Annotated in this window: 101 protein-coding genes, 15 pseudogenes and 1 riboswitch; of the genes and pseudogenes, 49 read left to right on the top strand and 67 right to left on the bottom strand. The window is 58.0% G+C overall.

The genetic code is table 11. The features are described from left to right. Positions 1-251 precede the first annotated feature (251 nt). A pseudogene (locus ASC97_RS16820) lies at positions 252-709 on the bottom strand (HD domain-containing protein). Positions 710-956: 247 nt separating this feature from the next. On the opposite strand from ASC97_RS16820, the gene ASC97_RS16815 reads away from it, so the two are divergent. Next, complete coding sequence (locus tag ASC97_RS16815) at positions 957-1,937, top strand: L,D-transpeptidase family protein (protein ID WP_057469495.1); 981 nt, start codon at positions 957-959, stop codon at positions 1,935-1,937. 76 nt (positions 1,938-2,013) lie between these two features. Here ASC97_RS16815 and ASC97_RS16810 read toward each other — a convergent pair whose 3' ends face one another. The 4 genes and pseudogenes from ASC97_RS16810 to ASC97_RS16800 form a co-directional block, all read right to left on the bottom strand. After that, complete coding sequence (locus ASC97_RS16810) at positions 2,014-2,484, bottom strand: DNA polymerase ligase N-terminal domain-containing protein (protein WP_057469494.1); 471 nt, start codon at positions 2,482-2,484, stop codon at positions 2,014-2,016. A 111-nt stretch (positions 2,485-2,595) separates the two neighbouring features. After that, positions 2,596-3,804, bottom strand: coding sequence for an MFS transporter (locus tag ASC97_RS16805; RefSeq protein ID WP_057469493.1), 1,209 nt, complete (start codon positions 3,802-3,804; stop codon positions 2,596-2,598). A gap of 211 nt (positions 3,805-4,015) precedes the next feature. After that, positions 4,016-4,231, bottom strand: a pseudogene (locus ASC97_RS35340) (hypothetical protein); the annotation flags it as partial. A gap of 75 nt (positions 4,232-4,306) precedes the next feature. Continuing rightward, positions 4,307-5,083: pseudogene (locus ASC97_RS16800) on the bottom strand (DUF1932 domain-containing protein); the annotation flags it as partial. A 225-nt stretch (positions 5,084-5,308) separates the two neighbouring features. On the opposite strand from ASC97_RS16800, the pseudogene ASC97_RS33070 reads away from it, so the two are divergent. Then, positions 5,309-5,898: pseudogene (locus tag ASC97_RS33070) on the top strand (transposase); the annotation flags it as partial. A 146-nt stretch (positions 5,899-6,044) separates the two neighbouring features. On the opposite strand, the gene tkt reads toward ASC97_RS33070, so the two are convergent. Continuing rightward, positions 6,045-8,111: a transketolase gene (gene tkt / locus ASC97_RS16790; RefSeq protein ID WP_057469491.1), complete on the bottom strand. Its 2,067-nt coding sequence runs from the start codon at positions 8,109-8,111 to the stop codon at positions 6,045-6,047. A gap of 328 nt (positions 8,112-8,439) precedes the next feature. Beyond that, on the bottom strand, positions 8,440-9,423 hold the full coding sequence (locus ASC97_RS16785) for an oxidoreductase (RefSeq protein WP_057469490.1): 984 nt from the start codon (positions 9,421-9,423) through the stop codon (positions 8,440-8,442). Positions 9,424-9,520: 97 nt separating this feature from the next. Between ASC97_RS16785 and ASC97_RS16780 the strand changes: the two genes are divergently transcribed. Beyond that, the gene (locus ASC97_RS16780) at positions 9,521-10,441 is read left to right on the top strand and encodes an AraC family transcriptional regulator (RefSeq protein ID WP_162246695.1); all 921 of its coding nucleotides are present in this window, start codon (positions 9,521-9,523) and stop codon (positions 10,439-10,441) included. Between the two features lie 162 nt (positions 10,442-10,603). Here the strand turns inward: ASC97_RS16780 and ASC97_RS16775 are convergent, their stop codons facing one another. Continuing rightward, the gene (locus ASC97_RS16775) at positions 10,604-11,005 is read right to left on the bottom strand and encodes a type II toxin-antitoxin system VapC family toxin (RefSeq protein WP_057469488.1); all 402 of its coding nucleotides are present in this window, start codon (positions 11,003-11,005) and stop codon (positions 10,604-10,606) included. Beyond that, the gene (gene vapB / locus ASC97_RS16770; protein ID WP_244481497.1) at positions 11,005-11,292 is read right to left on the bottom strand and encodes a type II toxin-antitoxin system VapB family antitoxin; all 288 of its coding nucleotides are present in this window, start codon (positions 11,290-11,292) and stop codon (positions 11,005-11,007) included. Before vapB ends, ASC97_RS16775 begins: the two co-directional genes overlap by 1 nt. A gap of 544 nt (positions 11,293-11,836) precedes the next feature. Between vapB and ASC97_RS16765 the strand changes: the two genes are divergently transcribed. Both ASC97_RS16765 and ASC97_RS16760 read left to right on the top strand, forming a co-directional pair. Then, complete coding sequence (locus ASC97_RS16765; RefSeq protein ID WP_057469486.1) at positions 11,837-12,079, top strand: hypothetical protein; 243 nt, start codon at positions 11,837-11,839, stop codon at positions 12,077-12,079. A gap of 141 nt (positions 12,080-12,220) precedes the next feature. Beyond that, a complete protein-coding gene (locus ASC97_RS16760; RefSeq protein WP_057469485.1) occupies positions 12,221-13,150 on the top strand; it encodes an adenylate/guanylate cyclase domain-containing protein in 930 nt (309 codons plus the stop codon). 160 nt (positions 13,151-13,310) lie between these two features. On the opposite strand, the gene ASC97_RS16755 is transcribed toward ASC97_RS16760, so the two are convergent. From ASC97_RS16755 to ASC97_RS16710, 10 genes and pseudogenes are all read right to left on the bottom strand, one after another. Continuing rightward, positions 13,311-14,168 carry a sigma-70 family RNA polymerase sigma factor gene (locus ASC97_RS16755; RefSeq protein ID WP_057469484.1) on the bottom strand — a complete coding sequence of 286 codons (858 nt, stop codon included), beginning with the start codon at positions 14,166-14,168 and terminating at the stop codon, positions 13,311-13,313. Further along, positions 14,165-15,067: an alpha/beta fold hydrolase gene (locus ASC97_RS16750; RefSeq protein ID WP_057469483.1), complete on the bottom strand. Its 903-nt coding sequence runs from the start codon at positions 15,065-15,067 to the stop codon at positions 14,165-14,167. The genes ASC97_RS16755 and ASC97_RS16750 overlap by 4 nt, the downstream gene beginning before the upstream one ends. A 105-nt stretch (positions 15,068-15,172) precedes the next feature. Then, a complete protein-coding gene (locus ASC97_RS16745) occupies positions 15,173-15,487 on the bottom strand; it encodes an EthD family reductase (protein WP_057469482.1) in 315 nt (104 codons plus the stop codon). A gap of 32 nt (positions 15,488-15,519) precedes the next feature. After that, on the bottom strand, positions 15,520-15,825 hold the full coding sequence (locus ASC97_RS34450) for a putative quinol monooxygenase (protein WP_057469481.1): 306 nt from the start codon (positions 15,823-15,825) through the stop codon (positions 15,520-15,522). Positions 15,826-16,224: 399 nt separating this feature from the next. Further along, positions 16,225-16,419: pseudogene (locus ASC97_RS34030) on the bottom strand (RNA-binding protein); the annotation flags it as partial. Between the two features lie 86 nt (positions 16,420-16,505). Next, positions 16,506-18,038, bottom strand: a complete 1,533-nt coding sequence (gene ggt, locus ASC97_RS16730; protein WP_057469479.1) for a gamma-glutamyltransferase — start codon at positions 18,036-18,038, stop codon at positions 16,506-16,508. Between the two features lie 91 nt (positions 18,039-18,129). After that, the gene (locus ASC97_RS16725) at positions 18,130-19,035 is read right to left on the bottom strand and encodes an ABC transporter permease (protein ID WP_057469478.1); all 906 of its coding nucleotides are present in this window, start codon (positions 19,033-19,035) and stop codon (positions 18,130-18,132) included. Further along, positions 19,032-20,120: an ABC transporter permease gene (locus ASC97_RS16720; RefSeq protein WP_057469477.1), complete on the bottom strand. Its 1,089-nt coding sequence runs from the start codon at positions 20,118-20,120 to the stop codon at positions 19,032-19,034. Before ASC97_RS16720 ends, ASC97_RS16725 begins: the two co-directional genes overlap by 4 nt. Continuing rightward, positions 20,117-21,682, bottom strand: coding sequence for an ABC transporter ATP-binding protein (locus ASC97_RS16715; protein ID WP_057469476.1), 1,566 nt, complete (start codon positions 21,680-21,682; stop codon positions 20,117-20,119). Before ASC97_RS16715 ends, ASC97_RS16720 begins: the two co-directional genes overlap by 4 nt. Next, positions 21,682-22,629, bottom strand: a complete 948-nt coding sequence (locus ASC97_RS16710) for a BMP family protein (RefSeq protein ID WP_244481496.1) — start codon at positions 22,627-22,629, stop codon at positions 21,682-21,684. Before ASC97_RS16710 ends, ASC97_RS16715 begins: the two co-directional genes overlap by 1 nt. 331 nt (positions 22,630-22,960) lie before the next feature. Here ASC97_RS16710 and ASC97_RS16705 point away from each other — a divergent pair, with 331 nt between their 5' ends. From ASC97_RS16705 to ASC97_RS16695, 3 genes are read left to right on the top strand one after another with little or no spacing between them, the layout of a single operon-like run. Next, positions 22,961-23,749 carry a cysteine hydrolase gene (locus ASC97_RS16705; RefSeq protein WP_057469506.1) on the top strand — a complete coding sequence of 263 codons (789 nt, stop codon included), beginning with the start codon at positions 22,961-22,963 and terminating at the stop codon, positions 23,747-23,749. Further along, positions 23,749-24,924 carry an amidase family protein gene (locus ASC97_RS16700; RefSeq protein WP_057469474.1) on the top strand — a complete coding sequence of 392 codons (1,176 nt, stop codon included), beginning with the start codon at positions 23,749-23,751 and terminating at the stop codon, positions 24,922-24,924. Before ASC97_RS16705 ends, ASC97_RS16700 begins: the two co-directional genes overlap by 1 nt. Beyond that, on the top strand, positions 24,914-25,582 hold the full coding sequence (locus ASC97_RS16695; RefSeq protein WP_057469473.1) for a TetR/AcrR family transcriptional regulator: 669 nt from the start codon (positions 24,914-24,916) through the stop codon (positions 25,580-25,582). The genes ASC97_RS16700 and ASC97_RS16695 overlap by 11 nt, the downstream gene beginning before the upstream one ends. 148 nt (positions 25,583-25,730) lie before the next feature. Here the strand turns inward: ASC97_RS16695 and ASC97_RS16690 are convergent, their stop codons facing one another. The 3 genes from ASC97_RS16690 to ASC97_RS16685 all read right to left on the bottom strand — a co-directional run bounded on the left by ASC97_RS16690 (position 25,731) and on the right by ASC97_RS16685 (position 28,146). Further along, positions 25,731-26,711, bottom strand: coding sequence for an SDR family oxidoreductase (locus ASC97_RS16690; RefSeq protein WP_057469472.1), 981 nt, complete (start codon positions 26,709-26,711; stop codon positions 25,731-25,733). A gap of 234 nt (positions 26,712-26,945) precedes the next feature. After that, positions 26,946-27,515, bottom strand: a complete 570-nt coding sequence (locus ASC97_RS36265) for a DedA family protein (RefSeq protein WP_443216749.1) — start codon at positions 27,513-27,515, stop codon at positions 26,946-26,948. A 58-nt stretch (positions 27,516-27,573) separates the two neighbouring features. Beyond that, complete coding sequence (locus ASC97_RS16685; protein ID WP_057469471.1) at positions 27,574-28,146, bottom strand: class I SAM-dependent methyltransferase; 573 nt, start codon at positions 28,144-28,146, stop codon at positions 27,574-27,576. A gap of 575 nt (positions 28,147-28,721) precedes the next feature. Between ASC97_RS16685 and ASC97_RS16680 the strand changes: the two genes are divergently transcribed. Genes ASC97_RS16680 through ASC97_RS16670 form a run of 3 tightly spaced genes read left to right on the top strand, consistent with a single transcriptional unit; the run spans position 28,722 to position 30,172 of the window. Continuing rightward, on the top strand, positions 28,722-29,195 hold the full coding sequence (locus tag ASC97_RS16680) for a nuclear transport factor 2 family protein (RefSeq protein WP_057469470.1): 474 nt from the start codon (positions 28,722-28,724) through the stop codon (positions 29,193-29,195). A gap of 3 nt (positions 29,196-29,198) precedes the next feature. Then, on the top strand, positions 29,199-29,780 hold the full coding sequence (locus ASC97_RS16675) for a TetR/AcrR family transcriptional regulator (RefSeq protein WP_057469469.1): 582 nt from the start codon (positions 29,199-29,201) through the stop codon (positions 29,778-29,780). Beyond that, positions 29,777-30,172: a helix-turn-helix domain-containing protein gene (locus tag ASC97_RS16670; RefSeq protein ID WP_057469468.1), complete on the top strand. Its 396-nt coding sequence runs from the start codon at positions 29,777-29,779 to the stop codon at positions 30,170-30,172. The genes ASC97_RS16675 and ASC97_RS16670 overlap by 4 nt, the downstream gene beginning before the upstream one ends. 265 nt (positions 30,173-30,437) lie before the next feature. On the opposite strand, the pseudogene ASC97_RS16665 reads toward ASC97_RS16670, so the two are convergent. From ASC97_RS16665 to ASC97_RS16640, 6 genes and pseudogenes are all read right to left on the bottom strand, one after another. Next, positions 30,438-30,698 (bottom strand): annotated as a pseudogene (locus ASC97_RS16665) (transposase); the annotation flags it as partial. Positions 30,699-31,093: 395 nt separating this feature from the next. Then, positions 31,094-31,855 (bottom strand): SDR family NAD(P)-dependent oxidoreductase, encoded by a 762-nt coding sequence (locus ASC97_RS16660; protein WP_057469466.1) that lies wholly within the window; start codon positions 31,853-31,855, stop codon positions 31,094-31,096. A gap of 12 nt (positions 31,856-31,867) precedes the next feature. After that, positions 31,868-32,680 (bottom strand): ABC transporter permease, encoded by an 813-nt coding sequence (locus tag ASC97_RS16655; protein ID WP_057469465.1) that lies wholly within the window; start codon positions 32,678-32,680, stop codon positions 31,868-31,870. After that, the gene (locus ASC97_RS16650; RefSeq protein ID WP_057469464.1) at positions 32,680-33,546 is read right to left on the bottom strand and encodes an ABC transporter permease; all 867 of its coding nucleotides are present in this window, start codon (positions 33,544-33,546) and stop codon (positions 32,680-32,682) included. The genes ASC97_RS16655 and ASC97_RS16650 overlap by 1 nt, the downstream gene beginning before the upstream one ends. An 83-nt stretch (positions 33,547-33,629) precedes the next feature. Continuing rightward, positions 33,630-34,793, bottom strand: a complete 1,164-nt coding sequence (locus tag ASC97_RS16645) for an ABC transporter substrate-binding protein (protein ID WP_057469463.1) — start codon at positions 34,791-34,793, stop codon at positions 33,630-33,632. Positions 34,794-34,817: 24 nt separating this feature from the next. Then, entirely contained in the window at positions 34,818-35,921 is a 1,104-nt protein-coding gene (locus tag ASC97_RS16640; protein WP_057469462.1) for an ABC transporter ATP-binding protein, read from the bottom strand. A 189-nt stretch (positions 35,922-36,110) separates the two neighbouring features. Here ASC97_RS16640 and ASC97_RS16635 point away from each other — a divergent pair, with 189 nt between their 5' ends. Next, a complete protein-coding gene (locus ASC97_RS16635) occupies positions 36,111-36,917 on the top strand; it encodes a helix-turn-helix transcriptional regulator (protein WP_057469461.1) in 807 nt (268 codons plus the stop codon). Positions 36,918-36,933: 16 nt separating this feature from the next. Beyond that, positions 36,934-37,207: pseudogene (locus ASC97_RS35335) on the top strand (IS21 family transposase); the annotation flags it as partial. A gap of 603 nt (positions 37,208-37,810) precedes the next feature. On the opposite strand, the gene ASC97_RS34675 reads toward ASC97_RS35335, so the two are convergent. Continuing rightward, on the bottom strand, positions 37,811-38,098 hold the full coding sequence (locus ASC97_RS34675) for a hypothetical protein (RefSeq protein ID WP_200959486.1): 288 nt from the start codon (positions 38,096-38,098) through the stop codon (positions 37,811-37,813). Here ASC97_RS34675 and ASC97_RS36260 point away from each other — a divergent pair. The 5 genes and pseudogenes from ASC97_RS36260 to ASC97_RS34880 form a co-directional block, all read left to right on the top strand. Further along, positions 38,063-38,253: pseudogene (locus ASC97_RS36260) on the top strand (winged helix-turn-helix domain-containing protein); the annotation flags it as partial. The gene ASC97_RS34675 and the pseudogene ASC97_RS36260 sit on opposite strands and share 36 nt — an antisense overlap. 1 nt (position 38,254) lies before the next feature. Further along, the coding region (locus tag ASC97_RS35325) for an ArsR/SmtB family transcription factor (protein WP_244481495.1) at positions 38,255-38,522 on the top strand (268 nt) is incomplete at its 5' end. A 2-nt stretch (positions 38,523-38,524) separates the two neighbouring features. Further along, positions 38,525-38,917 (top strand): annotated as a pseudogene (locus tag ASC97_RS33050) (SRPBCC domain-containing protein); the annotation flags it as partial. Between the two features lie 235 nt (positions 38,918-39,152). Then, positions 39,153-39,709 (top strand): annotated as a pseudogene (locus ASC97_RS36255) (NADPH-dependent F420 reductase); the annotation flags it as partial. Between the two features lies 1 nt (position 39,710). After that, positions 39,711-40,100 (top strand): NADPH-dependent F420 reductase (locus ASC97_RS34880; RefSeq protein WP_443216748.1); only part of this gene is annotated, 390 nt, incomplete at its 5' end. 319 nt (positions 40,101-40,419) lie between these two features. Here the strand turns inward: ASC97_RS34880 and ASC97_RS16610 are convergent. Together ASC97_RS16610 and ASC97_RS34020 are read right to left on the bottom strand one after the other, a co-directional pair. Then, positions 40,420-40,683, bottom strand: a complete 264-nt coding sequence (locus tag ASC97_RS16610) for a DUF2798 domain-containing protein (RefSeq protein ID WP_057469457.1) — start codon at positions 40,681-40,683, stop codon at positions 40,420-40,422. Positions 40,684-41,237: 554 nt separating this feature from the next. Further along, entirely contained in the window at positions 41,238-41,396 is a 159-nt protein-coding gene (locus tag ASC97_RS34020) for a hypothetical protein (protein WP_156390388.1), read from the bottom strand. Between the two features lie 162 nt (positions 41,397-41,558). Between ASC97_RS34020 and ASC97_RS36250 the strand changes: the two are divergent. After that, positions 41,559-41,833: pseudogene (locus ASC97_RS36250) on the top strand (formylglycine-generating enzyme family protein); the annotation flags it as partial. Position 41,834: 1 nt separating this feature from the next. Further along, the coding region (locus tag ASC97_RS34870; RefSeq protein WP_210171771.1) for a formylglycine-generating enzyme family protein at positions 41,835-42,302 on the top strand (468 nt) is incomplete at its 5' end. Positions 42,303-42,504: 202 nt separating this feature from the next. Here the strand turns inward: ASC97_RS34870 and ASC97_RS34015 are convergent. The 8 genes and pseudogenes from ASC97_RS34015 to ASC97_RS16570 form a co-directional block, all read right to left on the bottom strand. Further along, positions 42,505-42,735: pseudogene (locus ASC97_RS34015) on the bottom strand (DinB family protein); the annotation flags it as partial. 208 nt (positions 42,736-42,943) lie between these two features. Further along, the gene (locus ASC97_RS16600; protein WP_200959484.1) at positions 42,944-43,906 is read right to left on the bottom strand and encodes an IS110 family transposase; all 963 of its coding nucleotides are present in this window, start codon (positions 43,904-43,906) and stop codon (positions 42,944-42,946) included. Between the two features lie 521 nt (positions 43,907-44,427). Then, the gene (locus ASC97_RS16595) at positions 44,428-45,180 is read right to left on the bottom strand and encodes an SDR family NAD(P)-dependent oxidoreductase (protein WP_057469456.1); all 753 of its coding nucleotides are present in this window, start codon (positions 45,178-45,180) and stop codon (positions 44,428-44,430) included. 402 nt (positions 45,181-45,582) lie between these two features. Further along, complete coding sequence (locus tag ASC97_RS16590) at positions 45,583-46,194, bottom strand: DUF1349 domain-containing protein (protein ID WP_057469455.1); 612 nt, start codon at positions 46,192-46,194, stop codon at positions 45,583-45,585. Between the two features lie 195 nt (positions 46,195-46,389). After that, entirely contained in the window at positions 46,390-47,556 is a 1,167-nt protein-coding gene (locus tag ASC97_RS16585; RefSeq protein ID WP_057469454.1) for a mandelate racemase/muconate lactonizing enzyme family protein, read from the bottom strand. A gap of 181 nt (positions 47,557-47,737) precedes the next feature. Next, positions 47,738-48,637 (bottom strand): LysR family transcriptional regulator, encoded by a 900-nt coding sequence (locus ASC97_RS16580; RefSeq protein WP_057469453.1) that lies wholly within the window; start codon positions 48,635-48,637, stop codon positions 47,738-47,740. 148 nt (positions 48,638-48,785) lie between these two features. After that, positions 48,786-49,208: a GlcG/HbpS family heme-binding protein gene (locus tag ASC97_RS16575; protein WP_057469452.1), complete on the bottom strand. Its 423-nt coding sequence runs from the start codon at positions 49,206-49,208 to the stop codon at positions 48,786-48,788. A gap of 16 nt (positions 49,209-49,224) precedes the next feature. Beyond that, positions 49,225-50,238: a D-2-hydroxyacid dehydrogenase gene (locus tag ASC97_RS16570; RefSeq protein WP_244481494.1), complete on the bottom strand. Its 1,014-nt coding sequence runs from the start codon at positions 50,236-50,238 to the stop codon at positions 49,225-49,227. An 85-nt stretch (positions 50,239-50,323) separates the two neighbouring features. After that, positions 50,324-50,414, top strand: a riboswitch (glycine riboswitch). Positions 50,415-50,546: 132 nt separating this feature from the next. Here ASC97_RS16570 and ASC97_RS16565 point away from each other — a divergent pair. From ASC97_RS16565 to ASC97_RS16525, 9 genes are all read left to right on the top strand, one after another. Continuing rightward, the gene (locus ASC97_RS16565; protein WP_057469450.1) at positions 50,547-51,800 is read left to right on the top strand and encodes a D-amino acid dehydrogenase; all 1,254 of its coding nucleotides are present in this window, start codon (positions 50,547-50,549) and stop codon (positions 51,798-51,800) included. A 242-nt stretch (positions 51,801-52,042) separates the two neighbouring features. After that, a complete protein-coding gene (locus ASC97_RS16560) occupies positions 52,043-53,149 on the top strand; it encodes an LLM class flavin-dependent oxidoreductase (protein ID WP_057469449.1) in 1,107 nt (368 codons plus the stop codon). A 107-nt stretch (positions 53,150-53,256) separates the two neighbouring features. Continuing rightward, a complete protein-coding gene (locus ASC97_RS16555; RefSeq protein ID WP_082530020.1) occupies positions 53,257-54,432 on the top strand; it encodes an ABC transporter substrate-binding protein in 1,176 nt (391 codons plus the stop codon). A 331-nt stretch (positions 54,433-54,763) separates the two neighbouring features. After that, the gene (locus tag ASC97_RS16550) at positions 54,764-55,459 is read left to right on the top strand and encodes an ABC transporter permease (protein WP_244481492.1); all 696 of its coding nucleotides are present in this window, start codon (positions 54,764-54,766) and stop codon (positions 55,457-55,459) included. 5 nt (positions 55,460-55,464) lie between these two features. Then, on the top strand, positions 55,465-56,250 hold the full coding sequence (locus ASC97_RS16545; protein WP_057469502.1) for an ABC transporter permease: 786 nt from the start codon (positions 55,465-55,467) through the stop codon (positions 56,248-56,250). A gap of 14 nt (positions 56,251-56,264) precedes the next feature. Continuing rightward, entirely contained in the window at positions 56,265-57,344 is a 1,080-nt protein-coding gene (locus ASC97_RS16540; protein WP_057469447.1) for an ABC transporter ATP-binding protein, read from the top strand. A gap of 28 nt (positions 57,345-57,372) precedes the next feature. Further along, on the top strand, positions 57,373-58,986 hold the full coding sequence (locus tag ASC97_RS16535) for a GMC family oxidoreductase (protein ID WP_057469446.1): 1,614 nt from the start codon (positions 57,373-57,375) through the stop codon (positions 58,984-58,986). A gap of 1 nt (position 58,987) precedes the next feature. After that, positions 58,988-60,415: an FAD-dependent oxidoreductase gene (locus ASC97_RS16530; protein WP_057469445.1), complete on the top strand. Its 1,428-nt coding sequence runs from the start codon at positions 58,988-58,990 to the stop codon at positions 60,413-60,415. 24 nt (positions 60,416-60,439) lie between these two features. After that, the gene (locus ASC97_RS16525) at positions 60,440-60,793 is read left to right on the top strand and encodes a RidA family protein (protein WP_057469444.1); all 354 of its coding nucleotides are present in this window, start codon (positions 60,440-60,442) and stop codon (positions 60,791-60,793) included. Positions 60,794-60,845: 52 nt separating this feature from the next. Here ASC97_RS16525 and ASC97_RS16520 read toward each other — a convergent pair whose 3' ends face one another. Then, positions 60,846-62,828, bottom strand: a complete 1,983-nt coding sequence (locus tag ASC97_RS16520; protein ID WP_057469443.1) for a sigma-54-dependent Fis family transcriptional regulator — start codon at positions 62,826-62,828, stop codon at positions 60,846-60,848. A gap of 230 nt (positions 62,829-63,058) precedes the next feature. On the opposite strand from ASC97_RS16520, the gene ASC97_RS16515 reads away from it, so the two are divergent. The 4 genes and pseudogenes from ASC97_RS16515 to ASC97_RS33025 form a co-directional block, all read left to right on the top strand. Then, complete coding sequence (locus ASC97_RS16515; protein WP_057469442.1) at positions 63,059-64,495, top strand: NAD-dependent succinate-semialdehyde dehydrogenase; 1,437 nt, start codon at positions 63,059-63,061, stop codon at positions 64,493-64,495. 66 nt (positions 64,496-64,561) lie between these two features. Beyond that, positions 64,562-65,047: a flavin reductase family protein gene (locus ASC97_RS16510; protein WP_244481491.1), complete on the top strand. Its 486-nt coding sequence runs from the start codon at positions 64,562-64,564 to the stop codon at positions 65,045-65,047. A gap of 11 nt (positions 65,048-65,058) precedes the next feature. Beyond that, positions 65,059-66,282: a bifunctional 3,4-dihydroxy-2-butanone-4-phosphate synthase/GTP cyclohydrolase II gene (locus tag ASC97_RS16505; protein WP_082530033.1), complete on the top strand. Its 1,224-nt coding sequence runs from the start codon at positions 65,059-65,061 to the stop codon at positions 66,280-66,282. A 510-nt stretch (positions 66,283-66,792) separates the two neighbouring features. Further along, positions 66,793-67,000, top strand: a pseudogene (locus ASC97_RS33025) (integrase core domain-containing protein); the annotation flags it as partial. Positions 67,001-67,003: 3 nt separating this feature from the next. Here ASC97_RS33025 and ASC97_RS16500 read toward each other — a convergent pair. After that, a complete protein-coding gene (locus tag ASC97_RS16500) occupies positions 67,004-67,420 on the bottom strand; it encodes a hypothetical protein (protein WP_057469439.1) in 417 nt (138 codons plus the stop codon). Between the two features lie 209 nt (positions 67,421-67,629). On the opposite strand from ASC97_RS16500, the pseudogene ASC97_RS35315 reads away from it, so the two are divergent. Continuing rightward, positions 67,630-67,807: pseudogene (locus tag ASC97_RS35315) on the top strand (IS6 family transposase); the annotation flags it as partial. Here the strand turns inward: ASC97_RS35315 and ASC97_RS16495 are convergent. After that, positions 67,771-68,736, bottom strand: a complete 966-nt coding sequence (locus tag ASC97_RS16495; protein WP_244481490.1) for a helix-turn-helix domain-containing protein — start codon at positions 68,734-68,736, stop codon at positions 67,771-67,773. The pseudogene ASC97_RS35315 and the gene ASC97_RS16495 sit on opposite strands and share 37 nt — an antisense overlap. A gap of 96 nt (positions 68,737-68,832) precedes the next feature. On the opposite strand from ASC97_RS16495, the gene ASC97_RS16490 reads away from it, so the two are divergent. The 8 genes and pseudogenes from ASC97_RS16490 to ASC97_RS35310 all read left to right on the top strand — a co-directional run. Then, the gene (locus tag ASC97_RS16490; protein ID WP_057469438.1) at positions 68,833-70,068 is read left to right on the top strand and encodes an ABC transporter substrate-binding protein; all 1,236 of its coding nucleotides are present in this window, start codon (positions 68,833-68,835) and stop codon (positions 70,066-70,068) included. Between the two features lie 185 nt (positions 70,069-70,253). After that, on the top strand, positions 70,254-71,072 hold the full coding sequence (locus ASC97_RS16485; RefSeq protein WP_057469500.1) for a carbohydrate ABC transporter permease: 819 nt from the start codon (positions 70,254-70,256) through the stop codon (positions 71,070-71,072). Beyond that, positions 71,072-71,923, top strand: coding sequence for a carbohydrate ABC transporter permease (locus tag ASC97_RS16480; RefSeq protein ID WP_057469499.1), 852 nt, complete (start codon positions 71,072-71,074; stop codon positions 71,921-71,923). Before ASC97_RS16485 ends, ASC97_RS16480 begins: the two co-directional genes overlap by 1 nt. A gap of 53 nt (positions 71,924-71,976) precedes the next feature. Further along, entirely contained in the window at positions 71,977-73,068 is a 1,092-nt protein-coding gene (locus tag ASC97_RS16475) for an ABC transporter ATP-binding protein (protein ID WP_057469437.1), read from the top strand. After that, entirely contained in the window at positions 73,065-75,041 is a 1,977-nt protein-coding gene (locus tag ASC97_RS16470) for a beta-galactosidase (RefSeq protein WP_057469436.1), read from the top strand. Before ASC97_RS16475 ends, ASC97_RS16470 begins: the two co-directional genes overlap by 4 nt. Then, positions 75,038-75,706: a DUF1349 domain-containing protein gene (locus ASC97_RS16465; protein WP_057469435.1), complete on the top strand. Its 669-nt coding sequence runs from the start codon at positions 75,038-75,040 to the stop codon at positions 75,704-75,706. The genes ASC97_RS16470 and ASC97_RS16465 overlap by 4 nt, the downstream gene beginning before the upstream one ends. Before the next feature lie 315 nt (positions 75,707-76,021). Then, positions 76,022-76,690 (top strand): IMP cyclohydrolase, encoded by a 669-nt coding sequence (locus ASC97_RS16460; RefSeq protein WP_338012528.1) that lies wholly within the window; start codon positions 76,022-76,024, stop codon positions 76,688-76,690. A gap of 143 nt (positions 76,691-76,833) precedes the next feature. Beyond that, positions 76,834-77,019, top strand: a pseudogene (locus ASC97_RS35310) (chloramphenicol phosphotransferase); the annotation flags it as partial. A gap of 93 nt (positions 77,020-77,112) precedes the next feature. Here ASC97_RS35310 and ASC97_RS16450 read toward each other — a convergent pair. From ASC97_RS16450 to ASC97_RS16435, 4 genes are all read right to left on the bottom strand, one after another. Next, positions 77,113-78,285 carry an arabinose transporter gene (locus ASC97_RS16450; RefSeq protein WP_057469432.1) on the bottom strand — a complete coding sequence of 391 codons (1,173 nt, stop codon included), beginning with the start codon at positions 78,283-78,285 and terminating at the stop codon, positions 77,113-77,115. Positions 78,286-78,371: 86 nt separating this feature from the next. Beyond that, positions 78,372-78,749, bottom strand: coding sequence for a darcynin family protein (locus ASC97_RS16445; protein WP_200959482.1), 378 nt, complete (start codon positions 78,747-78,749; stop codon positions 78,372-78,374). 25 nt (positions 78,750-78,774) lie between these two features. Beyond that, entirely contained in the window at positions 78,775-79,656 is an 882-nt protein-coding gene (locus tag ASC97_RS16440; protein ID WP_057469431.1) for an NmrA family NAD(P)-binding protein, read from the bottom strand. 52 nt (positions 79,657-79,708) lie between these two features. Next, positions 79,709-80,362: an O-methyltransferase gene (locus tag ASC97_RS16435; protein WP_057469430.1), complete on the bottom strand. Its 654-nt coding sequence runs from the start codon at positions 80,360-80,362 to the stop codon at positions 79,709-79,711. A gap of 93 nt (positions 80,363-80,455) precedes the next feature. Here ASC97_RS16435 and ASC97_RS16430 point away from each other — a divergent pair, with 93 nt between their 5' ends. Continuing rightward, complete coding sequence (locus ASC97_RS16430; protein ID WP_057469429.1) at positions 80,456-81,088, top strand: TetR family transcriptional regulator; 633 nt, start codon at positions 80,456-80,458, stop codon at positions 81,086-81,088. Positions 81,089-81,851: 763 nt separating this feature from the next. Here the strand turns inward: ASC97_RS16430 and ASC97_RS16420 are convergent. The 14 genes from ASC97_RS16420 to ASC97_RS16355 form a co-directional block, all read right to left on the bottom strand. Further along, positions 81,852-83,468 carry a GMC family oxidoreductase gene (locus ASC97_RS16420; protein ID WP_057469427.1) on the bottom strand — a complete coding sequence of 539 codons (1,617 nt, stop codon included), beginning with the start codon at positions 83,466-83,468 and terminating at the stop codon, positions 81,852-81,854. A gap of 30 nt (positions 83,469-83,498) precedes the next feature. Then, the gene (locus ASC97_RS16415) at positions 83,499-84,275 is read right to left on the bottom strand and encodes an enoyl-CoA hydratase-related protein (protein ID WP_057469426.1); all 777 of its coding nucleotides are present in this window, start codon (positions 84,273-84,275) and stop codon (positions 83,499-83,501) included. A gap of 2 nt (positions 84,276-84,277) precedes the next feature. Further along, positions 84,278-85,243: a dihydrodipicolinate synthase family protein gene (locus ASC97_RS16410; RefSeq protein ID WP_057469425.1), complete on the bottom strand. Its 966-nt coding sequence runs from the start codon at positions 85,241-85,243 to the stop codon at positions 84,278-84,280. A gap of 62 nt (positions 85,244-85,305) precedes the next feature. Beyond that, complete coding sequence (locus ASC97_RS16405) at positions 85,306-86,256, bottom strand: substrate-binding domain-containing protein (RefSeq protein ID WP_057469424.1); 951 nt, start codon at positions 86,254-86,256, stop codon at positions 85,306-85,308. 62 nt (positions 86,257-86,318) lie between these two features. After that, positions 86,319-87,302 (bottom strand): ABC transporter permease, encoded by a 984-nt coding sequence (locus tag ASC97_RS16400; RefSeq protein ID WP_244481488.1) that lies wholly within the window; start codon positions 87,300-87,302, stop codon positions 86,319-86,321. A gap of 38 nt (positions 87,303-87,340) precedes the next feature. Further along, positions 87,341-88,153, bottom strand: a complete 813-nt coding sequence (locus ASC97_RS16395) for a Cof-type HAD-IIB family hydrolase (RefSeq protein ID WP_057469422.1) — start codon at positions 88,151-88,153, stop codon at positions 87,341-87,343. After that, positions 88,150-89,616, bottom strand: coding sequence for an aldehyde dehydrogenase family protein (locus ASC97_RS16390; protein WP_057469421.1), 1,467 nt, complete (start codon positions 89,614-89,616; stop codon positions 88,150-88,152). The genes ASC97_RS16395 and ASC97_RS16390 overlap by 4 nt, the downstream gene beginning before the upstream one ends. A gap of 11 nt (positions 89,617-89,627) precedes the next feature. Beyond that, positions 89,628-91,121, bottom strand: a complete 1,494-nt coding sequence (locus tag ASC97_RS16385) for a sugar ABC transporter ATP-binding protein (protein WP_057469420.1) — start codon at positions 91,119-91,121, stop codon at positions 89,628-89,630. Positions 91,122-91,171: 50 nt separating this feature from the next. Next, the gene (locus ASC97_RS16380) at positions 91,172-91,987 is read right to left on the bottom strand and encodes a 3-ketoacyl-ACP reductase (protein WP_057469419.1); all 816 of its coding nucleotides are present in this window, start codon (positions 91,985-91,987) and stop codon (positions 91,172-91,174) included. Continuing rightward, positions 91,987-93,201 (bottom strand): CaiB/BaiF CoA transferase family protein, encoded by a 1,215-nt coding sequence (locus ASC97_RS16375; RefSeq protein WP_244481487.1) that lies wholly within the window; start codon positions 93,199-93,201, stop codon positions 91,987-91,989. The genes ASC97_RS16380 and ASC97_RS16375 overlap by 1 nt, the downstream gene beginning before the upstream one ends. Before the next feature lie 129 nt (positions 93,202-93,330). Next, the gene (locus tag ASC97_RS16370; RefSeq protein ID WP_057469418.1) at positions 93,331-94,056 is read right to left on the bottom strand and encodes an amino acid ABC transporter ATP-binding protein; all 726 of its coding nucleotides are present in this window, start codon (positions 94,054-94,056) and stop codon (positions 93,331-93,333) included. Beyond that, the gene (locus tag ASC97_RS16365) at positions 94,037-94,693 is read right to left on the bottom strand and encodes an amino acid ABC transporter permease (protein WP_057469417.1); all 657 of its coding nucleotides are present in this window, start codon (positions 94,691-94,693) and stop codon (positions 94,037-94,039) included. The genes ASC97_RS16370 and ASC97_RS16365 overlap by 20 nt, the downstream gene beginning before the upstream one ends. Next, complete coding sequence (locus tag ASC97_RS16360) at positions 94,690-95,373, bottom strand: amino acid ABC transporter permease (protein ID WP_057469496.1); 684 nt, start codon at positions 95,371-95,373, stop codon at positions 94,690-94,692. The genes ASC97_RS16365 and ASC97_RS16360 overlap by 4 nt, the downstream gene beginning before the upstream one ends. Positions 95,374-95,473: 100 nt before the next feature. Then, positions 95,474-96,262: a transporter substrate-binding domain-containing protein gene (locus tag ASC97_RS16355; protein ID WP_057469416.1), complete on the bottom strand. Its 789-nt coding sequence runs from the start codon at positions 96,260-96,262 to the stop codon at positions 95,474-95,476. Between the two features lie 402 nt (positions 96,263-96,664). Between ASC97_RS16355 and ASC97_RS16350 the strand changes: the two genes are divergently transcribed. From ASC97_RS16350 to ASC97_RS16335, 4 genes are read left to right on the top strand one after another with little or no spacing between them, the layout of a single operon-like run. After that, positions 96,665-97,690 carry a LacI family DNA-binding transcriptional regulator gene (locus tag ASC97_RS16350; protein WP_057469415.1) on the top strand — a complete coding sequence of 342 codons (1,026 nt, stop codon included), beginning with the start codon at positions 96,665-96,667 and terminating at the stop codon, positions 97,688-97,690. 4 nt (positions 97,691-97,694) lie between these two features. Then, the gene (locus ASC97_RS16345) at positions 97,695-97,982 is read left to right on the top strand and encodes a muconolactone Delta-isomerase family protein (protein ID WP_274534157.1); all 288 of its coding nucleotides are present in this window, start codon (positions 97,695-97,697) and stop codon (positions 97,980-97,982) included. Between the two features lie 22 nt (positions 97,983-98,004). After that, complete coding sequence (locus ASC97_RS16340) at positions 98,005-99,261, top strand: glycerate kinase type-2 family protein (RefSeq protein ID WP_057469413.1); 1,257 nt, start codon at positions 98,005-98,007, stop codon at positions 99,259-99,261. Between the two features lie 19 nt (positions 99,262-99,280). After that, positions 99,281-99,676 carry an acyl-CoA thioesterase gene (locus ASC97_RS16335; RefSeq protein WP_057469412.1) on the top strand — a complete coding sequence of 132 codons (396 nt, stop codon included), beginning with the start codon at positions 99,281-99,283 and terminating at the stop codon, positions 99,674-99,676. 268 nt (positions 99,677-99,944) lie between these two features. On the opposite strand, the gene ASC97_RS16330 is transcribed toward ASC97_RS16335, so the two are convergent. From ASC97_RS16330 to ASC97_RS16315, 4 genes are all read right to left on the bottom strand, one after another. Continuing rightward, positions 99,945-103,058 carry an efflux RND transporter permease subunit gene (locus ASC97_RS16330; protein ID WP_057469411.1) on the bottom strand — a complete coding sequence of 1,038 codons (3,114 nt, stop codon included), beginning with the start codon at positions 103,056-103,058 and terminating at the stop codon, positions 99,945-99,947. Positions 103,059-103,062: 4 nt separating this feature from the next. After that, complete coding sequence (locus ASC97_RS16325) at positions 103,063-104,031, bottom strand: efflux RND transporter periplasmic adaptor subunit (protein WP_162246693.1); 969 nt, start codon at positions 104,029-104,031, stop codon at positions 103,063-103,065. Between the two features lie 1,088 nt (positions 104,032-105,119). Then, positions 105,120-105,743: a DedA family protein gene (locus ASC97_RS34010; RefSeq protein WP_162246692.1), complete on the bottom strand. Its 624-nt coding sequence runs from the start codon at positions 105,741-105,743 to the stop codon at positions 105,120-105,122. A gap of 1 nt (position 105,744) precedes the next feature. Continuing rightward, positions 105,745-106,251: a class I SAM-dependent methyltransferase gene (locus tag ASC97_RS16315; RefSeq protein ID WP_244481485.1), complete on the bottom strand. Its 507-nt coding sequence runs from the start codon at positions 106,249-106,251 to the stop codon at positions 105,745-105,747. 229 nt (positions 106,252-106,480) lie between these two features. On the opposite strand from ASC97_RS16315, the gene ASC97_RS16310 reads away from it, so the two are divergent. Together ASC97_RS16310 and ASC97_RS16305 are read left to right on the top strand one after the other, a co-directional pair. Continuing rightward, positions 106,481-107,155: a response regulator transcription factor gene (locus tag ASC97_RS16310; RefSeq protein ID WP_057469407.1), complete on the top strand. Its 675-nt coding sequence runs from the start codon at positions 106,481-106,483 to the stop codon at positions 107,153-107,155. Beyond that, complete coding sequence (locus ASC97_RS16305) at positions 107,152-108,597, top strand: sensor histidine kinase (protein ID WP_057469406.1); 1,446 nt, start codon at positions 107,152-107,154, stop codon at positions 108,595-108,597. The genes ASC97_RS16310 and ASC97_RS16305 overlap by 4 nt, the downstream gene beginning before the upstream one ends. Positions 108,598-109,106: 509 nt before the next feature. On the opposite strand, the gene ASC97_RS16295 is transcribed toward ASC97_RS16305, so the two are convergent. The 3 genes from ASC97_RS16295 to ASC97_RS16285 form a co-directional block, all read right to left on the bottom strand. Then, a complete protein-coding gene (locus tag ASC97_RS16295) occupies positions 109,107-109,421 on the bottom strand; it encodes an EthD family reductase (protein ID WP_057469404.1) in 315 nt (104 codons plus the stop codon). Between the two features lie 45 nt (positions 109,422-109,466). After that, positions 109,467-109,850, bottom strand: coding sequence for a transposase (locus ASC97_RS16290; RefSeq protein WP_082530016.1), 384 nt, complete (start codon positions 109,848-109,850; stop codon positions 109,467-109,469). 563 nt (positions 109,851-110,413) lie between these two features. Then, on the bottom strand, positions 110,414-110,953 hold a 540-nt coding region (locus tag ASC97_RS16285; protein WP_162246696.1), incomplete at both ends, for an aldo/keto reductase.

The following is a 110,953-nucleotide window of genomic DNA, read 5'->3' as shown; positions in this document are numbered from 1 at the left end:
GGCCCAATATGGGCATCGGCGGCATAACACCCGCACAGAAACTGAAAATGGCCGCGTGAATTCTACTGCGGAGCCCCGTTAAAAACGGGGGGATTACCAAGGCACTCACGGCTTTAATCCTGTTTCCTTTTAAACTGGCCCGCCCATCTCACCCGGTCAAATCAGAAAACTTGTCGGACTGGTTGAAGAATGACGTGGGACTAAACAATCCCGACTGACTTGCAAGCGGCGATCCAAATGCAGGGTCGCCGCTAGCTGTATCTTAGATCGTCCATGCCTGAAGAAATGGAACGGCGCCAAGTCAGTAGAATGATTTCCAAGCCCCGCAAGAACTTTTCGGTATCTAGACCAGCTTGCTCGGCTTGAACGAGATTGTCTTCGAGATCGGCCTGCTTGACTGGTCGGGCCAGACGATTGGCGATAGCGCGGCGCATAAAATCGTCCTCGGCTTCGTCCATTCGCCTCGTGAGTGCGTCCACCGCATCAACGATTGCAGAGGAGAACCCCTCCTCCAGCAGCCGGTCCAACGTCCAGCCAGGAGCCTGTCCCACCACGTCATGGAGGGCCACTATGCGCTCGTCCGCGCGCCCAAGACGAGTGCGGCTACCCGTCGGCAATGCTCCACGTACGGGCGACCGGGCTTGTCGAACTGGTCTCTATGAGCTTCGAAAGCGACCTGGATCGCATGCTGCACCGGGTCCAGCGGCATCGCATCCTCCTCAAAAAAATGAAATCGCGGCCTCGCCTGGCGCTTCGTTGCCCGCAGGGAGAAACCGGAAAACCTCTGCGTCCACCATCCCTGCCGTGTCCGATTGACACGAGACGCGATCTCAAAAGTCCAACTTCGAAACCATTAAACTGTTCCGAAAATCATGCCGGAAGTCGCCAAACCGGCCGGTTGCAAACAATTCAATGAGGCACTTGGAACATCTATAGCGCTGGAATCTTTTAGGGAAATGATGAAAAGAATTCTGCTCAGCGCAGTGATATCGCTCAACTCCCTTTCTGCCGTGTATGCGCAGGGCCTTTCGCCCGACGCGATCAATAACGCCGATATCTTCGCTTCGCCAAACAGGCTGGTTGATCAGCAGCAGAGACCGCTGCCGGATCCCTCGATCATTCATCTTCAGGTCTTGTTGGATCGCGCCGGGGCGTCTCCAGGCGTCATCGATGGCCTCGATGGCGACAACGTGAGGAAGGCCATTGCCGGATATGAGACCATGCAGCGTCTGCCTGCTGACGGAAAACTGGACGTCGAAGTCGCGGCTCGCCTGAATGACGACAAACAAGTTATCGGGCCTTACATCATCGCGCCGGACGACGGAGTCGATCTTGTCGCTGAAATTCCGAAGGATTATGCCGAGCAAGCCAAAATGGACCACCTTGGATTCACAAGCGTCGCCGAGAAGCTTGCCGAGCGGTTCCACATGGACATCGACCTTCTGCATGCGTTGAACCCAACCGCGCAGTTCTCAGCCGGTGAGACGATTACGGTCGCTATTGTCGGCGCCCCACGAACTGGCAACGTCAAGCGGATCGAAGCTCACCGAAAGGACGGGCAGCTATTTGCTTTCGATGATAAAGACCAGGTCATAGCGGTTTACCCAGCAACAATTGGCAGCGAGGACAACCCTTCCCCGTCCGGCAGGCACAAGGTCAACGGGGTCGCCCGCAATCCGACCTACGAGTACAATCCCAAGATCAACTTTCAGCAAGGCAAAAACAAAGAGAAGCTCACGCTTCCCAGCGGGCCAAACAATCCGGTTGGCTCCGTCTGGATCGATTTGTCAGAGCCGACCTATGGCATCCATGGAACGCCGGAGCCCTCGTTGATCGACAAAGCCGGTTCCCATGGATGTGTCCGCCTGACGAACTGGGACGTCGAGGAGCTGGCGAGCTTGGTCAAACCCGGAGTTGTCGTAGAATTCGGCAAATAAATGCGGAGGGAGAAACGGCTCGTCCCAATCGGGATAGCGCCGTCGTCTTCAACCGAATAGTCGTCGTGGTGTTTGATCAGGAGCAGTTCGTTCGCTTCTCGTCCTCGTTGCCCCGCATACGGACCAACACGAAAACCGTGCAGCCGGTCCCTTCGAGGAGTGAACTTGAAGTCGCCTTCGCAAGCGCCTGCTCCGGGCTCTTGTTTAACTCCGGCTCCCAATAGCCGCGATCCCAAAGCAGGACCGTCCCACCACCATAAAGCTCCTTCGGGATCGTGCCTTCGAAATCGCCGTAGTCGAGCGGCTGGTCCTCGACCTCAACTGCAAGCCGCTTGTCCTGGGGATCGAGCGACGGTCCTTTGGTGGCGGCGCAGGATTTAAAGACGCCATCGAGTTCCAGCCGGAGGTCGTAATGGAGACGAGTGGAATCGTGCTTCTGAATGGCGAAGCGGCGCCCGTTTGACGATTTGACAGAGGCTCCGCCGCTAGGTACCGCCGTCTTCTTGAGATCGCGCTTTTCTCGGTACTTGGTGAGGTTGTCGGCCATGATCTCGATTTCGCCTGAGAGTCGAAATGCCCCCAAACCCCTTCTGTGGCTACCGCGATGAAAGCCTAGTCTCACCGCTATCGAACGGCAAGGCGTATTACAGGAAATGCCTCAGCCCCTCAGCTGTGGCGAATGAAAACGACTTAACTGATAAAGTAGCGCAGCCCCACCGAAGATGCAGAGCCCTGCACAGAGTGCGAACAGAGACCAGTACCCGAAGGAATTTGCCCAAGTCCCGGTGCCGAGTCCCGAAAACAGGAAGCCGACACTGATTGTATTACCAAATAGCGCGGACGCGGCGCCTGCCCGACCAGGTAGGATATCCTGCACCATCTGCATTCCGACGATGCTGATGACTCCAATGCCCGCTGCCCGTGGTAGTTGCCCAAGGTAAAGGCTCAACATCGTTGGCCAAATGATTGCCATACAAAAGTAGGCCGCAAAAAGAGCAAACCCAACGAAAAGCAGCCATCGCTTGGACGATAGGCCCGGCCACGCGACGAAGGCTCCCATCACCACCACCTCCAACCCAGCGCACAGGCTAAACAAGAAGCCAACATCGCGGTCTGAGCCAATGTCCTGCGCTACCACTATCGACATCGCGTTCGATCCCATGAACATCGCGGTGTGGAAGGCTGCTAGTGCAAGCACAAGTGGGGCGGCGGATAGCAGCAGGCTCGCTGTGAGTTCCACCTTTTCCTGTTGATCTGGAGGCACCAACCTGATCCGCGCAAGCGATACGATAGCAAGCGAACATGCTGCTAACAGGGCTGCCCCGACATACACGCCTTCGAACCCACTCGCTGAGATCAGGACCGCGCCAAGCGCTGGCCCAATCGTCCAGCTAAGTGACGCGATCAACCGCAAGGCTGCCATTCCCTGAGACACCGTCGAGCCGCCAGCTTGATCGAGGTGGGCCTTTGCCACTGCGAACAAGAGGGAGAAGGAAGCCGTACCAAGCCCGAAAAGAACCCCTGCGTTCAGTATCAGCAACCAGGTTTGGGTAATGTAAGCGCAGAGTGCTAGACCGACCACCTTTGACAACAGCGACAGAAGCAACGGCCATACGACCGGGTTGCGATCTTGTAGATGGCCGAACATCGTCGTAACCGCGAGCCCTATTGCAGCAGGCAACGTCAGGAAGGCGCTCAGCTCCAAAGGTGACATTCCGACTCTCTGGACGGCAAGCAGCGCCAGGTAGCTCCCGGCCATCGCTTCAGCCACCATCGCCAACAGGACGGCAATCATTATCGGCACGAAATGAGGGACAAGCCAAAGCTGCGTTCCAGAGCTGCTGCCAACGTCAACGTCCTGTTGCATTGAAAGTTCGCCTCTCTTGAGCCACCCTATGTTGCATTTTGAGCATCACGAGCGAGCCTCGCTCGGCATCGATTTGCCAACGGCCGCCCTCACCTTGCACGACATCTTGCCAGCCAATCTCGCAGACATCTTGCGGCCGTTGCCGCCCGTCTCAGGATCGACCAAGCGGACGACGCCGATTGGTGTCGGAGCGGGAGAAGTCACAGAGACCTTACGTCCTTGTACTTCCCGGGATACTTGTGACGGTAGCCGAGATCGGGTCACTGGCCGGGACGCTGTCCTCAAGCCCCTCCTCCAGCTCAGCTTCCAGCTGGTTCCTATCGTGGCTTTCCCGAGCACTGCGGACCGGTTCGAGGCCCTTACTGCCTTCGTCAAAGTTGCCGTTGCTCAAGGCATCGTAGCGATTGATGCTACCGTCAGCAGCTCGTCGGGCTAGCATCTCGGACAAAGTCGTCGCCATGTCGCTATTACCGGTGCGGTCAGTCGCCAGTTGTTGGAAGACACCCGCCATCCCAGCGAATATATCGGCAGCGGGGTTATCTAACCCCAAAAACGCAGCAATCTCATCCATTTCGCCAACCCAACGGTATGCTTTCGGATACATGTCGGGGATGCCCTTGGCGAACTTCGCGACGAGTTGCGACTGGCTTTCAGAAAGCTCGGCCATCAGAGCCTTGTCCGCTCCGCTCTTGGCCGCGGCCAGCAGCATCGAGGTGCCCAGACCTATCAGGCCTTTGTTAATGCCCGCGTAGCACATTTTAAGGGCCGAGGCTGCGCCAACGCCGCTATCTAGGAACCGTGCATCCAAGCCGTATTCGACGAGAACCGGTATTATCTCTTTTGCACCACCGCTAACATAGAAGCGCGGGCCGGGCTGTCCTGCCTCCGGCGGCCCGCCAATAATGCAGCCGTCAAGCACCCTCGTACTACCCTTGTCGAATGCGTGAGCGACCTTGCCCATTGTTTGGGGTGAAACGGCATTGCAGTCGATAAAGATGGCCGGAGAGTTGGGGCGCATTGCCATCGCAACCAGCTCGGCCACCGCTATCGCCTGAGACGGCGGCACAATTGACAAGATGACGTCCCCCTCGACCAACTCCGTCAGATCAACGTCACGAATGCCCGCAGCTGCCGCGCGATCTCGCGTTTCGGGCGAGCGTCCCGTGAGGTAGGTGACGATCTCCGCGCCCGAAGACAGGAGAGCCATTGCAACGGCACTTCCCATTGCTCCCATTCCGATAACTGCGATCCTTGTCACGGCAACTCTCCCCAATTCCATTCGATCTGGAACTAGAGGCGGCGGCGCTCGGTGCAAGCATCGCACCCGAAGTCACCATTCGGCGACGAATGTCGCATGGACGGTTTTCAGCCTCATATGCCTTCGTCAGCAATAAGCGCATCTGCCCCACGCCTAGAACGTCTTTTGCTCATTGAACTGCCCCCACTTTCGACCGGACACTCAGCATAAGCAGGAAGGCTCAAGCACAGGCTGGGTGATAGGCTTATGTCTAACGAGTTTCGACAGGTTGACCTGATGATCGGTGACGTCCGGCGGAGGCGCAGGACACCAGAACGCAAACTGCAGATCATCGAGGAAAGCTTTGCCCCAGGGGAGACCGTTTCCTCTGCGGCTCGGCGGCATGGAGTTGCGCCAAATCTTCTTTATCGTTGGCGCAGGCTCCTGAGCGAGGGAGGTGTGGTGGCTGTGGATTCCGATGAGCCAGTAATCGGCAATTCCGAGGTGAAGAAGCTGGAAGATCGCCTGCGCGAGCTTGAGCGCATCCTCGGGCGCAAGACGTTGGAGAACGAGATTCTCCGCGAAGCCCTTTCCAAAGCCCACTCAAAAAACCGATATCGCGAACGATCTTGTTGCCGAAGGACGGTTCCCGATAAAGACGGTGCCAGACGTCCTGGGCGTGTCACGTTCCAATCTTGCTGAGCGTCTCAAAGGCAAGGCCCAAGCCGCGTGGACCATATCTCAAAGCGGACGATGCCGAGCTGCTGCCTGCCATTCGCAGACTCGTGGATGCTCGGCCGACCTATGGCTATGGGCGGATTGCTGCCCTTCTTAACAGGGAGCGGCGAGCCGCCGATCACCGCGATCATAGCCCCCGGATGCCGAAAGGTGTTTAGATTTTGCCCAACAATGCCAACGGGGCACTGACAATACTAGCTTGCCTTGCCGCGCCATTCGACGAGTGGACAGGTGGTTCGTCCTCAATCACTATCGCTCTGCGATCTCATTCAACATCAGTGGCGTCGATCTGGAATCCCGTCTCTGCAGCGACCGCCGCCACAGCGTCCTCGCTCGCCCTTACCACCGCATCCACAGTGATCCCGAATTTGTTGTAGACGTCGTCGATCTTTCCGGATGCGCCGAAGCTACGCATCCCAACAAACCTCCCGTTGAACCCCAGGTATCGATCCCAACTGTCTTGAACGGCAGCTTCGACGGCAACACGCGCAGTCCCCGGTCCCAAGACCTGATGTTTATATTCCGGCGTTTGAGCCTCGAACAACAGACGGCAAGGCATCGACACAACGGCCGTGGCGATACCTTTCGCCTGCAGCTGGATCCTCGCTTCAACTGCCAAGTGAAGTTCCGAGCCGGTCGCCATGATCGTTAGTTGACGATCGCCACCTTCGGCTTCCTGCAGCACGTATCCACCTTTCGCACACAGGTTTTCGCTTCCAGGGTCCTTGCGAAGCAACGGCATCGGTTGCCTGGACAGGGCGATGAGGGCCGCGCGGCGTGGCGCGTCGAGGATCGCTTCCCAGCATTCAGCTGTCTCGATCGGGTCTCCTGGCCGATAGACAGCGAGCCCGGGGATCGCTCGCAGTGCAGATAAATGCTCGACGGGCTGGTGCGTGGGCCCGTCCTCGCCCAAACCGATCGAGTCGTGGGTCATGACGAAGATCGATCGGATTTCCATCATGGCTGCCAGTCGAATGGCTGGACGAGCATAGTCCGAGAAGGTCAGGAACGTGCCGCCGTACGGGATCAGCCCGCCGTGCAACGCGATCCCGTTGATCGCGGCCGCCATTCCATGCTCCCGAACGCCGTAGTGCACATAAGACCCGTCGTATTTGCCGGGAGCAATTTCGACCTGCGACTTCGCCTTGGTGTTGTTTGAGGGCGTCAAGTCGGCCGAGCCGCCAATTAACTCAGGCAGGACTGTTGCAAGGTGATTCAGGACGGTGCCGCTAGCCTGGCGGGTAGCCAAATCCTTTCCGCCGTCCAAAAGCTCGCTTTTTGCCGCTTCGATCGCCTTGCGCCACTCGGACGGCAACTCACCCTTCATGCGGCGTTCGAATTCGGAGCGGATGTCTTCCTTTGCATTCTGCACGCGAAGAGCCCATGCCATCCTGTCCTTCTGACCTTTCGCGCCGATCGACCGCCATGCTCGCAGAATGTCAGATGGAATCTCGAAAGGTGGGGAAGGCCAATCTAAAAGCTTTCGTGCGCCAGCGATCTCGTCTTCGCCCGGCGCATCACTATGCGCCTTCTGGGTTCCCGCCTTCGTCGGGAAGCCGAAGCCAATGATCGTCTTGCAAGCGATCATTGATGGTCGATCAGTGACCTTCTGCGCCTCGTTGATTGCAGCGCGGATGGCATCGGTGTCGTGGCCATCGATCTGTTGGACATGCCAGTTTGCAGACCGGAAACGTGCTTGATGGTCATCGGACTCCGCCAGGCTCGTCGCGCCGTCGATAGAGATTGAGTTGTCATCCCAGAAGAGGATGAGTTTGCCGAGTTTCAGGTGGCCTGCGAGCGCGATTGCCTCTTGGCTGATGCCCTCCATCAGGCAGCCATCGCCGTTAAATACATAGGTGTAGTGGCTGGAGAGGTCGTCGCCGAACTTCGCGTTCATGATACGCTCCGCCAGCGCGATACCGACAGAGTTCGCAATACCCTGCCCCAGCGGACCGGTCGTGGTCTCGATACCAGTAGCGTGGTGATATTCCGGATGACCGGCCGTCCTGGACCCGATCTGACGAAAGTTCTTGATCTCATCGATCGTCATGTCCTTGTAGCCTGTCAGATAGAGCAGGCTGTAGAGCAGCATCGATCCGTGGCCGTTCGAGATCAGGAAACGGTCCCGATCGTACCAATAGGCATCGCCCGCATCAAATCTCATGAACTCCGAGAATAAGACTGCGGCGATGTCCGCCATGCCCATCGGCATGCCTGGGTGGCCACTCTTTGCTTTCTGAACGGCGTCCATGGAAAGAAACCGGATGCAATTGGCGAGATCTCGCAGGTGCTGGTCTCTAGGTGCGGAAACTGTCGGGATTGCTTCGGTCATGATCTCACCTGGCCATGAATACGAGTGATCATGGGGACATAGGGCAACCTATCCACCGAGCCAGTCATTCTTGCGTACGAGCAGTGAAGAAAGCAGCGTTAGGCAACGCGTCTGATTCAGTTTGCAACGACTACAATAGCTCGGTGGTCGACACCTTCTCGCGCTACGTGCCAGTGCTTGAGCCGCGTCACAGATGACAGAACCTGTCAGCAGTTGAATGGTTGAGCTGGGCAAATTCGAGCGATAGACAGATGGTACCGTCGCCTGAATCCGTTTTAGTACGCGGATCGAAGAGCCGGTCGAAGCGACCGGCTCCACAGGGGTGATGTTACGCCGGAAGCCTTGAGCCAGTTAGCGCTTCGCTGAGCCCCCACAGCTTCTCGGCGAGGACAGCATCGCAAGCCCAGGGCGAAACGCCGGTCGGGCCTGTGTGACTTTCCGGAACGGCCTCGGCGATATCGCAATCCTCGCAATAGACGCCACCCATTCCGTCGAGCTGACTGCTCGTCGCGCACCAAATGGACGTGGCAGCTCCCTGCCGCACCGTCTTGAACGTGCGCTGGCTTTCCTCGCTGACGTCCATGCTGCCATCGGCATGGCGGGCGATGCCGAAGCTTTTGAAATCATCGTCAGTGAGATGCCGCACGAGATCCGTGATGATTGCGCCCGGGTGCAGGGAGAAAGCGCGTATGCCAGAGCTTTCGCCCCGCCTGTCGAGGCCGATTGCAAAAAGCGCATTGGCAGTCTTCGACTGACCATAGGACTTCCATTTGTCGTAGTCACGCCGCTCGAAATTCGGATCGTCGAAATCGACCCCGGAAAACCGATGACCGCGTGACGAAACCGCAACGACGCGCGCCCCGTTTGCCTTCGCAAGCGCCGACCAGAGCTTGGTCGCAAGCTGGAAATGCCCGAGATGGTTGGCCGAGAACTGTGTTTCGTATCCACGGGCGTCGCGTGCCAGCGGCGAGGCCATGACGCCGGCGCTGTTAATCAGCATATGAACCGGGCGGCCACTTTTCAGGAAATCCGATGCAAAGCGATCGATCGACGCGGGATCGAGCAGGTCGAGCGGCGCAAATTCAACGCGCGCGATGCCCGCCAGATTGGCTTTGGCTTTTTCCGGCGTGCGGACGGGGACGATGACCGTGGCCCCAGCCTCGCTAAGTGCGCGTGTCGTCTCAACGCCGATGCCGGAATAGCCACCGGTAACGATCGCGATTTTGCCGGTCAACTCCTGACCACCGAGCACCTCGCTTGCGGTGGTCGCGGGCCCGAATCCGGAATGGATTGCTCTCTGTTCTGGCGCCATGGAAAAACTCCTTCTTCAAATGCAACGCCGGTATAGGTTGATCATGCAGGATGATCCATGTAAGAAAATCCCGATTTCTTGCTGGATCGTTCAGATTATGGACCCTCTCTCTGATATTTTGGCTCTGCTGCAGCCAAAAAGCGTCGATACATATGGTGTCGTCTCGGGTGGAGAATGGGCGCTAGATTTTCCGCGTGTCTATGAAGGCATCAAGTTCGGTGCCGTAGCCCGTGGCGGCGGCTGGCTGCGCGTTTCAGGGGAGCCTCATCCCTTTCGCCTTGAAAAAGGCGACTGCTATCTGCTGACCGGTCAGCCCTATTGGCTCGGAAGCGATCTCACCCTGGAGGGCGAGGATGCCCGAACGGTTTTTGTCGACCTGAAAACGCGCGTGGCACGCTACGGCCCGCATGAAGACGTATTCCTGGTCGGTGGACGCCTGACGTTCGACGAAAGCCATAAGGTCCTGCTGACCGGTGTTTTGCCGCCGGTCATGCACATCCCAGCCGGAGCCGACGAAGCGGCGACCCTGCGCTGGACCCTAAACCAGCTCGCCAAGGAACTCAGCGACATGCGTCCGGGCAGCTCGCTTGTGTCGGAGCACCTGGGTCATATTCTCTTCGTCAACGCACTGCGCCTTCATATGGCGCGGGAGGGAGGATCGAGCCCTGGTTGGCTCAAAGGATTGAACGATCCGCGTATAGGACGCGTACTTAGAGTTCTGCATGCAGAGCCCGCAAAGCGCTGGACGCTGGAGATGCTTGGCAAGGAGGCCGGAATGTCGCGTACTGCCTTCGCGCTGCGTTTCAAGACGCTCGTCGGCTGGCCTCCGCTCGATTATCTGCTGCGCTGGCGCATGCGGCTTGCCGCCCGCGCACTTGTTTCGGTGGATCGCGCAAGATTGTCCGAAATCGCCCTCTCCGTCGGCTATGATTCAGAAAGTGCCTTCAGCGCCGCCTTCAAGCGGGCCATGGGCTGCGCGCCGAAACATTATCAGACGCGCATCAGGCGCCGGGTCTGAAATGCAAGGCCGGCGGAATGTCCGCCGGCTCGGAGCCGGAAATATACGTCGCAGTTGAGCGGCGTGGTGACGCGGATCTGACCGATCTATTACCTCAGCGCTGATTAGCCGCGTGGGCCATCTGAAACAATGTTTTGACTGGGTGACCTGGTTCTCCGGCTCTCAGGCGTCGAGCCAGTTTTCGAGCTTCAGTCCGGGATAAGCCAGGAAATCGCGCGTCTTGTTGGTAACCAGGACTGTATTCAGGGCGATCGCATGCGACGCGATCAGTTTGTCGAGATGATCTTTCTTCCGGTCTCTCGTCGCGATGCGAACCGGACCATAGGCACGCGCTGCCGCGATCCCAAACGGTTCTACTGTGATCAACTCAGCCAGTGCTGTGAGATTATCAAGCTCTCGCGCCGGATCATCGGATACGGAAACACCGCACTCGAGTTCCGCGAAGGTAATGGCGGACATCACCACGTCACCCACATAGCAACTGGCAAAGCGGCGGGCGACCTGCTCCGGCTGGTTCTTCATCAGGTAGATACACATGTTTGTATCGAGCATGTAGCGCGCCATCAGATCTTATCCCGCTCGCCTTGCTCGTGAGACTCTCTTCCATTGCGCATGAAATCTGGAGAAAAGCGGGCAAAGACATCCATAACGCCGGCTAGGGAACGATGCACCGGGCGGATGCGAAGCTCGTCGCCGACGCGCTCGATCTCCAAATCGACATCCGTCCGGTCAAAGGCCAGATCGGCGGGAATACGCACGGCTTGGGAATTTCCGTTCTTGAAAGCTCTGGTGGTGTGCATAGCATCATCCTTGTGTGTACGTGGATGTGCTGTACCTCCATTAATTGCCAAATGTACATCCTCAGTGTGTACATTCCCGATGCCAAAAAAGGTATCGGCGAGGTGGAGACATCGCGTTAAGCGGCCTTGGTCGTTTCGCAGCTGACCTTAATGCCGGAATGCGGAGCGATCGTTCCGTGGCCCGACCGTCACTCCAGCTTTAGTTCTCCTTTCCAATTGGCCCATCGATGTTGATCAGGATGCCACCTTTTCTCCTCTGGTCTATCGGCGTGGCCAACGAACCCTTCTCCTCGATCCGATGACTATTGCGCGGAACTTTTCCCCCCGCATCGGATTAATTCGAAAACCGAGGACGAATGACCCCATGACCATGGATCTACCTTTCGAGAGACGCCGCGTGCTTCCAGGCGCGCCGTATTCACTAGAGGAATTCCAAAACAAGTATCGCGCGCCCCAGGAGACGGCAAAAAAGCTTTCCAGGGCTTTAGCCCGTCTTCAGTCGAACTCGATCTGCTCATGGCTGCGACAGAAACCAAGCCGTCTACAGATGACCGCCGCCAAACTTCACCCTTGAGGCCTTGATGGAGGACAGGCAATGCGCTTTGGAACCCACAGGTACAATTGGACAGACGCATCCATACGGGCGTCAGTTGGGGCATGGATTGTCACGATTGGCGTCGTCCTTGGGGTCGCAGTGTTCTCCTGGTCGCAGTGGGGCGAGACTGTCGATCGCGGCATCACCGGCTCCATTTCGCCTTCCGATCCGGCCCACATTGGCGAACCTCCCCGCTCCGCATCGCTGGCCCACGCAAAGGCACTTTCAGTGTCCGTGCCCTGAGAGGAGACAGTATCCTCGATGAACCCGAGCAACCGCATGGCCGCCACGCGGGCTTCTTGAGGTTGCTTCACCCCTGCTCATTGGCGCGCACGATGGGCGGTTATGGTAAAATTGGCGCTGTCATCGGATAGGATCGCTCGAATGGAAGCCCCACCACTGGAAAGAAAGCTAGCTGCCATTCTCGCCGCCGATGTCGAGGGCTACTCCCGGCTTATGAATATTGACGAGGAACAGACGCTGGCGACCTTGACCTCGCATCGCACGATTATCGACGGCCTCATTGAAAAGGCGCACGGACAGATATTCGGCACCGCGGGCGACAGTGTGCTGGCCGAATTCCCATCCATCGTGCACGCTTTCAACTCGGCCGTAGCAATCCAGCAGGCGATGGTGCGTGCCAATGCGGAGCTTCCTGAGGACCGGCGAATGAACTTTCGCATCGGGATAAACGTGGGCGACGTATTGGTCAAAAATGGAGATATCTTCGGCGATGGCGTTAACATAGCCGCCCGTCTGGAGGGACTTTCGGACGTGGGAGGCATCTGTGTGACAAGGGGCGTACGAGATCACCTTCGTGATCGGGTCGATGCGACCTTCGAGGATCTGGGCGAGCATAACATCAAGAACATAGCGAGGCCCCTTCGCGTGTTCCGTGTCATATTCGATCCAGACGGTGATCCTGCGATTGATCTGGCAGCACCCGATGTCGAAAGAACCGTGCAATCGTCCTTTGTCGAGCAGTCGTCCTCCGAGGAACGCGACAGCGATGACCTGGGTGATGGTGTCGAGGTCGTCTTCTGGAAGTCAGTGCAGGAAAGCGACGATCCCGCTGAGTACAGTCTCTATCTGCAGCGTTTCCCCGATGGACAATTCGTTGAATTGGCCAATGCGCGGCTCGATAGCGGCGGGACGGCTGCACGCGATCCGGACATTGAACTCGCATTCTGGGAGACCGTTCGAGAGACCGACAATGCCGATATGCTGGAAGCCTACCTGGCGAAATATCCGAACGGGCAGTTCCGCGACCTTGCGAATATCATGATCACTGATCTTCGTGGAAACGCTGAATGATGACAAAGGCAGCCTCGAGCTCCTAAAGCCGGCACCAGATAGCTTGGCCGCGCAGCAGCACGACTTCGCTGAAAAGAGCGCCTCAAGGAACTTGCCCTACGGCCGGGAGACCAACCCTGAATACCCGTTGCGGCTATGCCGAGAACGGGACCATGACCTCTTAACCTAGCCGCACCCAATCCAGGGCTTCGATCACATAAGGCGCGAACAAGAAATCGCGGATCCCGATAATCCCGTTTTCCGACCAGTCGATCAGGACGAAATGCGAAGGCCTTTCCATTGAGCCGGTACTGTCAAAGACCAGCATGGCCGGCTTTCCTTCAACCGCGCCGAGGGCGAACCGCCATTTCGTCACTTCGCCATACCGCGTGAAATAGGGAACAAGCTTGTCACGTCCTTCGAGCTGCAGCCGGTTCACGAGATCGAGCTTCACCTCATCGGCGAGCATGGCGCGGATTGCGTCGAAATCGCCGCTCCGGAACCGATCGACATAGGCGGTCATTTTCCGTCGGTCCGAAACAGACATCAGCGGAAGTCGGGTGTCTTCGGGCGTCTGCGCGAAAAGCCGCAGCGCAGCACGCCCGCGCTGAAGCGCCGATTTGGCAGTTGCCGGAGAGCAACCGGCGATATCAGCAATTTCTTCGACCGAATGCCCCAGAACATCCTTGAGGATAACGGCGCAGCGCTGAAGTTCAGGCAGCCGAAGAAAGGTCTGAAAGCTGATCGCGACGATATCCACCTCGGGTATGGGCGCCGCTTCGACGTCCTCGCTGAGCGGAACTCCCTTTGTCCGGGCGCTGACGCGCAGGAAATCGAGGCTGGTATTGTGGGCGATGCGAAACAGCCAGCCCTCGAGATTATTGACCTCGGCGCCCTCTGCTCGTGCGTGAAGGGCCTTCACGAGCGTATCGTGCAGCACGTCTTCCCCATTGACCGCCGATCCCGTCATGCGCGCGCAGTAGCGATGGAGGCGTGGCCGCAGCACGTTCAGACGATCCTCGAATTCGGCCGCGTTCATGTATTAGAGCCTTCCAGGGCGTCTACCTTCTTTTCCGTCAAGGATTGAAGACAAATGTCTATGAGAATCTTCGACAGGGCGGCCGGTTGTGACAGGAAGGGCGAGTGGCTGCTTTCCAAAGTGTGGGTTATCGTCTTTCCGCCGATGGCGCCGTCTACCGTCGCAATCATGTGATCCTGGCCGGTCAAAGGAATGGCCCGATCCTGTGTCGTGCGGACGTAATGGCGCTGCACCCTGCCAAATCTCTCTGTCGTAATGTCAGATGGGGCCATAGCGCCGGCGTTCGGTTCGTCGCAATGAAGCTGCAACGCCGCCTGCGCGAATTCGGGTTCTGACACGTCAGCATAAAACGAAGCCTTGAGGAGCGAACGATAGGCTTCGTCGGTGGGCCTTGCGTTGATCCTTGTCGCACCAATGGCCGCGGGGTCTCCCACGAACAACCCGGGCGACAGTGCTGAAGACAGGGTTTCGTGTTGGAGCATCTCGAGGAGCGCCATGCCCTTCGGCACCAGGAACCCGGCAAGATAGACGACCGCGCGAAGCAGGTCTGGAACCTGCTCGGCGACCGCCGAAATCGTCATCCCGCCAGCCGAGTGCCCGACCAGGATAACCTTGCCGTCACTGAGAGATGAGGCTTCCGCTACCAACGCGACGACGGCCTTTGTCCGCTCCTTTTGCGTCACGCCGGCAATGGGCGACCACTCGGTAGCAAAGGCTGCGGGGTCGAACGGACGACGACCAAGCGACGTCGGTGCGACCGTATTGCTCCCTGCGCCGGGAAGGTCGAGCGTCAATGCCGTAAAGCCGTTCTCTTCAAGTATTGGCGTAACCTTGTTCCACGCCGAACGGTCATGCCAACCGCCGTGGACGAGGACAAAAACTGCGTTGGTTGCCGACATCGCGTGACCGTCTCCCTTTGAATTTACCATCCTTACGACATTGAATATACGGGCGCCGCCGGCAAGTTTAGCCTCACCGGCCGACGCGGACCGAGTGGGTGGGCCTCAGACTTCCCTGTTGGCGAAAAGGAACATCTGGACGCCTGAATCATCCGGCGCGAACAGTCGGCGATCTGCCGCTGCCGCTTGTCCCTGCGCGCTTGCGAACGCCTTTTCGATGGCAGCAAGATCATCGAAATGCAAAGTCCCGATCCGGTAAACATCAGTGCTACCTACCGGCGTTGCGATGGGGCCATCGCTAACCTCGTATTTTCTGAGACCCGGAAGCGTCTTGGCGAGAGGCACGTGGATTTCGAAGTAATGCCTGTCGAATGCCTCGACGTTCTTTGGTGTCCGGTAGATTACGACCATCCGCGCCATTGCGGCTCTCCCTTGTTGCTTGCGTGTTGCCGTCACCGGGTTTCACTCAATACCGCCGAGCCCAGCAGAGAATCGAAGCTCGCCAGCTCCATGATCTTTGGAAAATAGGCTTTCATGCGCGGATCGCTGCGCATGGCTTCGACGGCCGCTCGCGTCTCCCACTCGGAGTAGATCACAACACCGGCACCGTCCGCTGCCGCGATAAGCCGGGTCGTCTTCCACCCTTGGAGGGTCGAGACCACCATGTCGACATTTTGCTTCAACAGCGCGATCAACGCATCTTGCGTCCCGGGTTTGGACTTTAGCAGACTGATCAAAATAACGGATGCGTCGGACATCACATATCTCCTTCTGTTTCGGACATAGCAAGGACGAACCGGTTGGTCGAAACGGATCGCGATGCAGAAGATTTTTTTAGATAGCCGTCTCGATGACGTTTGCTTTCCCTTTTGCAACGCCAGCGACGAGCCGACCCGAGGTGTTCTCAAGATCAGGGGACATGGACGTAAGGCCGAGAGGTTCTCCCGGCAAATTTTGCGGCGGCCGCCCATGGGCGTTGTCGGTCCGGGTTGCGCGTCACAACCTCGTCAAGCCAAGCAGCGCACAAGAATGCCCCTGTGGCTCGTTCCTGATCTGTGGCTCACGGCGATATGACGAGGGAAGATCGGCATATGTGCGCCGAATCCCTCGTGCTCGAGGTCCTGGATCTCCACCTTGGCTGTTGACGATCCTGCTGAGCCCAGAGCACTCTGCGCGAGACAAATGCGATCAACCAAATCGTCAAGTTCACCCCTTGGCGGGCGGTTCTTGGCCAGACGCTGCTTGAGGTGCATGACCGGCTCCGCCAGAATTTCCTCAAGGTTTTCCGCGCACGTAAAGGTGCCCGCCACGCTTTTGACCTTCGAATTGTCAAAAAGCGCGGTCCAGGCCTTTAAAAACCTCCAGTGACGCCGCGCCACTTGAGCGAGGGATCCGCAGGCTATCACTCTGGAGGCGCGAGCATTTAGCTCTTGGGGTATCAGTAGGCAAGCGCACAGCCGTCCTTCCTGTGATCCGAGCTGCCGACAAGGAGCCCTCGGACCCTGTCGATAAGAATGGCCTGGCAGCCGCCGATCGGTTGCTTTGCCCATTCCGTCCGGTGGCCGCGCTCTTCCAGGTCGGCGCGGACCTTATCTCCGAACGCGGGCTCAAGCGACAACCTGCCGTCAAAGGAGAAGCTGCGCGGCGCCTCGTTGGCGCGCTGCGGATCGAATCCGCGATCATAGAGGTGCGAGAGGAAATGTGCATGGCCCGTTGCCTGGAACTGACCGCCCATGACCCCGAAGGGCATCACGGGTAAGTCATTTTGGACTACCATACCCGGAATGATCGTGTGCAACGGCAGCTTTCGCGGCGCGAGTTCGTTGGCGTGACCCTCATTCAGTGAGAAGCCGCTTCCCCGGTTCTGCAACAGGACCCCCGATACCGGTGCGTAGATGCCGCTGCCGAACGCGGAGAATAGCGAATTGATCAGCGAAACTGCATTGCCGTCACGATCGACGACCGATAGGTAGACGGTATCGCGATGAACCGGACCGTCCCAGATCGATGCTTTGCTTGCCCGGTCCATTCGTATTCTGGATCGTAATGCGGAAACGAAACGTTCGCCCAGAACCTCCTCGACGGAAATCTGCATATGGTCCGGATCGGCGATCAGCAGGTCACGCTGATGATAGGCCGCCTTGCTGGCTTCAGCCAGGAGGTGAACACGATCCGCCTCGCTTACGGCGTCATCCGACAGATCGAAACCGTCGAGGATCCGGGCAATCAGCAGAGCGGCGAGACCCTGGCCGTTTGGCGGGCACTCCAGCACACGACGGCCGCGAAAATCCGCACCGATCGGCTCGGTCGCAAAGCCGCGATGGCGTGAGAAATCATCCACGGTATGGCGGCCGCCGCTTTCGCGAAGCACGCCGACCATTTCCTCGGCGACGCTGCCTTCATAGAAGGCGGCACGGCCATTGGCGGCGATCGCCCGCAAGGTGGCGGCCAATGCGGGTATGGCAAAGCGGTCGCCGGTCGTCGGCGCCCTGCCACCCGGCAAGAATTGCGTACGCGCCGCCTCATGGTGCTCCAGCCGCTTACCTTCGCGCGCCCAATCGTAGGCTACCCGGCCGGCAACGCGGAAGCCATTGTCCGCAAGAGCAATGGCCGGCGCCAGGATCTCGGCGAGTTCCATTCGCCCGTATGTCTCCGAAAGCTGGCACCAGGCATCGACCGCGCCCGGAATGGTGACGGCGTCCGGGCTTTCTTCATCGATCCGCGACAAGCCACTCGCACGCAAGCGCTCAGCATCAGCCCCCGCACAGGATCGGCCAGATCCGTTGAACGCAATGATAGGCTTTCCGGCTGGGGCAACGATCGCAAAGCAATCGCCGCCGATGCCGGTCATCGCCGGCTCGACGACACTTTGAACAGCGACCGCCGCCAGAGCGGCATCGATGGCATTGCCGCCTGCTCGCAGAATGTCGATCGCTGTCAGCGTCGCGGCCGGGTGCGAGGTTGCCGCCATTCCGTTTTCGCCTATGGCCGGTGAGCGGCCGGGGTCTATATAATTGCGTTCTCTCACGATTCCTGCCCTTTCGTCTTATTGGGGTGTTTTTTTAATTCTGGGTCAACGCCCGCGGTGCTGTCTGGTGGCCAACCACACCTGCAACAGCCAGCAACGCCAGCAGATAAGGCATCATGATCAGCAGGGCATTCGGAATATGAATGCCAAAGGCCGGCAATTGAAATTGCAGTGCGGTTGCCGCGCCGAACAGGAGGCAGGCGGCCACTGTCCGCCAGAGCCGCCAACTGCCAAAGATCACCGCGACGATCGCCAGGTAACCGACACCATTTGTCATGCCCTCGGTAAATGTGTGAATGTCGCCGATCGACAGGAAGGCGCCGCCAAGGGCCGACATCACACCGGTGAAGATCACGGCTGCATGCCGGACACCCTTCAATGGCGCGCCCGAGCGGATGACCGATTGCGGGTTGTCGCCGGCGGCGCGCAAAACGATGCCTAGGCCGGTCCGTGCCAGGACGTAGCCAACGACAGCGATAATGACGGCTGCCAGGTAAAACAGCCACACTTGTTGGAAAACGCCCCCCACCAGCGGTATTTGTCCGAGCAATGGCGGCGACCAGGCATCGAAGCCGGGGATGATGTCACGGGATCTTGCACCGAAAAGGGCTCGGTAGCCCAGTGTCGTCAGGCCGAGAGCCATGATGTTGATGCCGATGCCGGTGACAATCTGATTGGCACGCAGCGTGTTGGTCATCACCGATTGCAGCAAAGCGAGGGGCAGCACAGCGAGGATGGCGCAGCAGAGTCCGAGCATTGGCGATCCGGTGTAGGCCGCCCCCATCGCACCACCGAAAGCGCCGGTCAGCATCATGCCCTCGACGCTCATGTTGACAACCCCCGCTCGCTCGGACACGAGTTCTCCAGTCGCCGCAAACAAAAGCGGGACCGCGAGCCGGACTGTTGAGGCGAGGAACAGGGTGAAGAGCTCTGCCGTCATCGTGCGATTCTCCGCTCGAGATAATAAGCGGCGCTGGCGATCGTCAGGACGATCAGGCCCTGCAGCACGTCGATGAGCGCCGAAGGCACGCCGGCTGCCATTTCCATGGAAATGCCCCCCGAACGCAGGAACCCGAACAGCAATGCGCCGGCAATCACGCCCGTCACCGATCCGCGCGCCAACAGGCCGACCACCAGGCCGTCGAAACCGTAGCCGGAGGAAAAGCCAGCCTTTAGAGAATATTGCTCACCCTGTAGCATCAGACCGCCTGCCAGCCCGCCCAATGCACCGGCGAGGCACATGGCCGAGACGACCGTAAAGCCGACCGCCACACCCGCCCGGGCGGCGGCAACGGGGTTCAGCCCGACGGCGCTTAAGGCGAAGCCATAAAGCGACCTGCGCAACAGGATTGCCGCGATGATTGCAATCCCCAGCAGGATGGGCAGGCCAAGCGTTACCGGGGAGCTGTAGGATCCGGTCAGCAACGGCACCTGGGTCGCCTCTGGAATGGCAAGCGATTCGGGTAATGTCGCCGCACTGGTCATTGGCTGACGCAACAGGTTCTCCGATTGCACGCACCAGTACAGAAGCCAGACAGCGATAAAGGACAGAAGGAGGGTGGCAATAACCTCATTGGTGCCTGCCTTGACCCGCAGCACCCCGGCAATCCCACCCCAAAGCCCGCCGGCCAGTGATGCAGCAAGTAGTGGCAGGAGATAGGCCAGCCCGAGGGGCAGGTCTGCCATTGCGGGCATCAGACAGAATGCGGTGGCGACGATGCCTCCAATGGCGATCTGGCCCTCGCCGCCGACATTGGTCAGGCCGGCACGGTTGGCGATGACGAAGCCAACTCCGACCAACGCCAGCGCGACCGCGCGGTTGAGCGAGGCCGAGATCGCATATGCGTTGCCGAAAGCGCCGCGATAGAATGCCATGACCGCCTTGTCGAGCGTTACACCCATGGAGACCACGACGATCATCCCCACCACCAGGGCCGCAAGCACGGCAGCGCCCGGAAGAAGCACGGGCAGAAGGACGGAGAGAGGTGAAAGGGATGTTGGATTTGCTGTCGCGCTTGCATTCATGCTGCCTGCCCCGACATCAGAGCCCCGATAGCGTGGCCGTTCTCGGGCCGCGCGACATGTTCACCAACGATCCGCCCACGATAGAAGACAAGGATCCGGTCGGCGACGGAAATCAATTCGTCCAGTTCAGATGAAATCAGAAGTACGCCAACGCCGGCATCGGCGGCATCGCGGACCAGCCCGTAGACCGCTTCGATCGCGCCGACATCCAGGCCCCGCGTCGGTTGCGCGGCAAGCAGGAAGTTGAGATTCTGCGTGGTCAGTTCACGCCCGAGAACCGCCTTCTGCTGGTTGCCTCCTGAAAGGCTGCCAAAAGGCACGAGCGGTCCGGCGGCGCGGACATCGAAACGCGCCATTGCCTGCTCCGCCTCCTTTCGCTGCGCACGACGGTCGATCATGCGGAATCGGCTAAACTGATGCATGCGATTGAGAAACATGTTGTCCGCCAGCGACATCCTGGAGATCGCTCCGACCGCATGACGATCCTCCGGCACGATACCGACGCCCGCCCCGGTAATCTGGCGCGGGGTCGCCCTTGTGAGTTCTCGGTTCCCGGCAAACCAACGACCCTGGCTTGGCTTCAGCAGGCCAGCAAGGACGGCGCCGAGTTCGCTTTGGCCGTTGCCTTCAACGCCGGCGATACCAACCACTTCGCCGCAACCGACCGTCAGAGTGATGTCGTCGAGACGCTTGACACCAAGACGATCGACAACGGTGATCCCGTCTATCTGCATGGCTTCACGGGTCGGGCGTACGGGAGTCTTAGGCTTGCGGGAGGCAACGGCTCGGGCACCGATCACCGCATCCGGATCGATGTCGGGACGGTGGATCATTGCTCCGACAAGCCGGCTGATCTCGGACGCGGGCCGATCTGACCGAGCGGCAATTCGTCCGCGATGAAGAACGGTGACCCGATCTGCGACGCGCTCGATCTCGGCGAGCTTATGGGTGACCATGACCACGGCACAGCCGCTTTCGGCCACCTGCCGACAGATACCGAGCAGGGCACTGATCTCGTCTGGCAACAGCACAGCGGTCGGTTCGTCGAGCACCAGGACGCGCGGACTGTTCATGAGGCATTTGACGATTTCGACCCGCTGTCGCTGGCCGACCGACAGGTCGCCGACGATCGCGGCCGGCGAAATTTCAAGGCCGAAACGCCGCGACATCGCCTCGAGCCGTTCACTTTCGCCTTTTCTGTCCAGCCGCCCGAAGCCACGGCCGAGCAAGAGGTTATCGATGACCGACAGTTCATTCACCAGGCTGAAATGCTGGTGAACCATGGCAATGCCACTTGTTAGCGCGTCGCGCGGCCTCGAGGGCAGGTAGGGTCTGCCCTCGAGAATCATCTCGCCAGCACTGGGGCGATTGATGCCGAAGATGAGATTGCAAAGGGTGGATTTCCCAGCGCCGTTTTCGCCCAGGAGACAATGGACTTCGAAAGGGTGAAAATCGATATCGATTCCCGCCAGTGCCTCGAACGCGCCGAAGAGCTTGCCGATACCCTTCAACGAAAGGAGTGGCGGCGCTGCCTTGGCCCCTATGCTTCTCTCGCTACGCATCAGCCCTCCAGCACCTTGATCTTGCCGGACTTGATGTCCTCGATGATGGCCTTGAGCTTCTTTGCCATTTCGTCGGTGCCGTTGCAGACAGCCATGTCGGAGGCATCCGGGCCCATCGCCAAGCCGAAGGGCTTGTAACCGGCCTTCCAGGTGCCCCCGACCGTTTCGTCGATCGCATACTTCACCTGGAAGCCCACCCCGGTGATCGAGTATGCCAAATAGAGTGGATCGGTGCCGCAATAATTGGTGTAAGAGCCGATGATGTGGGTGCCCTTCTCCTTGGCGGCCTGTTCCATGCCGCGCAGGCCGAGGTTCAGGATGTGATAGTGAACGTCCGCACCTTGCGCGATCGCCGTCAGCGTCGCTTCCTTGGCCTTCGCCAGATCATCGAAGTCGCCGGTATAGGCTTCGAAATATTTGACATTCGGGTTGACGTATTTCGCGCCGTTACCGAATTCCTTGCCGGCGTTGACAATCGACGGGAGTTCCATGCCGCCGACATATGACACTGCGCCATTCTTCGAGAGCAGCGCGGCCGCCGCGCCTGCGACGAACGCGATCTCGGCCTGTTTCACATCATAACCGGCGACGTTTGGGAGTTCGGCGCCGGCATTGCCGCCGACGATCGAGAACTTGATGTCGGGAAAACGTTTCGCGATTTTCATCACCGCAGCCTGGGTCTGGCCGCCGACGCCTATCACCAGTGCGTTGGAGGAGGCGAGCTGCGTAAGCGCCTGCTCCATATCTGCATAGTTGATGTTTTCAATCATCTGAACGGCGATCTTGTCGCCATATTTCTTCTGCGCCGCGACGAGACCGTCATAACCCGATTCCATCCAACCTTTGTCGGTCTTCGATCCCGGAATAAGGATACCGACCGACAACGGGGTCTGCGCCATCGCGCCACCAAGGCTCGTCCCAACTAGCGCAAGCGTGGTCATAGCCATGAGAACATTTCGCCGTTTGATCATTTGCTTCCCTTTGTTGATTGAACGCCGGAACGATGGCGGATGGACCGCTTTAGCTCCCAATGAAAAGTGAACGCAAAGCCCATGCCACTTCCATATCTGTTTGATTATCATCATGTATTTTTGGCTTGTGCAGCGACTAGGTAAGTAAATGATTATTTATTGCCCAGATCCAGCTCAATGCTGCACAATTGATCTGCAGTCCGGGTGCGTGGACCGCCATCTTCTGCAGCAGACCGGGCTTTCCCGCTATGGCATGACGCTTGCATCGACGACTGCAATGGGTTCGAGCGCAGCAGGAGTATGGGAAATGGCGGGCTTAGATACGATGAGTGGCGGAATTCTCGGCAAGGGCCGTAACACCGCCTGGCGGGCAACGCCGACCAATGTCGATATGACGCTGCCCGTCATTTTGCCGCGGGTCGTGACAATCGATGCCGAACCGCAAAGCGTGACGATCGACCTCGCCCGCACAGCAATTGTGGTAATCGATATGCAGAACGATTTTTGTGCCAGGGATGGTTGGGTGGATCATATCGGCGGAAACTATGAGGCAGATCGCGCGGCGATCGCGCCGTTGCAGAAACTCCTTCCGCAACTCCGCCAAGCCGAGGTGCCTGTCATCTGGGTAAACTGGGGAAATAGACCGGACCTCCTCAACATGCCGCCGAACCAGCTTCATCTCTACAAGAACAGTGGCGAGGGCATCGGGCTCGGCGATCCACTGCCATCCAACGGCGCGCACGTCCTGGAGAAAGATTCATGGGCGGCCGAGGTGGTCGATGAGCTCAAACCGCAGCCCGCTGACGTTCGGGTCGACAAGTACAGGATCAGCGGTTTCTGGGACACGCCGCTGGACTCCATCCTGCGCAATCTCGGCACCCGCACCATCCTGTTTGCCGGCTGCAACACCGACCAATGCGTGCTTCATACTCTGACCGATGCCAACTTCCTTGGCTATGGTTGCATCATGCTGGCCGATTGCTGTGCCACCAGTTCGCCGGACTTCTGCAGCGAGGCGACGATCTGGAACGTCAAGAAATGCTTCGGCTTCGTCTGCAATTCGGACGCGGTCCTCAAGACCGTGCCACAAGTGTGATGATGGACGTCCAGAATATTGTCGATACTGCCGGAGCGTTCGTGCCCGGAGAAATCTTTCGTGTGAATGCAACGGCGCAGGGCTCACTTGCGGGTCTTACTTTCGCGGTCAAGGACCTGATCGACATTGCCGGTCGGCGCACTGGCGGTGGTAATCCCGACTGGCGCGCGGCCGCGTCCCCTGCCGCGGCGCATGCGCCCGTAGTAACCAGATTGCTTGCCAACGGAGCCACGTTTCTGGGCAAAACAGTGACTGACGAATTGGCCTTCAGCCTGGAAGGACGCAACGTTCACTATGGCATACCGCGCAATCCTCAAAATCCGGATTGGCTGCCGGGAGGATCGTCCAGCGGATCAGCGGCTGCGGTCGGAGCGAGACTGGTGGATTTTGCACTCGGTACGGATACCGGCGGATCGGTTCGCGTTCCGGCTGCCTTTAGTGGGATTTGGGGCATGCGACCGAGCCACGATGCATTGCCACTTGATGGCGTTCTTCCTTTCGCACCGACTTATGACACTGTTGGTTGGTTCGCCCGCGACGCACAGACCCTCGCCCGCGTCGGTGACGTGCTCTTGCCGCCTGCGCAGTATGTGGATTGCCTAGCGATTTCGATTGTTGAAGATACTTTGGACATGCTGGATCCGGTGGATGCGCATGCCTTTCGAGACGCCGCACGACGGCTTGCAAATGCTGCACCGATGCGGGTGTTCGAGCATTGGCCGTTTGCGCAATTGCAGTGGGCTTATTCGACCATCCAGGGTTATGAGATTGCCCGTAGCCTTGGATCCCGGCTGGACGCGCTAAAGCCTCGATTCGCGATGGATATAGGTGAGCGCTTTGCCTCGGCATCGGCCATCAGCTATGCCGATTATGAGACGGCAGCAGCGGTGCGCCGAAGCTTTGCGGGTTGGCTGCAAGAACGGCTGCCACCAGGTACTGTCGCCCTACTGCCGGTGACATCCGTGCCGCACCTGCGGATCGACGCACTTAGCGAAGAGATCGGCCGCTTTTACGCTTCGACACTTGCACTCACCGCGCTTGCCGGTCATGCGGGGGCACCACAACTCCAGTGCGGAAGCAGTCCTTTATCAGTGATGGGCAGGTGCGGTTCGGATCGCGCCATCCTCAATTTTGCGCTAGGAATCGATCGGGAGAAAAGCAACGATGGGCGCTGACATGAAAGCGGTGACAGCACCGGCCAGGAAGATGCGCGCCGCGCCCGACACGCGCGCAAAAATTTTGAAAGCCGCACGCGAGGAGTTCTCGCAGCATGGCTTCGCCGGCGCGCGCACCGAGCGCATACTTTCGACGTCCGGCGCAAACCCCCGCATGCTCTATCATCATTTCGGCGGCAAATCTGGTCTCTACGTGGTGGTCCTGGAAGAGGCGCTCTTCAACCTGCGCCAGCAGGAATTGAAAATCGATGTGGATCATCTCAACCCGTTGGAGGGGTTGATCGCGCTCTTTGAGCATATTCACCGGCATTTTGATTCGGATCTGCGTTTAGTGCAGCTTCTGAGGAATGAGAACGTCGAAAAAGCCAAGCACTTGAAGACATCGCAGCGCGTTCGGGAAATGTCGTCGCCAGTGCTCAAATTAATCGCTGATTTTCTGGCGCGCGGCGCGCAGGACGGATCGGTTCGCACTGACGTTGATCCGCTTCATTATTACGTGACGATGGTGGCTTTAAGTCAGTTTCATCTGTCGAATGCACACACGCTGTCGTTCATTTTCGATCAGGATCTGACAAAAAAAGACTGGCGCAAGGCACACCTCGCTTTCGCTATCGAAATGGTCAAAGCCTTTCTCAAGCCGGTGGATATCCCGAAATAAGGGCGCGCGGCCAGCGTGCTCTGATCCCCAAAAACTGGGACCGTTTTCGATTGGAGTTTTCCGCGCTAGGAGGGAAGATCGGCATATGTGCGCCGAATCCCTCGTGCTCGACGTCCTGGATCTCCACCTTGGCTGTTAACGATCCTCTTTAGCCCAGAGCACTCTGCGCGAGACAAATGCGATCAACCAAATCGTCAAGCTCACCCCTTGGCGGGCGGTTCTTGGCCAGACGCTGCTTGAGGTGCATGACCGGCTCCGCCAGAATTTCCTCAAGGTTTTCCGCGCACGTAAAATTGCCCGCCACGCTTTTGACCTTCGAATTGTCAAAAAGCGCGGTCCAGGCCTTGTCGCCCAGGAGTGGTCCCACCCAATCGGCATTGTACCGGACGAGCGTGTCCGTGGGTACGTGTACGATCCTGGCCTCTACACCCAACAATCGGGCGATCGCATGTTGAATGTCATCCCAGATATGGGCGCGATCGGAGGTGATGTGGAAAATCTCGTTCAACGCGGCCGGCTTGCCGAAAAGGCCAACGAAGGGAACCGCGAAATCAACCGAGCGGGTCAGCGTCCATGGCGTGTGGCCATCGCCGGCCACGATGGTTGGCTCGCCGTCCAGCATGCGCCTCGCCATAACGTCGCTGTCGCCCATCATGATGGGCAGGCCTGTCCGCACGGTGTGACTAGGACGGACGATGGTCCAGGCAAGATTTTGGGCATTCTTCAGCAGCGCCTCGCAGGCAATCTTGTCCTGGCTATAGCGCCAAAATGGATTGATTGCAGGCGTTTGCTCGGTAATGAGATAGTGGCGCGCCGGCTTCTGGTAAACCGAGGCCGACGAGATGAACACGTACTGGCCGCAGTTCCCAGAAAAGATTTCGATGTCCCGCGCGACCTGATCGGGAGTAAAGGCAATGAATTGGCACACGACGTCATAATTTGCCTTGGCAAGGTCCGCATAGCTTGGCGCCGCCAGATCGCCAACGATCGAGGTAACACCCGCTGGCAATAGGTCGCCCCTCAAGCTGCGGTTATAGACGGTGACATGGTGACCCTGAGCTACGGAGCGTTCGACGCAGGGATAGGAAATCTGGCCGGTACCACCAACAAAAAGAATTTCCATAGGCATTCTAAGAACCTCAGTATCGATCGCGGCGGAATATGTGGTCAGCCTTCATAGCGCGAAAGACCATGGTCGTCCTCTGCGAAATCATGGGCGCACTCATGAAACGCCACAAGCGCGAGCGTCCTCTTCGCGCCGCCAATTTCGCTCGTTGCAGGATCGATTTGCCGCAACGCATGGCGAGATCTCGGGCGTTGAGCGGCAGTGACGAGAGCTGAGGGCGAGTGGATCAAGGTATCCTCAATGCGCGCTTATGTCAGGATTGGCGGCCCCATAGTGGCATAAGCAACGACGCACGACCCACGTTGCACCGAACAGACAGCATTGGCCGGCGACGATAACCATCACCACGGCCCATTCACTCGGCCGCCCGTTGCTGGCCGTGCGGCTGACAACGGCGCCGGCAGATATTAGCGCGCCGTTCCAGCCGGTACACCCGAAGAGAGTTCCGGTGACAAAACGGCGAAACCGGACCGATAGAGATCCGAAAATAAACGCCGAATAAACTCGGACAACCGGTAACAGTTGGAGACCAGCAATCCCCATGCAATCCATCCGACACACCATAGAGTGCCATCGGTCTTTCCGATCTTTCAGGCGGACCACATGAGCCGCCGGCGCGGTCCTTGCTCTATTCAACAGCCTGCCAGCGGCGTACCAACAGATCGATCCGGCTGTCGATCCGATTACTGTAGCCGCTGTCAACGCTGCTATATCCAGCGGACCGTGCGCGAATCTCATCCCCACAAATAAATAGACCCCGGCCGAAGGGACGACCGGTACGAGCTTCTCGGCGCATCCAATAATCATGCATCCAAGCAGGCCGCTGGAAAAAAGAGCCACAAGAAGATCTGACGTTTCCAATTTTCTACCTCTCCCTCCTGGACAGCCGAAAGACGCTGGCTGGAGGCACATTGAGCCGCACACGGCCAAGCGAAGTGGCCTTTAGGCTGAGCCGCTCCAAGACTTCATCGGGAACAGAGCAGAAGCGCCCATAGGTGAACTGATAGAAGGCGCCGCCGCGATTTAGGATCGCAAATGCGCCTGCGGGAATGGCTTCGATCACTTCCTCAGGCATATTGCGTAGGGGCAATCCACTTACGACGGAGGCGTAGGAACCACGGCCTGCATTTGCGGCCTGCAGATCGCAAGCGTCGCAGCACATGATGTCGATATTCCCAAAACGCCGTCCCAGAAGGTGCGTGAATTTCTGGTCAATTTCGATAAGCGTGAGGTCGCGGCGCTTCAATCCGCGATCGAGGATGGCTTGCGTAAAAACACCCGTCCCGGGTCCAAGTTCGAGCACCTTGCCTGCGCCGGGCTCGATTTCACTGGTCATCAATCGGGCGAGATGGGCCCCGGATGGCGCTATTGCGCCGATCGTTCGGGGTGCCCGAAACGGAGCTTTCAAAAAGGCGGGGAAAGGCAGCAGGTGAGTCATCAATTCGTCTCCAGTAGCGGCCCGCTTCAAGGCGATCCGTCTACTGTCTCGACATCTCAGATGACGAAAACATTGCGTCTCGCGACGCGCCCGCACTTTTTATGGGGTTTTCTGTCGGCCGCGAGCGGCCTCGCCGTGTAATATTGCGCCTTGAACGCGGCGATCTCTCGCTCGTGCGCGAGAAGCTCATACGGCTCCGGCGGCCGGAGTGTTGACAGCACGGCAATCATGATGTGGGAACTGGTCGCGTGACCAGTTCAACGTATAATTTTCATTATCTCGCCACCGATACCAGCGGAAGTGACGCCCATGCCGCGCGGCTGTCATCGCTTTCGCACTGAGATCATACCGCATATGGTGTGACTTATCGCGGTATACCCCCCCAGCGCGGTTATCCTCTGCCTGATCCGGGTTGAGACTACGCTGTCCGCGCCCCCGTACCTCTCAAAACTTTCAATTCGCACGGCAAAGGATCGATTGCTTGGCGACAACCGTTGACCACGCCCGTACACGACTGTACCGATTGACACACTGTTTACCAAACGGTACAGTAGCAACATCTGGAGATGAATACGATGCCTGAACAGCGCGCGCCATGCCCCCCCTTCACCCGCGAATCCGCTACGGCGAAAGTCCGCGCCGCTGAGGATGGCTGGAACAGTTGCGATCCACACCGCGTATCCCTCGCCTACAGCGTCGATAGCCACTGGCGCAACCGAGCGGAATTTGTTCAAGGACGTGAAAAGATCGTCGAATTCCTAACCAGGAAGTGGCGGAAGGAACTCGAGTATCGGCTGATCAAGGAATTGTGGGCCCATGACGGCGACCGTATCGGCGTCCGCTTCGCCTACGAATATCGCGACGACTCCGGAAGCTGGTACCGTGCCTACGGCAACGAGAACTGGGAGTTCGACGAAAACGGCCTGATGCACCATCGATATGCTTGTATCAACGATATGCCGATCAAAGAATCTGAACGCAAATTCTTTTGGGACCGATCTGGGCCGAGGCCTGCGAACCACCCGAGCCTTACGGAATTGGGCCTGTAGCACATGTCAAAGATCGTCTCCGAGCGCTCGGACGTGATCCCTTCTCTGGCCGAAATTTTTCGGGAGCATGGATTCGAGGGCGCAAGTCTTTCGACCATCACCGAAAAGACCGGTCTCGGAAAGGGAAGCCTCTATCACTTCTTTCCCGGCGGAAAGGAAGAGATGGCGGCTGCCGTGCTTAGCGAAATCGACGGATGGTTTGTAACACAGGTCTTCGCACCACTACGGAGCGCGGATGATCCGCGCTCCGCCATCGCCAGAATGTGTCGCTCGGTTTCCGAATATTTTCGCTCCGGCCGCCGTGTATGCCTCGTTGGCGCGTTCGCACTGGACAATGTCCGAGACAGGTTCATCGATCAGGTCAGGGACTACTTCGCCGAATGGCGTTGTGCGCTCGCTGAGGCTCTCGAGAATGCCGGATGCCCCCAACAAGACGCTGTTGCGCTTGCCGAGGAGACCATTGCTGCCATTCAAGGGGGCCTGGTGCTCGCCAGAGCGCTCGATGAACCAGGGATTTTCGAACGAACGCTCGAGCGGGTCCAGTCCAGACTTCTTGCTGCGCCCCATGAGGAGGACCAAAGATGACGGATCGCCAGACCAATCCCGTCATGCTGGCACCATGGCGGATCAAGCGCGCAGTGGATTTCATCGAAATGAACCTGGCGACCCCCCTTCATCTCGCAGACATCGCGCGCGCGGCAGGCCTCAGCCCTATGCATTTTGCTGCCGGGTTCCGGTCAGCAACGGGCCTTAGTCCCCATGCCTACCTGCGCAATCGTCGGATAGAGCGGGCGAAAAGGAAGCTGCTCAGCGATGGCCTGAGCATCGACGAAATCGCCTTCAATGTCGGCTTTCGATCACAGAGCCATTTTATCACGGTGTTCCGACACCTAACCGGGCAGCCTCCAGCGCGCTGGCGGCGTTGTTGCATTAAGAACGGCAGCCCGTTGCAGGAGGCAGGGCAGATACATCAGTGAACGGTGCCTATGCGGTCTGCAGGTCATGTTGCAAACTTTTTGCTGACCAGGCAATTAGCTCGCGGCATTTTCGGAGATGACAGTGTCCAAAGGCGGCTATTTTGCCGTCCACCTTTACGAATTGCATCGCGGCACGTCGACCGACGCCACCCCCCCGATGGCGGGTTGTAGAATGGCTTAAGGATCCTTTTGAAATCGATTTCGTTTTTCCCATACAATTCTCGCTTGTGTCTCGGTTCAATCCTGAGTGGTTGTTTGTTTAGGGATCATTTTCCAGCGTCAGTTCGCCGATCTTGGCGTGCAGCGTTTTGACATTGACGGTTGGTCCCGCCGGTTCCGCCTTCGCTTCATCGCCGAAAACGCCAGTCGCCCCCTCAAGGAGCTGGTCTTTCCACTGCTTGATCTGATTGGCGTGCACGTCGAACTGCTGGGATAATTCCACGAGCGTCAGTTCACCCCTGATGGCAGCAAGCGCCACCTTCGCCTTGAAAGCCGGGCTATGGTACCGGCGCGGTCGTCTCGTCATGTTATCTCCTGTTCCCGGCATCTAAGCCGAAGTCAGGCAGATAACGTGCTGTCCAAATTTTCCGAGCCAGCCCTTTCCGCATCGACCATTTATGATTTACGCGGTTGTAAATATTCAGATTTACTGGATCTTATCTGCTGATGGATTTCCAGTCCTGGGGGATCTCAGATGCTGACTTGCCTCTGAGCCTCGAAGTTAGTTCTCCATCCGATTTCCGGTCTCGGGATCGGACGCTTTCCTCCTCAACTCATCGCCTCGACCGATTCTCTGGGTGACACGGACGTCCACGCGGATCAGCGTTGCGGGTGTTCCAATTGTTCATCGGGCGTGTTGCCATCACACCTAAGATCTTATTGGTGGCGGACGCGATCGTGAATAACCAAGCTCCAAACCGGTCAGGCGACGGTCTCACCACCATCGACAACGAGAATTTGTCCCGTCATGTAAGAAGATCGGTCGGAAATCAAAAAGAGGATCGGCTCAGCGATCTCCGAGACGTCGGCCCAGCGACCAAGAGGCACCTTGCCGGCAATGTAGGATTCGATCGCGGCGCGACCACCCATCTGAGCGATAAACGGTTCGTTGAACGGCGTGTCCACCCAGCCAGGACAGAGCGCATTCACGCGTATGCCAAACTTTGCGTAGTCACCTGCCATCTGCCGTGTCATGGCGATGACGGCGTGCTTGGTCGTCGTGTAAGCGATCATCTCCCTGTCGTAGAGCACTCCGGAGGAAGATGAAGTATTCAGGATCACGCCCCTGCCCGCCTTTTTCATCACCGGCATGACGAAACGCGCGGCCGTGAAATGCGCCCGCACGTTCAGGTTCCAGGACATGTCGAAGCCTTCGATCGCCACCTGCTCCAGATCGCCCGCCACCTGCGCGCCAGCATGATTGTGAAGAATGTCGATGCGGCCGTGACGTGCGACGACAGCCGAAATACCGACTTCCAGCGCCTTGTCGTCGGTGACGTCGACTACCAAGCTTTCAGCGCTGCCGCCTGCGCCGGCGATCTGGCTGACAGTCTCTTCGGCATTGATGAAATCCATGTCGACTACAATCACATGTGCGCCCTCGCGCGCCGTGATCAGTGCACCTGCGCGGCCGATTCCCGAGCCAGCCCCGGTGATGATTGCAACGCGATCCTTGAGTATCATGGGGTTTCCCGGTCAGTTTGCTGTTGCTTTGGCGCGCATCAAGAAGCGCGCGATAAGGATGAGGACAAGCGAAGCTATCAGCACCATCGTCGCGATCGCGTTGATCTCCGGCGTCACGCCGCGGCGGATCGAGGCGAAGACATAGATGGGAAGCGTCGTGTTTGATCCCGCTACGAAGAAGGCGATGATGAAATCGTCGAAGGAGAATGTGAACGCAAGCAGGAAGCCAGCCAGAATCGACGGCATGAGCTGGGGCAGGACGATCTGCCGGAACGTCGTTAGCGGCGTAGCATAAAGATCGCTGGATGCCTCGACGGTGTCGCGTCCAAGGCCGGCGATGCGCGCTTTCACGACCATCGTCACTAGCGCCATCGTAAAAAGTCCGTGCGCTGCAATGATCGAGCCATAGCCGAGTGCGAATTTCGGCGGCTGGTCGCCCGGCCAAATGACTGCAATCATGGGATTGACGACACCGAAGACTTCGACCAGCGCAACAAGCGTTGCTATGCCGATTACGACGCCCGGCACCACGATGGCGGCTGCAAACAACCCCTCGAAGACCGCGCGAACGCGGGGGCCGAGCCGTTCCATGCCCATGGCTGCCATCGTACCGAAGATCGCAGCAAGTGCTGCGCTGGTGAAAGCGATGATCAGGCTGTTTCGAAGGGCGTCCATCAGGAATGTGTTGGACAGCGCCCGACCATACCATTGCGTCGAAAACCCGGTGAACTCGCTTGCATTGCGGCCGGAATTGAAGGAAGCCAAGACGACGAGCGCGATCGGTGTATAGAGAAATAGGTAGACGAAAGTGACGAGCGCACGCATCAGACGAGATCCACTTGACGGGTCCCCGCGACGCGCCACGCGATGCGCATTGCGACGAGCAGGATGAGGACGACCACGGCAACCAGGGTCACGGCAATCGCCGATCCGAACGGCCAGTTGCGCGATTGAAGGAATAGATCTACCAAGGCATTGCCGATAAAGAACACCTTTCCACCCCCGAGCAGCTGCGGGATGAGATATTCACCCAGGAGCAGGATTGTGACCAGCGCAACACCGGTCATGACACCCGGCAAAGACAGCGGTAGCGTGATGCCGAAAAACGTCGATACGGGTCTGGCGCCGAGGTCGGCAGATGCTTCCAACAGGCGCCGGTCGAGCTTTTCGAGACTGACATAGATCGGCATGATCATCAGAGGCAGATAGCCGTAGACGATACCGAGCAGCACCGCGCCGGGTGTGTTGATGAGTCTGACGTTCTCGAGGCCCAGGAATTCGAGCAGGTGCGGAATGCCGCGAGCCCCGAGCAGGTACATCCAGGCATAGGTACGCACGAGGAGGCTGGTCCAGAAGGGAACGACCACCAACGAGACGAGCAGCAGGCGGCGCTGCGGACTGACCTTCAAAGCGAGGTAATAGGCGACCGGATAGGCAACGAGCAGACAGGCAGCAGCCCCGATCGGCGCGAGGGTCAGCGTATTGATGAAGGCAGCCGAACGCGAGCCGAGGTTGGCGAACTGAGCGAAGGTGAATGCCGCCTGATAGCCGCCCTCCGGGGCACGCTCGCCAAAGGCAAAGACGACGATGGCGATGAAGGGCAGCACCAGGAAGACGAACAGCCAGATGCTGGCCGGGCCGACAAGTGCAGCAGTGACAAGGCGCCGTTTGGCGGCATGGGTCAGAGGCATTGCGATCTTTATCCGTCGTTGATTTGGAAGCCGATCCGTCCCTGCCACCTAGGTGGCAGTGAGCAGGACCGGCGCGATGGCAATCAAGCCGACTTGAAGCGTGCCATCAGTTCTGCACGGCTCGGATCGGTGAGCGTTACGGCGGCGCCGAACTCCAGCGGGGTCAGCGAGGCCTCCTCGGGATAAACGATCCTGTTCGACGTGATCTCCTTTGGCAACAGCGCAATGACGCGGCTGTCAGTGGCCGGCGCACCGTTGGCGATGTGCTCCTTCACGGCGTTTCCCGGATCCATTAGATAGTTCAGCAGCGCATAGGCTGCTGCCTTGTTGGGCGCATCCTTCGGGATGGCGTAATAGTCCGTCCAGATTTCGCCTCCATCTGCGCCGAGGACATAAGCGATCTCCGGAATGTCGCGGTTGAGCTGCGCGCCGTCGTTCGTCCAGCACATGGTCATCCAGGCGTCGGTGGCGCGCATCGCTGGCTGATAGTCGGAGTTGATGGCGAAGAGGTGCGGCTTGACCTTGATCAACAGTTCCTCGGCCTTGGCCAGTTCTTCTGCCTTGATCGAATTGAACCCGTAGCCAAGCGAAACCAGGGCGCTGCCGATGGTTGTCAGCTGATAGTCGTGTACCATGGCGCGACCGTCGGCTTCTGTCTGTGCGATCTCGAAGAAATCCTTCCAGCTCGTCAGCTTGGCCTTGATCTTGGAGGTATTCACAGCGACACCGGTCGTGCCCCAATTCTTCGGCACGGCATAGGTCTTGCCGTCAATCTGGCCTTCCTTCGTGAACCGGGGGTTTTGAGTCGCTTGGCTGAAGTTCGGGATCTTCGACAGGTCCAGCTCTTCAATCAGGCCAAGTTTGTGGTGTGTCGAGATCGTATAGTTGGTGGGCACGAACAGCGACCAGCCGGAGGCACCTGCCTGGAGCTTTGCCAGCATTTCCTCGTTCGAGCCGAAGACGTTGACTTCCACGCCAACGCCGGTCACGGTCTTGAAGTTCTCGAAAGTCGCCGGGTCGTGGTAGTTCGGCCAGGTAGCGATCGACATTTGCGTGCCGAGTTCGCCCGCCGCAAAAGCCGGCGTAGACAGTGCCCCGGGAAAGCGCGACATGACCGCGGTCGCCAGACCAAGGCCCGTGATGCCGAGAAAATGACGGCGGCTGACAGAACCGCGCTTTAGGCGCATGAATTCGTCCATGAAGCCTGCCGCGGAAATGGGCAGATTATCCTTGTAGTCCTTGCTCATGATGCTGTTCCCCTTGTTTTGAATTTAGGCTGCACTCGACGCTGAAAAGACATATGCCGCAGACGGATCGAAGCTGAGGAAAACTGGTTCACCCGGCTCGACCAGATCGCTTGCGTTCACGTTTCGGCGGTCGGCGGTGACGAGAAAATCGCCGAGCCCAGGAACGGTCACGGCGTATTCCGCTGACGAACCAAGGAAGATGCGGTGGGTGACCGTGCCTTTGAAGGCAGCGGCGTCAGATGCATGCGCCGCCCGTGTCAGCCGGATTGCCTCTGGACGGATCGCGACGATCGCTTCGCCGGGCACGACGCGTTGCCGCGCCTGCGCTGCAATCGCCGACCCGTCTGCAAGCCGAAGCGTCGTCCCGTCGGCTTCCATTCTTGCATCGACGCGGTTGGTCTTGCCGACGAAATCGGCAACGAACAGATCGGCCGGGCGATCGTAGACTTCCTGCGGGGACCCGAGCTGGCGAATCCGCCCGGCGCTCATGACGCAGACGACATCTGCCATCGACAGCGCCTCTTCCTGGTCGTGGGTGACCAGAACGAAGGTGATGCCGAGCTCCCGCTGCAGCGTCTGAAGCTCGATCTGCATGGCCGAGCGCAATTTCTTGTCGAGTGCTGCCAGCGGCTCGTCGAGAAGCAGCACCGAGGGGCGGTTGACGATGGCCCTCGCCAGCGCCACGCGCTGCTGCTGGCCACCGGACATCTCGTGGATGCGTCGCATTGCAAAGCCGCCGAGACGAACCATCTCCAACGCCTCAGCAACGCGGCGGTCGATTTCGCTTGACGCAATCCGCGGCCGCATCTGCTTCAGCCCGTAGGCGACGTTTTGCGCAACGTTGAAATGCGGAAACAGCGCATAGTGCTGGAAGACCATGTTGACCGGGCGCCGGTACGCCGGAACGCCATTCATCGCGCGGCCGTCGATCAACACGGTGCCCTCGCTCGGCTGTTCAAAACCGCCGATCATGCGCAAGCACGTCGTCTTGCCGCAGCCCGAAGGCCCGAGCAACGCCAAGAATGCACCCTTGGGCACATTAAGGTTGATGTCCGCAACGGCGGTCACGACGCCATAGTTCTTCGTGACTGAACGGAATTCGATATCGTTCGTCAAAGTGCATGCCATGTCTGTTCCCTGCGGTTGGTTTGGAATTGGCAGTCTATCGCCGCCTTATTGCCACCGTCGTTAAGAAAAGAGTAAGCCTGCGGGTCCGGCAAGGTATATACCCCAAGAGAGGTATTTATGCACATAGCGCTTCGTGGAAGGTATATATAAGCGCCGCGCGGACCTGCGCGGGGACGAGGAACCCGTCAAATGAGCATCGACCTAGAAGCGCTGTTCGGCGCCTTTAACACCACGATCGGCCGTCCGAAGATGACGGACGCCGAATTCGGCGAAACTTTTCGCCAAATGATGGCAGCACTCGTGCGCTTCGACTACGTGGTCGTATTCGCTTATCGAGGCAAGGAGCGACCGATCGATCTCTACAGCACTTTCGACCCTGACGAGCATATCGTCTTCGTGACGCTTTATCAGGCCGGTCCTTATCTCCTCGACCCGTTTTATCATTCGGCCCACGAACGCCGTGAAGGCGTGCTTCGGATGAGGGAGCTGGCGCCGGACCGCTTCTTTTCCAGCGAATATTACCGGACCTACTATGTCCAGACAGGACTTGCCGAAGAGGTTGGCTTCTTTGTGAATGCCGACAAGGAAATGACTATCGTCCTGTCCCTGATGCGACGCGAAAAGACCGGCGTTTTTCTGCCTGCCGAATTCATGACGCTCAAGAAAGTCGAACCCCTCGTCGCACGCATGGTGAAACACTACTGGTCTGGCCTAGCGCCGCGCTTCGACGCGCAGTTGGCAGCTGGCAGCAGAAGCCGGCGCCAGCGGGGCCAGAAGGGAAATCCGGCGGACGCCGTCTGGCGGGACCTCAATCTAACTAGCCGCGAAACATCGATCGTCGAGCTCGTTTTGCAGGGTCATTCGTCGGAATCGATCGGTCTCAAGCTCAGCATCTCGACTGGCACGGTGAAGGTTCACCGGCGCAACGTCTATCGCAAGCTCGGCATTACATCTCAAACGCAGTTGCTTTTTTTGTATCTAAAGAGCTTTCAATAGCGTTCGGCGGTAGAAGATGGATGCGTTTGTCGCGACGGGTTTGAAGGTGCCGCGAAAGCAGCGCCATACGGCCAAGGGGGTGGTGGACCCCGCTTCGTCACGAGTGTGGGTTCACGGGCGGCGCGGAACGGAAGGCGCATTTCTTCGTTATCGACCTGCCGCACAGCAACTGCTGCCATGTGTGGGCTTTTCCGGCGGCGGGGACTGCTATCGATCGTCTACGAAAAAGATCGCTGCCTGTGGCAAATATCCTAGCCGACGGGACACGCAAGCAAGCGCCGCTGTTCAGCCAGACGTCCGCGAGCGTGAGGCTGGCATCGACCAGGCCGGAAATCCAGTAGCTGGATGCGGTGCTGGCGTCGGCACAACGCCCCCAGCGACAGGAGCGATGATCAAGCCGTGCATCCTCCCACCCCGGCTTCCGAGGAAGCATTTCGAATGACCATCGTCACTGGCTACCCGTATCTACAGTGCCGAACCAAACGGAGCTACCGACCTGTTGGAGACGCATCGGTTAATCGGCAGTGCTTTCTACGATCGTACTTCGCCAGCAATTTGGCATAAACGGTATCGAGGGCTCCAAAGCACCGTCGACGGAATCGGCGCCGTGTTCAGGAACTGCGAACTTGCCTCGTCAGGACTATGGGAAGATACCAACACAATTGTTTCGGGTCGATTGGAACTAACTCGGGTAAACGTTCAGCCGAGGCTTGGATATCCAAACTCCCGGGGAAAGCTGATAAAAACCGTTCGTCGCTTCAAAGGCAAATCACCGAATGACTTCCCGCCCGTCATAACGGACATTTTCGAAACGCGTCGTGAATTTGTTCAGGACCCCAGGGCCGTGTTGCACGGATCAGGTCGTAGTCAGCATTTAGCTTCTCAGCGGATGATCAGCCAACACGCTCGTAGTTTGCGCGTCCTAAGGCGGACATGCGGTTCAGCGCGCCGGCGGCGATGTGCGTTTCGGTGGTCTGGTTTTCGATGTTCTTGGCGTGCAGCCGGTCGCCGATGACCGACTTCCAGCGCCCTATGTTACGCGAACATCGGGGCTTTGTCCGCGCACCTTTTCCTCGACCAAAGGGCGCCCATCTGTCGCCGCGTGCAGTGCTTGCGTTCCCGTTAAGGAGTGCATCAGTCTTGACATGCAGGTATTTGCCTGCATATTGTTCAACCAACAAGAGGGCTCGATGGATTCAGACAAATTATTTAGGTCGCTTGCTGACCCGAGCCGTCGAAAATTACTCGATCTTCTCTACGAGAAGAACGGACAGACCTTGGGGCAACTGTGCGAGCATCTGGAGATGACGCGACAATCGGCGACACAGCATTTGGGNAAAATTACTCGATCTTCTCTACGAGAAGAACGGACAGACCTTGGGGCAACTGTGCGAGCATCTGGAGATGACGCGACAATCGGCGACACAGCATTTGGGCCTCCTGGAGGACGCCCAATTGATTACCACTGTGAAACGCGGCCGCGAGAAGCTGCATTTCATAAACCCCGTACCGCTCCACGACGTCTATATGCGATGGGTGCGAAAATTTGAGATACAGCGGCTCACACTGCTGCACGATCTAAAAAAGGAACTCGAAGGAGAGTAATAATGAGTGCAGAAAAAACCAGTTTTGTCTATGTGACCTACATTGCCTCAACCCCTGCGAAAGTGTTCGAAGCAGTAACCAGGCCAGAACTCGCGAGCCGATACTGGGGACACGAAAATGTATCGGATTGGACGCCGGGATCAACGTGGGAACATATTCGTGCGAATGAAGAACGGACGGTTGAGCTCACGGGTAAGGTCGTCGAAATTGAACCACCCTCGCGCCTGGTGATCACTTGGGCTAATACGTCCGAGGCCGCCGACCCGAGTGCCCACAGCCGCGTGACCTTTGCAATCGAGCCCTATAGCGGCGACATGGTCCGTCTAACCGTAAGTCACGACGACCTGATCGCCGGAAGTGGCAAGCTTCGTCGACCGCTTCAGGTTGGCAATCAGNCCGCCGACCCGAGTGCCCACAGCCGCGTGACCTTTGCAATCGAGCCCTATAGCGGCGACATGGTCCGTCTAACCGTAAGTCACGACGACCTGATCGCCGGAAGTGGCATGGCCACCGGGATCAGCAAAGGTTGGCCTGTCGTCCTCTCCAGCCTGAAATCGTTCTTGGAAACCGGCCGCGGGCTCGACGTCTTCGCAAAACCAAAGTCGGCTTGATCGATCACCATCACCGTCGATCAGAACTATCAGGAACGACAAAACTATGAAGATTGGTGTCATTGGCGTTGGTGAGATTGGCGGCACTCTCGCCGCCAGGTTGTCCAGCAAGAATCATAGTATTCGCGTCGCGAACTCACGCGGTCAAGAGGCGGTGAAGAGCTTTGCGGATAGTATAGGCGCTGTTGCAGTTGATATCTACGGCGCCATAGAGGGGGCGGATGTCGTACTATTGTCGATGCCATTTCCGAGCGTGGGGACGTTGCCAAAGGACCTGTTTGGCCGGGCGCCCGCGAGTACTATTATCATTGATACAGCGAACTATTACCCTGAAGTGCGCGACCCTCGCATTCCGGAGATCGATGTTGGGATGCCGGAAAGTGTCTGGGTTTCACAGCAGCTTGGTCGTCCTATATTTAAGGCGTTCAATAGCATCATGTTCTACGCTCTTTCTGAATTGGATAAGCCAGAGGGCGCATTAGACCGATTGGCAATTCCAGTCGCAGGTGACGACGCGAAGGGCAAACAGCTTGTCATGCGGCTGGCGGCCGGTGTCACCGGATGGGTCCCGATGGGNAAGGCGTTCAATAGCATCATGTTCTACGCTCTTTCTGAATTGGATAAGCCAGAGGGCGCATTAGACCGATTGGCAATTCCAGTCGCAGGTGACGACGCGAAGGGCAAACAGGTTGTGATGGGGCTGGTAAATGAGACGGGGTTTGACCCCGTCGATGGCGGCAATCTCGCAGACTCCTGGCGCCAGCAGCCCTCAACGCCCGCCTATTGTTGCGACTATGGAGCGGAAATGACGCGCAAGGGGCTCGAAGCAGCAATCAAGTTTAAGGCAGAGAATATACGCGACGGCGCGTGGAGGGAGAAATATGTCAGGCTTTTCGCCAACCGACCTGCCTACGCCGATGTCCACCCGCATGTCATTGCGCTGAACCGCTCGCTCAACCCACTCTAAACAACGCGGTGGGGATCAATGGCCAGCGGTTCGGCGATCGCTAGTAAACTCACGATCAATCGGCAGACTGTAATGCGTGTCCGTGATGAAGGTTCACGTACGTCCGAGCCCACTGAGCCGCCGCGTCAGATAGAGTCCTCATTGCTTTCAGCGCGCGACCCCGCGCCGCGCGAAGGTCCAGCATCGCTCTGAACTTGGTAGGCCCTCTAGCCCCATCGCCGGCCAGCGGGCCATAACCCACGGGCTCATTGCACCTAATGATTGGTCACCGGTGATCCACGTGGGCCAGGCGTACCGAGTCGACGAACATTTACGCATCCTATTTTTGTGGTTCGACAATCGCTACCATGATGCGACGAACGAACGAAAGTACGACGAGCAGAGTGGGGAAAGCGACGAGCCACGATGCGCACCAAGCGCCAGGCCAGCCCACGAGAAACGATGGCCCCGCCCCAACACTCATTGCGGTCGCAACAGCTGAAACAATCGCCGACATCAGTACAGAGAGGATGAATGGCATGACATATTTCGCATAGGACGCAGGAAGCCTTTTCACTCGAAGCTGCGCATTGACCTCCGGCATCACGCGATCTCCTGTGCGGCTGCATCGGGCCCAGCCTGAACGAGGTCTCTGAAAAAATTCGCAGGTTACCGAGGGTGGCGTTGAAGAGCAGCCGCCAGTGTCAATGCGTTGCCTCCAAGACCAAATTTCCTATAGTGCCCGTGAATCATAGCAAGTAGGTCGAGTTCGCGGTCTCCGTAAGGGAGCTTAGAGTTCGCTACCCAACCTTCAAAGCTCAGCTCCACCGGCTTGATCCGTCTGCCAAGCGCTTGGGACATGGCCGAGGTAATCTCGGTGCGGCATACATACCCGCCGTGAGCTCCAAAGTTGCATAGGAGAGATGATCGCTTGTCAAAGCGATCATCGCGACCTCCGCCACGTGGTGTGGTTGGCCATGTGCGGATCGAGCGCTTGAAGAGCCGCTGCAACTGGATTACGCTCAGATGAGCGACTTCACTCGAGGGTTTGATGCTGACGGTCTCAGTATAATGGGCGTGAATGTAATTGAGCACACGCTACATGCGCGCCTGGTCACGCGGGATGACGCTGACGGGTGATGTCACATATACGCGGCGTCAGTGAATTGCGCATAGAGACGGTGGGATGAAGAAGCGAAACAAAACCCGGCCATCGGCTGCTGCGCCGTGAATTTGAAAAACCTGCTTTGCAAGGTCGATGCCGACGATGCTAACTTCCTCCATGGATGCTCCTCCTGTGTTGGTGACGTAACGCATCACCATCTTTGCACACTGCGATGCCGGTGGGAGGGGCATCCAACCCATCAGTGGCGATCAACAATTGTCGCTTTAATCGGGATTTTCGCGACATAGTAGTTTTTGCGAGTAAGATTCTCACGGAAGAGGGAAACGTTGGATTTAGAGACTTTTAGCCAGCATATGGTGCCCGTTGACGGTGGGACAATCGCGTTGCGCGATGACCGAATCGGGAAGTCATCGAGTGCGGCTATCTTGCCGTTTCTGATTTGCCGCTATCCGGTCACGCAGTCTCTCTACAGTCAAGTGATGAGTGGAGCACCGTTATCAACAGCGACGGACGATCATCCGGTCGAGACGGTCTCGTGGCTTGATGCCGCTCGCTTCTGCAATCGGCTATCGGCAACGACAGGGTTGTCGGAACGCTATGTTTTTGCGGCAGATGGCAGGGATGCGATNGTCTCGTGGCTTGATGCCGCTCGCTTCTGCAATCGGCTATCGGCAACGACAGGGTTGTCGGAACGCTATGTTTTTGCGGCAGATGGCAGGGATGCGATCGCTGTGGCGGCGAGTAACGGATTTCGCTTGCCCAGTGAAGCTGAATGGGAGCTCGCCTGCCGAGCCGGGACAGCGCGCGCGCGTTACGGCCCAATCGATGGCATCGCGTGGTATAGGGAGAACTCAGAAGGTGGCACTAGGCCGGTAGGAAAAAAGCGCCCCAACGATTGGGGGCTCCATGATATGTTGGGGAATGTCTGGGAGTGGTGCGAAGATGTTTATGATCCTGTCGTCTACGGTACGTATCGTATCTTTCGTGGCGGAGGATGGGCTGACGATGAGCGCGGGTGCCTTGTGACAAATCGACGACGTAGTCATCCAACTTTTGCTATAGATGACCTCGGGTTTCGCATCGCGAAATCGTGCTGATGATTTGACTTTGCTGTATCCACAGCATGTTCGAGCGGCTCCCGCCGGAAGTGTTTCTTGTGTCGCGAAAGTCCTAACATTCGCGACACATCGGCCACCGCTGAAATCAAAGGGGAATTTTCTGTCGCAAAACTCGCTCGCAAAAGTCAGAGTTTCGCGACTGATATTTGCGACAGTTTTTGCCCGGCAACAAGCCGCCAATCTATGCGGAAACGAGCATTCTTTTACCCTGCTGTCGTCGGGTTTGCTCGCTCTGATGAAGATAGACCGCGAACGTGTCCCATGGGGGTGTGATGGAGAGTTGCCAGAGTATGCGGCCTACTTCGCCACGGTGATAGCCTCGGTGCAAGGCAACCTGGGTGAGCATTTCCTCGCGGGTCATATAGCCCTTGTCGCCATCGGTGAAGGTGAAGGCCACTGCCTCGGAGAGTGCAGGGGCTGGGACTGGGTTACTCGCCGCTCTGGCAGATCCGAACTCTCGTCGCGAGCAAAGAGGTCGAAGTTGTGCGTGAAAAATTCGAACCTGCTCCCGTGCCCATACATGCGCTGTGGCAAGAGAATAGGCACTCGCCAGCGAAGATCCGAAAGTTCGTCATCTCGTGGCAGCGAACCTCGACCTCAGAGACCTCTAGCAACTGTGTCTAAGTTGGGCTTTGATGGCTCCACGAGGCGCCATTTTTGAGGATGGCGTTTGCGATTGTTACGAGCCTTCTTGCGACAGCGATGATAACGAGCTTTTGGGGTTTGCCACGCTCTTTCAGTCGTTGTGCGACTGATTTCAGAACGGGGTTGTGATACGCAGCGGCGAGTGCGGCCTGATACAAGACATAGCGAAGTGTTCTCCGTCCTCCCGCGATCATACGCTTGCCTCGCATCGTTCCGCTGTCATAGGGCACAGGAGCAAGACCTGTCATTGCAGCGGCTTCACCTGACGTCATTTTGCCCAATTCCGGCATTTCCGCTATCAGCATAGCTGCGGAGACCGGTCCGATACCGGGAATGGAGCGTAAACGCATTGCCTTGTCGGCGAGAGTTTTTTCCTGGGTGATAACGTGCTCGATCCGGCTTTCAAGTTCGAGAATTTGAGCATCGAGCAGCGCTTTCAGGTCATCATCCATGCTGTCGACCTGGGCTGGAATAGCTTGTCTCGTCCGTGAGCTTATCTGTAACACCAACCGCTTTCGCATCCCAACGAGTTGTGCCCGGCGTGTTGTCAACGTCCTGAGAATCTGTAACTTTTCGGTCGGCAATGTCCGTCCTGCTTCAGGTCGGAATGCCATGAAGCTGGCAATCAGTTTCGCATCGATGCGGTCTGTTTTTGCACGAGTGCCATGGGAGCGAGCGAAAGCTTTGATTTGCGCCGGTGGCAGTTGCACGGCATTTATTCCAGCGCCAACGAGCGCCTTCCAGAGCGCCCACTCCTGACCGCCTGTCGCCTCAAAGCCCACTCTCGGCGCAGAAGGCCCATTCTGCAGTATTTCAATAAGGTGCGCGTGACCTTCCGCTGAATTGGGTAGCCGAAATCGCTGGCCGGCGGGCAAAAGAAAACCGTCCAGCCAATCACGAGATACATCTATTCCGACAAGCACCTTTGCTGCTATCATCTCACTCTCTCTTCCTTATGTTTCGCGGTCCCGAAATCGGGCCGCCGTCAACTGTTCGAGACGGTGGAGAGAGGCGGGATCAACCTGCTAGCGAACGTGGTCAAACCACAAGATGTTAAGCGCTGTATCCCACCTCATCGCCGGTCCTGGCCGGGATCGGCGATGAGGAAGCTATAGCATCGCCGGGACACATAAGATGTTTGATCCCAGAATTTGAGGAAGCAATCTCCTCGTCGGCTTGGAGGATTCGCTTTGAGATAAATTAGCGCTTTGGCAGTTGGCCCCACCTTCATTTAGAAACCGGATTGTTTCGGAGCGCATCCATAAGCTCCGATCGCATCGGGATTTTCGTATCGCCCGCCGTGCGCCGATCATTTCTCGGATTGCCCAGTTGTCTCTGTTTGGTCCTTGAGCAGACGGCTGGTCGAAGAAATCTGTTAGCGCGTGAACACATCTCGACGCACGTTCGCGCGTGTCAAGATGTCCATCGCGATCTGGCGTGGTACCTTTCGATCGCCTGATCACATAGCGGTAGTGCCGCCATCGGTACTCAAAATACTTCCAGTTGCGAAAGTCGCTTCCACCGCAATAAATGCCGCAAAAATCGCAATCTCTTCGGGAGCAGCGAACCTCTTCAGCGGAACCTTTGCAACAGCAACGGGCTTCACAGCATCGGTTCCGCCAAACCATTCCAACTCAGAGGTCATCATCGGTGTATCGACAGGCCCAGGGCAGATACAGTTGACCCGTACCGCAGGCGCAAGCTCAAGCGCCACCGCTTTAACGAGACCAGCAAGCCCCGCTTTCGAGGCACAATAATGCGCATAGTATTCAAGGCCATTGAAGGAAAGGTCAGAGCCAACGGCAACAATACTGCCGCCTCCTCGCTCACGCATTCGCAGCCCACACTCGCGCATGATATAAAACGCCCCGGATAGATTTACCGAAATCGTGCGCTCCCAGAGAGCGGCATTCAACTGGTCGAGCGGCGCAGGCGTTATGATACCTGCTGCATGGACTACATAATCTATCCCACCCATTTCATTCCAGATCTCATCGACACCAGCCGCCACGCTTTCTGCGTCCGCTATGTCAATCGCTCGAAAGATCGCACCGTTTTTGATTTCTGCAGCGATTTGTCCCAACTCGGCTTCCCGACGCGAAACGAGGCCAACCCGTGCCTGTCTGGACGCGAAAAATCTGGCCACCGCAAGTCCTATACCGGACGACGCGCCCGTTACCAGGACAGTTCTCCCTTTCAAATCATGCTGCATGTCTTCGTCTCCAGAAACCGTTGAAAATTGGGCTTCTGCATGGTTCCATGATAACAACCCACCGTGCAAAGCCAAAGTTCTGATGAAGGTATCAGTGGAACTTATTGGCGGCACTTCCGCATCCACCCCTCTACAGACGCTTCGACGACCCAGTTCGGCGGCAGCGACGAAAAGTACGACCGGAACAATGAATGCTTGGCAAACCGAAGGGCAGCGTAAACTTAGCGCTGCACAGCAATATCCGGACGGCGCCTGGGTTCAGGCGAAGTGAAAGACGGCTACGTTCCCGTGAGGCCCAAACAGGCCGCGAAACCCAGGCTGCCAAGCGCCTGCTGGTGGGCATGGGAAAGACAACATAGGGACGCAGGGGATGCGGTTAGAACCGATCCCAGTTCCCAATCGCTAGCTGCCATTTCGCACATCCAGGGTAACCCCAGGAACGAGCTTAATCTCGTCGAACTCTACGAGGATTGGCCCTCCCATGGGCGCTTGCGCGATCATGCCCATGCAAACCTGCTCATCTGGTAACCCGAGGCCGAAGTACCTGGCGAGTTTCCAGACTTTTCCGTCGAGCGACCAATGGAACGCATAGACACCGTGGTTGCGATGCAGTCGCAAGAATATCCAATCGTCAGCAACCTCCTCGCCATTGCTGTCGTCAGATGTCTCCTTCGTGACGACAGAAACTATAGTCGGCTTTTCAAAAGGCGACAGCTCGACAACGAGTTTGGCCCACGACGTCCCTACCCTGACGATGAGGCCGCCGGCGTCATATATCGAACGAAGCGGGGTTCTTACTCTGGCCTGCAGCGTGAAAATCTGGTCGGGAACATCAAATTCAAGGAATGGCGCGTTCAACTGCGCTGGCTCGTTGTCGGGATTCACGAAGTAGTTCGTGCGAGACTTCGCCTCAATCGTCAGAGTGCCGTCAGATCCGGCCGTTCCGCTCTCCTCGTTTTGAAATCGAATTTCTTTGCCGTCAAAATGGTGACTGACTGCTGATGGCGCGTTCATTGACTTTTCCTAATATTGGCGCAAGCGCTTAGGTGGACAGATGGTGTTGGTCGGCGGACAGGAGGGTTGCGCGCAATTTGCAACTTACCCGACAGCGCGGTCGGCGCATGGCATTTACTAACTTACTGATCGACTCGACCAGCCCAGCTGCTATCGTCCTAGGAGGTGCCGCTTCCAAGCGGACACCTGTTTCCATCAAGCATTTTCTTCGAGATAGTCGAAGACGCAATATGGCTTCAGTTTCTCGGCATCGACTTCGGCACCCAATCCTACGTCCGTCGCGACATCGAGATAGCCATCCTTGATCCGGTCTTCCGGAGAGTTCTTTAGGACCTGTACGTAGCCCTGTGACTCCGGAAGATACGGGTAGATTTCAAGCGGCATAGCATTTGCACACGCTGCCCAAACCTGCAGAGATGCGGCGGTGCAAAGGGTCGACGCGCAATTATGCGGTGACACGCGAGCATTGTACGCTTCAGCCATCGAAGCGATCTGAACGAGTTCAAAGACCCCGCCGCAGTTTCCGACGTCGGGCATCACCACATCGATTGCACCGGTATCAAGTAGGTTACGGAAGCCATTTCGGGTATAAACGCGTTCCCCGGCCGCGATTGGGAACTTGTAACGTCCGCCGAGATTTTTGAGCCCCGTGAGGTTGAACGCGTCAAGCGGCTCTTCAACCCACATTACGTTCAGCTCTTCGCAGACATCCAGGAAGCGGAACAACTGATCGTTGTTGATGCCGCCGGAGAGATCGATCATCAATTCTGCCTGATCGCCGACGACATCCTTCAGAAGTCGAACTCGTTCGACTGCCCTGGTGAACTCTTCGGGAGAGAGAGCGCGCTTCTGGACGTGCGTAAGAGTTCTACCTGGCTGCTGTGTGGCAAAGGGATAGCTTTTCAGGATTTTGTATCCATCCTTGAGCGGCCGCTCTGCTGCTTTTGCCCATTCATGCGCGTCGTTGCAGTGATAGTTCCAGCCATTCGCGTAAACCTGCGCCTTCGGAGCGAAAGCGCCGCCGAAGAACTCATAGACCGGCACACCCGCTGACTTGCCCTTGATATCCCAAAGCGCCTGATCGATAGAGCTGACGGCCGCGAATGCGATCGCTCCCCCACCCTTCGTCCAGAACGAGTTGTCATAAATGTCGTGGTAGACATGCCGAGGGTACCTGGGGTCTGCACCAATGACGCGCGGGGCATAGTCCGCAATCATCCCGGCTGCTCCACGAGCGCCAAGGCCATAGGCTACCGCCGCTTCGCCCCAGCCAGTGACGCCCTCATCGGTACTGATTTCCACCAGAACCGGACGAACGCCTCCGGTCGGTATCCGGTATGCCCGGACGTTGGTAACTCGCATGGCCGCACTCCCTTTATTGGCGATCGTAAGTGTTCGCCGCTGGAAATAGATATTCGGAGCGACGCCAGAGTTTGACTCAAGAAACGGCCATCCAAAGCCGGTCCGTCGACTGGTAGGGAGATTGATCATGATATGCGGCATCAGCGCAAAATCGAAGTTCTGATACCTGTATAAGTTTAGCTTATTGGCCCGCCGCTTGGTCAGTTAGCGCCGCGCGGACAGCCTCGTAGCACCGATCGGCCATTTTCGATCTAGACCGATAGCGCGATCTGAGCAGATAGTACGGCGATGAGGCAGCGTCGGTTATGGGGCGATATTCAACTTGAAGTGTGCCGAGCGTGAGGGCTTTAAGTGCACTACATGTGATGTAGTCCACTATGGCCACACTGCCGCTTGCAACGGCGAAACAGGCCATAGGGAAAAAACTCGCGAACTCCACTCGCGGGGAGTGCAGCTTCTCCCTGATGTCACGCGCCGCGCGATTTTCTTCATATAGGGTGCAGATCTGATGGCCAATCAGCTCTTCCGTTGAGATCGATCCCGCCGTGGCGATCAATAGTCCTCTGGGATAGACCGCGCAGACTGGAACTTGGAACACCTCAGTCTCGAAAAGCGGAGAATTCAATGGAACTTCCCCGGCACCTTCATCTGTCACAGCCAGGTCATGCCGCTGATTCTCCATTTCTGAAACGATCGTCGCAGCGGAACCGTTCATAAGCCGCAGTTCTTGACCTGAGGATGCGATGTCCGAGATCGCCGAAGGCACTAGGTTCATCCCAACGTTGCTGGACGAGATGATCGAAATCCTGGGAACTGCGATAGAGTCCAGCCGGCCAAAGCGGTATCGAATGTCATTCAGTTGATGCATCACCGGTCCGATCTGCTCGAACAACACCTGCGCTTCAGCCCGAGGCGTGATGCGCCCGGCATGGCGGTCAAAAAGCCTAGTTGCAAGTTGCTCTTCAAGTGTCCCAATCGTCATACTGACGGCGGGTTGGGTGCGGCCCAGATTGTTAGCAGCCTTCGATATGCTGCCGGTTAGCATCACCTGATAGAACGCTTCGATCTGATGATATTTCATTGGCAACATCTCCAGCGAGATTGGTCAGTGGTGTCATAACGAAATTGACGCAGCAATCACGCGCTCATGCATTGATACCGCTCGCTTTCTCCCAATACGGGGCATCGCCGTATATCCCGGCGCCATCCATCAGTCGGAATAGAAGCCGCTATGCAGGATCAGCACCAATTGCCGCGAGGGCAGCTCGTCCGACTTCGATGTCCTGATCACCAGTACCTGATCCCACCCCGATCGCACCCGCGAGTTCACCATTGAAGCGGATCGGCAGGCCGCCTGGAAGGTTTGTAACGCCGCCGTTCGATGCAATCCCTGCAGATACTGCGAAATCGGGTGCCATGGAGCCGGTAGGGTTTCGGATGGAAGCAGAAGTTCGAGCCTTGGCGCGTGCCGTGTGCATGCTAAGGTACTTTGCGCCATCCATTCTCAGGCTTGCGATAGTTTCGCCGCTGGCATCCACGATGAAGATGCACTGCGGCACGTTGATCTCAATTGCTTTTTCAACTGCGGCTCGAAGAGCCGCGAATGCACCCTCATGAGACAAAACAGCCGTCTGTTTGAATGCCTTAGACAAAGAACTCTCCTTGGGGTTAGTAGCCGATCTCGCGGCTGACTCGGTTGACAAATGCTTCGCCAGCAAAGTCTCGTCGAACGTTTTCAGCAAATACGGAAAGGCATCGATCAATGTAGCCCTCCGAGTCATCGCACGAAATGTGAGGAAAAATTACAAGGTTGGGAGCATCCCATAACGGGCTGGCAGCCGGTAATGGCTCTTGGTCAAAAACGTCCAAGGCTGCGCCGCTGAGATGACCCGATGCCAGCGCCTCACACAGCGCTCGATTATCGAGCACCGGCCCCCTGGCGACGTTGAAAATCGAGGAACCGCGTTTCATGAGAGCGATTTCGGCCTTGCCGATGACGCCTCGCGTCTCAGTCGTCAGCGGGCAGCTGAGAACGAGGCAGTCTGCTTGAGGAAGGACATCCTTTAGGTCCGCGACAGCAACCATCTCATCGGCAACCTCGTTAGCTGCCCCCGTACGACTTATGCCAATGATCCTTGGACCGAACGGCCGAAGACGGGTCGCTATTGCCGAACCTAGAGCGCCCATTCCACAGATTGCGATCGTCTTGCGGCCGATACTGCCCGACAGGCGATTATCCCACCGGCGTAGCCTCTGATTTTGGATATGCCGAGGAACCTCTTCACACAACATCAATACGATCATTGCTCCGAACGCGCCGCCCTTTTCGGCGTGGACACCACTGCTATTGGTCAGCGCCGCGTTCGAGGGCAACCAATCCAAAGGCATGTACATTTCGACTCCAGCGCTCGTGCAGTGGACAAGTCTGAGTGCAGCGCCGTGGCGGTTAAGCCGCGCTGGATCAAAACCGGAGCCGATAAAATAGCGAGCAGTCTCCAAGGCTTTTAGGTCAGGAGATCGCTCCGAGTTGACATTGATCTCCAAGTTCTCCGCCAGCACCCCGAGGGCCGCCCGCACCTGAGTATCAGATACGAAATACGGGGAATCTGATGAAACTTTATTTTCGACGTAGACGGAAAAACCTCGCATTTTCACTCCTTTAGCAGCATCTGCAAAGGGCATAGCAAGTTGCGTGCCAACTCGAATGAGAAAAGTTTTTAGAGGGGATTGCGAGTTTTCGAGTTCTGTGAGTACCCTAACTGGGTTCATAAGCCTTGCAGGAGAGGTGGCCTTTTTACAGCCACGCCGACGGAGCAACCCCCCAGGAAACTCTCAGGCAAAAAGACTGCTAGGTTGAACAATCTGGAGAGAGATACATCGTCGTATCCACCGAAGGGGACCTCTCACAAGGAGGGCAAGCTCTCAGGTAAAACAGACAGATTGGGGGCTGGGAACTGGCAAAGTTCCACTACCAATGTGTCGGAGAAGACATGTCAAATATTGTTGTTTTGGGCGCTGGCATCACCGGAGTAACGACGGCGTATGCCTTGCTAAAACAGGGTCACCGCGTAACGGTTATCGAGAAACACCGTTACCCTGCCATGGAAACTTCTTTTGCCAATGGCGGGCAGCTGTCCGCCAGCAACGCTGAAGTTTGGAACCATTGGTCGACGGTCGCGAAAGGTCTCAAATGGATGCTTAAGCGGGACGCACCTTTGCTAGTGAACCCCTCGCCGAGCTGGCATAAATACTCTTGGATGGGGGAGTTCCTTACAAGCATTTCCCGCTATGAAAGCAACACGATAGAAACAACCAGACTGGCGATTGAAGCTCGCCGTCACATGTTCGATATTGCCGAGAAGGAAGGCATTCAATTCGATCTGGAGAAGCGCGGTATTCTACATGTCTATTACGATCGAGGAAGCTTCGAGCACGCGTCGAAAGTGAATAAAATGTTGCGCAAAGGCGGCCTTGATCGAAACCCGGTGGATTCGGTGGAGATCGCTGCTATTGAACCCGCATTGGTCGGCGATTTCTACGGTGGATTCTTCACGCCTTCTGACTCCACGGGTGACATTCACAAGTTCACCCGAGGACTCGCCGCAGCGTGTGAACGCAAAGGTGCGACATTCTTGTTTGACGCCGACGTGACGGCGATAACAGCCGGGAACCAGGTAAAGATATCGTGGAAGCCGACAGACAGCCATAGCGAGGCAGCACAGGAGTTGACCGGCGATGCGATTGTCGTGTGCGCTGGTGTAGCCAGCAGAGACTTCGCGGCGATGCTCGGAGATCGGGTCAACATCTATCCGGTGAAAGGTTATTCAATTACCGTTCACCTCGATGACGAAGTAAGCCAGACGGTCGCACCGTGGGTGAGCATGCTCGACGACCGAGCCAAGATTGTCACCAGTCGACTGGGTCTTGATCGGTTCCGTGTGGCAGGGACAGCCGAATTTAACGGTGTGAACAAGGATATTCGTTCCGACCGTATTAGACCGTTGGTCGACTGGGTCAGAACGCTGTTCCCGCAGACATCCACGGCAAGAGTGGTCCCTTGGAGCGGCCTTCGACCAATGATGCCGAATATGCTACCGCGCGTCGGTAGAGGCTCAAAGCCGGGGGTATTTTACAACACCGGGCATGGCCACCTTGGGTGGACTCTCTCATGCGCGACGGCCGATATCATCGCCAGTTCGCTCAGCGAGAACTTCCCGGATAGGCTACTTATGAAAACTGCATAGCCACCGAGGGGCCGGACATTGTCCGGCCCCTTTTGTTTCGACAAGCATCTTTGAACGAGTCTCAATGTACTTGAGAAAATCATCCGCGAGATTCTCAGAAATGAGACTGAGAGACCCGCGCCGCTTCCTCCCGATTTTTCCAACAAAATGTTGAAACCTATAGATATTTCGAATTGGCACACCTCTTGCTGCTCCTTGTTCGAGGATCGGACAGGCCGATCTCTAGTAAAGAGGAGACTCTCATGGACCTCGGTCTTTTCATGATGCCGCTGCACGACCAGCGGCGCAACTATACGGAACTGCTCAAGCAGGACCGCGAAGCAGTAATTTTGGCTGACCGCCTCAACTTCTCCGAGGTTTGGGTAGGTGAGCACATCACTTGCGCATGTGAGCCAATCTCGGACCCGCTTCAGTTCTTTGGCACGCTGATCCACGCGACCAAGCAGATCAAGTTTGCCACCGGCGTGCTGAACCTGCCGCAGCATCATCCGGCTCGCCTGGCCGGTGAGATCGCTCAGTTCGACCATTTGAGTGAAGGTCGTTTCATCATGGGCGTTGGCCCTGGTGGCCTTGTCACCGACATGGAACTCTTCGGTACGCAGGAGAAGAACCGTGCCGAGATGACGACCGAATCCATCCGGATCATGCATCAGATTTGGTCGCAGGACCCGCCATACGACATCAAGGGCAAGTATTGGGACGTCGTGGTTGAAAAGACGCTTATCCCGAGCCTTGGCTTCGGTCCTATGCTGAAGCCTTATCAGCAGCCGTTCCCTGAATTGGCAATTTCGGTCATGAGCCCCTCGTCGAGCAGTGCTCGTCAGGCTGGTGAGCAAGGCTGGAGCATCGTCTCGGCGAACTTCACTCCGCTTGCAAACGTCAAGACACACTGGGAGCAGTACGTTGTCGGCTGTGAAAAAGCAGCACGTCGCCCCGACCGCAACAAGTGGCGCATCGCTCGCTCGATTTTGGTTACGGATTCGGATCAGGAAGCCGCTGAATACCTCGCTGACGAAACCTCATCCTACAACTGGTACTACGAATACATCGTCGAAGACATGCGTGCGTTTAAGCTTCTTGGCGTCCTCAAGCCTTCCATGAACACTCTCGACAGCGAAATAACCGTCAAGAACTGCCTTGATTGGATGGTCATGTCGGGCTCGCCGAAGACGGTCTTGGACAAGCTCGTTGCCTTCGTGGATGCCGTCGGTGGACCGTTCGGCACTCTGATGATGACGCAGAAGGACTGGGATCGCCCGGCGCTTCATAAGCGTTCGATGGAACTTCTGTCCACGGACGTGATGCCCAAGTTGCGCCAGCACGTCGGCACGCTTCAGGCCGCAGAATAAAGACTTGGCTGATATGGTTGTGCAGGCCAGCGCCTGCACAACCAACGAATATAAGAAAATTCGGGTGGGAAATACCTTTTAGAAACTCTTAACTGGGAGCTTTGAAAATGAGTTCAGATCAGAAATCGGGCTTGGGCATTCCGGCACGCACGGCTGACTTGCTTAATGATATTGCGCTTGATCGCCGCCATTTCCTCTTTGGTACTGCCGCGATTGCAGCAGGAGCAACACTCGGAGCTTGGGTGCCCTCGGCCGAAGCAGCGGTCGGCGGAAATCTGGAAGTGATGGCTTGGGAAGGCTACACATTGGAGAGCGAAACGGCTGAGTGGCGCAAGGCGAACAACCTGACAATGCGTGCCGCCATCATGAGCAATCAGGATGACGTGACCGCGAAGATCGTTGGCAGCAACGCCGTGCGCCTCGACCTCGCTGAATACTCGAACGGCTACAACGCGATCTACAACGATCTGAAGGTTCTGACCGAACTCGACGTTTCGAAGATACCCAACTACAACAAAGATGACATCTACCCGCCCTTCTATCAAGGCGACATGTGGTTTTGGGACGGCAAGCAGTGGGCGATGCCGTGGGTATGGGGCCTCGACACGATCGTTATACGGCCCGACTTGGCCGGTGGAGTCGAAGTCAAGAGCTACGAAGACCTGCTGAAGCCGGAGTTCACTGGCAAGCTCGCGTTCCTCGACAATCCGCTGACAGTTTGGCCACAAATCGCCAAGGTAACTGGCTATGGCCCGAAATTCCCCAACCTCACAAAGGATGAACTCACCGATTGCTTCGAAAAGCTGAAGCCTTACCGTGAGCAGTCGAAGGTGTTCGCTTCGTCCAACGGCGACGTAATCTCGCTTTTTGCCTCCGGCGAAATCGCGGCGTGCTTCTGCGTTTGGAGCGCTGTACCGCTTGAGACAGCGAAGCAGAACGTGACGACCGTATCGGTATACCCTAAGGAAGGCGGAGCCGTTTGGGCGGACGCATGGTTTATCCCCAAAACTGCCGAGAATATCGACTCCGCATATGCCTTCATCAATGAAGCCTTGAAGCCGGAAATCCAGGCGTCGATCTGCAAGACTGCAGTTGCGGCTGCGGTGTCCAAGAAGGCACCAGCACTCATGGACGCGCAGACGAAGGACCTGTTCGACTACGATAACTTCGACGAAAAATTCAAGACGTTGAAGATTTACGGTCAGCCACCACGCACCTCAGACAAGTTCGCCACCTATGACGACTGGTTGCAGGTTTGGGCCGACTTCCGGGCAGGCTTCTAAGCTGTCGCTCGCAGGCTTCGGCCTGAGGTCGAAGCCTGTTGGCTCTTGTCGCTGGGTTGGTTGCAAACCCCGCGTTACTGTCGTTTTCTAAAGTACAGGATGAACGCCGATGGCGACCACCGTTGAATATGTCGGGAAACCCCCGGAAGAAAGACGCCCTATGCGAATACCCCGGCTTCCCCAAGGGTTCGGATTGGCCTCGCTGCCCCTCGCGTTTCTAATCATATTCTTTCTTGTACCCGTCGCCCTGCTGTTTGTGACGAGTTTTTGGGCAGCGCGTTCGTTCGTCATCGAACACGTTTGGAACATCGACAACTACGCGCGAATTCTCTTGGCTGAAGGATTTTGGCAGGCCACTTGGGTCGGCATGAAGAACGGCTTCTACACGGCGGCGTTTTCGGTGCTGTTGAGCTTTCCGGTCGCTTACTATCTCGTCTACAAGACCAAGAGTAACCTCATTCTTTATCTGGTTCTGCTTTCCTGGTTTTCCAGTTATCTCGTACGCGTCTACGCATGGCGAACCATTCTGGGTACCAACGGTGTGATCAACTCGTTCCTCATGGGAACGGGTATCATCAAGCAGCCATTGGAGGTCATCCTGTTCAGCCCGCTCGCCTCAGTCATTACGCTCGTGCACGTCATGTTGCCGTTCGCCTTGCTGATCCTCGTTTCGTCCCTTCGTGACGTCAGACAGGAATATCTGGAAGCTGCGCGCGACCTTGGCGCAACCGGCCTTGCAGTCCTTACGAAGGTCATATTGCCAATGACCCACAAAGGCATCGTCGGATCGTTCATGTTCACCTTCATCTTGGCAGCAGGCGATTACATCACTCCGCAGTTGCTGGGTGGACGTGACGGCGTCACGAGCGGCCTTCTGATCGCAAACCAGTTCCGTAGCGCCGGTAATTGGCCCCTCGGATCGGCGATGGCGTTTGTTCTGCTTGCTACTTTCGTCGTCGTGTACGTGGTGTTCGTGCAACTGCTCAAATTTGCAAATCTCGCGCCCGGTCGGCGCTACCACAGGTGACGACGATGCTTAAAACCTATCTCGGTGCATATCTCCTGTTCCTGTTCGCCCCTATCGCGATCATTGTGCTGTTCAGCTTTCACAGCACACCTGCACTCACATTCCCCATCGAGGGCCTGAGCCTCCGCTGGTACGCAACCCTGTTGGAAAAGCCCGATTTCCTGGCGTCTCTCTGGAACAGCCTGAGGGTTGGCTTCTTCACCTCGATCGTGACAACGTTTCTGGGCACTCTCGCCGCACTGGCACTCATCAGATTGAAGGGTCGTTCAAAGCACGCTTTCGAGATTTTGAACTTTGCGCCAATCGGGCTGCCCGGCCTGTTCCTTGGTATTGCGCTCGTCGCCCTTTACGCCGCAATCGATCTGCCGCGCTCCCTACTGACGGTGACGATTGCTCACGTCTTGTTCACACTTCCGTTCTTCGTAGAAACGATGCGATCCCGTATCAACTACTTCGATCAGTCCCTGGAAGAAGCCGCCCGTGACCTAGGTGCCACGCAAATGGAAACCTTCAGATTGGTGACCATCCCGATCTTGGCGCCGACAATTGTTGGTGCTGCGATCCTGACGTTCGCTTTGTCCTTCGACGAGTTTATCATCACGGTCTTCGTTAGCGGCAACGACACGACGCTGCCGCTCTATATCTGGTCGATGATGCGACGTACCGTTGATCCGTCAATCAACGCCGCCAGTGTTTTGGCTCTCGCGCTTTCCATCCTCGTGCTTGCTGCAGGCGGATTCTCTCTCTGGCTACAAAGAAGAAGAGCCGTCGCCATTCGCGACGATGCTTAAAAAGGGGTTCGAACATGTCTCAGAATATCGTTGAACTTAGCAACATCACCAAGAAGTGGGGCATCTTCACCGCCCTGGAGAACATCAGTCTCGACGTGAAGAAGGGTGAGATTCTCACTCTTCTCGGTCCCAGTGGCTGCGGCAAGTCCACACTCATGCGCATCGCTGCGGGCTTCGAACTACCATCGCGCGGCCACGTCAGGATCAACGGGACTGATATGACGGCGGTGCCCCCGGAAAAGCGGCCTGTGAACATGGTGTTCCAGCGCTACGCCCTGTTCCCTCATTTGGATGTGTTCGACAACGTCGCATTTGGCCTTCGGTTGAAGGGGCTGCCGAAAGCGCAAATCAATGACGACGTGAATGCGATGCTGAAGCTTGTGCAGCTCGAGGACTATTCTAGTCGCTGGATCGGTGAGATCAGCGGCGGGCAGGCCCAGCGTGTTGCTTTGGCTCGTGCACTTGTCAACAAGCCGTCCGTGCTGCTCCTAGACGAGCCGCTGGCTGCACTTGATCTGAAGATCAGGCACCTCATGCTCGACGAGCTGAAGCGAATTCACACAGAAACCGGAACGACATTTATATACGTCACCCACGACCAGGATGAGGCCATGATCCTATCTGATCGGGTCGTTCTGATGAACAAGGGCACAATCGAGCAGATTGGAACGCCCGACGAAATGTACGGTTCACCGAAGACACTTTTCTGCGCCAAATTCTTTGGCGAAACGAACCTGCTTGATGGCAAGGTTCGCAATGCCAGCGCGTCGGGCGCTTTGGTGGACGTCCCGGTCGGCTCGGCGCAAGTTGGGAAGGCCGGTCTCCTCGATGGGTCCAGCGTCCATCTCTCTATTCGGCCGGAAGCAATCAACATCGCGTCAGCCAATGGTGCCGGAGACCGCGCTAACGAGGTGAAGGGTCAAGTGGAAGACGTCACGTTCATCGGTAGCCGCGTGGTCTACAAGGTTCGCCACCAAGCGGGTACGTTGTTGAAATGTCAGGAACCGCGATCCGCCTCAGGCATCCGGTTCGGAGTTGGAAGCGACGTGTCGCTGACTTGGGACCCTCAGTCCGTAGTCGTTCTCGCAAGTTAAGCCGATACATTTAAGTTAGGTATTGAAAATGTACGATTACATCGTGGTAGGTGGCGGTTCGGCAGGTTGCACAATTGCATCCCGGCTCAGCGAAAATCCTGACAGCACAGTGCTGCTTTTGGAACAAGGCGCCCGCGACTGGAGTCCTTATATCCATCTGCCGGTGACGTATTACAAAACGTCCAAGAGCAACATGCTTACCCGCTACCGGCTTGAGCCGCAGATGCATCAGGGCGGCGCGACGCCAGAATTTGTGCAGGGACGCGTGCTTGGCGGCGGCAGCTCGGTGAACGCGATGGTCTACATGCGCGGAATCCCGCAAGACTATGATACTTGGGCCGCCGAAGGGTGTGATGGCTGGGCATACAAGGATGTTCTGCCCTACTTCAAGAAGGCGGAGAACAACGAACGCTTCGCTGGAGAGGTTCATGGGACTGAAGGCCCGCTATCCGTCTCAGATCAGAGGCATACCCACTATCTAACGAAGGCCTGGGTTAAGGCCGCTCAAGAATACGGCGTCAATTTCAATCCCGACTTCAACTCCGGGAATCAGGCGGGGGTTGGCTTCTACCAGGTAACCATGAAAAATGGCCTCCGTTGCAGCGCTGCTGCTGCATACCTTCGTCCGGCCCGCAAGCGCAAGAACCTGACGGTGCAGACCAAGACCAAGGCCCTCAAGATTCTCATTGAGAGCAACAGAGCGATTGGCGTTGAATACCTGCACAACGGGAACGTCGTGCGTGAAATGGCCAGCCAGGAAGTGGTGGTCTGTTCAGGTGCCATCGGATCGCCCCACCTTCTGCTTTTGTCTGGTATCGGCCCTGCTGATCACCTACGGGAACTTGGTGTACCCGTGGTGCATGACCTTCCTGGCGTCGGTCAAAATCTCCAAGATCATTTCGACATGTTCTTGATATCAGAGCTTACCGGTCCTCATAGCTACGATAAGTACAAGAAGCTTAGATGGCAGGCTTGGGCTGGCTTGCAGTACGCTCTATTCCGCAACGGCCCTGTCACGTCCAACGTTTGCGAAGGCGGAATGTGCTGGTACGGCGCGGCCGACGACAAACTGCCAACGCTGCAGTATCACTTCCTCCCCGGAGCCGGTGTCGAAGAGGGATCAGACTCCACCCCGAGCGGCAATGGGTGCACAACCAATGTCTATCAATCCCGTCCCCGGTCTCGCGGCTTCGTGAAGCTGAAAAGCGCTGACCCCAGCGTCTTCCCAATGGTCAATCCGAACTATCTGGCCGAAGAATACGACGTCGAGTGCCTTGCCGAGGGTGTGCGCATTGGACAGGAAATTCTGCAGCAGAAGTCGATGTCGAAGTATGTCGGCGAGCCTTACCGGCCGGGTGGCATATTGAAGACCAAGGCTGAAAGAATGCAGTTCGTCAAAGATACCGGACAAGGCGCACTCCATCCTTCCGGCGCATGCAAGATGGGCACCGACGACATGGCTGTTGTCGATCCTCAACTGCGCGTGAGAGGCATCGACGGTCTGAGGGTGGCAGACACCTCCATTCTGCCGCGTGTGCCGTCGGGGAACCTGAACGCACCAGCCATCATGGTCGGCGAGCGTGCCTCAGACTTCATACGCGGGAACAAGATTCCGCTTGAATTCCGCCTGGCCGGGGAGTGACATGGACCTGCTGCCCGCCGTTCCAGCTGATGATCCAGGTAATTTTTCCTGGTGGCAACTCGATGTTCGCGCTACCTCGAAGGTTGGGATAAAACCCACCCTAGACCGCAAAATCGACGCGGACGTTGCCATCGTTGGCGGCGGGTTTACCGGCCTGTGGACAGCCATAGCTCTGAAGGAGCGCTCCCCGAAGCTAAGGATTGTGGTGCTTGACGCTTATCGATGTGGCGACGGAGCCAGTTCTCGAAACGGCGGTAATGTTCACGGCTATTGGGGCGCACTTCCAACGCTGATATCTTTCTATGGAGCCGACAAAGCGCTTGAAGCCGCACGATTGGGGACTTTGGCCCAGAAAAAGCTTCGAGCTTTTGCAACTTCGAAGCCAAATGATGTTTGGTGGGTCGAAGAAGGCTATCTGCGCGTTGCAACATCCGAAGCTCAGAAGTCGAAGCTAGCTGCCTTCATAACTGTCGCCCGCGAATTAGGCGTGCCGGATACCGTGCGGCGGGTGGGAAAGTCAGACCTTTTGTCGCTGTGCAATTCTCCGAAATTTGAGGAGGGACTGTTCTTCTCCGAAGGCGCGACCGTCCATCCTGCGCGTTTAGCTGCGGCAGTTCGCGAAAAAGCCATTCAACTCGGCATCGATATCTACGAAAACACTCCTGTGATCTCGGTCCAGCAAGGGTCGCCATGCTTTGTCGCGACATCGCAGGGGGGTGTCACCGCGCGTGACGTGGTGTTGGCGAATTACACTGGCACCATGGCCATCCCATCTGTGGGACGGACGACAACGCTCTTTTCCAGCTTCCCTGCTATGTCAGAGCGCAATGAACTCGAATTGGAACGGATTGGCTACAAGGCCGCACGCGGCATTGCCGACCTGCGTATGTTCACCCATTACTTTCGGCGCACGCGAGACGGCAGAATCTTGATGGGCACGGGCTCTGGCCCGATCGGCTTCGGCAACAACCATAGTGCCGCTGCCCTAAGGCGAGACGAGCCAAGCCTTGAAAGAGCCAAGATCGGCCTTCGGCGGTTCTTTCCCGGAATGTCTGCTGTTGTGTCTACCTGGGGCTTTCCGATTGAAGTGACGTCGGATCGTTTGCCCTACTTCGGAACTGCCGCAGGTACACGCATTCATTATGGTTCGGGCTACTCCGGCCACGGGGTGAACGCCACGGTCATTGCCGGTGAATGCCTTGCTTCGATCGTCCTTGGTGAAAAGGATCAATGGTCGAATTCAGTGTTCTGCAACAGAACCAGGGTCAATTTTCCATTGGAACCGTTCCGCTACGTAGGTGGCTCAATAATCAGAAACGCCATCGTTAAGTGCGAGGACGCTCAGGACGCAGGGCTGCCTCAGCCGTTGGTGGCGCGAGGCATCGCCGAGGTTCCGCGAATGATCGGCATGCGTATTGGCATGCGCTAATCCAGAAGACGACGAAGGGGAATCATGTCCATCCAAAGATTCGAGAAGAATGGGAAGCGGCTCAGCCACGTCCTCGTTCATAACGGCGTTGCCTATGTCACCGGCCAAGTTCCCACCGACAGAACACAAGACATTGCCGGTCAGACCAAACAATTGCTCGACCGCATGGATCATCTTTTGGAAGTCGCAGGCACAGATAAATCGAAGATACTTTTTGCGCAGATTTGGCTCAAAAACATCACCAGAGATTTCGCTGCGATGAACCAGGCCTGGGAAAGCTGGATACCTGAAGAGGCCTTACCCGCCCGTGCGACTGTCGAGGCGAACATGGCAGCCGAAGAGATTTTGATAGAGATAGCCCTACAGGCTGCCGTTTGATCCAAGCTACTCGTTTGCCCGTCCTCTCTTGGTGAACGGTAGCCGCATTTTCCTATCGCCCGCTCAATGACAGGCTGTACTGCTTCAGTTTTCGATAAAGTGTTGCGCGGCTAATTCCCAACGCCTTGCCACAAGCTACAGCATCGCCCCCATGCAATTTTATGGCGTTTAGAATTGCGTCACGCTCGGCATTGTGAGCTGCGATCTTGGACGGAATGGTCAAGTTGACGTCCTTCTTTTGCAATGTGGGGACCACAACATCGCGGTTCGGCTGGGCTGGTGCGACCGGTGGGATCGGCCCACTACGCGGCGAAAAAGCCGGAGTGAGCATCAGGTCGTCTTCTTGAACGATCCCGTCACTTGCCAGCTTGGCAGCCCGAGCGATTACGTTCCGCAACTCACGGATATTACCCGGCCAAGAATGAGCCAAGAGCGCCGCCATCGCTCGATTTGAGATCGATACTGGCGAGCCACCTTCGTTCGCTTGGTCGAGGAGAGTTTTAATAATAAAATCTAGATCAGTTCTTTCACGAAGTGCTGGTATCGTGATGATCGTTCCTGCAAGTCGGTAAAACAAATCCTGCCGAAACGTTCCAGCCGCCACCTTTTCGTTTAGGTTCTGGTGTGTAGCCGCAACAATTTGTACATCAACCATGCGTACCTTTCCGGAACCCAAGGGCATCACCTCCTGCGTTTCCAAGAACCTAAGCAGGCGGGTTTGCAATTGAAGCGGCATGTCGCCGATCTCGTCTAGGAATAAGGTTCCCTTATCCGCTTCCACGATACGCCCTGAGTTGCCGTCTTTGCTCGCACCTGTAAACGCTCCCGCGCTATATCCGAATAGCTCGCTGTCGATGAGCGACTCGGGAACGGCAGAACAGTTGAAGGCCACGAACGGACCGGCAGCTCGTCCACTTTCATAATGTATAGCGCGGGTCAATGTGTCCTTTCCTACGCCGGTCTCGCCCAACAACAAGACATGCAGGCCGCTTCCGAAAACTCGTTTGAGAATATTCAGATTTCTCGCCATCTGCGGATCGTTGCCGGCACATTCCGCAAGCGAGGTGATCTTCCGTACTGGTCTCGCGCGACCGGTTTTTCCCGATGTAAACGCACCGCCGCTTGGAGCTGCTGGCGAAGCTGAAATTGGCCGCTTCAGGACGACGTCAATTAAATTCCCGCTTCCCAGCATGCGCATCTCACGCAGGTTTTCACACAGGTATTCTATCGTGGGATTGCTTCGGATTCTCTCGAACACGCCCCATAAGCTGCGCGATCCGATAGAAGAGTCGTCGAGCCTGAATTGAGCGCGAGCGTTGCGCGTTGCGCCGACGATCCGAAAATCGGAATCTACAGCTATAATTGCTGGAGAACGCTGCTCGATATTTAGCGTCAACGTATAATACTTACGGTAGAATTTTCGAAAGTACGCGGTTTCCAAACGATCTGCGGTTATTTGAGCAACGCCGTAGACCACTCGGTGTGCCAGCTGAGGCACGCCCGGATTTCGCGTCGAGAGATTTACAACCCCTAGAACGGAGCCATCCGGCCCGAAAAATGGTGCAGATGCGCATGCCTGACCGGTCAGATCGGCAAAGAAATGGTCGGAAAGGTAAACGGCAGTTGGTGTAAGGTTCTTGAGAGCAGTCCCGATGCCGTTCGTTCCTCCAACCTCTTCCGTCCATACCGCACCGATGCGGTCGGTCCCACAATAGTAGGTTGAATCCTTGCTTCTTCTCTCAGCGATAATTACGCCATTGCAATTGGCCAAGTGAGCGCTGTAACCGCCCCCTTCGATCATCATCAAAGTCGATTCAAGTTCGCTAGTCGCGAGAGCCACGTCGTTGTCGAAAAAATCACGCTCGGAACGTATTTCACGAGATGACAGATCGACGAGTTGTGGGCGTGAAGGATCTAGCTTGTAGTCCTGGAGACACCGAGCCCAGGACGCGGTCCGCCACGACGCGGATGTCTCATCTGCGCCAGAAAGAACCGCCTTCTCAATCAGTCGGAAGTGGTCATCAATATCGAGCATTCTGCAGCTCCTGTAAGTCTCGGCATTTAGTCCGGCAAAATTGATGCAAGTCAAGAACGTTGCTTGTCTCGTCTCGTCTCACGAATGAGACCGATTTGAGATTACCGACATCAGAATGGGCAATATGACTTTTTTCGGCTTAAGATCAGATAGTTATCAGCATGGCACGCCCGTTGCACTGCTGCAAGTGACTATCGAACCTGCAGCAACACTGCGATGTGGAGATTCAAATGAGGTATACCGATACCAAGCTTTTCATTGGCGGGGAGTGGACTGACGCGAGCGATGGCAAGACGCTAGAGATCGCCAATCCCGTCAACGGTGAAGTAATCGGCGCGGTTGCGCACGCGTCTAGGAGCGACCTGGAAAAGGCAGTCGAAGCTGTTGTCGAAGGTTTTAACATCTGGAGCGCTACGTCTGCATTTGAGCGCTACAAGGTCATTCGTAAGGCTGCCTCCCTGCTCCGAGAGCGTGTAGAAGACATCGCACGGCTTCTAACCACCGACGAAGGCAAGCCGCTCACGGAATCGCGCATGGAGGTCAACTCCTGCGCGGATCTTCTCGATTGGTTTGCCGAAGAAGGCCGACGGACCTACGGCCGCGTTGTCCCCTCGCGTTCGGTGACCGTTCAGCAGTACGCATTGAAGGAGCCCGTGGGGCCTGCCGTGGGCTTTACCCCATGGAATTTCCCGATGAGCCAGATCGTTCGCAAGCTCGGTCCGGCTCTTTCGGCTGGCTGCTCGATCATCATCAAGGGACCGGAGGAAGCTCCGGCAGCTCCAGCCGCGCTTTTCCGCTGCTTGGAAGAGGCAGGCATTCCGGCCGGCGTTGTGAACCTCGTCTTTGGAAATCCTGCCGAAATCTCCGAGTTCCTCGTGCCGCATCCAGCCATCCGAAAAGTGTCTTTCACCGGCTCCGTTCCAGTCGGAAAGAAGTTGGCTTCGCTCGCTGGACTGCACATGAAAAGAGTCACGATGGAACTTGGAGGCCATGCTCCGGTCATTATTGCCGATGACGCAAACATCGACGCAGCGACCACCGCTTTGATCGGCTCCAAATATCGCAACGCGGGCCAGGTTTGTATCTCTCCGACCCGTTTCCTGATCCAGTCCACGGTGCACGACCAGTTCGTCGAAAGCTTCGTGCGAAAGGCTGAAGCGCTGAAAGTTGGAGACGGACTGGCAGATGGCACACAGATGGGGCCACTTATCAACGAACGCCGTCGCAACGCCGTAGAAGAATTGATCGAGGACGCGGTCTCCAAGGGCGCAAAACTCGAAACCGGGGGCGAGCGTATTGGCAACAGCGGCTATTTCTTCGCTCCAACCGTTTTAACCGGCGTTACGACCGAGATGCGAGCGTTGAACGAGGAGCCGTTCGGACCGGTGGCACTTGTTCGTTCGTTTGCTGATCTCGACGAAGCGTTGGCCGAGGCAAATCGCCTGCCGTTTGGACTTGGATCATACGCGTGGACCACCAGCTCCAATACCGCCCGCAGAATAGCCCACGGCATTCAAGCAGGCATGGTTTCCGTCAATCACGTTGGTCTTGGCTTGCCCGAGACCCCATACGGTGGCGTGAAAGATTCGGGCTATGGCTACGAAGGTGGCTCCGAAGCTCTCGATGCGTACACGAACATCCGTTTCGTAACCCACGAGACGAACTAACACGGCGCAACCGACCAGCGATGGAGGACATTTCGAATGATTAGGCCAGATGATTTCCGTGAAGCCATGCAGCGTTTCGCCGGTCCAGTGACGGCGATAACAACCATGGAAGATGGAGTGCCTCGCGGCTTGATGGCCACTGCGGTGACAAGTCTATCTGCCGAGCCGCCGTCACTTGTTGTGTGCATCAACAAGTCAGCCTCCGCCCATGATGCAATCTTGCGTCAAGGCTTTCTCGGTGTGTCGGTTCTACCCGACACACTGATGGCATTCGCAAGTCATTTCGCGCGAGCAAAGGGTGCCGATCGATTTGAAGGAGCGCTCTGGTGCTTCCAAGAGACCGGAGCGCCCTTGCTAGCCGGAGCGTCCGTCGCTTTCGACTGCCGCATCGCGGATACACACGACGGCTACAGTCACACGATCGTGGTTGCGGTGATCCACGACATTCTTCTCCCGAACGACAACGCTGATCGATGCTTGCTTTGGCATCGCAAGGGCTTTGTCAAAGTGTCACCTCAGGAAACTGAAGTCGCAGCCACCAGCAGCCTTTGATGGAGTTAAACATGCCTTTTTCTCGAATTGAAGACGCGATTGAAGCAATTGCTCGCGGTGAGATGATCATTGTTGTCGATGATGAAGATCGCGAAAATGAAGGCGACATTCTCATCGCGGCGGACGCTGTTACCCCGGTGGCTATCGCTTTCATGATGAAACATGCTCGCGGTCTCGTGTGTATTTCGATGACTGATGAACGGCTAGACGAGCTCGATATGCCGTTGATGGTCAGCCGGAACTCTGAATCAATGATGACTGCGTTTACAGTATCCGTCGACGTCATTGCCGGAACGACCAGCGGCATCTCTGCAGGTGATCGAGCCGCAACAATTAGAGCCTTGGTGGATCCGCATGCGACCCCATTGGATTTTGCACGTCCGGGCCATGTTTTTCCGCTCAGGGCCAACCCGCAAGGGGTTCTGGGTAGGCAAGGCCATACAGAGGCGGCAGTTGACTTTACGCGGCTGGCCGGGCGCTCCCCCTCAGGTGTGATCTGTGAGATCGCCAACGACGACGGTTCGATGGCGCGGCTTCCACAGCTTATCGAATTCGCCGAAGCACATGGGCTGCTCTTGGTGACGATCGAGGATCTGATTGCCTACCGCCGCAAGAACGAGCAGTTCGTGGAAAGGATTGGCCTGGCTGAGATGCCTACGCGTTTCGGTGACTTCAAAGCCATCAGCTATAGAGACCTGAACAAGGGGGTCGAACATATCGCCCTAATCAAAGGCGACTGCAGAAAGGGTACTCGGGTACCGGTCAGAGTGCATTCAGAGTGCCTCACTGGGGAGGTACTCGGATCGCTCCGTTGTGACTGCGGCGAGCAGCTCGAGATGGCGCTTTCGATAATCAATGACGAAGGCGCAGGCTGTCTAATCTACCTTCGTGGACAAGAAGGAAGAGGTATCGGACTAGGGAAGAAGATCGCCGCCTATGGCCTTCAAGATCAAGGGCTCGATACACTTGAGGCCAACCGCGCATTGGGCCTTCCAGATGACAGCCGTGATTATTTGGCGGCGGCTTCGATCCTGCGGGACCTTGATATTGATGACATCACGTTGTTGACCAACAGCCCAGCAAAACTCGAAGCCATCCAGGAATGCGGGATCAAGATCACCGGTAGGCGCAGTCTACTTGCAGCGTGCAAGGCAACAAATGTGTCATACCTTCTGACGAAGAAAGAAAAATTTGGCCACTTCCTCGACACAGCCTGGACCCTTGAGGCTGGATAACATGCGCAAGTCAGCGAACGGACCCATGATCTGGATTGGAAAGAGGAGGGAAATGCTTCTTCGGCACTGCGGCATGGGTCTGATTGTTGCTGTCATTGCTCTTGCTGCTGCTTTGTCCGTGGTTCGCTACGCGCGAGACGAGCTGGCTGCGCCGCCGCTTATTCGAATGAGCGAAGGTCATTTTGAGGTTAACCGAGAGAACGCGGCTAGCCGCACAGGGCGGCAAACCGACCTGTCTCCGAGCAGATACGCCTTCAGAGTGAACACCATCGCTTCGACATCGATGCGATCTGTCTTCACACGCCGGCCTCGACGCGACACCAAAAAGCTGGACGGATCCAGGACGGTAGTATCGATACCGCGGTTGAGGAGAAAGCGGGCAAGCCAAAAACCACTATAGCTGGCCTCGAAACAAACCCGCAGCGGTCCCGCGGCACATCCTGCCGGAGAGCCCTCTATGGTGCTTTGAATTCCGACAGGAGAGCCTCGGCGTTGCCGCCGGCAACTGAGGTCGTCTGCACCTTGTCTGAGCCAGGCAAGCCGACCGACAACAGCTACATCGAGAGTTTCAATGGCAAGTTCCGCGTCGAGTGCCTGAACGCACGGGCAAAGATGGAGGATTGGCGTAGACTAAAACGAGTTCCGGCCACATAGCGCGATCGGCAACAAGGTGCCGATTTCGCTCATGAACGCCTCATCGGCACCCCCGCCGAACTGAGCCTCAACCCCGGAAAATTCCAGCCCCCGCTGGCCCAAATTCGGGGAGCACCTCAATCTCCAAAAAGCGATTCAAACTCATCGACCATTGCCTTCCGCTCGGCATATATTTTGCGCATCCTGTAGATGTGCCGATCAAAAAACCGCTATCCATCCAATCCACCAAGGTCATCTGATCGATCGCGGGTCCACCGCGGTCGGTCCACCATTTCAAGTCTATAAGACGTTCCACCAGATGCTCGGGCGCGATCAAGTAGCCTAAACGAAGAGCTGGGACCAAAGTCTTCGAGAAAATTCCGACATAGATCACACGATCAGATCGGTCCAACCCGGCAAGTGAGGAGGGTGGACTGGCATCGAAGCGAAACTCGTCCTCAACGATGTAGGAGTCGTTCTCGACAGCCCAATTTAATGCCTGCAATCGGCGCTACAAGCTCGTCACGGCGCCGGTAGGAAACTCATGGCAAGGGACTACATGCAAAAGGTCGGCGCGCTAGGTCCGATCGGCGATGCGTCTACAACAAGTCCGGCATCGTCGATTGGAACCGGCAAAAGCGTCGCCCCATTCATGCGTATCAGGTTGTGCACGGGCACGGGGCATGGATCTTCAATCACTACCGGACGATCTTTCGACGACGAGAACGGGGCCATGATGCGGTTCAAGTCAGCACGGCAATGCGAACGCCCCTTCTCAACGCACAGCCAGATCGCCAACCTTTTCCATCTTCATCAACGAAGCGAGGCTGAAAGCGCCCGATTGAACCTTCTCGCTCACGACATCCGGCTGTTGCGAATGCGTTCGCGGTAGGCGCCGGGACGGATACCGAAGCGGCGGTGGAAGGCCTGGTAGAAACGCGAAACGGAACCGAAGCCTGCTTCGAAGGCCACCGCCGTGACCGCGATATCGGAACAGGCCAACAGCGATTGCGCGGTGTCCAGCCGGTGCTGGATGATCGACTGGTTGATTGTCATGCCCAGCGCGCGGCGGTAAAGCGATGTCGCATAGTTGGGGTGCAGGCCTACATGGGCGGCGACATCGGGCACGCCGATCTCTTCCAGAGCATGCTCACCGATAAAACGCAGCATCCGTTCCACATGTTCCATGCGAGCAACGGTGTCGCTGAAGCCGGGCATCTCCAGTGAGGCGCTGTCTCTCAGGTCCCGCCAGTCATCCCGCGCCAGCCTGCGGACGCGGGCAGAAATCTCCTGCCGGGCGATATCGGCGGCCTCGTCGTCGCCGGACACGAGGTCGGCACGCCAGCGCAGGAACTGCCGCCGCTCCCCCTCATCGGCCTCGCCGGGCTCGATCATGCTACCGCGGAACACCGTTTCGCGAAGCCGGTTGATATTCGGTAGGTCAAGGAACATCGAAAGCGGTAGATAGAGGCAGACGAACTCCGTCTCCACTTCGCAGTCCACCACCTGGTGGGGAATCATGCCCCAGAACAGGCAGAACCTGTTTTCGTCCACCGTGATGCGCCGCTGGTCGAAACTATAGGTCATCGACCCCTTCAGCACAAAATTTATCTCCACTTGGCTGTGCATGTGTGGGGTCTGCATGCACTTCACGCGCGTCAGCGAGCCAGCGCAGAGCCGATGGCCGCCGTAGACGACCAGCGGATAGGCTGCGCCCAGCTCCGGACGAACCGGAACTCCTCCAAGCCAGTCAATTTCTCGGCGCTCTGCAGGCATAATCTTTGAAAACAGGAAATTAAATCGGAAAACCGCGTAGAACACTACGCAATCCCAACCTAGCGTCAAGGGCATTATCAACGGCGACAGGTTTGCCGCTTCCGCCGGAGGAAATGGTGGGAGATATCGGGAGGAACATTCATGCCTATCGTGCACATGCTGCGTGCCCTTGCTCTTGGAACCGCCCTCACCGCGGCGCCGGCGCTTGCGGGCGAACTGGTCATCAATGCGGATAAGACCGACCCACCCTCGAAGAAAATGATGGATTCAGTGATTGCTGATTTCCAAGCTGAATATCCCGCCATCACGGTCAAGTGGAACAATTTCGACCACGAGGGCTACAAGTCGGCGATCCGCAACTTCCTCACCGCCAACCCGCCAGACATCTTCGCCTGGTACCCCGGCAACCGCATGATGCCGTTCGTCAACGCCGGGCTGGTGGAAGACGTCACCGATGTCTGGGAAAAGAACAAGCTGGACGACACGCTGAAATCGTCCGCCAAGTCGGTCGAGGCGGACGGCAAGAAATGGGGCATGCCCTATTCCTATTACCCCTGGGCGGTCTACTACCGGAAGGACATTTTCGACAAGCTGGGCATCGCGCCGCCGAAGACCTGGGCCGAACTCCTGGCCGCCTGCGCGGCGCTGAAAACCGCCGGTATCACACCCTTCGCCATCGGCACCAAGGCACTTTGGCCTGCCGGCGGCTGGTTCGACTATCTCGACCTCCGGGTGAATGGCTATGAATTCCACATGGACCTGACGGCGGGCAAGGTGTCCTACGAAGACCCCAAGGTGAAGGCCGTGTTTGAGAAATGGGCCGAGGTGGTCAAGCCGGGCTATTTCCTGGCAAATAATGCCGCCATCGACTGGCAGGAGGCGATCCCGCAATTCGTGCAGGGCAAAGCCGCCATGTATCTGATGGGCAATTTCGCCGTACCGATGATGAAGGATGGCGGACTGAAGGCGGAACAGATCGGCTTTGTGCCCTTCCCGGAGGTGACCCCCGGCGTGCCGCGCGCCGAAGATGCGCCGACGGAGGCCTTCTTCGCCGCTTCGGGCGGCAAGAACAAGGCGGATGCGCGCACCTTCCTCGCCTATCTCGCCCGTCCGGAGGTGCAGGCGAAGATGAACGGTTTCACCGGCCAAATCGCCGCCAACAACCAGTCGCCACGGCCTGAAGACCCACTCCTGAAGGCAGCGACGGAAACGCTGGCGACCGCCTATGGCCTGGCCCAGTTCTATGATCGCGATGCACCGGCGGAAATGGCCAAGGCGGGCATGGAAGGATTTCAGCAGTTCATGCAGTCGCCGGACAAGCTCGACGCCATCCTTGCCCGGTTGAACAAGGTCCGCAGCCGCGCCTACGGCGAATAATCGCCACACGCTGAGGCCGCGACGGCATCCGGCAGGGCATGAAGCCTTGCCGGATGCCGGTTTTCTTGCTTCCGGACACTGCGGAGTAACCGATGACAAGCCTGTCACATGAAACGGGGCAGACGCGCCGCGCCGAGTGGCGGCGGCAGCTGCTGCCCTTTGCCTTCCTGGCGCCAGCGCTGGGGATGTTTACCGCCTGCGTGCTTTACCCGATCGCCGATAGCCTCTGGCTCAGCCTTTATGACTGGGACGGGCTAGGGCCGAAGACATTCATCGGGTTGGACAACTATATTGAGCTTTTCGCCGACGACGCCTTTTATACCGCGCTCGGCAACAATCTGCTCTGGCTGCTGTTCTTCCTGCTGGCGCCGCCGCTGGGCCTCGGCCTTGCCCTGCTGCTTAACCAGACGGTCACGGGCATCCGGCTTTACAAGTCGCTGTTCTTCTTCCCGTTCGTTGTCAGCCAGATTGTCGTCGGCATAGTCTTCAGTTGGTTCTATGCGCCGGATTTCGGCCTCCTGACCGCGCTGATCAAGACGTTGACGGGAGCGGAAACCGCCATTCTGGCCGACGAGCGCTTTGCCACCTACGGCATCATCGCCGCCGGTCTCTGGCCACAGATCGCCTATTGCATGATCCTCTATCTCACCGGCCTCAACAACATCAATCCGGAGCTGATCGAAGCGGGCCGCATGGATGGTGCGCGGGGCCTCAGCCTGTTCTGGCATGTTGTGCTCCCGCAGCTCGGGCCCGCCACCTTCATCGCCGCCGTGGTCACCATCATCGGCTCGCTGCGCTCCTTCGATCTGGTCTCGATCATGACCGCGGGCGGCCCCTATGGGTCCACGCGCGTTCTCTCGTTCTACATGTATGAGCAGGCGCTGTCAGAATTCGGCTACCGGATGGGTTACGGCGCCGCTATCGCCGCAGTCCTGTTTGCCATCATGATGGTCTTCATCAGCCTTTTCATCGTGCACATGCTCAAGAAAGAAAAGGCCGGATGATGTTTCCCACCCCTATTGCAAAGGCCTCGGCCCCGGCGCGCCTTGCCTACCGGCTGCTGCTGCCGGTCAGCCTCGTCTGCTGGCTACTGCCGCTCATCGGCGTGCTGATGACATCGGTTCGGCCACTCGGCGACCTCGCCGCCGGCAATTATTTCGGTCTGCCGTCACGCATCGATTTCACCGAAAACTATGGGGCACTGTTTTCCAGCTCGCCGATTGGCCATTACCTCCTGAATTCACTCCTGATCACGCTGCCGTCCGTGGCGGGGGCGATTGCGTTGGCCTGCCTTGCGGGCTTCGCGCTCAGCACCTACCGGTTCCGCGGCAATCTCTTCATCTTCTTCCTTTTCGTCGCGGGCAATTTCGTGCCGTTCCAGATCCTGATGGTCCCGGTGCGCGATCTCGCACTGCGGCTTGGCGTCTATGACTCCATTCTCGGTCTCGTCCTGTTCCACACGGCGTTCCAGACCGGGTTCTGCACCCTCTTCATGCGCAATTTCATGCGTCAGCTGCCCTATGCGCTGATCGAGGCGGCCCGGATCGAAGGTGTCAGCGAGATCAGGATCTTTATCCATGTGGTGCTGCCGCTGGTGCGACCCGCCATCGCCGCACTCTCGGTGCTCGTCTTCACCTTCGTCTGGAACGATTACTTCTGGGCGATGGTCATGGTGCAAGGCGAACACGCCATGCCGGTGACGGCGGGGCTCTATGCGCTCAAGGGCCAATGGATCGCCGCATGGAATCTCATCGCCGGCGGCGCGGTGGTCGCGGCGTTGCCGCCCGCCGCCATCTTCTTTCTCATGCAACGCCATTTTATCGCCGGGCTGACGCTTGGCGCGACAAAAGGATGACAGGGCCATGACCTCTTCTTTCACGCTTTCGCGCCCTTTGCCGGGAGGCCGCCATGGGTAATGTGCGCCTGCAGGCGGTTTCCAAGCATTTCGGCATGGCCGAAGTCATCAAGGACCTCGATCTGGAGATCGCGAATGGAGAATTCTGCGTCTTCGTCGGGCCATCGGGCTGCGGTAAGTCCACGCTATTGCGGATGATTGCCGGGCTGGAGGACATCACCACAGGACGCCTGGAGATCGCCGGGCGGGACATGACCGGCGTCGGCCCGGCCGGGCGCGGCACTGCGATGGTGTTCCAGTCATATGCGCTCTATCCGCATATGACTGTGGCGCAGAACATTAATTTCGGCCTGCGCATGACGGGTCACCCCGCGGACGAGATCGCGCGGCGAACAGCAAGGGCCGCGGGGATGCTGCAACTCGATACCCTGCTCAACCGCAAACCCTCGCAACTGTCCGGAGGGCAGCGCCAGCGGGTGGCAATCGGCCGCGCCATCGTGCGCGATCCGGCCGTCTTCCTGTTCGACGAACCGCTGTCGAACCTCGACGCATCCCTGCGGGTGCAGATGCGGGCGGAGATTTCCGGGCTGCACCGGGAGATCGGCACGACCATGATCTACGTGACGCACGACCAGGTGGAAGCGATGACCATGGCCGACAAGATCGTGGTACTGAACCGTGGACGGGTAGAACAGGCCGGTAGCCCCCTCGCCCTCTACCATTGTCCGGCCAACCGGTTCGTCGCCGGCTTCATCGGCTCGCCCGGCATGAATTTCCTGCCTGGACACGCACGGTCCGCAGATGGCCGAACGAAGGTGGAACTCGCGTGCGGCGGCACGCTTGAGCGAGCGCAGGCGATCGCCATGGCGGAAGGGCCGATGACGGTTGGCATCCGCCCCGAACACGCCCGAGTCGGCCGCGCAGAGGGGGGCACCTTCAGCGGCGTGCTCACCCATGTGGAGTTCCTCGGCTCTGAAACCGTACTCTACTTGAACCTTGCCGATGGCAGCACATTCTGCCTGAAGGCCGATGGCCTCGTCCGGGCCACTCTCGGCGAGACGGTGGAATTCCATGTGCCTACCAAGGCCTGGCACCTGTTCAATCCGGAGGGCATAGCTCTCCTCAATGGAGATCTAATGCAATGAGTCTCGGTGTGTGCTACTATCCCGAACACTGGCCGGAAGACTGGTGGTCGCGGGATGCTGCCCGCATGACGTCCTTGGGAATCCGCCATGTCCGCATCGGCGAATTCGCTTGGTCGCGACTCGAGCCCGCGCGCGGTCTGTTCGATTTTGGTTGGCTCGACCGGGCGATGGACGTGCTTTCCGCCGCGGGACTGAAAATCGTTCTTGGCACACCCACGGCTACCCCGCCAAAATGGCTAATCGATGCCTATCCCGACATTCTGCCCGTTGATGAAGACGGCCTAACCCGAGGCTTCGGCTCGCGCCGGCACTACAGCTTTTCCTCGCAAGATTGGTGGCGCGAAAGCCGCCGCATTGTCGAGGTCCTGGCGGACCGCTATGGCCATCATCCTGGCCTGGCTGGCTGGCAGACGGACAACGAATATGGTTGCCACGGCACCACGTTCTCCTATGGCCCCGAAGATCTCGCGGCCTTCCGCCAGTGGCTGCGGCAGCGCTACCAGAGCGCGGAGCAGCTGAACGAGGCTTGGGGCTCGGTCTTCTGGTCCATGGAGCTCGACGGGTTCGATGCGGTGAGCCTGCCGAACCTGACCGTCACCGAGGCTAACCCGGCGGCCCGTATGGATTACTGGCGCTTTCTGTCCAGCCAGATCGCCGCCTTTGACCGGATGCAGTGCGAGATCATCCGGGCCCGCTCGCCGGGGCGCTGGATCACCCATAACTTCATGGGCTTCACCAATGATTTCGACCATTGGGCCGTCGGCGACAATCTCGATTTCGCCTCCTGGGACAGCTATCCGATCGGCTTTGTCGAGAAATTCCCTTTCACGGAAGATGAACGCGACCGATGGGCGGAAACCTCCCATCCCGATATCGCCCCCTTTCATCACGATCTCTACCGGGGCGTCGGCAAGGGCCGGTTCTGGGTGATGGAACAGCAGCCGGGACCAGTCAACTGGGCGCCGTGGAACCCCGTGCCGAAGCCCGGTATGGTGCGGCTCTGGACACTTGAGGCGATGGCGCACGGGGCCGAGGTGGTCAGCTACTTCCGCTGGCGCCAGGCGCCCTTCGCCCAGGAGCAGATGCATGCGGGCCTTAACCTGCCGGGACTGCACGAGCTTTCTCCCGGCGGCCGCGAGGCAGAACAGGCGGCGCGGGATCTCACCCTGCTCGGCACGCTCGGCGGAACGGCACAGGCGCCGGTCGCACTTCTCTACGATTACGAAAGCTGGTGGTCCACACGCATCCAGCCGCAGGGCCGGGATTTCCGCTCCGAGGAACTGGCGTTCCGCTGGTACGAGGCGGTGCGCAGACTGGGGCTAGACGTCGATTTCGTGCGGCCAGGCGCGGATCTCTCGGCCTATCGCCTCGTGCTGGTGCCCGGCTTGGTACATGTCAGCGATGACGCCTGCCGGGCCCTGGGGGCCGCAAAAGGCGTGGTGCTCTACGGGCCGCGCACCGGCTCGCGCGACCGGAACTTCCGCATTCCTGAAAACCTGCCGCCTGGGCCACTGTCCGGGCTGACAGGCGTGCGCCTGCGGGAAGTGGCGTCCTTGCGCCCCGGTCTATCCGTGGCGGTCCACGGCGCGGTCGGGGGCCGGATGATCCGCTGGCGCGAGCATCTCGAAGTCCGGGATGCCGACGTGCTTTCCACCTTCCCGGATGCAAGCCCGGCGCTGACCGTGCGCGGCAACCAACATTATCTCGCCGGCTGGCCGGATGAGGACCTGCTGCACGCCACGATGCGGCTGCTAGCGGACAAGGCTGAGCTGGACGTCACTCCCCTGGCCGCGCAGGTGCGGTTGCGGCGGCGCGGAAACCTCACCTATGCCTTCAATTACGGGCCGGAAAGCTGGAACGTGCCAGAGGGTGTCGATCTGCTCCTCGGCGGCGCTGTTCTGGGCCCGCAGGAAGTTGTCGTTTGGCGGACGGACAGCGGTGCCGTTGCGCCCCTGAAGGAGACCAGCCGATGACGTCGCTCTACTCATCTCCCCCTTCCCCGTCAGCCCGCGCGCATGCATCGGCACTGACAGGCGGCGAACTCGCTTTCACGGCGTATCGCCCGCAAAACGGCATCTTCGCCTACCGTGGCGATTGCCTGTCGATGGAGGCGCAGCCACAGACGAACTATTTCGTCAATCCGGACGGCAGCCCGGCGGACCATACGGCGCCGGTCGCCGCGCTGGTGGTCGAGGCTCCCGTCTTTAGCTTGTACGCCCGCGTGAGCACTAGGCTCGGCTCGCTCTACGATGCGGCCGGACTGATCGTTGAAACCGGGGATCCGGCAGGTGGCTCCGCTGGGGAGTGGGGCAAATGCGTCATCGAGCTTTCGCCCTTCCTGCGGCCTACCATCGTCAGCGTCGTCACCCGGGAAGTCTCGGATGACGCCAATGGCGAGGAACTCCGCACTCCCGAGGCGCATCTGCGCGTGCACCGGAATGGGCCGATTCTGGCCTTTCACTGGTCGGTGAATGGCGCCGTGTGGAAGCTGGCCCGCCTGTTCAGCCTGAAGGGCATGGACGGCCCGCTGCGCGCGGGGATGATTGTGCAGGCGCCGATGGGGGACGCGCTGACCGCTGTATTCTCCGGCATCTGCCTGGAGACGGGCGTCCCAATCGACCTGCGCAATGGGGAATAGGCCAATCGGGCGGGGTTTTCCCGCCTATCCCACGTCGAATCGATGCATGGCCGCTCAGGCCGAATGCCGGAAGAGGTGATATTCGGGCATTGCCAACTGAACGAAATGTGGAAATCGAAGTGCGATGAGCAGACAACGTGACATCGCCCCTAGCGCCCATTTCGCTCTCGTTCGACCCGCACGCTTTTTGCCAATGATCAACTCCCCCTGTCGCCTTATGGCGAAGAAGTTCGGGACGTCCCGGCAGGTAGGAGGGTCAGTTGTGTATCCAACCGAGGCAACCTGGGCAGACCGGGATTTCGTTGCTACGGCAACATGATAATGAGCCGGAGAACGCTCGAGATGTATGTTGGACGAATTGTTGGAGTAGGTCGCAGCCGAAAAGGGGATTTAGTCGCGGCCTACCGGGTTTCGAGCAGATCATTTCCCAACAGGAATGCAGAAAAGCTTGGTGACACTATGCGAATTGTCGCCGACCAAGGAAGCGCAGATGCAGCGTCCAACAGCCCATACATTGCCTATGAATGTCTCATTTGGAACTCTCGTTTTGCCGTTGTCAGCAATGGCACCCATTCCCGACCGATTTACGAGCGGTTAAAGGCGGGAAACGCCCCACGAGATGCGATAGTAAGCGTTCTCGTAGGCCTGGACCGGGAGTTCGATCAGCACGATACGCCTCGAATTTGTGGTCTGGTTGATTTAGCCGAAAACAGGCTTTGGCTCGGCAGCATAACCGCCACCAGCTTGTCGGTGACGCCGATAGAGGCTCGGCCTGGCCAACTTGCGTATATCTCGACCTATGAGTTTCCACTCCCTCGCACCGAGCAGGTGGATCAGGACTTCGATGCCGCCGACCCAAGTGCAGTCTGCAGCCATATTACCCATGCATCAGTCTTCTCTCAATTCGAGAAACCTGTTTGCGCGGCTTCATGGGTCGGGTCAGCATCGGGCCATGAGACTGCGACGCTCAACTCCACCCGCTGATCGCTTGTAGCGAGGTGGCGGCTTTGGGACGGGCGAAAGGCGAGTTCGACTGGATTGCGTCAACAGCCGACTTTGCGCGGTTTCCGAAAATTCGCATAGTCTGCATTGCAACGAAGTGGAGGATGCGAGGAGGGCTAGGGCCGATGGGCGTGTTCGTGTTGCTCATAGGATTTCCAGGCGTAGGGAAGCTGACAACTGCCAAGGAACTTCGTGCGCTTATTTCCGCAAAGATTGTTGATAATCACTGGTTCAACAACCCGATATTGCGGTTCCTCGATGAGGACGGAACTACCCCGCTGCCAAAGGGGATATGGGAGCACACCGGTCAAGCGAGCTAATCCCGCTGGTTCCTTGAGCCAGTCGATGATCAACCTCCAAGCAAGGGGCGATCCAAAATCGCCCCTTGCTTTGGAAATCACGTTTCAACCACCATCACCACCGGCCGCCATTGCAGCCCATAGTCCCAGTGTCGCGGCAACCCCACCGATCAGGAAGACAAATGAATATCCGGAATGGTCGGCAAGGACGCCAACGACGGGCGCTGTTGCGCCGTAAGACAGATCTTGGAAGGCGGCAAAGCCGCCGATCGCTGTGCCTCGCAGCTGAGCTGGTACTTGCTTGACCACAACAGATCCCATCGATGGGAAGACCATCGAGCAGCCGATGCCGGTCAGGAGAGCGCCGGCAAGCGCCGCATAGGGCCCCGGTGCCAGCCAGATGAGATATTGGCCGCAGGCTTCAACCACCAGTGAGATGGCCGCAACGCGTGCACCGCCCATCCGGTCGGGCAGATGCCCGCAGAGCAGGCGCATCGCGACAAATCCTGTCCCGAAAAAAGTGAGCCCAAGCCCGGCATAGGGCCATCCGTTGCTGAGGAAATATAGCGGGAAGAAGGCTCCCAGGGCCGCAAAGCCCACCCCTTGCAAACCCACGGCGGCGCCAGGTCGCCAGATGCGACCGATGATCCGCCAGAAGGACTCTCGGGGACCAGCATTAGGTTCAATGGCTGGAACAAACTGAATGATCACGAGCCCCACCAGAGGCAGAACGCTGCACACCGCCATCAAGCCTACAAAACCAGTCCGATTGAGCAAGGTGAGACCAAGAGGACCACCAGCTGCAAACGCGCCATACATGCCCATGCCGACGAGCGATATGACACGACCGGAACGGACATGACCCGTCAGGCCGATGGCCCAGCCCATCATGCCCACCAACACGAGACTTTCGCCCAGGCCGAGTACAAGTCTACCAACAAGCAGCAGCGCGTAGCTTTCTGCCACCGTCAAAACAGGCCAAGCCGTCAGAGCGCAGATGCCGCCAGCCGCCGCATAAGCGAGCAGGCCGCACTGCATGGTAAGCCTGCCACCAGCCCGGTCGGTCCATGCACCGGCACGCCCGCGTGTGAGGATCGTGGAGAGAAAGGCGATGCCTACGGCAAGGCCGCCCCATGTGTTGTCGAGGCCAATGCCTTCAACCACATGGACTGGTATGGCCGGCAGTGCCATGGCAACCGTCAGGTAGGAGAGAAACAAGGCAATGGTGAGGATGATGACCTGGGGGAAACCGGTCGTGCCTTCGGTGATATCAGACATGGAACGCACTCTTTGTCATGGTGGGGTGCGTTGGTTGACGTAAACGCTTACGGTGCCGGCCATTTCCGGGACAGGCGAACGAGCGGTTAAGCCGCTCCCAGCAAGTCAGCCTTGTAGTGCTTGGCGTACTCGTTCTCGATTGCCGGGATGATTTTCTCGATCGTGAAAAAGGAACTCCAGAACTTGGTTTCGCGAAGATCGTTGACGACGCCGTTGTAGTGCTCGAGATCGGTCACGGTCCAGATCATCACATCTGTGCAATCGGCCGTGAATGCCTCGCAGTCGAAGAAAGCCATTCGGGCGCCAGGATACTTGGCCAGGATAGGGTTGAGCACGCCCTTGCCGAAGGCAAACCGGCCACCATCCCCGTGCGGGGGGAGCTGAAGCCATTCCGGCGTCGTCTTAATAAGCCAGAATACCGTCATTGGATTGGTTGCAAGGTCGTATTGTGAGGCCGCAGACATATCATATCTCCTTGAATTCAGGGGTTCATGCAGCCAAAATGGGCTTCAGGTGCTCTTCGCAGAACGCGCGGAAGCTGGTTGGTCCTGTGGTCTCGGGCGTCTTGGCAACGCTGTTGTCCATGCCCTCCTCCTTGGCACGGTACATATCGACATAGCCCTCGGCCACTGACTCACTCGTGCCCCGGACGAGGAATTGCTGTTTGAACTGCTCGTAGGAGATCTGCTGGTAGCGCACCGGACGACCGGTCACTTCCGAGATGATGGCTGCCTGATCGTCAAACGATAGGTCCTCCGGTCCCAGCACCGGCATCTCCTCCTGACCGCTCCAGGTGGAGTCGGCGAGCAGGCGTGCGGCTGCCGCAGCCATGTCATGGGTTGCTGTGAACGGCAGCGTCCGGTCGGCGCGGATCGGACCGAAGAACATTCCCTTCTCCCTCATGACGCCGACCTGGCGGGCGGTGTTTTCCATGAACGAGGGCATGGCCAGGCCGCGGAATGCCCCCCCGACTTCCATCAGGAGCTCGTCCATCCGGATCGAGGCGGTGACTGGTCCTGCCCGCTCTTGCCAGGGAGTTCCACGACCGATAGCGGTGATCGAGAGAACGCGCGGTACGGCATGTCGACGGATCGCTTCTGCAGCGGGCTTTGTGAACGTGATGTAGGCATCGTCAAGCGACTGGGCCCACGGAGGCGGCGCCAGCCAGAATAGGGCGTCAGCCCCTTCGAAAGCGCGGTCGACAACCTGCGCGTCGCCATGTGATCCCTCCACGATTTCCACGCGTTCATGAATGTGCTTGGGCAGCTTGGCAGGATCGCGCACGATGAGCCGCAGGGGTTTACCTGTGTCCACGAGCGCGCTGACAACCTTGCTGCCGATCTGGCTGGTCGGGGCGGTGATGACGATCATGATAGTTCCTTCTTGGGTAAATGGACCGTGGGCTCGGGCGGTGGGCCCTGATCTAAAGTCGAATTGAAAGTTCGATGTCGTCGGCGACCGGCACCGACAGATAGCGGGTGTTCGCAGCGCGCACGTGCTCGACATAGCCCGGGCATAGGTCCACATTGTCGGCAATGATGAGCGCACCCGGTCTGAGACTCTTTTCCACTAGCCTCACGACGTCGGCATAGAGGGGCTTTGCGCCATCGAGCAGTACGAGATCGACCTGTTCAGGCAGGTCCACGCTTAACGTGGTAAGAGCATCACCCTCTCGCATCTCGACCAGATCGATCAGGCCTCCTTCCGTAAGGTGCTCCCGGGCCTTTGCGATCTTGGAAGGTTCGAATTCCGTCGTGATGAGGTGCCCGCCGCCGTTGTCGCGGAGCGCTGACGCTAGAAAGACCGTCGAAATTCCAAACGAAGTCCCGAATTCAATAATAGTGCTCGCCCTGATGCTCCGCGCCAGTATGTAGAGAAGCCTTCCTGTTTCCGGCGACACCGGAAGCCACAGGTCCTTCATCAACGAGTAGAGCTGAAGATATTCCGTTTTGCTGTCTAACAGCCGCTCCCGCTCGCTGCCTGGAATAGAGCGGAAGGTCGGGCTTGTTGCGGCGTCAGCTTCAGCAAAGAGTCGATTCAACAAAGGCGCGACATGTGGGTTGTGTAACGTGTTCATGGTCTTCCAATCGGATTGAAGTTGTGTCTTTCGTTGAAGTTATAATGCGATGGATTCATCGCATTCCACAATTCGCATTCAGAGGCAGCCCCAGTGAACGATCGTCTAACCCCTAGAATTTCTTCAAGAAAGCACCCCAAACAGACGCGTTCAGCAGGGCTTGTTGCGGCGATCTTGGAGGCTGCTGTTCGTGTTTTGGCGGAAGAAGGGGCGCAGCGTTTCACAACCGCACGCGTCGCGGAAAAGGCAGGAGTAAGCGTCGGTTCGCTTTATCAGTACTTCCCGAATAAGGCCTCCATTCTCTACCGCCTGCAGAGTGACGAATGGAAGGAGACGACCGAGCAGTGGCGGGTAATACTAGGCGACACGGCACGACCGCCACTTGATCGGTTGCGAGACGTTGTTCGGAGCTTCTTGCGATCAGAGGCCGAGGAAGCGTCGCTTCGCGTGGCGCTAGACGATGCGGCTCCACTTTATCGGAACGCTGTCGAGGCGGAGGAAATTCATTCCGAAGGCGATCGTATCGTAGCAGCGTTCATGGTCGAGGCGCTTCCAGGGGCTCAGGCGCCGGCACGAGAGATGGCGGCCAATCTGATTGTCATGACGATGACTGCTGTCGGAAAGGAGCTGACGGAGAAGCCGCGTCCAGCTGCCGAAATCGATGCCTACGCAGACGAAATGTCACACATGCTCAGTGCCTACCTAACAAGCTTGCAACGGGTTTGACAACAACCTGCGGGGTGCTTCGCCAGTCATTTAGATACGCCAAGAGCGAATGCTGGCTTCGGCACCGCTGGTCGTATCGTAGTCTTCAAGACTTTACCCTTATAGATGCCTTCAGCTTTCGCGGCATCGATTCCGGCTCTTGCCGATCCTTGATGAACTTTAGTTCCATATTGGCGACCATGCCATCCAAAGGGCGGGTGGAGAACACGAGAGGCGGGGCGTGGGTGCATCTCGTCCGGCGTGAGGGGGCGGTCCTGAACGGAATCAGTGGCTTATCATCCATGGCTCATCCATGGCCTCGCGGATGAAAAGGTCTTCGTACTGTCCCCGCGATAAACGGCCTTGCCCATGCCGCGGCAACATCCGCATGCCGACCCATGGTCGAGGCTTTTGAATGTTTTCGGCTCATGTGCCGCCTTCTCATTTGTCGCGTGCGCCGTGCGCGTACCCTTTTCCATCGTCGCGAAGGAGGGCGACGTGAAGAAGGCGCGCGGGGTGCCGGCGTGACGCAGGTCCGGCAGTCGCAGGGTTCGGGCCGTTTGAAGGCGGTCTCATTTCCCTTCGTTCGCAGCAAAAAGGGGTGTTGGACGCGTCGGACTGGTACTCAGCAACCATGCGAAAGGTCGGCCACAGGTCGGACCGGTGAATTGCTCGGATATCCATCATATATTGACGGCAGACCTCAGCCGCTGTTGTCGTGATTTCCTAATCTCTGGTATCTCGGGGCGCCCCCGTTCTCAGGGGGTTGCCATCAGGGCGGTGGCTAGGCCGCATAGATGCGCGTTACAACGTCCTTGACCATGCCGTATTTGATCAGATCAGCAGCCTTTTCACCGATCATCATGCTCGGTGCGTTTGTGTTGCCGCTGAGAAGCACTGGCATGATGGATGAGTCAGCGACCCTGAGGCCCTGGATCCCCCGCACCCGGAGTTGCGGATCAACCACCGCGTTGTCATCGATACCCATCTTGCAAGTGCCCACAGGGTGATAATCGCAGCAGGCATATTGGCGGACGTATGCCATGATGTCCGACTGCGATTTCGCATCCGGACCCGGCAAGCGCTCAATCTTGATGTACTTCGCGATTGCAGGCTGTGACAGGATTTCCCGGGTCGTCTCGATCGATGTCAGGGACATATTCCGATCGTATTCCTCGCCGTGATAGTTCGGATCAATCAGCGGCTCATCGGCCGGATTGGAAGACCGGAGCCCGATCGAGCCGATGCTCTTTGGCCTTAGGAAGGTGGTGTTCACGGTGAACCCATGCCCATCGAGGCGCGTTTGGCCGCCGCGCACGACCATCGCCGGAGCGATATGGATCTGCATGTCCGGTCGGCCGTTCTTCTCGCTGGAAGCAAAGCCGCCGCCCTCAACAATCACTGAGGCGGCCGGACCATTCCGGTAGAGCAGCCAACGGAGCCCGTGAAGTGCGGCCTGCGGGAAGCGATCCTGGCCGTCGTAGCTGATGGGGTCCTTCAGGGTGACATGCACATTCGAGCACAAGTGATCCTGGAGGTTTTTGCCGACACCCTTAAGGTCATGCTTGGATTGGATGCCGACCTTGCGAAGTTCATCAGCGTCGCCAATTCCTGACAACATCAACAAACGCGGCGAGTTGATCGCACCACTCGTGACGATGACCTCGCTATTGCAGCGGATGGTGCGAACCGAACGCCCCTGGGCCACTTCCACACCAACAGCGCGATCGCCCTCGAGGAGGATGCGGACGGCCCGCGACCCAGTCATTACGGTCAGGTTCTTCCGTGACTGCACCGGGCGGAGGTACGAGACCGCCGAACTGCGGCGGCGACCGTCGCGGCATGTCACCTGGTAGAGACCTGCGCCGTACTGTGTCTCACCATTGAAATCAGGGTTGTACGGCAGGCCCCAGGACTGGCAGGCACGGACGAACGCCTTAGAGAGCTCATGAGGGCTGACCTGGTCGGACACCCAGAGCGGACCGCCCTCACCATGATATTTGTTCACCAAGCGGTCGTTGTCTTCGGACTTCCGGAAATACGGCAGGACGTCATCGTAGCTCCAGCCTTCGTTGCCAAGCGCCGCCCAGTTATCGTAATCCTCGCGCTGCCCGCGGATGTAGATCATCGCGTTGATTGAGCTCGACCCACCCAGTGTCTTGCCCTGCGGATACCAGATCTCACGGTTGTCGAGGTTCTTCTGCGGGACAGTCTTGAACCGCCAGTTCACGCCTGGGCCAAACAGCTTCCCGATGCCCCCCGGGATATGGATCATCGGATTCCAGTCGCGGCTTCCGGCCTCGAGGAGCAGCACCTTCACGGAAGGGTCTTCAGTCAGTCTGTTGGCGATGACGCATCCGGCGGAGCCTGCGCCCGTAACAATATAGTCGTAATTTTCCACTGCATTCCTCCCGATCCCATCTGGGATCAATCAACGTCCCTTGAACACTGGCGCTCGCTTTTCAGCAAACGCCCGCAGTCCTTCCATTCGGTCTTCGGTGGCGAAAGCCTCGACGGTCAGACGCCGCTCCTCCAGTAGACCTTCCGCCAGCGGCAACTCGAACGCGGCCTGAACCGCACGCTTGGCGTATGGCGTAATCGCGACCGAGCGCGCTGCAATTGACGAGGCTACTTCAACGGCACGCGCAATCAGTGCGTCAGATGCTACGACCTCGCTTACGAGGCCTTTCCGTTCAGCCACTGCCGCATCCACCATCTCCCCGGTCAGAACCATCTGCATTGCGAACGAGCGGCCGACCGCACGAGGAAGCCTCTGGGTGCCTCCATCTCCCGGAAAGGATCCAATCTTGATTTCCGGCGCGGCAAACTTTGCAACGTCCGAACAAATGATGATGTCGCACACGAGGGCGAGTTCAAGACCGCCACCCAGAGCGAATCCATTGACGGCCGCAATCAGCGGCTTCGGGAAGGTCTCGATTCTATGCCAACGATCGAGACGATCGGGGTCGACATAGGACTCGACCCCGCGCTGCAACATGTCGGATATATCCGCCCCAGCGGAAAATGCTCGTCCGTTGCCTGTCAGGATCACACAACCGATAGCCGGATCGCTTTCCGCTTCCGCGAGAATTGCGATCAGGTCCTTGAGTAGCTCCTTGGAAAGAGCATTCAACTTCTCCGGCCTGTTCAGCCTGAGCAGCAGCACTCCTTCGGCGGGACGTTCTTGCAGGACGAGCATTTCAACCATCGCTACGCGACCTTCTTGTAGAGCGTTTCCGACGTGAGGCCTGCTTGCGCCAGGCACCGACGGATTTTCTCGATCTCGGCGTCCGTCGGGTTCACGAGTGGCGGGCGTACATAGGCTTCTTCCCAACGGCCGAGAATGACAAGGGCCTCCTTCATGCGGTTGTGCATGTCGAGGAGCGGATGATCGTAAAACGCCCGAACGGTCGGATAGATCTTCTCGTTGATTTCCTTCGCAGTGTTGAGGTCACCGGCCTTAACGGCACGGAACAACGCGACCTGAAGGTTTGCGATGACGGAGCCGGCGCCGGAGAGCAGACCATCGCAGCCAAGAGCGAGCGAGCCGAGCAACCATCCGCTATGAGTGGTCAGGGTTCGAACCGGGCGGTCGAGTGCCCTGAGTTCGCGAATCTGGCGTTCATGCAGATTGCCGTCACCGCAATTGTCCTTGATCGCCTTGATCGAGGGGAAGCGGATGCACAGGTCCAGTAGCGTCGGCAGAGGAATAGCAAGGTTGGAGTTCAGCGGAAACTGATAATGAATGATAGGGAGATCCGACGCATCAGTAATGCGCTTGTAGTGTTCCTGGATCATCTCCGGACGCATGTGTCCGCCAAGCGACATCACCTCGGGCGGAAACACCAGCAGACCATTCGCACCCTCTTCCTGGGCCTTGCGAGCAATGCGCGCCGCCTCCAGGCTTGAATTGGTATAGACGGCCACGATGGTCGGCATGCGCTCCTGGAGCACTTCCTTGGTCACCGAGATCGCCCGGAACTGCTCATCCACGGTCAGCGACGCGACTTCGGCGGCGTGACCATTGATGGTGATCGCACTGATGCCCTCGACGGCACTGACGTCCGCTAGGTGATTGCGGTAGGCCTTCTCGTTGATCCCCATGTCAGCGGTGAACGGCATCAGGACTGCCGGGATAACGCCTTGAGGGCTGTCGTAGTGGCGGACGGATGTCATCGCTTGTTCCTTCTGTTCGAGAATGGGGCCGCATCCTCACGACGCGGCCCTTCGTGCTGGGATCAGATTCCCTTGCCAAGATACTGATCGACGTTTTCGTCGGAGACCTGGACGGTCGGCAGGATGATTTCCTTGTCGACGGTCTCGCCCTTGGCCATCTTGTATGCGGTCTCGATCCCTTCGGGAGCGCAGAACGGATAAATGAAGCAAGCCGACATCTTGCCGTCCTTGATCGCCTGGAATGCCGTATTCTGGCCGTCCATGCCGATCACCTTCACACCGTCGAGGCGACCGGCAGCTTCCATCACCTGGATTGCACCCAGCGCCATCTCGTCGTTGTGTGCGTAGACGGCCTGGATCTCACCCGGCTTGAAGCGCTGGAGCATGTCTTCCATGAACTTCACGGCCTTGTCGCGAGTGTAGTCACAGTTCTGCTGAGCGACGACCTTGAATGCAGAATTGCCAGCAATCGCGCTCTCGAAGCCCTTGTGACGATCGTTCGTCGCAGACGCTCCAGCGGTACCCTGAAGCTCGATGATATTGCCACCCTTCGGAAGTGCGCCGAGCAGGAACTTGCCGGCGCCTTCACCGAGCGGAAGGTTCAGACCGCCGAGATGGCAAGTGACCTGGGTATTGACCTTGCGGTCGAGGGTCAGCACCGGAATGCCCTGGGCCATCGCGTCCTTGACCACGGGTGTCAGAGCCTGCTCGGTAAGCGGCGAGATCACGAGAACCTTGATGCCCTGGGTTAGCAGGCTTTCAACGTCGGCAACCTGCTTGGCCGCGTCATTGTTGCCATCCGTGACGATGATGTCGAGGTCCGGGTAATGCTCTGCCGCATACTTCTTGTTCACATCGACCATCGCGATACGCCACGGATGGTTCATCGTGCCCTGGCTGAAGCCGATCTTGATCTTGTCCGCTGCAAAGGCACCGCGCAGCGGCAACCCGACCGTACCTGCGGCAGCAAGGGCTGCGGATATTGTGAGAAACTGTCGACGGCTGGTATTCATTATCTCTCCTCCCGAGGATGGACATTTACAACTATCCGCGCGTCACCATGACGCGACGGCATTCAGACCCGCTGACGGTGGCGATAGACTTCGAACATGACGGCAGCGATGATGATGGCACCCTTCACGATCTGCTGGGTGAACGGTGAGATGCCGAGCAAATTGAGGATGTTGGCGATGACTGCGATGATTGCGGCGCCGATGACGGTGCCGATAATGGTACCTTCTCCACCAAAGAGACTAGTGCCGCCGATCACGACAATAGCGATGGCCTCGAGCTCGAGGTTCGTACCCGCGGTGGGTTCGCCGACCGTCAGGCGCGAGATGGTGATCAATGCGGTGAGCGAGGCAAGAACGCCTGAGATCACGTAAACTGACATCAGAACCGAGCCGACTTTAATCCCGGCCAGGCGCGCGGCCTCCGCGTTGGAGCCGACTGCATAGATCTGGCGTCCGAATGCAGTCGATCGGAGGACGATGAAGGCAATGACTGCGACACCTGCGAAAATCCAGATCGGAACAGGGACCCCAAGAAGGAACCCGCCACCAAGGAAATAGAAGGTATCGGTCGCATCGCCGAGGTTCTGCGGCTCGCCGTTTGCGATCGTCATGGCTATCCCGCGCCCCATAACCAGGGTGCCAAGCGTCATGATGAATGGCGGCATCTGGAAAATAACGACACCCAGCCCGTTGATGGCGCCGAAAGCGACGCCCATGAGGAGCGCGAGAACCATTACCACCGGGATCGACGTGCCGGACGACAGAAGCATCGCGCTCGTGACGGCTACCACCCCAACGATCGATCCGACCGACAGGTCAATGCCGCGCGTCAGAATGACGAACGTCATGCCGATGCTGACGATGCCGAATAGCGCGATCTGTCGACCGACATTCATCAGGTTTCCGACCTGCAGGAAGCTTGGCGACAGACAGATCGCAACCGCGCACAACGCGACGAGAACCCAGAACAAGCCGAGGCTTTGGATGAGCGACCACGCCCGCGCTGATGCCGGCGGCTCTAGTGTCGCGTCTCTAGGAGTTGCCATGTGGGCCATTCCTCTCTCCTCCCAATTAGTTCGATGGCTCAGTTGAGCCGGTTGTTGAGCCAATCGACGGCGACTGCGATGCCGCCTTCGTCGCAGGACGGCCCGGTGAAGGCCGCAAAACTCTTGATCTCGTCGATCGCATTGCCAACGGTCAGCGCGACCTGCGCCCAGCGCAGCATCTCAAGATCATTTTCGGCGTCGCCGGCTGCCGCGCAGACATCTCTCCTCATCCCGAGGTGCTTTGATAGAAATTCAATCGCAACGCGCTTCGAGACGCCTGGCGGGTTGATCTCCAACAGCCGCCAATGGGATCTGACTAGGCAGAGCGATCCAGAAAGCTTTTCCTGCAGGGCATTGAATGCGGCATCGTCATTCGGATCGGTGCGCACGCACATGATCTTCCCCGGCTCTCCTGGGAGGTCATCGAAGGTGTCAACAATTGCCAGGCTTTCGCCGGTGATCTTCACCTCGTGTTCGACAACGGCGTTGGTCGACAAGGCGTAGACCCGGTCATGTCCGTACCAGAGGGCGTTCAGTCCAAGTTCTGCCGCCATCCGCATGGCACCCAGTCCTTCGCCTCGATTGATCGTCGTTGACGCGAGCGAGACGCCTGACCGAAGGTCGCCAATCCACCCCCCATTGAAGCAAGCTGCGAGGGAGGTGAGGCCCAGACGCTCCGCATATGGCCGAAGGGCCTCCGGGGAACGAGCCGATGCCAGCACGACTTTCACGCCCTTCTCCTTAAGCCGACCGATTGCCTCCACCACACGCTCCGGAAGCACGTAGTCGTGGGTCAGCAGTGTGCGGTCGACGTCCGAAACCAGCAGGGAGATGGATCGGGTGTTGCTCATTTCGCGAACACCGGTTCGCGGGCACCCGTGTGGAGGAACAGCGTCTTGATCTGCGTGAATTCCTCGAACCCCGCTTGGCCCATTTCATATCCGAAGCCCGAACCTTTGACGCCAGTCAGCGGAAGCTGCGGCGCGCCGTCGATGATCGTGTTCGCCTGCACCCAGCCGCTCTTTAGGCGACGGGAGATCGTCATGACCGTGTCGATGTTCTTCGACCAGACATAGTTCGACAGGCCGTAGATGCTGTTGTTCGCGAGCTCGATCACTTCGTCGAGAGTATCGAAGCGGGTGACGCTCAGGACGGGGCCGAAGATCTCCTCCTGGAAGATGGTCATCTCGGGCGTGACATGATCGAAAATGGTCGGCTGGACGAAGTTGCCGGCGCCGTTCTCGACAACATTGCCCCCAGTGAGAAGCTTGGCACCTTCAGTGCGGCCGGAATCCACGAGGCTCATCACCTTGGAGAGGTGCTTGCTGTCGATCATGGCACCAATATCGGTGTCGTCGTCGAATGGATTGCCGACCTTGAGCAGCGCTGCACGTTCGCTGACGCGGCGCACAAAGTCATCGGCGATCGACGACTGGACGAACAGGCGCGAACCCGAGACGCAGCATTCGCCGTTGTTGAAGAAGACGCCCATCAAGGCGCCGTCTACAGCGGCGTCGAGGTCAGCATCGGCGAAGACGATATTCGCGGACTTCCCACCGAGTTCTAGCGAGGTCTTCACGATGTTCTTGGCCGACGCCTCGATTACGGTCTGGCCAATCCTCGTCGACCCCGTGAACGAGATGAAGTCGACATCCGAATGCTCCGTCAGTGACTGGCCGATGACCGAGCCCTTACCGCTCACTACGTTGAACACACCGTCGGGAACGCCTGCTTCCGTAGCAAGGGCTGCCAGTTCGAACGCGCTTCCAGACGTGAACTCGGAAGGCTTGACGACAACGGCACAGCCCGCGGCGAGCGCGAACGGAACCTTCTGCATCAGGATGAGGGCCGGGAAATTCCATGGAGTGATGAGAGCGACAACGCCCACCGGCTCGCGCATCAGCAGCGCCGTCTTGTTCGCGCCGAGGTTGGTGTAGGTTGTCCCGGACATCTGCATCGCCAAGGAAGCAGCATAGCGGATAAGACCGACACAGCCGCCGATATCACCTTTGGCAAAGCGGATCGGCTTGCCGACTTCTTCGACTTCGATGCGAACAAGCTTGTCGAAGTTCCTTTCGACCAGGTTCGCGAACTTGTTCAACACCTCTGCCCGCTGCATCCCGCTCATCTGGGGCCACGGGCCATGATCGAACGCTTTGCGCGCCGCAGCCACGGCACGGTCCATGTCGGCGACCTCACCACTCGCAAACTGGGCGACGAGTTCCCCGCTTGCCGGGGACGTACGGTCGACGTAGGAGGCGGCTTCGCCTTCGAAGCGACCATTGATGAATTGGGTGTACTTGCGTGTGGACATTTCCATTCTCCTCAATTCCATACCGCGTGCGACATCAGGGATTCTTCGGTGGCGCCCTTGCCATCGACAATGGCCGAGACTGAGCCCTGCCTCATGACCATGATGCGGTCACACATCCCGAGAACTTCGGGCAGTTCCGATGAGACCATCACGACGCTTGCGCCGAGGGTCGAAGTGAGCTGAACGAGCAAGTCGTAGATTTCACGCTTGGCCGCGACATCGACGCCGCGGGTTGGCTCGTCCACCAGCAGAATAGTGGTGCCTGCGTTGAGCTGCCGGGCGATCCCGCATTTCTGCTGGTTGCCGCCAGAGAGCGTGCGTACACGGGTGGCGCCGGACGGCGTCTTGATCCTCATCTGACGGATGTAGTTGGCGACCTTCTCGCGCTCTTTTCCGGAGCGTAGCAGGCCGCCTGACATCATCTCGCCAAGCGCGGAGATCGTGACGTTGAAGGCGACCGACTGATCCAGGAAAAGCCCTTCCGTCTTCCGATCTTCTGGAAGCAGGCCAATCCCGTTGGACAGCGCGACACGCGGATTGCAAACGTCGAGCTTCTCGCCGTCGATCTTGATCTCGCCGCTGTCGATCCGGTCGGCGCCAGCGATCGCGCGGAGGACTTCGGTGCGACCCGAGCCCGCGAGACCGCAGATCCCGAAGATCTCGCCTCGGCGGACCTCGAACGAGATATCCTTCAGTACGCCCTTGCGGTTCACGTTGCCGACGGCCAGCCGGATCTCCTCCTGGGGAGCCGGACGGGTCGGGAAGATGTCGTTCATCTCACGGCCGACCATCTGCCTGATGAGGCCGGCTGTGGTGGTGCCCTCGATCGCGGCGCTCGAAATCATCTGACCATCGCGGAGGACAGTGACGTCCTGGCAGATCTCGTAGAGCTCCTTGAGACGGTGCGAAATGTAGACGAACGAGACGCCCTCTTCGCGGCTAAGCGTCCGGATGAGCTCGAACAGATTGTGCAGCTCGCTGTCGCCGAGCACGGCCGATGGCTCGTCAAGGACGATGATCCGGGCGTCGCGGGAGATCGCCTTCGCAATCTCGACCATCTGGCGTTGAGCCACGCTCAAGCGATCGATGCGTGCAGCCGGATCGACCTTGAAGTTGAGCTTCGCGAGGATCGCCCGAGCATCGGATCGCGCCTTCCTCCAGTCGACAGTTCCGAAACTCGTCTTGGGAAGTCGGCCCAGGTAGATATTCTCGGCCACGGTCAGATGCGGAGCCTGGGCGAGTTCCTGGTAGATGACTGCAACGCCAAGCGCGAGCATCTTTTCCGGGTTGGGATTGTCGATATCCTTTCCGTCGATTGCAACGGTTCCTTCCGATGCCTGGTAGGCGCCGGAAAGGATTCGCATGAGCGTCGACTTGCCGGCGCCGTTTTCGCCCACCAGTCCGTGCACGCTGCCTTTCGCCACCGAGAAGCTTACGTTCTTCAGTGCGTAGACGCCTGGAAATCGCTTATGGATTCCCTTCATCTCCAAAGCCGGAGCCGTCATTGCCTGCCTCCCAAAATACCTGTGAAATCGTTTTCTTGAGATTCCTAAGTTTAAAGCCGCGGAACCTGCATCCCCCCACCGATGTTGTAGACGTCGCCCGTACTGAACGGCATTCCGCCGGTGACCAGTGTCGCGATGCCACGAGCGATGTCTTCGGGTTGGCCCCAGCGCCGAATGGCGGAGAGAGCACCGCTTTCGATACCGCCGCTGTAACGTTCAACGACGTCTGCGGTCATATCGGTCCGGATCAGACCAGGCCGGATTTCATAGACATGGATCCCGAATTCAGCGAGCCGGAGGGCGAACTGCTGCGAGGCCATCGACAGACCAGCTTTCGATATGCAGTAGGGTCCCTTCTCCGGAGACACCAAGTGGGCGTTCGCGGAGGTGATGAATACGATCGCCCGTTCCTGGGGCGAAACCTTCCGCTCGATCATCCGGCGCGCAACCGCCTGGGTCAGGAAGAACGTGCCACGCAGATTGATGTCCAGCAGCCGGTCAAAGCTTTCCTCCGACACGTCAAGCAGGTCCCCCCGCTCGGACACCTGGACTCCGGCATTGTTGACAAGGCAGTTCACGACGCCGAGATCTGCTTCGACACACGCGAGGAAATCGGCGTAGGATTCCGTCTTCGAGATATCGAGTTGATAAAAACGGGCTTTGCGACCTCGCTCGCCGACCAACTTGACTGTCTCGGCACCGCCCTCGTCGGTCATAACATCCGCAACCGCGACATCGAATCCTGCAGCAGCGAGCTCGATGCAGATGGCGCGCCCGATGCCGCGCCGCGCGCCCGTCACAATAGCAACACCACGCGGGGCAACTTCGGTCGCCATAGTCTTCTCCTCCCGGATCACGATATCCATCACGCAGCTCCCTTCGCAGGCTGCTCCGCGTCGGGTGCGGTGACCGCCTTCGAGGCAAAAAGCTGCTCGACTTCGGACGGTGTGAAGCCGTGCTCAGCAAGGATTTCGCGCGTGTGCTCGCCGATATCGAGTGCAAGTACCCGGAGTTCCGGCACCTTGCCATCATAGCGGTTGGGGTGATTCACCAGATGAATCTTGCGGCCGCGGACATCCACCTCGCGGAACACTTCCGAGTGCATGAGCTGAGGGTCGGAAAGAAGATCGTCATAGTAGTTGACCGGAGCCCACCAAACATTGTGTCGATCGAAGCGCTCTTCGAGTTCAGCAGTCGAGAACTTCGCCGTTGCCTGGGAAAGCGCCTCAGCGAATGCGTCGCGCTCCTCGTAGCGATTGCGACCAACCAGTTCACGCAGAGCGTCGCTCTCGACAGCTTCCGCCAAGTCCTTCGTCTCGCACAGCGAGACCACGACATGGCCGTCGCTTGTCGGGTAGACGCCGTAGGGCGCTTGGTGGAACCACGTCGCAAGGCTCTTTTGACGGTCGAGCGCCTTTCGCTCGATCTGTCCGGCGAACCAGTTCACGAGCGGCTCCGTCTGAAGATCGATACCGGAATTCAGCAGACTGCCCTCGACGCGGGTCCCCTTTCCTTCCCGCAAGCGCCGAACAAGCGCTCCGAGGATCCCCATGGCAAGCAGCGCGCCGCCGTGCTGATCGACGACTGCGGCGCCCACCGGCGTCGGACCACCCTGGGGGTTGCCCGTAACACTGATCAGACCCGAGCGAGCCTGAACGAGCAGATCCTGTCCCGGCTTGCCAAGCAGCGGACCGCTGGATCCAAAGCCGCTGGCAGAGGCGAAGATAAGGGTCGGGTTCAGGCGCTTGAGCTCTTCCTCATCGAATCCCAGCCGAGCGAACACGCCGGGGCGGAAGTTTTCAAGGACGACGTCGGCCTCCTTGATAAGCTTGCGCGCAACTTCCTTGCCAGAAGGGCTCTTGAGGTCAATCGCGATCGAGCGCTTGTTGCGATTGGCGCAGAGATAGAAACCACTGACACCCTCGACGTAGACGTCCGCGCCCGACCAGGCACGTTCATACGCACCCGTAAGCGGCTCAACCTTGATCACATCCGCACCCATGTCGGCGAGATACTGGTCGGCGGCCGGCCCCTGCAGAAAGTGGCAGAAGCTTACGATTTTGATTCCATTTAACAGCATGTTTCCTCCCATGCGTTCGTGAAATCGTTTTCTCAGGTTTTCACGGGCATGTCAATACAGTTTACCAGACGCACCGGATATTAAGGGAAATCAACCGGAATTTCCGGTAAATCGTTTTCTTACACCAATTCAGGCAGCTCCGAGGAACTGCCGAAACTCAACAGTTTTTGGACTCGCAAAAATGTCCTTCGAGGGCCCGGCTTCGTGAATGAGCCCTTGATGCATGAAGATGGTGGCGGTCGCGACCTTCCGCGCGAATTCCATTTCATGCGTGACGAGGATCATCGTCATCCCGTCGGCGGCGAGTTTTTCCATAACCACAAGGACCTCGTTGGTGAGTTCCGGGTCCAGAGCGGAAGTCACCTCGTCGAAGAGCATCACCTTGGGGTTCATCGCGAGCGAACGGGCGATGGCAACGCGTTGCTGCTGACCGCCCGACAATTGATCGGGGTAGGACGTCGCCTTCTCTCGCAATCCCACCTTGGAGAGCATCGCAAGTGCGGTTTCGCGTGCCTCCACCTTGCTAATACGCTTGCTCAGCCGGGGCGCGAGCGTGACATTTTCCAGCACAGAAAGGTGCGGGAAGAGATTGAAGCTCTGAAATACGATGCCGACATCCTTCCGCAGTTCGCGCAAGGCAGCGGCCTGGTACTTCATCGCGTGGCCCGCGATCTCGATCTCACCCGCATTGACCTTCTCCAAACCGTTGAGGCATCGCAGTAAGGTGCTCTTTCCGGAGCCGCTTCGACCCAAAAGAGCGACAACCTGTCCCCGCTCCACCTTCAAAGACACGCCCTTCAGGACCTCGAGGGCACCGAAGCTCTTCCTGAGATTCTCAACTCGCACGATGGGCATTGAACTTCACCTCAAAACGTTTGCTGGCGACCGAAAGCGGATAGCAGATCGCGAAATAGATCAGTCCCACTGCGATGAAGACGCGGAATGGTTGGAAGGTCGCGTTGTTGATGAGCTGAGCGGCGCGCGCGAGCTCAACCACGCCCACGATCGAGACGATCGAGGTGTTCTTCACCAGCTGAACAAGGAAGCCGACGGTCGGCGGGATTGCGATCCGGATCGACTGCGGCAGAATGATGTAGCGGTACTGTTGCGCCCTCGTCATAGCCAGTGACGTGGATGCCTCCCATTGCTGCTGGGGCACCGATTGGATCGCGCCCCGCCAGATATCGGCGAGATATCCACTTGCGTAGATCGCAAGCGAGATGGACGCCGCAACGATTGGACTGAGATCGTAGCCAGCTTTGGATAGTCCGTAGTATGAAAGGAAGAGAAGGATCAGGGCTGGAATACCCTGCACAACAGTAATGTATCCCGTTGCCAACGCACGCAGCCATGGCAACATCGAGACACGTGACAGCGCGATCATAAGCCCGGCAATCCCTCCGATCAGGCTTGCCGAGATTGTCAGGACGATTGTCCAGCGCGCTGCCGCAAGCAGAATGTAGATTTCCTGGATCCCGAAATCACGGATCATGGCTTGGCCTCCTTAGCGAGAGCCAGCGTCGCCGTCCCAAAGGAGCGCACCCGTGCGGCCCTTCTCCCGAAAACGGCTGCGCCGAGCGCAAAGAGGCCGAATTTCAAGACGATTGCCAATGCCAGGTAGAGAGCGCCGGCGACTATATAGGATTCGAAGCTGCGGAATGTTGCAGACTGGATCGTGTTAGCAGCTCCACTGAGTTCCTCCACCGAAATGAAGGAGCAGACGCTCGACGTGAGCATCATCAGAACGAACTGGCTGACAAGCGATGGCCAGACCTTTTGGACTGCAGGTTTAAGGATGATGTGCCGAAAGATCTGAAGTCTTGTCAGCGCAAGCGCATGACCGGCCTCGATCTGCGATCGGTGAACGGAGTCGATGCCCGCGCGAAAGATCTCCGTGGTGTAGGCGCCGAGATTGATCGTCATCGCGATCAGACCAGCGTCGACGGCGCTGACCCTGAACCCATAGGCAGGTAGACCGAAGAATATGATGTAAAGCTGCACTAGAAACGGCGTGTTCCGGATAAGCTCGACATAAAGGGTCATCGGCCATCTCATGCTAGGTGGCGCCAGATGACGAAGGAGTGCCACCAGTAGGCCAAGCGTACTGCCGCAGATGATCGCCGCTATCGACAGCTCGATAGTCAGAACCAGTCCCTTCATCAGCGCGGGCATGCTTACCAATACCGGAGCGAATTGCAGATCGAACAAGTTGAGCCTCCCTATCACCAGAGAGGCAAGCGACATCGCTTGAGAATGCCGCTTGCCTCGATTGTCAGAAGACGGGCATGGTTGAGGGCAGTTTCTTACCGGTCCACTTCACCGATATGTCATCGAGCTCGCCACTCTGCTTGATGAAGGATAGAGTGGTATTGAGCCACTGACGAAGCTCGAAGGCGTCCTTTCGCACGGCGATCGACATATACTGATTGAACAGCGTGAACTTCGGCTCGAAGGGAATGTCCGGCCTGGCCTTCTTCAGCTCGCCGTAGACAGTCTCGGGAATAGCGATCGCGTCGACCTGCTGCGAGATCAGCGCCTGCATCGTCGTCGAGTCGTCTTCGAAGCGCGTGACAGCCGCGCCTTCCGGAGTGATCTTGTCGAGTGCGGCTTCCTGGGGCGTGCCACGAGAGACGCCAATCTTCTTGCCTGCGAGATCATCCATTTTTGCGAATGTCGCGTCCTTGACGCCTAGGATGACCAGTTGGAACGTGCTGTAAGGCATCGTGAACATTACGGTCTGCGCTCGCGCCGGTGTGGGAGACAGCGTCGCAACGACGATATCCACCTTGTTGGATTCCAGTGCCGGGATGCGCGCCGCCGTAGTGAAAGGGACGATCTCCGCCTTAACGCCGAGATACTTTGCGAGGAGATTTGCCGCATCCACGTCGTAGCCAACGGTCGCGCCACCTGAATCGATCATGCTGAACGGAGGAGCGCCAGCGTTCACTCCAATACGGACCTTACCAGATGACACGATGTCATTGACGGATTGAGCATGCGCCCCAACCGCAGCCGCGCACGTGAGTACTGTAGCAAGCACCAGCTTCGCTATTCTCTTCATAACTTCCTCCCGAGTTTTGAGAAAATAATCCACCCCTCCGCGCGATGACGCTCGAAGACCTGTGAGTGAGATTTGAGAACGCCCTCCTCATCGATAAATCATGGCGTTCATGAAATCGTTTTCCCAACGAATTCTTGTTTTGTCAAGCTCGATTGCCAGTGTCATTACGCCGCCAAGCGGCGCGCTTTCGAAGGGATGTGAAAATTTTCACAAACCAAGAACGCTTCATAGCGCCTGAATTTCCGGAAAGTTTGATCCAAATGGAAGCACGTCGGATAAAACGATTTCTCAAAATTTGCTAGTTTTGCTGGTATTTGTGAGGTGTTTGGAAAATTGGCGATTGAACCAGAAACACAAAGCTGCGATAAATCGATTTCACAATAAGCGCTGAGGAGGCGTCCCTTGGACATCGACGAAAGCTTGGACGCCAAGTTGGTTGACGTAGCAAAGAGAGCGGGCTGTTCGCCTGCGACAGTTTCGCGCGTCCTGAATAACAACCCGAAGGTGGGGCTGGGCGTTCGCGAGAAGGTTCTGAAGGCGGCGGCCGACCTGGGTTACGTCCCGAATGGTTCCGCGAGGGCATTGCGATCCACGAGGTCTCGTCTCGTGGGAACTGTGATCCCAACGCTTGATCACGCGATCTACGCCACGATGGTCAACAGCCTGCAGGCGCGCCTGGCGGAAAAGGATGTTTCGATCATCATTAGTACGTCGCTCTACGATGTGGACATGGAGCTGGACCAGGTCCGACTGCTCGTGGAACGCGGCGTCGAGTCCATCGTACTTGTCGGCTCCATCCACCGACCGGAAACCATTGCATTGTTGGAACAGCGCAAGATCGCCTATGTCTTCACCTATACATCGACGTCGACGGAGATTGGCGCGGCCATAGGATTCGACAACGAAAAAGCTGGGAGAATGGCAGCGCGGTACCTCATTGACATCGGCCATACTCGACTTGCGATGATTGCCGGCATCACTGACAACAACGACCGCGCTGCCGCTCGGCGCGATGGCTTCGTTGCTGAGCTCGAACGGCAGGGGATTGCGAAGGCGGACGTCACCGTTCTGGAGTCAGCCTACAAGATCGAAGGCGGCCGCAACGCTATGAAGCGCCTGATGGAGAAGGCAGACCGGCCTACCGCCGTCTTCTGCGGTAGCGACATTATTGCTGCGGGCGTCATCAAGTACTGTCATGAGAACTCGATTGCGGTCCCGGGCGACATCTCGGTTCTCGGGTTTGACAATCTCGAAATCGCAGAGCTGACCACGCCTGACCTGACGACTGTCGAGGTTCCCGCCCGCGAAATGGGAACGATCACCGGCGACTATCTCCTCGCTACGAGCGCGCAGCGCCAGCATATGCGACAGCGCGAGCTCCCCCTCCGGCTCGTGGTGCGCGCCAGCACCGCGCCGATAGCCCGATAGGACAGTGGCTTTGCAGTTTCTCGTGATTTCCCGTCGCCTCACGGAGCAATTCTCTGAAGTGGACTTCGAACCAATCGTCCCAATGGAGGGTGCGAGAGCGCGCCAACTCTACAGCGCCGGCTTCACCCGGCAGATCTGGCATCGTGGGGATCAGCCAGGCGCTTGCCAGATCGTGGAAGCGGAAGACATCGAGGAGGTGCGAGAGAACCTTGCCACGCTTCCGCTCGCGGCTGCTGGCATGATCGAATTCGATATCATCCCCCTGAAGCCCTACGCGGGCTTCAATCCCTAATCACCACCTTCGAAAGTCAGCTATGCAGGACCATAGAGCATTCCTCGTGTCCCTCTTCGACGCCGCAGTTGAGGCAGCAAATCCTGATCAATGCCTGCGTGCCTTTCTTCCGGAAGTGCCCCTTGGACGCACCATTGTCGTGGGAGCCGGGAAGGGATCCGCGCAGCTTGCACGAGCCCTCGAAAAACTATGGCCGGGCACACTCGAAGGTGCCATCGTGACGCGCTACGGATATGGCACAGCATGCGATCATATCGAGGTCCTAGAAGCATCTCATCCTGTGCCGGACGAGGCTGGACTGCTAGCATCGGAGAGAATGCTCGAGTTAGTCAGCGACCTCACCGCGGAGGATCTGGTCATCGCGCTCGTTTGCGGCGGTGGCTCAGCGTTGCTTCCGGCACCGCCGGAAGGATTTGACCTTGCAGACGAAATTGCGCTGAACGAAGCGCTGCTGAAGTCGGGAGCGCCGATCTCGGCAATGAACTCGATCCGAAAGCAATTCTCCCGGATCAAGGGCGGCAGACTGGCGGCGGCAGCGCACCCTGCGAAGGTCGTGTCACTTGTCGTTTCGGATATCCCGGGAGACGATGCCTCGCTCGTGTCCTCGGGGCCAACGATACCGAGCGTCAGCACACCCCAAGATGGCTTGGCGATGATAGACCGCTATGGGATCGAACTGCCTCCTCACATCGTAGACCACCTTCGCTCGACGAAACCGGCCCCCCTACCTGACGACCCTGTTTTTGAAGGAAACGAAGTCCATGTCGTAGCGTCAGCGAAAGTATCATTGGAGGCGGCCTCCGCGGCTTCAGAGAAGGCGGGTATTCCCGCGGTGATATTGTCGGACTCCCTGGAGGGAGAAGCGCGTGAGGCCGGAGCCTTTCATGCCGCGCTCGCGAGGGAAATCGAGAGCAACGCCCGACCGTTCCAACGCCCGGTCGTTCTGCTCTCCGGTGGAGAAACAACGGTGACGGTGAAGGGCAAGGGAAAAGGAGGCCGGAACACCGAGTTTCTGCTTTCCCTGGCCCTGTCGATCTCCTCGACCGAGGGGGTTCACGCCCTTGCGGCGGACACGGACGGGATCGACGGGAGCGAGGACAACGCTGGAGCCTTTGTCGACGGCTCAAGCATCGACCGAATGCTCGACCGCGGCGTGCGCGCTGAGGACCACTTAATCAACAACGACGCCTGGACTGCGTTCGAAGCCGTCGGTGACCTTTTCGTCTGCGGCCCCACCGGCACAAACGTCAACGATTTCCGGGCGATACTGGTATTATAGAGGTTAAAAGGGGCACCCAATGTTCCGACGGCAAGAACTCGTTCGGTTCCAGCACTGCGATCCAGCCGGGATCGTCTTTTATCCGCGTTACGTCGAGATGATCAACGCAACGGTTGAAGACTGGTTTGCGCAGGCAGTAGGCACCGACTTCGCAAAGATCCATGGCGAGTTGAGAAGTGCGATTCCCGCGGTATCGCTACAAATTGACTTCCACGCACCGAGCCGCCTCGGAGAGGTGCTGGATTTCGATTTAACAGTCGAACAACTCGGCTCTACGAGCATAAAAATCCGAGTGTCAGCATCAGCCGGCGGGGTAGTTCGACTGAGCGGGTTGGTCACGTTAGTGCATATCAGCCTTGAAGACTATCGACCCCGTCTTTGGCCGGAAGCCATGCGAGAAAGTGTCGCCCCCTAAGATCGAGCGTTCATTCAGCAGCCGGTCGAAGGTATGGGCGAGAACACGCTGCGCGCGCTGTGCTCGGACTTTGCAGGCCACTCGCGTACCGCCTGCGGAACATCATCTGGGGATGTCGCCTGACGTCTATGTCGGCGTTCCTGAAGTGTTTGAGGACACCGTGGAGCTCGCTCGCTATGTCCTGCCGCCAAATCGCAACAATTGGCCCGATTGCGGATCACAACAGCGCGGGTTCAGTTTCGTGCGCCCGCAGCCGCCAAACGATTTTCTACGAGCGCTTTTTCTGACTCGTTCCCCACCACTTCCAGACGAACAGGGTCGCGTCATCCATATAGGTCAGTACGACCGGAACAAACACCAGCGTCAGAAGCGTCGAGGAAATCAAGCCACCCATGAGGGCATGAGCCATAGGGGCTCGCTGTTCGCCTCCGTCTCCAAGACCGAGAGCCATCGGTAGCATGCCGAAGATCATGGCAAGCGTTGTCATGACGATCGGGCGCAGCCGGACTGCGCCGGCATTGGCAAGGCTCTCGCGCAATCCACAACCGGCCCGCCGATGCTGGTTGGAATAATCAACCAGCAGGATGGCATTCTTGGTGACCAGGCCCATCAGCATGATGAACCCGATCATCGAGAAAATGTTCAGTGTCGATCCGGTGACCAGGAGACCGAGCAGCACGCCGATCAGCGACAGCGGCAAGGTCATCATGATGGCGACGGGCTGAATAAAGGAACCGAACTGCGACGCCAAGATAATGTAGATGAAGATCACTGCAAGGGCGAGTGCCCGCAGGGCGTAGCCCAAGCTTTCCTGTAGGTTTTCGGCATCACCTCCGAATGAAATCCGGTACCCGACGGGAATATCCATCTTGACGATTTCTGCATTGAGGTCGTCCGTCACGTCACCCAGGGCGCGGCCCGTGACATTGCTAGAAACCCTGATTTCGCGCGACAGGTTTTTGCGACTGATGGCGTGGGGGGCGGTACTTTCTACAATATCGGCAACCTGATCCAATCGGACGGCAATTGGCTTGCCGTTGTCGTCGGTTCGACCCGTGGCTACGGTGAGATCGCGCAATTGCGCCGCGTCGCGGCGGCCGGTCGCCGGCAAGCGGACCGTCACGTCGTAGGTTCCACCGTCGGGCGCATTCCAGACCGAGATCGCATCGCCCGCCACCAGCGGCCGCAACGTGTCGCCAATCGTCGATATAGCCACGCCGAGATCGCTTGCTGCCTCGCGCCGGATGCGAACGGCAAGGGTCGGGCGCTCGTTCTCGATAGATGACTCGATTTCGGTCGCGCCGCGTATGTTGGAAAGGGCGTTAATAATCTGACCGGAAATCTTGCGGAGTATGTCGTCTCGGTCACCGAGGACGGAAATCTGCAAAAGTTTGGCCGACGTTCCGTCGGACGACCCCTGTCCCACGGATATATTCAGCCCCGCCACGGAGGACAGTCGTTTGCGCAGCGTTTCGATGATGCCCTCGGTGGTAATCGTCCGTTGATCACCGGGCAAGAGCTGGACTGCAATTTTGGCTGCATTATAGCCCCGCGCGCCATCGGCATTGATTGTCGAATAGACGGCCGCGATTTCGGGGAATTCCCGCAAGGCCTTTTCGATCTGGCTCACCTTGGCGGCCGTGTAGTCGAGGGATGCCCCGTCGTTGGCTTCGATCGCGATCGACACTTCGCCTTCATCCCCAGGCGGAATGAACTCGGTACCGATGCGCGGTATCAGCATGAGGCTTGCGACAAACAGGCCGACAACAATCGCGATCGTGGTCTTGCGGTAACGAAACGTCCACTGGATCAGAGAGCCGTACGCCTGGGCAAGATTTTCGAACCACCGGTCGAAGCAGGCAATCGCGCGGCCAAGAAGGCCGCGCCTGGCGTCGGGTTGCGACTGCGGATCGTACCATACGCTAGATAGCATGGGATCAAGCGTGAAGGACACGAACAGCGAGATCAGCACGGCGACGGCGACCGTGACACCGAACTGCACGAAGAACCGTCCAATGATTCCGCCCATAAAGGCGACAGGAAGAAACACGGCGATGATGCAGAGCGTCGTTGCGAGTACAGCCAATCCGATCTCGTTCGTCCCGTCGAGCGCCGCGTTGAGATGGGATTTGCCCATATAGAGGTGGCGCGTGATGTTCTCGCGCACGACGATCGCGTCATCGATCAGGATGCCGATCGAGAGCGACAAGGCCATCAGCGTCATCGTGTTCAGCGTGTAGCCGAGCGCGTAGATGACGGCGAATGTCCCGATGACCGAGATCGGGAGAGTGAGCCCGGTAATAATCGTCGAACGCCACGAATTGAGGAAGAGGAAGACGATAAGCACGGTGAGGGCGCCTCCTTCCAGCAGTGTCCTCTGCACCTCGGTGACCTGAGCGGCAATCTCACGCGAGTTGTCGCGGGATATCTTCAGCTCGACGCCTTCCGGGGCGAGTTCCCGATTGAGCGTGTCGATCTCGTCCCGCAAGGCCGAGGCGACCTGAACGGTGTTTGCGCCCTGAACCTTGACGATGTCGATACCAAGGGACGGAAGGCCTTGATAGCTTGCTCTGCTGGTGAGTTCTGCGCCGCCATCGAGAACAGTGGCGACATCGGAAAGATAGACCGGATATCCGCCCCCCTGCGCGACGATGACATTCCTGAAACCTTCAATGTCGGAAATGCGCCCTTCGACAGTGACGATCCGCTGGTTGATGCCCGAGATCAATGTGCCGGCCGCCCGGTCCTGGTTCTCGCGCCGGAGGGCATCCATAACGGAAACGACACTGAGGCCGTATGCCTCCAGCCGGTCCGGATCGACGACAATGAGAACCTGCCGTTCACTGCCGCCGACGATGGAGACCTGTCCGACGCCGGAAATGATGCTCAGGCGGTTGCTGATGACGCGGTTCGCCAAGGTGGTGATCTCGGACAGGGTCCTTTTCGATGAGGAGGCGGCGATCGACAGAATGGGCTCGTCATCCGGATTGAAGCGCGTGACTTGAGGCGTGTCGACTTCATCCGGGAAAGTGGCCTTCAGCCGGGCGACGCGGTCGCGGACTTCCTGGGCCGCAACCTGCGAATTGACGTCGAGTTCGAACTGAACAACCACGACGGACCGCCCCTCGTAGGACTCGGACGTGATGGTGTCGATGCCGCCGATCGCGTGCAGTGCGGATTCGATCTTTCGCGACACCTCGCTTTCGACATTCTCGGGCGACGCCCCGCTATAGGAGGTGGCGACGACGACAATTGGGAGATCGGTTTGCGGAAGCTCGTCAATGCCAAGGTGATGAAGGGAAAACAGGCCAATGACGAGGATAGTAACCATCATCATGGTCGCGAATACGGGATGGTTCACGCTGATGCGGGTGAGAAACACGGCCTTACATCCCCCCGATCGTAACGCTGGTGTCCGGCGAGAGGTTCGGAAGTAACGCGGTGACCACCGTCTCTCCGTCCAATAGGCCGGAGACCTCTACGAGATCGCGGTCCGTCCATGCCTGGCCGAGTTCGACGGCTTGGCGCTTCAACAGTCCGCCTTCAACTTTGAGGGCAAAGGGACCTGCCTGATCGTGACGAATGGCCACGGTCGGCAGAGCGATCACCGCTTTCCGGTCGTCGATCTTCACGATCCCCGTGGTGAACATTCCTCCCTTGAGCAGACGGTCATCATTGGATATCGTCACGAAGACGCGAACGGCGCGCGAGCCCGCCACGGCAGTCGGCGCGATCCGGACCACTTTGCCCGTGAACTTGCGGCCGGGAAAACCTTCCACGGAGAGTTCAACGATCTGCTCGGGCTGGACCCGTGAGATCCGACTTGTCGGGACGCCCGCGTCAACCTCCATGCGGCTGAGATCGACGACCGTCAGGAGTTCGGTATTGACCGCCAGCGTCTGGCCCTCTTCGACGAACCGCGATGAGACGACGCCGTCGAAGGTGGCGCGGACCTCGGCATCGGACAGAGCGCGTGCGGCGTCGGCCACCTCAGCCCGCAAGGACCGGAGCTGCGCCCGAAGATTCTCGACCTGCGATTTTGCCTCCAGCCGTGTCGCCTCGGAAGCGACGCCGCGTTCTCTAAGATTGGTATTTCGCGCAAGCACCGATTGGGCAAGATCGAGCCGGGCGTTCATGGCATCAACCGCGGCCTCGCGTGTAATGAGGGTGGACTTCAGAGCGGCAGTGTCAAACCGCGCCAGAAGGGCTCCAGCTTTTACAGCGTCTCCAATCTTAACCGGTAGCTCTAAGACAGGCGCGGCGACGGGCGCGGTGAACGAAGCCCGCCGGATCGGCATAAGTGAGCCAGCCACCCGAACTTCGTTGGCAATATCCCTGCGTTTGATCGTGCTCACGTCAACTTGCGCGAGCTCGACCAATGCTCGTGTGGGCGCACCGTGCAAAACCTCCGAGGATGGCCGCCAGAAAACGTAGCCAAGCCCAACACTGCAAGTGATGGCGACGAGGACGAGAGATTTGCGCACTTGGTTCCGGGACTGGTTCATTGAGGCAAATACGGCGTCTTCGGTTGCGGCAACATTACGCGACGGCAGAGCGCTCATTCACGTGATGATGCCCATGAACGCAGTGAAGGCTCCGACCCACCAGAATACCTGTAGAGCCGCTCCTGCAACGTAGAGAGGAGTCTGACGAAGGGCGGAAATCTAACGGTCTTGATCACTCAAAGACGCCCGAGACTATTGTTGAGGGAATGGAACCATCAGAAAAGATCCGCTCGTGGGCGATACAGTGAGCCGAGGTCGGAACTCGGCAACGAGCGCCACGGTCACCTGAACACCCCATCAGCCGGGATTCCACGCAGATAGGGTGACCGCCTACAATGGGGCGACCGCAGGACCGGAAAATTGCAGCCATCAGTGCGATAACCTCGACCAGAAGCGCCGGGTCGTTGGCAGAAATGGCGAAAGACGAACCAACGAGGCCCGACCTCACGACAAACGGCCGAAGATCCAGGCGCTAAGGGCCTTCATCGTCTTTGTCTGCGCGGAGCATCGTGCCAAGGCCGCTCAAGATCGCTGTCGCGCCTCATCCAGTCCAGGATTTCGCGGCAGGTTCTTGGACGCCCCTCAGACACGCGACCATCGAAGCAGGGATGCACCATATGTCTGGTTAAAGGGCGCTTCCGCCCCTGTTCCTGGCGCCGCCATAGGCGCCGGATTTCGTCGCAGGTGTGCGGGCCGCCATCACTGAAACGTCCGTCACGACACGGATCGTACCCGAACTCGACAAGGATTGGCCTGTAGTTGGTATTTTCATCAGCTATAGATGGGGACATCGTACCGGCCGAGGCATTCTCCAGTGTGAACCACATAAAGGACAGCATAAACAATAATCGCATGAGCATTGCTCCGGTCAATGATGGAAGATTTTCACAGCAAGGCTGCTGCGAAGGGAACGTGAACGCGCCGAGATGAGTTCGACCTCATGCCGATCGTGATGATCTCCGGTGAAGCTGCAGGTAGCGCAGCCTGGCGGCAACCAGGACCACCGCTTCGATCACGATAATCACCGCCACCACGACCAATCCGACAGAAATCCGGTCATACCCCATGTCGCGCACCCACCAGCCGATGGTGATCAGGGGAGCATTCCAGAGAATCGTACCAATGAAGGTCGCCACGCCGAATGTGGCGATGGGTAGCGCCATCACCCCGGCCGGCAAGGCTAGATAGATACGAACGGTCGGGATCGTCTGCCCGACCAAGGCGATGCGGAACTGATGCCTCGCGAACGCCGAAGTGAGCCGCTGGTAGAGCGAGGGGCTTAGAAAAAGCCAATGCCCCCAGCGCTGCACCAGCATACTGGTGCGCATCTCGCCAAAGGCACGACCAATCCCGTACCAGACCAAAGAGCCAAGCGTTGAGCCGACAGTCGCTGCCGCGATCACCGGAGGAAGCATGTCGGGGTCCACCGCATGCGCCATCCCGATGCCGACCAGAAGGACATAGGATGGCAGAACTGGAATGAGTTTTTCCAGAAGCGTGAGGACCAGGATGCCCGGCAGCCCGATGCCCGCCATTGCCGAGACAAAAGCCGTGACGTCCATGTCAGCGATCGCCCGCATATCTGATCGAGGATAGCGCAGTTTGCCGGACCGTGATACGGTAGACCGACGCGGGGGGCAGGTTGAACAGCGTTCCTCCCATCCGCTTGGCTTCCAGATTGAGACTTTCGAGAATGGCGGCGGGAACCGGGCAGCGCGGCCCATAGGTAAACTGGTACATCGCCCCACCTGGCTTCAGATAGCGAAACACGCCGAGAAGAATGTTGGTGACCTGTTCCGTGGACATGGCCGGGAGGCCGAGTCCGCTTAACACGGCCCCCACTCTGGGCGCCGTGAGCAGTGGCGTCGTGTAGAGTTTCGCGGCATTCATTTCCATGATCTGGGCTTTGGCAAAGCGACGGCGGAGCAGCTTCGCAAATCTTGGATTGAGTTCGACGAGCGTTATATCCTGTTCTGCCACGCCCCTTCTCAGCAACTCGGCCGTAAACACGCCGGTTCCAGGGCCAAGTTCGATAACCGATCCCGTCTCGGCGGCAACATCTCGCGTCATGAGCCGCGCCAAGGCTCGACTCGAGGGAGCCACCGCCGCTGTCCGTAGCGGGGCCGCTATCCATTGGAGCAGAAAAAACAATCGATCTTTCATCAGTTCCACCAAAATTCATGTCCGATAGCGGTGGTTTGATGATGTCGGCTGTCATCTGCATTGCGCAATGGCGTCATGTTCTCGCAAGGTTGCTCGCGCAGTACATGTTCAGTGTCCAGAACAAAGGAACACCCCGGTGCGATTGCTGCTAGTGGAAGATGAGCCGGAAATGGCAAAGGCTCTGCAGTCGGCGCTCAAGCGACATGACATGCTTGCTGACCATGCCGGGGATCTGAGCGCCGCCTGTGAGATGATCGAGGCCGTTTCGTACGACGCAGTCGTTCTGGACCGCGGTCTTCCCGATGGTGACGGTCTGACCTTCATTCCCACGCTGCGCTCGCTGAACCAGCGCATTCCGGTGATCGTTCTGACGGCGAGAGGCCGCCTTGCCGAACGGGTGGCGGGGCTGGATGGCGGCGCGGATGATTACCTGGCAAAGCCATTCGCGTTCGAAGAGCTTCTCGCTCGCTTGCGCGCGTTGATGCGCCGCCCGGATTATCTACGCCCAATGGTCGTGCGCCTTGGCCGCCTTTCGCTGCATCTTGACCATCGCGAGGCCGACGTGGACGGAATGGCCGTCAAGCTCCCCAGACGCGAGTTGCTGGTGCTGGAGGCTCTAATGCGCCGCGCGGGCCGATTGGTCACGCGCGAAGTCTTGATGGATGCGGTTTTCAGCTTTTCCGATGAGATTCAAGCAAACACACTTGATAGCCATATCTCCCGGCTGCGGCGCAAGCTTGCCGATGCCAATGCCGACGTGGTCATCAATGGTGTTCGGGGCGTTGGCTACGTTCTGATGGAGCAAATATGAAGGGCCGAAGGATCGAAGGCTGGGGCAGGAAAGGCAAAGCCAATCGTTCCCTGAAATGGCTACTGATACAGCGCCTGGTCATCCTTCAAATCCTCGTCTTCGTTGCTATCCTCGGCATTCTGTTCGTGCGAGGCGACCTGTTCGCCTACCGATCCATCGACCGGACGATAGAAGCCGTGCGGCCCGCGGTGGAACGCGATGCGACCGGCGCCTTGCATTTGCGTGAGACGGCCGAGTTGTCCCACCTGAGGGCGGCCGAACCAGGCCTCTGGTTTGTCATTCGCGACGACGGTGGCAACCAGATTTTCGAAGGAGCGGTTCCTCCCGTCTTCGTGCGCATCGGCGAGACCTTATCAGGAATCGGCCAGGCTCGATTCGGCTCGACCGTTGACAGCGCGGCAATGGATACGCCGGAAGCACGGATGCGACAGGTCACGACCTCCGCTGGCGAGGTGCAGATCCTGACCGGGACTGAAAGCCAGGCACCTTTGACCATCATATTTCTCGCAGCATTGCTGGTCCTTATCAAGATCGGGCTACCAACAATGGGCGCCATCGTTCTCGGTGTATTCATCGCGACACCGTACGTGGTGGCCGGGGCGGTCTCCGGCTTGGTTGAGGCTGAAACCCAGGCCGCCAAGATTGATTTCGGCAAGCACGGCGTGCGGTTGGATGCGACCAATGCACCACCCGAGATTGCGTCTCTAATCGAAGCCGTCAACGAAGCGCTTCGTCGCCTCGATGCCCGCTACGAACAGCAGCAACGGTTCTTGACCGACGCTGCCCACGAATTGCGGACGCCCATAGCGATCCTGCGCACCCGCATCGCCGCGCTACCGCTCATAGCCGAAAAAGCGTCTTTGAGTGCCGACTTGGCTAGGCTGACAATGCTTGCGGAACAGCTTTTGGACGTCGGGCGCCTTCAAAACGACGCGTTGGCATTTGCGCCGGTCTCTCTACCGGCGCTGGCCAAACGTGTCCTCGGTGATATGGCGCCGCTCGCATTTGCTGCCGGTTACACGGTCGACTTCAGGCAGGAAGGGTCCGATCTTCCGATCCTCGGGGATGAGGCTGCCCTTGAACGCGTTCTTGCAAATCTCGTCCAGAACGCGATCGACCATGGAGGCAGGAGGGGTAGGATAACGCTGCGTGTCTCCCCGGCGACAGTTGCGATCAGTGATGACGGCCCCGGCATTCCGTCGGAAGAACGCAATCGCATCTTTGAACCGTTTCATCGGCTCAAGCCGCAAACGCGAGGGACCGGCCTTGGCCTTCATCTGGTGAAACAGATGGTGGAATTGCACGGCGGCGAGATTGGGGTAAGCGCGAGTCCTAGCGGCGGGGCCTGCATGACAATCCGGTTCCAGATCCAGAACTTGGCAAACCCCACCGAATTGGCGAATATCGAAATCCCTGAGATTTCCCGGACTGCTTATCGATGAAGAAGCTGATCTGTCTTGCAGTCTTGAGTATGGGCAACATAGCCCAGAACGTCGAGAAATTTCCGTGAGGTGCACATGCTGCACGGCAACAAATCGATTTGAGCGTTGTCGGAACTCTGAGCACCACCGGCCTTCGTCGCAAAGGAGGCTGCGAAGCGGTCCTCAGGCACATGGCTTGCCTTTCTCAAAGCCGGAGACCACGCAAAAGTGGCATACGAATCTATCGCCAAGGGCCATCAGAGCCAATTACCTGACGCGGTCGCGAAAGCGATGAAATGCCAATCATTCGTCCACGTAGCCTGACCGACTGGGTCGCCGACTCATAAAGCGCATCCAGATTTTGGGCTGAAACGAGTTTGACGAGAGCAAGGTAGTGTTGGCTTCAACGGCAACCACGTGTTCCCGATTGTCGACCGGTTCGGCACCGGCTACGTCACCATGGATCACGTGCGCCAGCACGACGCCGATCCCGGAAAGTTCAACGGCCACGCCCGACGAGCCGAAGCCCCCTACCCTCCAACGATTTCGCTGATCTGCACGATGGGCGCGATATCCGTGTAGTTGGCGACGTCCGCGACGATCTCCGCGCGGTGGGGACCGAACGCCTCCTGGAGGGTCCCCAGGGTCAGCGAGTAGATGTGGCACGCCGCGACGAACTCAGGCGCGCTTCCAGGTTCGCGACCCGCAAGGCCCTTATCGATCTCGTAGCGCAGGCAGGCATCGCCGAGCCGTTCCTGGATCAGTGGCATGTGGCGGGTGCGGTAGTAGTCGTGGTCGAATTTCGAGCCGCCATCGGCCGGATAGTAGACGCTCATCTTGATCATAGTCGGGCTCCTGTCTGAACGCCTCTCCGAGCGTCCGAGGGGCCTCTATAGCTCACCGACGCGTAAAGCGCATCCAGATTTTGGCTGAAGCGAGTCTGACGAGAGCGGGGTAGTTTTCGCTGTGCTTTTCGACGCGGGTGGGATGGCGACGGCGCGGAAGTGCTTGAGTTTGCTGAAGAAGCGTTCGACGAGGTTGCGGTGGCGATAGAGGACGGCGCTGAACGGCTCGCGGCGTTTGCAGCCGGGCGTCGGCTTGATGTTGACCCATGCGCCGCCCGCGGCCGTCTCGAGGCCCAACACATCACTGTCGTAGGCGCGATCAGCGAGCAGCACGTCGCCGCCGCCGAGCGGATCGAGCATGTCGGCGGCGCTCCTGCAATCGTGCGCTTGTCCGGGCGCCAGCTTGAGTGCAATCGGCAGGCGGGGCATCGACCAGCGCGCGGATCTTGTTGATCAGTCACCGCGCGAGCGCCTCTGTCGTCAGGCTCACGTCCCGGGGCGCTATCGGGCGCGCCCCTTTTTACCTTTGGCGTGCACCCGGATCGACGAGCTGTCGATCTTCTGCAGATCGCCAACTCAGTCGCAATCGACCTTCTCCTTTGTTTCCAGAGCCGTGCGCGATGAAGGGTGCGTTTTGGGTCTGGCGGCGCGCTTCGACCAAGGCCGCCTCGCGGTGGGCGCTACCGTTAGGAGAGCGCCCTGAGCGCGAAAGTCCCAGTCAGGCGACCTAGCTCTCCGAGGACGACGTTGTGAGGCTCCACACCAAAGCGACGGAGCTATTGACCCGACGCTTTGATCCGCCTCAGTGAGCGCACTCAGACAGGGGTCGGAGCGTCGGGGAAGATGAGCCCTTCGTGCTTGAGTTCCGCCCATAGATCCTGCGGAATCTTGTGAGCCATCAAGTCGATGTTCCGTTTAACTTCACCTGGAGACACTGCCCCGGGTATCATCGACGCTTGACGGTCGATTCCGACGGTTTCGTCTGGGTTGCNGTTCCCCGGAAACGATCGGCTGGTCGGCATCGACCTCGGCGGAGAGTCGGGGAAGATGAGCCCTTCGTGCTTGAGTTCCGCCCATAGATCCTGCGGAATCTTGTGAGCCATCAAGTCGATGTTCCGTTTAACTTCACCTGGAGACACTGCCCCGGGTATCATCGACGTCACGGATGGATGGCCCAATGGGAACTGCAGTGCGGCTGCGGCAAGTGGTACGCTGTGACGAGCGCATACTGTCTCCATGCGTCGTACTTTTTCCATGATCTCGGGTGTGGCCGGTACATAATTATAGCGCGCGCCCGCAACCGCACCCGTGGCAAGAATCCCCGAATTGTAAGGGCCGCCGAGCATGATGCCTATGTCGCGTGCTTCACAAAGCGGTAGAAAATCCTCCAATGCGCCCTGCTCGAGGAGTGTGTAACGTCCAGCCAAAAGGAAAAAATCGAAGTCACCGGCGGCTGCAAATTCCATGCAAATATCGACCTCATTGAGGCCAACCCCGATAGCCTTGATAACGCCTTGGGAGCGCAAATCATC

This window comes from Rhizobium sp. Root1203 (assembly GCF_001424945.1).
Classification (GTDB): Bacteria; Pseudomonadota; Alphaproteobacteria; order Rhizobiales; family Rhizobiaceae; genus Rhizobium.
Note: the sequence above shows the minus strand (reverse complement) of the source record. Positions and strands in the feature narration are given on the sequence as shown.

Bases quoted from the DNA above. Each gene is read 5' to 3' on its own strand.
- ASC97_RS16815 (WP_057469495.1), top strand. From the start codon at position 957: ATGATGAAAAGAATTCTGCTCAGCGCAGTGATATCGCTCAACTCCCTT.
- ASC97_RS16810 (WP_057469494.1), bottom strand. From the start codon at position 2,484: ATGGCCGACAACCTCACCAAGTACCGAGAAAAGCGCGATCTCAAGAAG.
- ASC97_RS16805 (WP_057469493.1), bottom strand. From the start codon at position 3,804: ATGCAACAGGACGTTGACGTTGGCAGCAGCTCTGGAACGCAGCTTTGG.
- tkt (WP_057469491.1), bottom strand. From the start codon at position 8,111: ATGACCGAAGCAATCCCGACAGTTTCCGCACCTAGAGACCAGCACCTG.
- ASC97_RS16785 (WP_057469490.1), bottom strand. From the start codon at position 9,423: ATGGCGCCAGAACAGAGAGCAATCCATTCCGGATTCGGGCCCGCGACC.
- ASC97_RS16780 (WP_162246695.1), top strand. From the start codon at position 9,521: ATGGACCCTCTCTCTGATATTTTGGCTCTGCTGCAGCCAAAAAGCGTC.
- ASC97_RS16775 (WP_057469488.1), bottom strand. From the start codon at position 11,005: ATGGCGCGCTACATGCTCGATACAAACATGTGTATCTACCTGATGAAG.
- ASC97_RS16765 (WP_057469486.1), top strand. From the start codon at position 11,837: ATGCGCTTTGGAACCCACAGGTACAATTGGACAGACGCATCCATACGG.
- ASC97_RS16760 (WP_057469485.1), top strand. From the start codon at position 12,221: ATGGAAGCCCCACCACTGGAAAGAAAGCTAGCTGCCATTCTCGCCGCC.
- ASC97_RS16755 (WP_057469484.1), bottom strand. From the start codon at position 14,168: ATGAACGCGGCCGAATTCGAGGATCGTCTGAACGTGCTGCGGCCACGC.
- ASC97_RS16750 (WP_057469483.1), bottom strand. From the start codon at position 15,067: ATGTCGGCAACCAACGCAGTTTTTGTCCTCGTCCACGGCGGTTGGCAT.
- ASC97_RS16745 (WP_057469482.1), bottom strand. From the start codon at position 15,487: ATGGCGCGGATGGTCGTAATCTACCGGACACCAAAGAACGTCGAGGCA.
- ASC97_RS34450 (WP_057469481.1), bottom strand. From the start codon at position 15,825: ATGTCCGACGCATCCGTTATTTTGATCAGTCTGCTAAAGTCCAAACCC.
- ggt (WP_057469479.1), bottom strand. From the start codon at position 18,038: ATGGCGGCAACCTCGCACCCGGCCGCGACGCTGACAGCGATCGACATT.
- ASC97_RS16725 (WP_057469478.1), bottom strand. From the start codon at position 19,035: ATGACGGCAGAGCTCTTCACCCTGTTCCTCGCCTCAACAGTCCGGCTC.
- ASC97_RS16720 (WP_057469477.1), bottom strand. From the start codon at position 20,120: ATGAATGCAAGCGCGACAGCAAATCCAACATCCCTTTCACCTCTCTCC.
- ASC97_RS16715 (WP_057469476.1), bottom strand. From the start codon at position 21,682: ATGCGTAGCGAGAGAAGCATAGGGGCCAAGGCAGCGCCGCCACTCCTT.
- ASC97_RS16710 (WP_244481496.1), bottom strand. From the start codon at position 22,629: ATGGCTATGACCACGCTTGCGCTAGTTGGGACGAGCCTTGGTGGCGCG.
- ASC97_RS16705 (WP_057469506.1), top strand. From the start codon at position 22,961: ATGGCGGGCTTAGATACGATGAGTGGCGGAATTCTCGGCAAGGGCCGT.
- ASC97_RS16700 (WP_057469474.1), top strand. From the start codon at position 23,749: ATGATGGACGTCCAGAATATTGTCGATACTGCCGGAGCGTTCGTGCCC.
- ASC97_RS16695 (WP_057469473.1), top strand. From the start codon at position 24,914: ATGGGCGCTGACATGAAAGCGGTGACAGCACCGGCCAGGAAGATGCGC.
- ASC97_RS16690 (WP_057469472.1), bottom strand. From the start codon at position 26,711: ATGCCTATGGAAATTCTTTTTGTTGGTGGTACCGGCCAGATTTCCTAT.
- ASC97_RS36265 (WP_443216749.1), bottom strand. From the start codon at position 27,515: ATGATTATTGGATGCGCCGAGAAGCTCGTACCGGTCGTCCCTTCGGCC.
- ASC97_RS16685 (WP_057469471.1), bottom strand. From the start codon at position 28,146: ATGACTCACCTGCTGCCTTTCCCCGCCTTTTTGAAAGCTCCGTTTCGG.
- ASC97_RS16680 (WP_057469470.1), top strand. From the start codon at position 28,722: ATGCCTGAACAGCGCGCGCCATGCCCCCCCTTCACCCGCGAATCCGCT.
- ASC97_RS16675 (WP_057469469.1), top strand. From the start codon at position 29,199: ATGTCAAAGATCGTCTCCGAGCGCTCGGACGTGATCCCTTCTCTGGCC.
- ASC97_RS16670 (WP_057469468.1), top strand. From the start codon at position 29,777: ATGACGGATCGCCAGACCAATCCCGTCATGCTGGCACCATGGCGGATC.
- ASC97_RS16660 (WP_057469466.1), bottom strand. From the start codon at position 31,855: ATGATACTCAAGGATCGCGTTGCAATCATCACCGGGGCTGGCTCGGGA.
- ASC97_RS16655 (WP_057469465.1), bottom strand. From the start codon at position 32,680: ATGCGTGCGCTCGTCACTTTCGTCTACCTATTTCTCTATACACCGATC.
- ASC97_RS16650 (WP_057469464.1), bottom strand. From the start codon at position 33,546: ATGCCTCTGACCCATGCCGCCAAACGGCGCCTTGTCACTGCTGCACTT.
- ASC97_RS16645 (WP_057469463.1), bottom strand. From the start codon at position 34,793: ATGAGCAAGGACTACAAGGATAATCTGCCCATTTCCGCGGCAGGCTTC.
- ASC97_RS16640 (WP_057469462.1), bottom strand. From the start codon at position 35,921: ATGGCATGCACTTTGACGAACGATATCGAATTCCGTTCAGTCACGAAG.
- ASC97_RS16635 (WP_057469461.1), top strand. From the start codon at position 36,111: ATGAGCATCGACCTAGAAGCGCTGTTCGGCGCCTTTAACACCACGATC.
- ASC97_RS16610 (WP_057469457.1), bottom strand. From the start codon at position 40,683: ATGCCGGAGGTCAATGCGCAGCTTCGAGTGAAAAGGCTTCCTGCGTCC.
- ASC97_RS34020 (WP_156390388.1), bottom strand. From the start codon at position 41,396: ATGCGTTACGTCACCAACACAGGAGGAGCATCCATGGAGGAAGTTAGC.
- ASC97_RS16600 (WP_200959484.1), bottom strand. From the start codon at position 43,906: ATGATAGCAGCAAAGGTGCTTGTCGGAATAGATGTATCTCGTGATTGG.
- ASC97_RS16595 (WP_057469456.1), bottom strand. From the start codon at position 45,180: ATGCAGCATGATTTGAAAGGGAGAACTGTCCTGGTAACGGGCGCGTCG.
- ASC97_RS16590 (WP_057469455.1), bottom strand. From the start codon at position 46,194: ATGAACGCGCCATCAGCAGTCAGTCACCATTTTGACGGCAAAGAAATT.
- ASC97_RS16585 (WP_057469454.1), bottom strand. From the start codon at position 47,556: ATGCGAGTTACCAACGTCCGGGCATACCGGATACCGACCGGAGGCGTT.
- ASC97_RS16580 (WP_057469453.1), bottom strand. From the start codon at position 48,637: ATGAAATATCATCAGATCGAAGCGTTCTATCAGGTGATGCTAACCGGC.
- ASC97_RS16570 (WP_244481494.1), bottom strand. From the start codon at position 50,238: ATGCCCTTTGCAGATGCTGCTAAAGGAGTGAAAATGCGAGGTTTTTCC.
- ASC97_RS16565 (WP_057469450.1), top strand. From the start codon at position 50,547: ATGTCAAATATTGTTGTTTTGGGCGCTGGCATCACCGGAGTAACGACG.
- ASC97_RS16560 (WP_057469449.1), top strand. From the start codon at position 52,043: ATGGACCTCGGTCTTTTCATGATGCCGCTGCACGACCAGCGGCGCAAC.
- ASC97_RS16555 (WP_082530020.1), top strand. From the start codon at position 53,257: ATGAGTTCAGATCAGAAATCGGGCTTGGGCATTCCGGCACGCACGGCT.
- ASC97_RS16545 (WP_057469502.1), top strand. From the start codon at position 55,465: ATGCTTAAAACCTATCTCGGTGCATATCTCCTGTTCCTGTTCGCCCCT.
- ASC97_RS16540 (WP_057469447.1), top strand. From the start codon at position 56,265: ATGTCTCAGAATATCGTTGAACTTAGCAACATCACCAAGAAGTGGGGC.
- ASC97_RS16535 (WP_057469446.1), top strand. From the start codon at position 57,373: ATGTACGATTACATCGTGGTAGGTGGCGGTTCGGCAGGTTGCACAATT.
- ASC97_RS16530 (WP_057469445.1), top strand. From the start codon at position 58,988: ATGGACCTGCTGCCCGCCGTTCCAGCTGATGATCCAGGTAATTTTTCC.
- ASC97_RS16525 (WP_057469444.1), top strand. From the start codon at position 60,440: ATGTCCATCCAAAGATTCGAGAAGAATGGGAAGCGGCTCAGCCACGTC.
- ASC97_RS16520 (WP_057469443.1), bottom strand. From the start codon at position 62,828: ATGCTCGATATTGATGACCACTTCCGACTGATTGAGAAGGCGGTTCTT.
- ASC97_RS16515 (WP_057469442.1), top strand. From the start codon at position 63,059: ATGAGGTATACCGATACCAAGCTTTTCATTGGCGGGGAGTGGACTGAC.
- ASC97_RS16510 (WP_244481491.1), top strand. From the start codon at position 64,562: ATGCAGCGTTTCGCCGGTCCAGTGACGGCGATAACAACCATGGAAGAT.
- ASC97_RS16505 (WP_082530033.1), top strand. From the start codon at position 65,059: ATGCCTTTTTCTCGAATTGAAGACGCGATTGAAGCAATTGCTCGCGGT.
- ASC97_RS16490 (WP_057469438.1), top strand. From the start codon at position 68,833: ATGCCTATCGTGCACATGCTGCGTGCCCTTGCTCTTGGAACCGCCCTC.
- ASC97_RS16485 (WP_057469500.1), top strand. From the start codon at position 70,254: ATGTTTACCGCCTGCGTGCTTTACCCGATCGCCGATAGCCTCTGGCTC.
- ASC97_RS16480 (WP_057469499.1), top strand. From the start codon at position 71,072: ATGTTTCCCACCCCTATTGCAAAGGCCTCGGCCCCGGCGCGCCTTGCC.
- ASC97_RS16475 (WP_057469437.1), top strand. From the start codon at position 71,977: ATGGGTAATGTGCGCCTGCAGGCGGTTTCCAAGCATTTCGGCATGGCC.
- ASC97_RS16470 (WP_057469436.1), top strand. From the start codon at position 73,065: ATGAGTCTCGGTGTGTGCTACTATCCCGAACACTGGCCGGAAGACTGG.
- ASC97_RS16465 (WP_057469435.1), top strand. From the start codon at position 75,038: ATGACGTCGCTCTACTCATCTCCCCCTTCCCCGTCAGCCCGCGCGCAT.
- ASC97_RS16460 (WP_338012528.1), top strand. From the start codon at position 76,022: ATGATAATGAGCCGGAGAACGCTCGAGATGTATGTTGGACGAATTGTT.
- ASC97_RS16450 (WP_057469432.1), bottom strand. From the start codon at position 78,285: ATGTCTGATATCACCGAAGGCACGACCGGTTTCCCCCAGGTCATCATC.
- ASC97_RS16445 (WP_200959482.1), bottom strand. From the start codon at position 78,749: ATGTCTGCGGCCTCACAATACGACCTTGCAACCAATCCAATGACGGTA.
- ASC97_RS16440 (WP_057469431.1), bottom strand. From the start codon at position 79,656: ATGATCGTCATCACCGCCCCGACCAGCCAGATCGGCAGCAAGGTTGTC.
- ASC97_RS16435 (WP_057469430.1), bottom strand. From the start codon at position 80,362: ATGAACACGTTACACAACCCACATGTCGCGCCTTTGTTGAATCGACTC.
- ASC97_RS16415 (WP_057469426.1), bottom strand. From the start codon at position 84,275: ATGGTTGAAATGCTCGTCCTGCAAGAACGTCCCGCCGAAGGAGTGCTG.
- ASC97_RS16410 (WP_057469425.1), bottom strand. From the start codon at position 85,243: ATGACATCCGTCCGCCACTACGACAGCCCTCAAGGCGTTATCCCGGCA.
- ASC97_RS16405 (WP_057469424.1), bottom strand. From the start codon at position 86,256: ATGAATACCAGCCGTCGACAGTTTCTCACAATATCCGCAGCCCTTGCT.
- ASC97_RS16400 (WP_244481488.1), bottom strand. From the start codon at position 87,302: ATGGCAACTCCTAGAGACGCGACACTAGAGCCGCCGGCATCAGCGCGG.
- ASC97_RS16395 (WP_057469422.1), bottom strand. From the start codon at position 88,153: ATGAGCAACACCCGATCCATCTCCCTGCTGGTTTCGGACGTCGACCGC.
- ASC97_RS16390 (WP_057469421.1), bottom strand. From the start codon at position 89,616: ATGTCCACACGCAAGTACACCCAATTCATCAATGGTCGCTTCGAAGGC.
- ASC97_RS16385 (WP_057469420.1), bottom strand. From the start codon at position 91,121: ATGACGGCTCCGGCTTTGGAGATGAAGGGAATCCATAAGCGATTTCCA.
- ASC97_RS16380 (WP_057469419.1), bottom strand. From the start codon at position 91,987: ATGGATATCGTGATCCGGGAGGAGAAGACTATGGCGACCGAAGTTGCC.
- ASC97_RS16375 (WP_244481487.1), bottom strand. From the start codon at position 93,201: ATGCTGTTAAATGGAATCAAAATCGTAAGCTTCTGCCACTTTCTGCAG.
- ASC97_RS16370 (WP_057469418.1), bottom strand. From the start codon at position 94,056: ATGCCCATCGTGCGAGTTGAGAATCTCAGGAAGAGCTTCGGTGCCCTC.
- ASC97_RS16365 (WP_057469417.1), bottom strand. From the start codon at position 94,693: ATGATCCGTGATTTCGGGATCCAGGAAATCTACATTCTGCTTGCGGCA.
- ASC97_RS16360 (WP_057469496.1), bottom strand. From the start codon at position 95,373: ATGCCCGCGCTGATGAAGGGACTGGTTCTGACTATCGAGCTGTCGATA.
- ASC97_RS16355 (WP_057469416.1), bottom strand. From the start codon at position 96,262: ATGAAGAGAATAGCGAAGCTGGTGCTTGCTACAGTACTCACGTGCGCG.
- ASC97_RS16340 (WP_057469413.1), top strand. From the start codon at position 98,005: ATGCAGGACCATAGAGCATTCCTCGTGTCCCTCTTCGACGCCGCAGTT.
- ASC97_RS16335 (WP_057469412.1), top strand. From the start codon at position 99,281: ATGTTCCGACGGCAAGAACTCGTTCGGTTCCAGCACTGCGATCCAGCC.
- ASC97_RS34010 (WP_162246692.1), bottom strand. From the start codon at position 105,743: ATGGACGTCACGGCTTTTGTCTCGGCAATGGCGGGCATCGGGCTGCCG.
- ASC97_RS16315 (WP_244481485.1), bottom strand. From the start codon at position 106,251: ATGACGCGAGATGTTGCCGCCGAGACGGGATCGGTTATCGAACTTGGC.
- ASC97_RS16305 (WP_057469406.1), top strand. From the start codon at position 107,152: ATGAAGGGCCGAAGGATCGAAGGCTGGGGCAGGAAAGGCAAAGCCAAT.
- ASC97_RS16295 (WP_057469404.1), bottom strand. From the start codon at position 109,421: ATGATCAAGATGAGCGTCTACTATCCGGCCGATGGCGGCTCGAAATTC.
- ASC97_RS16290 (WP_082530016.1), bottom strand. From the start codon at position 109,850: ATGCCCCGCCTGCCGATTGCACTCAAGCTGGCGCCCGGACAAGCGCAC.